Raw genomic sequence first — 81,153 nt, forward strand, 5'->3', positions numbered from 1 at the left:
ATAAAGTTAGTTTGTCTAGCATCTAAAATAAAAATTGACGTTTCACGTTGTTTGTTTCGTTCAGTTTTCAAAGAACTAAAAGCGGGTGAAGAGAATCGAACTCTCGACCAGAGCTTGGAAGGCTCTTGTTTTACCACTAAACTACACCCGCGTGGTCGGGAAGACAGGATTTGAACCTGCGACCCCCTGGTCCCAAACCAGGTGCTCTACCAAGCTGAGCCACTTCCCGTTATGGCGCGCCCGAGAGGACTCGAACCCCTAACCTTTTGATCCGTAGTCAAACGCTCTATCCAATTGAGCTACGGGCGCTTATTCACGATGTTTTGTCGTTGTTGTATTTCAGCGACTCAATTATCTTATCACACTGCATTTTCAAATGCAAGCACTTTTTTATTTTTCTTTGGTGCGGCCGAGAGGACTTGAACCTCCACGGGGTTTCCCCCACTAGGCCCTCAACCTAGCGCGTCTGCCATTCCGCCACGACCGCATATGCGGGTGAAGGGAGTCGAACCCCCACGCCAAAGGCGCCAGATCCTAAGTCTGGTGCGTCTGCCAATTCCGCCACACCCGCGAATTATTATAAATGGTGAGCCATGAAGGACTCGAACCTTCGACCCTCTGATTAAAAGTCAGATGCTCTACCAACTGAGCTAATGGCTCGTAAATGGCTGGGCTAGCTGGATTCGAACCAGCGCATGACGGAGTCAAAGTCCGTTGCCTTACCGCTTGGCTATAGCCCATCAAAAAATATAATGTTTTTTAAGACGAAAATCATCATATCACAATAACCAATAAAAAACAACTGCTCAAAGGCAGAAGTTAAAATGGCGGTCCCGACCGGGGTCGAACCGGCGATCTCCTGCGTGACAGGCAGGCATGTTAACCACTACACCACGGGACCATTGGTTGCGGGGACAGGATTTGAACCTGCGACCTTCGGGTTATGAGCCCGACGAGCTACCGAACTGCTCCACCCCGCGACGATACTATTCATATGTTATATATGGTGGAGGATGACGGGATCGAACCGCCGACCCCCTGCTTGTAAGGCAGGTGCTCTCCCAGCTGAGCTAATCCTCCAAAAGTGGTGACCCGTACGGGATTCGAACCCGTGTTACCGCCGTGAAAGGGCGGTGTCTTAACCACTTGACCAACGGGCCAATATGAATGGCAGAGAAGAAGGGATTCGAACCCTCGCACCGCGTTAGCGATCTACTCCCTTAGCAGGGGAGCCCCTTGAGCCACTTGGGTACTTCTCTGTATGGCTCCGCAGGTAGGACTCGAACCTACGACCGATCGGTTAACAGCCGATAGCTCTACCACTGAGCTACTGCGGAATAAGAAAGACAAGTTATATCTTATAAAAGTTCATACTATAAGTCAAGTCGTTTATACAAATTCTTGTACAAACGTGACATGTTTATAATATACTGGATTGATTTTTAACTGTCAAGGTGTTTTTTATCTCTTTCAATCTACCTTTACACTTCCCGCAAACATATCTTTTTGTATTTATTTGACGCCTTCTTCTATATTGAAGAAAACATCTCATACATTCATACATATGAGTTTTAATCACCTTCTCTTCTTCGCTCATTCTCTTACAGAATCTAGGCGCACCAACCTTCTTCATTAACTGACGAAAATCTCGATCTCGATGTTGGTACCCTTTCCCCATAATATGCAAATGATAATGACACAACTCATGCTTAATAACGCCAATCAGTTCTTCTTCTCCATACACTTCATAATAACGATAGTTTAATTCTATATTATGACTTCGCAACAAATACCTCCCACCAGTTGTACGTAGTCGTTTATTGAACATTGCTTTATGTAAAAAAGCCCTACCGAAATATTGCAACGATATTTCTTCTACAAGTCTTTGAACTTCTTTTTCATTCATTTTCATTCCCCCAAAAACTAAAAATAAACTTACACTTTTCCTCTTTCTTATACATATATTAAATAGTACATATACCCATCCTCATTCAAAAGTGCAATTTCTATGAACTATCCTCTTCCTCATCTATCCATAGAACTTCGCTAACCAAACTCTTATAAGCAGTTCCCGAAATTGAGCTTTTTACTTACTTCGAATCTTATCTCAATGTATAGGGGGCTACTTGTTAGAGCCGGATTAAACAAGGAGGGATTCTTATGCCTACGTGGCTCCGAAAACAAATGCAACGTGCATATTTCGAAAAAAACCGGTATCAAATTAAGTTACTAAATGAATGCTGGTTTTATTATAGCAAAACACATCAAAATTCCTGATAAAGTGAACGTTATATCAGTGGGGGATGAAGGCTCCCCCACTAATTCAAATTTCACTAACATCCGTTCATAAAAAAAGAGCAGTGTCATACCTGCCCTCTTCCCATTATTATTCAATAGGTAACATTGCTAAGGCAACGCGCCCTTTTTTCATATCAACATCATCTACCCAGACCTTTACAATTTGTCCGACAGACACCACATCTAACGGATGCTTCACAAACTGTTTGCTAAGTTTAGAAATATGTACTAAACCATCTTGTTTCACACCAATATCGACAAACGCACCAAAGTCAACAACATTTCGAACAGTTCCTTCTAACTCCATGCCACGCTTTAAATCTTCTAATTTGAGAATTCCCTTTTTCAAAAGTGGTTTTGGTAATTCATCACGCAGATCTCGTTCCGGACTAATTAAAGCATCTATAATATCAATTAATGTCGGCTCACCGATATTTATCTCTTGAGATAATTTAGAGAGCTCTACTCCTTCTAAACACTTTTGTAAGTGCGGTTGTCCTACATCATCAATCGATAATCCTAAACTCTTTAATAGTAACTCAACATTTTTATACTGCTCTGGATGAATACTTGTTCTATCAAGTGGATTTTTACCTTCTAGTATACGTAAGAAACCAATGCATTGCTCATACGTTTTGGCGCCTAAACGTGGTATTCCCTTCAACTCTGTACGCTTTGTAAATTTCCCATCTTCTTCACGTTTTTTTACAATATTTTTCGCAACTGTTTTTGATAATCCGGAAACGTACTGCAATAGCGCTACAGAAGCTGTATTCACATTCACTCCTACTTGGTTAACGGCTGTTTCCACGACAAATGTTAATGATTCATTTAATCTCTTTTGCGATACATCATGTTGATATTGCCCTACCCCAACTGATTTCGGATCAATTTTCACAAGTTCGGCAAGCGGATCTTGCAGACGTCTTCCAATCGAAATGGCACTTCTTTCCTCAACTTGCAAATCCGGAAATTCTTCACGAGCCAAATCAGAAGCTGAATATACACTAGCACCAGCTTCATTGACAATAATATAAAATACATCTTGCGGTACTACCTGTAAGACATCTACTATAAACTCTTCCGTTTCCCTAGAAGCTGTACCATTTCCAATCGCAATCATCTGAACCTGATATTTTTCTAGAATAGAAACAACTTTTGCTTTTGCATCTTCATATTTTCGAACAGGCGGATGCGGATAAATAACATCAATATGCAGAACTTTCCCTGTATCATCTACTACTGCTAACTTACATCCTGTTCGATACGCAGGATCTACCGCTAATACCACTTTCCCTTTCATAGGTGGCTGTAATAACAAATTACGTAAGTTCTCAGAGAAAATATGAATCGCTTGTTCTTCTGCTTTTTCAGTTAATTCTTTTCGAATTTCCCTTTCAATTGATGGCTGAATTAATCTCTTATATCCGTCTTCAATCGCTAATTGTACATAATCTGCACTTTCAGAAGAAACATCATGAATTACTTTTTTATGTAAAAAACGAACAATCTCTTCTGTTGGCGGGACAACAGAAGCTTTTAGGACATCTTCTTTTTCACCACGGTTCATAGCTAATACACGATGAGGTACAATCTTTTGCAGTGGCTCTTCATAACCGTAATACATCTCATATATATTTTTTTCATCTTTTTCTTCATCTTTTACAGAGGACGCAATCATTCCTTTTTTAAAGGTAACATTTCGAATCCAGCTGCGGTACGCCGCATTATCCGATATAAGTTCTGCAATAATATCTTGTGCACCTTGAAGTGCTTCTTGAGCGGATTGTACTTCTTTCTCGGCATTAACAAATTCCTTTGCCTTACCTGTCGGATCTTCTTTTGTAAATAGAAGTAACCATTCAGCTAGTGGCTCTAGCCCCTTATCCTTCGCGATTGTTGCTTTTGTTCTTCTTTTTTCTTTATAAGGACGGTACAAATCTTCTACTTCTTGTAACTTTGTTGCAGATACAATATGATGGTGCAGATCTTCTGTTAATTTTCCCTTTTCATTAATCAGACGAAGAACCTCTTCTTTTCGATCTTCAAGTTGCATCATATATTGCCATCTTTCTAAGATTGCACGGATTTGCACTTCATCTAAAGAACCTGTCCATTCCTTTCGGTAACGAGCAATAAATGGAACTGTATTACCTTCTTCTGTTAATTGAATAACATGACGAACTTGCTTTTCTGTAAAGCCTAATTCTTTCACTAACATTTTCATTAACGCTTGTCGATTATCTACCATTCCCATATACAACCGAAACCTCCTCTAATAAAAAAAGTTGCCCCTAAAAGAGAGCAACTTAAACTGCCGATTTAAAAATCTATTAGTCCTAAACTAATTTGTAAAGCTTCGTCTACACGACTCATCATCATCTCATCTAAATGAGTGATTTTGTCCGTTAAGCGTTGCTTATCGATTGTTCGAATCTGCTCGAGCAAGATAACAGAATCTCTCTCAAATCCGTACTTTTTTGCATCGATTTCCACATGTGTGGGCAATTTTGCTTTCTGAATCTGTGCAGTAATAGCCGCTACAATCACAGTCGGACTAAAACGATTTCCGATGTCATTTTGAATGACAAGAACCGGACGAACGCCTCCTTGCTCAGAACCAACAACTGGGGAAAGGTCTGCAAAATACACGTCGCCGCGTTTTACAATCAAAATATTACCCCCCGCTAACTAAGCGTTCTACTGTATGAGCTGCTTCATACTCTGCTAAGAAAGCTTCAGATGCAATACCAAGATTAATTTTTCCCATTTCAATGTACCCACGTCGCATTGATTCATGTTGGTAGCGTTTCTTCGTCTTATGTTGACGCAATAACAGTTGTGTTGCCTGGCAAATTAGTTCATGGCGATTCTTATTCTCTTGTTTTCCAATTCCGTCCAATTCCGTTACCACTTGCTTTGGCAACCGAACCACGATTTCAGTAGTTACACTTGATTCGGACACAAAAATACACCTCCACCGTCAACTACACACCCAAATATATATGACACCTATTGTAATAATACCATTGTATGGAGCCTGTTGCAAAGACTTCCTTATTCCTTGTTTATGTTTTCCAATTCACAAATAAAACATTCACTCTCATTTACTTTTTATCTCTTTTTAACAAGAAGTGAAGGGAAATTTCCACGAACGGGAGCCCCCATCATCATTGATAACTAGCAAGTAGGCACTATCACAAAGATGTTTGCTTATATATCATTTAAATAGTTTATTACTTTTACCACTTCCCCATGTCGTATGAATACACGTGGAACACGAAAACTAATTGTCGCGATAATCTCATAATTAATGGTATTTGAATACTCGGCAACCTCAGTTGCACTAATGTACTCATCACCTTGCTGTCCAATCAGGGTAACCTTTGTTCCAAGTGGTACTTCACAGGGAAGATGCAACATACATTGATCCATTGTAATCCGACCTACAATAGGAACTCTTTTCCCCTGAACGAGCACTTCAAATCCCTGTAGTCGTCTAAGCCAACCATCTGCATATCCAATCGGTACTGTCGCAATCCACTCTTCTGTCTTCGTCCGATATGTGACATTATAGCTAATCCTATCACCTTTAATGACTCGTTTAATATGTGCGACTGTTGTATGAAGTGAAAGAGCAGGTTCTAATTTAATTGGTAAATAAGGGCGTATTTCTACAGAAGGTGATAACCCATACATTGCAATTCCAATTCGAACTGCATTAAATGTAATTCCATCAAATCGCATAGTAGCTGCACTATTTGCCGTATGAATAAATGTTGGATTCACCCCGAATGCTTTCAACCAACTAAGTTGCTCTAAAAAAGTGTTATACTGCTTATCAAAGTAAGATGTCTCTACTTCATCTGCTGTTGCAAAATGCGTATATATCCCTTCCAACTCCAAAAAGGGGGCATCTTCTAAGCTTCGTAAGAACTCTTTTAGCTCTTTACGTTCACGAATCCCAATTCTACCCATACCACTATCGAAGTTAATATGAAACCTCATCGGGAACGGGCTATCCCAAATTTCTACTGCTTCTTCAACCCATTCCTTTTGAAAAACAGTTAGTGCTACATCATTCTCAGCAGCTACATTCACATCACGTGGCGGTGAAGGACCTATTACTAAAATTGGTGCAGTAATCCCAGCGCGCCTAAGTACTAGTGCCTCATCTAAAAAAGCAACTGCTAATCTTGTTGCTCCTGCTTCTAATGCTGTTCTTGCTACTAGAACATAGTCATGTCCATATGCGTTCGCTTTCACTACAGCAAAAATCTCGACACTTTCCGGAATGATTTCTTTAATGTGCGTTACATTATTGTAAATTGCATCCAAATTTACTTCTACCCACGTATCACGGTAAAACGATGATTTTTCCATAAAAAACACTTCCTTATATACGATATGCGAAGCTCATTCTTTTATATTCGTCTTTTTATGAAATCCATTCCTCAAGACAAGAAAAAACGTGGTGCATATACATCACCACGCCTTAAAAGTTTATCCCGCTATTCACAGGCATTAAAACCCCACCCTCAAGATTTAGAGAAAAACAAAGAAAATAGATGGGGAGTAACTGCCCGTAAAAGCCTAATTTGTGATGACTTTCCATCAATTTGGAATCCCCCACTGATGGAATTTCCACTTTATTTCACCTGCTTTTCTGCAACAGAACGAGCTACCATTAACAGCTCATCTGGTTTTAAATCTTTAGACACGAGCATATATTCCACTCCGTTATGCGACCATGTTAATGAGTCTTTCGCTAGAGCACCAATTGTAAAGCCAAGATCGACTAACTCTCCACTTACACTTATTGACGCTGAAGCTTCAGCAACCTTCGCCTTTTCTTGTATCAATGTAAAGGATTTCTTATTTCCAGTGTATGTGAGTATCGCACGCTTACCACTGTCTGTCTTTAACTCTTTTTCTTCATTTAAAACCATCCCTTGCGGAGTATCACGTGGATATAAAATAGCAAATGGCTTATCTTCTTTCGCTGTTGTTTGCACATCCACTTGCGCCCTGGACATATTTTGTTTCGTATCAAATGCCCCCTTATCAAACTTTGTATCAAACTTCACTTTTGAAAAATCTACTTTCACAAGAACATTTTGATCATTATCCATCAATTTTACCGAAACAGGCGCTAAATCACTTTTATTAAATTTAATCTCTTGCTTCGGCAGCATATTTTGATGGTGATAATTCGTTTTTGTTTTAAACACATAATATTTATCCGTTTTCTCAAATGAAAGATTCTTATCATTTAAAATATCTCTTACAAGTGACTCATACAAATAAGCTTGGCTGCTATTTTGCGGCCAGTCGCTTTGAAATCGAAAACTTTTATTAAGAGCTGGTGTTAATACAAAAACACCCTCATTATTTCGTAAAATAATTTGGCTTTGATCCTTTTTCGTGTTTTTTAAATTCACACGATAATAAGAAGGTTCTTTGTGCCAAACTTCCACGTTATACTCTTGTGGTTCATTCCCCGTTTTAATAGATAACTTTGCTTCAGCTTGATAACTCTTCATACTCTTAACCTTCGCTTCTAAATCTCGCACGATGTCTTCCTGTTTCTTTTCCATACAACCCGCTAACACGAAAACGGTCAATAAACCGACAATAACTAAAAATAGCCGCCTTTTCATCATTTCAGCCCCTTTGCCCCTATAAATGAATGGAAGATATTTCTTCCTTATCGCTAAATCAAATATATGAGACAAAGATGTAAAATATGCAGACTAGCGTGACGAGCTTTCTAAAACAACCTGTGCCACTGCAAATTCTCTACTATGACTGATTGATAGATGAACGATGTGCTCTGTATTTGCAATAAGAACTGGCTTACCTCTATCATCATTTTTTATTTTAATATCCAAAAAACTTACTTCTTTTCCAATACCTGTTCCAAGAGCTTTAGAATACGCTTCTTTCGCTGCAAATCTTCCCGCTACAAATTCTACAAGACGATTCCCTTTTAATTTAGAAGCAACACTACGTTCCTCCTCAGTTAAAACACGCTCCATAAATTTAAGCTTTCCATCTAGCATTTTTTCAATTCGATTTAGTTCGATAATATCAATTCCGATCCCTATAATCATTTCAAAATTCCCCTTCTTCTATTTGTATTCCTTCATTCATATTGTAAGAATAACAGAGAATCTTTCTGATGCAAAAGGAGTGAAAATATAAAATGCCAATACCCTATATGCGAACCACCTTACAACCCGTCATTCTCTCTTTACTTTTCTTGCAACTAATCATGATGATAATAGGAGATCTTTTCTTCCCTACTTTAGCTGCTTACAATGAATATATTTCTAAGGGAGAATGGTGGCGATTTATAACTTCTCTATTTATACATGTAGACTTTCAGCACTTTCTTTCCAATAGCATTTGTCTATTTCTTCTCGGTCAATCTATCGAAAAACAACTAGGGAGTATTCGATTCCCTATTTTATTTTTTACTGCTGGCATTAGCGGCAATATTTTCTCTTATATTATTATGCCCATCGGGTATGTTCATGCCGGCGCATCAGGTGGAATTTTCGGATTACTCGGTGCACAGCTTTTTCTTTTATATAGTCGCTATCGGTCTTCTCAACCAAAAGAGTTAATTTTCTTTTCTTCAATTATATTACTATTACTTCTTTTCACATTCTTCAATCCGTCCGCTAATCCCATTAGCCATTTAACCGGACTACTAATTGGTGGTATTTGCACTCCATTTTTAGCAAAAAAAAACGATGGTGTAGAGCTTATTTAATATAAAAGCTCCCGCCATCAATCATTTCCACCTCTGATTTTGTACCAAGATCTCGTATTAATCGAAATAAAGATTCATCCTTCTTTTTCGCTTCAATCATACAATCAATTTGCGAAACGCTACCTTTGATTTTCTGTAAAAAGGATAGAAATGTATCTGCATTAATAAAGTCTGCGTGCGCTCGAGGATCATTGCCTTCTCTCGGGCTGGAAATATGCATTTTGATTGGTAATAAAGATGTTTTCCAAGTATTTACTACACGCTCCCAATCTTCATACCAATCTTCTTCATCGTTATTCATCATATGATGATGCAGGTCAAACACGACTGGAACTGCCAATTTTTCACCTAAATATAGTGTTTCTTTTAATGAAAAGGTCGTATCATCATTTTCTAACATAATCATTTCTTGAATACTTGCAGGAACATTTGACCAATTTTCAATGAAACGTTCTAACGCAAGTTCTTTATCATCATATCCACCACCAACATGTAACACAGCGCGATGACTCCGCTGTATGCCCATTCCTTTCAATAATTTCCGATGCATTTGAAGCGTCTTTATTGATTGTTTTAAAATATTTTCTTGCGGTGAATTTAGCACAACAAAGTGATCAGGATGAAAATCGATCCTCATCTTCATCCGATGCGCATACTCACCCACTTCTTTTAATTTCTCTTTTAAAGGACGAATGTAATTCCAATCCAACAATTCTTCATGGTTTGCTAGAGGAATTAACTTTGAACTAAGCCGAAAAAATGCTATATCATGTCCCTTATTATGCTTTAATAACCGTAAACAATTTTCTAAATTAGAATTAGCAATTCTTTCAAGTTTATGAATCGCCGCCTCTCGATCTTTAATACGTTGAAATTGTGCATATGTCATCGTTTGAGATGGTGATGCATTGTTTAAATGTACACTCATCGCTACATAACCAAGTCTTACAAGCATAAAGTCCCTCTTTTCTATACAACTTACTTGTAGTATGCACAATTACACAAATAAAAAAGAGGATGACCTTTTGGTCATCCTCTTTTTTATTAAGCTTGTGGCTTACGGCTATGATGTTTTCTTTCGCCGCGTCCATTTGAAGATCCTGGGCGCCCCTGACCTTCACCTTTACGACCACGGTTACGATTACCATCACGATTACCATCACGATTACCATCACGGTTACCATCACGGTTACCGTCACGATTGCGACCATCACGGTTGCGATCACGATTACGACCATCTCCACCGCGTCCATCGCGACTACGGTTACGGTTACCATCACGGTATCCATTTCCGTTACCACCGCGCTTTTTAGAACCTCTTGAAACAACTGGTGGCTCTGATGTTAAAGCAATCGGTGTTGTATCTGGCTCTTTTGTCATCATTTTTAAAGCAGCTGCTACAACAGTTACAGAATCATTTTCTTCTAACATTTCTTCTGCAATACGTTTGTAGTATGATAAGTTATCACTTTCAATTGTGCTTTGAAGTTTTTCTGCGATTAAACGTTGTTGACCTTCTAATGCTTCGTCAAGTGTCGGTGCATTCATACGGTCAATTTTGCGTTTTGTTGTCTGTTCGATATTTTTTAATTGTCCTGATTCACGTGGCGTTACAAATAGCATTGCAATACCTTTTTTACCAGCACGGCCAGTACGACCAATACGGTGAACATATGATTCTGGATCTTGTGGAATATCGAAGTTATATACGTGTGTTACACCTGAAATATCAAGACCTCGCGCCGCAACGTCTGTTGCAACAAGAACTTCAATAGAACCTTCTTTAAATTTACGCAATACAGACATACGTTTCGCTTGTGTTAAATCACCATGAATACCTTCTGCTGCATAACCGCGTAAGTTTAAAGCTTCTGATAACTCATCCACACGACGTTTTGTGCGACCAAATACAATCGCAAGCTCTGGAGATTGTATATCTAATAAGCGTGTTAACACGTCAAACTTTTTCTTTTCTTGCACTTCTAAATAGAACTGCTGAATGTTTGGCATTGTTACTTCTTTTGCTTTTACTTTAATGTGTTGAGGCTCAGTCATGAAACGCTCAGCAATACGACGGATTGGGTCTGGCATTGTTGCTGAGAATAATAATGTTTGATGTGTTTCTGGCACATCTGTTAAAATTGCTTCAATATCTTCAATGAAGCCCATGTTTAACATTTCATCTGCTTCGTCAAGAACAACAGTTTCTACGTTTTGTAGACGAAGTGTTTTACGGTTAATATGATCTAAAATACGACCCGGCGTACCAACAATAATGTGTGGGTGTTTTTTTAGAGCACGAATTTGGCGGTTAATATCTTGGCCACCATAGATTGGTAAAATACGAACACGTTTATGTTTACCAATTTTGTAAAGTTCTTCTCCAACTTGGATTGCTAATTCACGCGTTGGCGCGATAACAATACCTTGAACTGATTCTTTATGTGTATCCACTTTATCTAATAGTGGTAATCCAAATGCTGCTGTTTTCCCTGTACCTGTTTGTGCTTGCCCAATAATGTCTTTACCTTGCAATGCATGTGGAATTGTTTCAGCTTGAATTGGCGTAGCCTCTTCAAAGCCCATACTTTCAACAGATTGCAGTAAAGAATCACTTAATCCTAATTCTCGAAATGTTGTCAATGTTACTTCTCCTTTTCTATCCTATACTTATCATTTAAAAAAAGGCGTTTTCCGAATTTGCGGAAAAGCCCTTTTCCTGAATGCTCACGTATATAAACGGGCGTATATTCTTCGCGAAAATACTTCTAAACGTTATTACACTTTATCAATTATAAGTTTTGTATGTGCAAAAAGCAAACCCAACTGTTACCTTATTTCATATAAAGAGCTTTTTTCTTCACTTTTATTTTTTTATTTTTTACTGTAAGCGCTTATTAGCAGTTTTCACTATTTTTGTATCTATCATCCCTATTTACACGCACCAATTATTTCAACATCGTAATAACTTCTTCCAACTTCATTCCGCGAGATGCTTTCACTAATACAACGTCTTTCACATCAACGACTGCTTGTAAATTTTTCACAAGCTCTTCTTTATTGTCATATACTTTTACACGTTCATTAGGGAAGTTAATTTTTGCTCCTTCAGCAATTTGCGCCCCAAGTCTACCGTACGTAAATACATAGGAGATTCGTGCAGGGTCAATTAACTTACCAACTTCATAATGAAATTGCACCTCTTGGTCTCCAAGCTCTAGCATATCACCAAGAACAACAATTTTTTTAGAAAATCCGTCTAAACCATTCATTAAATGAAAGGCAGCCTCCATAGCTGTTGGACTTGCATTATATGCGTCATTAATAATTGTTAACCCATTTTCTGTTTTCACAATTTCCATTCGCATACCTGTCATTTGAAGTGTTAATAAACCTCGCTTCATTTCTTCCCACGTTACACCGAAGTATTTCGCAATCGCCATTGATGCAAGTGTATTATACACATTATGCTTCCCAAGAACTGGAAGATAGAACACGATATTCTCATCCTGATTCATCTTAAAGTACGTTCCTGTCGCCTGCAACGTTACAGATGTTGGATAATAATTATTCGCCCTTGCATCACCAAATGTAATTGTCTCCGCAGCTAGGTTCATGCTCGGAACACGATTTGTTAAAAGCGGTTCATCACCATTGTATACAAATACTCCACCATCCTGTAATCCTGTAACAATTTCAAGTTTCGCCTCAGCAATCGCATCGCGAGATCCTAAATCCATCAAATGTGCTTCCCCAATATTTGTAATGATTGCAGCGTTCGGGCGAGCTAACTTAGATAAAAATTCAATTTCACCTCGGCTCGACATTCCCATCTCCAATACAGCCATTTCTGTATTTTCTTCTAGGCTTAAAATAGTAAGCGGCAAACCGATATGGTTATTAAAGTTCCCCTCTGTTTTTTGAACCTTAAATTTTGTTGCAAGGAGGCTTGTCACAATATCTTTCGTAGACGTTTTACCGTTACTTCCTGTTACACCTATAACTTTTACATCTAACTGATCACGATAGCTTTTTGCTAATGTTTGCAGCGCTTCTAGTGTATCTTCTACAAAAATCACTGGTATATTCACAGGAGGATTTTGCACATTTTTTTTCCAAAGCGTAGCTACAGCGCCATTTTCAATTGCTTTTTCTACAAAAGAATGACCATCAAAGCGATCACCCTGAATCGGAATGTATAAGTTTCCTGTTGTAATTTTTCTTGTATCAATAGATACACCTTGTACAGTTTCATTAACGTATTTTCCCGCTAAACCTGCACCCATTACCATTTGCTCTACTTGTTTTAACGTTCGTTTCATCATACATACCACTCCTTACATAGAAGAAACACTATTCTCTTGAATAGTGCTTCCCCCTTTTTTGTTAGATTGTATATTTAATTTTTTGCTTTTCTTCGTGACGCTCAATTGCCAAACGAATCAATTCTTCAATTAACTTCGGATATGGCAAATCCGTGTGTTGCCATAGCAGCGGGAACATACTAAATGGCGTAAATCCTGGCATTGTATTTACTTCATTAATATATACTTCCCCATCTTTCGTTAAGAAGAAATCCGCTCTTGTTAATCCAGCACCATCTAAAGATTGGAATGCACGAATTGCATCTCTTTGAATCGCCTTTGACTCTTCTTCTGTAACTTCAGCTGGAATAATTAATGCCGTATCACCATCAATGTATTTTGATTTATAATCATAAAACTCTTTCTTCGGTACAATCTCACCGATAACAGAACATTTTGGCTCATCATTACCTAAAACGCCAACTTCCACTTCACGACCTACAATATTTTCTTCTACGATAATTTTGCGGTCAAATTGGAACGCTTCTTCAAATGCTTTTTCTAATTCTTCACGATCTTTACATTTATTGATACCAACACTTGATCCAAGGTTCGCTGGTTTGACAAAGCATGGGTAGCCTAATACTTCTTCTACCTTTTCATAAGCTGCTTGGCAATTTTTCTCCCATACACTGCGAATGAAAGATGCATACTTCGCTTGTTTCAATCCAGCTTCAGCAAAGATATTTTTCATAACAACTTTATCCATACCAGCAGCTGATGCTAATACACCGTTACCAACGTATGGAATATTCATTAACTCTAATAATCCTTGTACTGTTCCATCTTCACCATTCGGTCCATGTAACAGCGGGAAAATAACATCAATTGCCTCTTCTTGCTTAGAAGAAGAAGGTATAATTTCTGTACTTAATGATACTGGAGAAATTGCATTTTCCTCTCCATTCATTTGCAATGCTTGCACGCTCGTTACTTCACCTTCAATGCGTTCACCACGCATCCATTGGCCTTGCTCTGTAATATAAATTGGATGAATCTCGAATTTTTCTTGATTTAATGCTTTAATAGCAGCAAGAGCTGTTTGTAATGAAACTTGATGCTCTGCTGATTTTCCACCATATAATAAACCTAATTTAATTTTCGTCAATGAAATCACCCTAACCAATTGTTTTCATTTTTCTATTTTAGCACTTTTTATAAAAATAGGCAGTTCCTATTTGAAATAAAGTAAAACTTTTCTCAATAGGAGTCTTACCGCCTTCGAATAGCGCGATAAAATGAAACTTCCATAAAGTGAAACTTTAATCAGTGGGGATTTTCTTCATCCCTCACTGATTATTAGTTGAACGAATCCGGCTTTTACGGGCAATCCCCCCCACCTAACTTCTTTACTTTTGCTGAATTTTGAGGCGGGGGTCTTACTGCCCGCAAATAGCGGGATAAATGGCAGAACGGTTTCACCAATTGCATTTTTACGAACAGCTATTGTAAATTCATATCCTTTTCTTGCACCAAATCTGTGTCATCCCTTGATCTAGTTATGTATCTAATATATATGAAGAAATGCTGTTTTTTGTGTATGTCACCTATTGATTAAGAAGATTGTTTCGCCACATTTCCCTTTTGTCTTTGTTCTACAAGGTGATCTAAAGAAATATATACAAGACCGGCTATTACACACCCCACTCCTAAAATCGTAAACAATACATGCCCAAGCGATCGATCAAGTAGTAGTCCGCCAAGAAGCGGGCCGAACGCATTCCCTGTAATCCACTGCAAACTTGCCGCCCCCATATATGTTCCACGTAAATGCTCTGGTGCCAAATTTGCAACAAATGTCATTTGTACAGGAGACATAATCATTTCACCTAGCGTATATACCGCATAGACAACAAGTAATGTTATTAAAATAACCGTACCCTCTGTTCCAAATTCACCAAACCACCTTGGAAGCCAACCGATGAATAACAGCCCGATTCCAAATAACCATGCCCCATATAACATCGTCTTTCCAACTGGTTTATCTGTTGCCCATTTTGAAATTTGGAATTGGAATAAGACAACTAACAAGCCGTTTAAAGCCATTAAATATGGATATGGGTTATTTTTCCCAAAGATTTCTTTCATTTCATTATCAAAATGAAGGGGGAGCATGCCTTCTGTTTGCGAGAAACCCATGGAAATAATAATACCAGCCAATAAATAAATCATAAGTACCTTATCTCTCAAAACAACTTTCCAAACAGATTCTGCTTCCTTTTTCGTATTCCCGTTCTCTTTCAATGCAGTTTTCGGCATCGTTTCTTGAATAAGCATTAACACAAGAAGTGCATAAAGCAGCATTGTAGAGGAAGCAATAATAAATACAAGGTTTTTCGAAAGTACAACTACAGAAGCACCCATAATCGGTCCGATTGCCGCGCCAATATTATGCCCCATTCGCAATAAACCGTATGCCTCCGTCCTCTTTTCAGGCGCTGTGACATCCGCTACCATCGCCGATGCTGCTGGATGAAATAATGAATTACTTAACCCTAAAAAAATAGACAAAATAGCATAAGGAATAAATCCTTCTATAAATAAAAAACCGAGCATCAACAATGCATTACTTGCCATCGAAAATATCATAATAGGTTTTCTACCATATATATCAGCAATTCGGCCACCTATAAGCGAACCAAAGCTTGCCGCAATAGGAGAAAGCGCCATAATAATCCCTACTTGTAATAAAGAATCTACTTTATCTTTTAAATACAATGCAAAAAATGGCATTAACATCATCATTGCAATTCCATTCAGTGTTTCTCCTATAAAACGAATCCACACATTACGGTCCATTGCTTGTAATTCACGCCATGTCTTTTTCATTTACAACACCCCTTTAATCAACCACTCCTTATCTTATATTAATTTTAGAAAAATGTAAATTTTCAAAATAAAAGATCCGTTCTATTCTATTTAGAACGGATCTTTTTCCTATAAATTCGCTGCATTCTCCTCATCTTTTTTATTACTTAAAACACTATGCTTTCGACTATATAAGAAGTAAAACGCTACACCAATCACCATCCAAATGCCGAAACTCATCCATGCGGTTCCTGATAATTGAAGCATTAAATATCCACAAAAGATAACCGTTAATGCAGGTAAAACTGGTACAAGTGGCACTTTAAAAACACGTGGTAAATCTGGGTGTGTTTTTCTCATTACGATAACCGCAACTGCTACAAGAGCAAATGCCGATAATGTTCCCATATTTACAAGGTGTGCTAATACATTTAAGTCGATAAGCCCCGAAATAAGTGCTGCGATAATTCCTGTCGTCCATGTATTTAAAAACGGTGTTTTAAATTTCGGATGAACTTTCGCAAGACGCTTTGGTAATAACCCATCGCGACTCATTGCATATGAAACACGAACCTGCCCATACATCATAACTAACATTACAGTTGTAATCCCTGTAATTGCTCCTACCGAAATAACACCTGCTAAACCATCTTGTCCAATAAACTGAAGTGCGAAAGCTACTGGATCAGAAATATTCAGCTGACCATAAGGTACAATTCCTGTCAAAATAAGTGAAACAACGATATAAAGAATCGTACAAATAAGTAATGATGCTATAATACCAATTGGTAAATCGCGTTGCGGACGTTTTACCTCCTCCGCTGCCGTTGATACAGCATCAAATCCAATGAATGCAAAGAATACCGTTGCAGCCCCAGCCATTACACCATCAAGACCAAATGGCATGAACGGCGTCCAATTTTCCGGCTTTACATAATTAAAACCAGCAAAGATAAAGAGTAATACAACTGCTAGCTTAATAAAAACCATAATATTGTTTACGCGAGCACTTTCACGTACACCTCTAGATAAAAGGGCAGTCATAATTAAAATGATAATAACAGCTGGTAAATCGATAAGGCCACCCTTTCCTGTTCCAGGAGCAGAAGATAAAATGGTCGGAATATGAATCCCAAAACCTTTTAACAAAGATTGGAAATAAGCAGACCATCCATTGGCTACCGCAGATGTTGCTAATAAATATTCCAACATTAAATCCCATCCAATTAAAAATGCAAATACCTCTCCCATCGTTGCGTACGTATACGTGTAAACACTTCCCGAAACCGGAACAGAAGATGCAAATTCTGCATAACAGAATGCAGCAAAGGCACAAGCTAACGCAGCTATAGCAAATGATAAAATGATAGCTGGTCCAGAATGTTTCGCTGCCACAACACCCGTAAGAACAAAAATACCTGTCCCGACAATAGCCCCAATTCCAAGCATTGTTAAATCCAATGCTCCCAATGTTCTAGCTAATGTTTTCTGTTTACTTTCTTGCATTAGTTTTGCAATCGGCTTTTTTTGAAAAATTCGCTTCATAGCATGCACCTCTAAATTTTAATTTTCTGAAAATTTTAATTATTTATTATTTTACTCATAACATATTTTTTAGTCAATACTTTTGTCGAAATAAGCAGAAAAATATCTCATCAGCTAGTAGAATAAAATGCAATCAACACACAATCATTTCCATTATTTGGGTTTTTAACCATATTGAATTCGTAATTCGACATAAAAAGATAAATAATATACAAACAATAGATATAACTATATCCCTATATCTTTTTATAATTATTTTTGATATTCTATAAATTGTCGATTCCAACCAAAGAAAGAGGCATAATCATTTTATGAGCATGCCTCTTTCTTTTATCTCGCTATTTACGGGCAGTGAGCCTCCCCTGATGGAAGTTTCACTTTATTTAGTATATGAACCTTCTTCAATCCAGCTATACATATACTTCTCATCTTCCGTTTCATGCGCTTGTTTCACAATACGGAGCGGACGGAACGTATCGATCATAACCGCTAATTCAATTGTTTCTTTTTTCCCTAAGCTTGCTTCTGTTTTTCCGGGATGCGGCCCATGTGGAATACCACTCGGATGGAGTGTAATTGAACCTTCTTCTACACCTTTTCTGCTCATAAAGTTCCCTTCTACATAATAAAGAACTTCATCACTATTTACGTTACTATGATAATACGGTGCTGGAATTGCTTCCGGATGATAATCATATAAACGCGGCACAAAAGAACAAATAACAAAGTTATGACCTTCAAAAGTTTGATGAACTGGCGGTGGCTGATGAATACGGCCTGTAATCGGTTCAAAATCTTCTACATTAAAGACCCAAGGATATAAATATCCATCCCATCCGACAACATCTAAAGGATGATGTCCCATAACATGTTTATGCATATAACCTCTCGACTTTGTCATGACAACAAACTCGCCTTTGTCATCATATGTCTCTAATTTTTCCGGCCCTCGAATGTCTCTTTCACAGAAAGGGCTATGTTCTAATAATTGACCATACTCATTACGATAACGACGCGGTGTTGTAATTTGGCTATTCGCTTCTACAACAAGGAACTTAGACTCTCCTTCATCTGGAATAACTCGGTAAATTGTTCCGATTGGAATCGTTACATAATCACCTTTCCGGTAATGAATCGTTCCAAACATTGTCTCAATTTTCCCAGTTCCATAATGAACGAATAACATTTCATCTCCATCACCATTACGATAAAAATAATCCATTTTTTCTGTCGGATTAACAACACCAATTAATAAATCTTCATTTCCTAATATAAAATTCCTCCCACTTACCGCATCTCCAGTTTTTCTATTCTCTTTCGTGCGAAAATGACGATGAGCAAGCGCCACATCTTCTTCATACTGTAACTGACAAGAATGCGCTAACGCAGCATATCCTACTTCAGTTGGCATATAATGATGATACAAAATAGATTGTGTACCAGAGAAACCTTTCGTTCCCATCACCTGTTCACGATAAAGTGATCCATCTTCTTTACGAAATTGTACATGTCGTTTATGAGGAAGCTCCCCCATGTGACGATAATACATGCCCATCACCCGCTTTCGTTTCTTTTTTCACTGTGTTACGCAATGTACCTAGTCCAGTGATCGTAAGTTCTACAACGTCACCATCTTGTAACCACTTTTCTGTACCAAGTTCTAAAATACAACCAGTGCCAACCGTGCCAGAACCAATTACATCTCCTGGATATAACGTAACATCTTGCGAAGCACGTTCTATCATTTCTGCAAACGTATAGTAAATATCTCGGAAATTCCCTTTAGACAAAAGCTCCCCGTTCACATGGGCAATCATTTCTAAGTTATAACGTTCACCAGTGCGATAAACATCTAACTCCTCTTTTGTAACAAGATAAGCTCCTAATGAAGTAGCAAAGTCCTTTCCTTTTGCCGGACCAAGCCCTACTTTCATTTCCTCAGCTTGCAAATCTCTTGCGCTCCAGTCATTCATAATACAATAACCGAAAATATATTCTTCTGCTTGTTCACGCGAAATATTTCTTCCCTCTTTCCCAATAACACAAGCGATTTCTAACTCATAGTCAAGCTTTTGAGTTTGTTTCGGACAAGAAACTGTAACTTCTGGCCCGATGACAGCACGGTGATTTGTAAAATAAAAAACCGGAATATCATACCACTCTGGAACAACATCTAATCCACGACGTCCACGAGCCGTTTTGACATGTTGCTCAAATGCATAAAAGTCACGAATACTACCTGGGTTTGGGATGGCTGCACAAAGCTGCACATCTTCCAAAGCGTACATGCCACTTGTTGGTTTTCGAATACCATGGGCTATTTCTACATACTCATCTGCTTTCTCTAAAAAAGCAAGCATAGATGAAGGAAGAGTGCCATTACTTGCTATATTCATATCAATTACTTTGTCACCTTCCAGCCAACCAGCTCGCATCTCTCCTGAAGGAAGACGAAATGTAATCAATTTCATCAATTTTCCTCCTCACTATTTATACAAAATGAAACTTTAATCAGTGGGAGACACAGCCCCCACTGATAAGTAAATTTTTATAGATTTCCGCGTCGTTCTTGCTCTCTTTCAATTGATTCGAATAGAGCTTTAAAGTTTCCTTCTCCGAATCCCCGAGAACCTTTACGCTGAATAATTTCGATAAATAATGTTGGGCGATCTACAATTGGCTTTGTGAAAATTTGTAGCAAGTACCCTTCATCATCACGATCCACAAGAATCTTAAGCTCTTTTAGCTTATCAATTTCTTCATCGATTTTCCCAACGCGTGCTGTTAACTCTTCATAATACGTATCTGGTGTATCTAAAAATTCAACTCCGTTTGAACGAAGCGCTTCAACCGTTTTCACAATATCATTTGTCAACAATGCAAGATGCTGTACACCTGCACCGTTATAAAACTCTAAGTACTCTTGAATTTGTGATTTTCGCTTTCCATCTGCCGGTTCATTAATTGGAAACTTAATACGGCTTCCATTTGTCATAACTTTTGACATTAGCGCGGAATACTCCGTGCTAATATCATCATCATCAAAATGAATCATTTGTTTAAAGCCCATAACGTTTTCGTAATAGCTAACCCACTCTTCCATTTCTTCAACGTTACCAACAACATGGTCTACAGCAATTAAACCTGATTCGTCACTCGGAATATCAAAATCAATCTTCTCATAACCAGGCATAAATGTTCCTTTATAATTTTTACGCTCTACTAGCGTATGGATTGTATCGCCATACGTACCGATTACTGCTTTTTTTAATGTTCCTTGTTCATCTGTTAACTCTTCAGGTGGAGCAATCGCAACCGCACCTCGTTTTACAGCCTCTGAGTATGCTTTCTCAACATCATCAACAAGTAAAGCTACGTCTTTCACTCCGTCACCATGGATCTTTACAAATTCTGCAATACGGCTATCACTATTTAAAGTCCCAGACACAACAAAACGCATGTTTTTTTGCACGAGAACATAAGATACTTTTTCACGATTCCCTGTTTCTAATCCCGAATAGGCAACAATTTTAAATCCAAACGCTCTTGCAAGGTAATAACTTGATTGCTTTGCATTTCCTACATAAAATTCTAAATGATCGACATCACGTACCGGAAAGAAATCCTCCATTTGTGCAGCTAACGTATCCATAGATTTTTGTTTCATAAATTCCTCATCCCCCTGTAAATAAATTGAATGTTACATACTTAGAACCATCCGAAAACGCTTCCATCTACCAATAAAAAAATTAGTTAGCAAGCTAACAAATTTCTGACTTTTAAAGTTTTCTATCTTTTCTGTCAAATCCCTCTTTTTTTCTCCCATATAAAATTCGACTTTTTTCTATTTAAAACAACATAATCAAAGCTGGTAGTATGTCTCTTTATTACCTCAAAAACAAAAAGACCCTAACATATTAAACATCTATAATACGTTAGGGCCTTTATTTTTTTAGGATAATTGTCTTAATAAGATATAGGTAATTCTGTTTCTCTATATTCATTATACTAATACATTTGTAAGGAATACAATGAGCGCTGTTAATACTGCTGCTCCACTCGCCGATCCTAATAAGTCCATTTTTGTTAGTTGTAATACTTCTTTGTTTTCCATATTCCCCATTCTCCTTTCAGCTTTATTTTGCACTCTTCATTCTGCTCTATTACTTGTACAAAACTTCTATTATACTAATACACTTGAAAGAAATACGATTAATGCTGTTAATACTGTTGCTGCTCCTGCTGATCCTAAGAAGTCCATTTTTGTTACTTGTAATACTTCTTTGTTTTCCATGTTTCCCATTCTCCCTTCAATTCATAACTTTATTTTTATTTGGTACTGTCCGTTCTACTGCTTGTACAAAGTTTCTATTATACTAAAACGTTAGAAAAAAGTACGATTAATGCTGTTAATATTGCTGCTCCGCTCGCTGATCCTAATAAGTCCATTTTTGTTAGTTGTAATACTTCTTTGTTTTCCATGCTTCCCATTCTCCCTTCAATTCATAACTTTATTTTTATTTGGTACTGTCCGTTCTACTGCTTGCACAAAGTTTCTATTATACTAAAACGTTAGAAAGAAGTACGATTAATGCTGTTAGTACCGCTGCTCCACCTGCTGATCCTAAGAAATCCATTTTTGTTACTTGTAATACTTGTTTGTTTTCCATGTTTCCCATTCTCCCTTCAACTTATAACTTTCTTTTTATGTGATACGATCCGTTCTACTGCTTATACAAAATTTCTATTATACTAAAACGTTAGAAAGAAGTACGATCAATGCTGTTAATACTGCTGCTCCACCTGCTGATCCTAAGAAGTCCATTTTTGTTACTTGTAATACTTGTTCGATTTTCATATTTACTCTCTCCTTATCAATAGATATTTATATGTAATTTCCAAGAAATGATTAATTCATAGTTTTTATCTTAACGTTACATTAAATTAACTTGTGTAACGTTTGTAACATTAATGTAACATAAGTTTTTTCATACTGCAATATAAATACATAAAATTTATTACATTTTTTTTACGATATTATTAATAATTTTTTATAAACCCCTTTATACAGCGGTTTCCAACACATACACACTTGTAACATTAATGTAACATTGGGGTTACAAATCGAAATAAAACGTAGTAGAACGAGCACCTTTTCAATTTTGCTCCCTCATCATACTCTTTCGGAATCATTTTAAAGTTTGTCTCATTAACATTTCCATAAAGCCCAAGATAAGTTTATATGTTTCCTCAAGATAACTATGTATAATAAAAAACAAAGAGGTGGTCAGTTTGAAATTAATCGCACTAGATATGGATGGTACACTACTATCATCTAATCTTGAAATCTCCAAGGAAAATTTACAAGCTATTCGTGATGCTAAAGCAGCCGGTCATGTTGTAATGATTTGCTCTGGTCGTGCAAAAGAAGATGCTTTAAAACTATTGGAAGAGTATCAATTATCACTTCCAGTTGGAGCAAGCAATGGGGCAATTGTTTACGTTGATGGAAAAGTAATTAACGCACGTTGTTTACAAAATGCTAAAGTATACAAGCTTGCTAAATTACTAGAATCTGAAGGATTTCCATATAAGTTGTACACAAATAAAGGAGTTTATTCTCCTTATAATTGGAATGAAAAAGTAATGCATGCATTCGAAGAAAATAAGCATGCACTTGATGTCACAATTGAAGAACTGGAACGAATTACAGAGAAGCAAAAAAAATCGAACTTAATTACTGATTTCCAAAAAATCGAAGATGTCGTAAATAATCCAGAGTTAGAAATCTCGAAATTCTTTATTTTGACGTTTGACGCAGAGCATCGCTCACAACTACTACAGTCTTTACAAGAAGATAAAGAAATTATGGTTACAGCATCAGCTCCGACAAATTTAGAAATTATGGACAAGTATGGTCATAAAGGAAATGGATTACAAGAAATGGCGTCTTATTTCAATATTCCAATTCAAGATACGATTGCCATTGGAGACAACTTTAACGATGTACCAATGTTAGAGGTAGCTGGCCTATCTGTTGCTATGGGGAATGCTGAAGAAGATGTAAAGAAATTATGTGATGTTGTTACATTAACAAATGACGAGCATGGTGTTGCTCATGCAATTGAACAGTATGTACTAAAACAACCATCCTCAAGCAAATAAAAAAGGACTCTTTCATATTTGAAAGAGCCCTTTTTCTTTTACACATGATGACAAGCAACGAGATGCCCTTCCCCAACATCACGAAATTCTGGTACAGCTTGCTTACAAATATCCGTTGCAAACGGGCAACGTGTATGAAAGCGGCAGCCTGAAGGTGGATTCGCTGGACTTGGAATATCACCTTGCAAAATAATTCGTTCTCGCTTAACAGTGGGATCAGGAATTGGTACAGCTGATAACAGCGCTTTCGTATATGGATGAAGCGGATTTGCAAACAACTTGTCACGGGGAGCTGTTTCCACGATTGTCCCTAAATACATAATTCCAATTTTTGTACATAAATGTTCGACAACACTTAAATCATGTGAAATAAATAAATAGGATAAACCTTTTTTCTCTTGTAATTCACTGAACAAGTTTATAATTTGCGCTTGAATAGATACATCTAATGCTGCAACAGGTTCATCAGCAACAATAAATTCTGGATTTAATACCATCGCCCTTGCAATAACAATACGCTGGCGTTGTCCTCCCGAAAACTCATGCGGATAACGATCAATATGATATGGTGCTAAACCACATAGTTCTAATACTTCTAACACTTTTTCACGAACATTCTCTTTCGTAGCTAAGCCATGTGCTAGCATTGGTTCACCAAGTGCTTCTCCAATTCTCATCCGTGGATTCAATGAACTAAACGGGTCTTGGAATACAAGTTGCATATTAGGACGATACTTTCGTAATTCCTCTTTCGATAACGTATGAACATCTTGCCCTTTAAATTTCACTTCACCTTCTGTTTTTTGAACGAGACGAAGAATAGTTTTACCAATTGTCGTTTTTCCACTTCCAGATTCACCTACTAGACCAAACACTTCACCTTTATTAATCGTAAAGCTTACTCCGTCTACTGCTTTTACATGCCCAATCGTTCTACCAAATACGCCGCCCTTAATCGGAAAATGCGTTTTTAAATTCTTCACTTCTAATAAAGGTTCACTCATTGCTCTGCACGCTCCTCATATAACCAGCAAGCTACTTTATGATGATCTTCATGCACTCCAAGGCCTGGCGCCTCATTCTTACATATATCCATGCAACGTTCACAGCGACCGCTAAAGTAGCAAAATTCATCTAAACCAACTAAGTTTGGAACTTGCCCCGGAATCGAATAAAGTTTATCTGTTCGTTTCCCCATTACCGGCTTTGATTTTAATAATCCTTTTGTATATGGGTGTTTAGGATTTTGAAATAGCTCCAGTACAGGTGCTTCTTCAATGACTTTGCCACCATACATTACAACAACATAATCTGCCATTTCTGCTACAACACCTAAATCATGTGTAATTAATAAAATAGATGTTTTAAATTCTTCTTTTACCTGTCTTAATAAATCTAGTATTTGTGCCTGAATTGTAACATCTAGTGCTGTTGTGGGCTCATCAGCAATTAGTAATTTAGGGTTACAACTCAGTGCAATCGCAATCATGATCCGTTGCAACATCCCACCGCTTAGCTCATGGGGATACGAATGAACAATTTCATCAGAACGTGCAATACCAACCTTACGAATTAATTCAATAGCTTTTTTATATGCTTCATTTTTACTAAGGAGCTCATGCTCTCTTAACGTCTCAACAATTTGTTCTCCAACAGTAAAAACTGGGTTAAGAGATGTCATTGGTTCTTGAAAAATCATCGCGATATCATTTCCTCTTAAACTTCGGAGTTCTTTCTCTTTCATCCCCAAAAGACTTTGGCCTTCATAAAGAATATCACCACCAACAATGCCGCCAGATTCCGCAATAAGTCCCATAATAGATAAAGCCGTTACACTTTTCCCACAACCTGATTCTCCCACTACACAAACTGTTTCACCTTCTCGTACAGAAAAGCTAACATGATTCACAGCTTTTACTGTACCTTCTTCCGTATGAAAGTGTGTTTGTAAATCTTTTAGTTCTATTACTGCTTTACTCATGATTCCTCACCTACCGCTTCATTTTTGGATCTAATGCATCACGAAGTGCATCACCAAGTAAATTAATTGATACAACTGTTATAAAAATCGCAAAACCAGGCGGTATCCATAACCATGGACGTTTTTGGAAATCAATTAATGAGTTTGCTGCACTAATCATATTTCCCCATGATGGCGTAGGTGGAACAACCCCAAGACCTAAATAACTTAATGCTGATTCACTTAAAATAGCTCCCGCTACACCTAACGTTGCCACAACAATTAATAAAGGGAATACATTCGGAATTAAATGATGTACAACCTTCCGGTAATCCTTTAATCCTAATACATCAGCAGCTTGCATAAATGATTGTTCTCGAAGTGTTAAAATTTGTCCTCGTACCAGACGTGCAAGTCCCGGCCATCCAATCAAACTTAACATGATCATAACAACATAAAGTCGATATTCAGATGGAAGTTTCCATTCTGATAAGATAGCACCCATAATGATAAGTAATGGTAATCCCGGAATAGACATTAACACGTCTGCAATACGCATAATAATATGATCTACAATACCACGATAAAAACCAGAGATAGCTCCTAATAATGCACCGAGTATGACGGATAGTAGCATCGAAGCTAAACCAATTGTTAATGAAATTCGGCCAGCTTGCATTAATCTCGTTAAAATATCTCTTCCCAATTGATCTGTGCCAAGCCAATGTGAAAAGTTTGGTGGTTTATTAATTTGTGTTACTTGAATTGTTCCAGAAACATATGGTGAAAAAAATGGTCCAATAAAACAAAATACAAACATAAAAATCAAAGTATAAAATCCAAATAGTGCTAATTTATTTTTCTTAATTCTAGTAAATGCTTGTCGCCATGGCGAAGTCAAATTTCCTTTTCTCTTTTCTTTCTTCTTTACCGTTACAATAGTCTCCATCTTTCTCCCTCCTTACTTTAATCGAATACGCGGATCGACAATCGCATAAACGATGTCTGCTAAAAAGTTTGCGATAATTGTTAGGCAAGAGAGAAACATTGTAAATGCCATTAATACCGTATAATCCCGAAAACTTAACGCTTCTAATTGAATGGTCCCAATTCCTGGCCAGTTAAAAATTTGTTCAATAATAATTGCACCAGAGAACAATCCCGGCAATTCAAATGCAAGTAATGTGATTGCTGGTAAAATCGCATTTTTTAGTGCATGTTTATAAATAACGGCTTTTTCTTTCAATCCTTTTGCACGTGCAGTACGGATATAATCCTGTCTTACGACCTCAAGCATGCTCGTTCTAAAATAACGAGTCAATGAGCCGACACCAAGGAGTGTTAAAATAAATACCGGTAAAATCATGTGCCTTAGTACTTCCAATATGTACGTAAAACCCGTCGAATTACTTCCTATATCAATCATCCCACCAATCGGTAATAAATGAAGATCAACAGCAAATGCTTTAATTAAAAATAGACCGATAAAGAATGATGGGAATGACATCGCTGCAAAAACACCGATTGTTACAAGTGCGTCAAACCATGAATGTTGCTTTGTTGCTGAAATAACACCCACAATAAGTGCAATGATCCAAGTAAAAAATAAAGCTGCAACAGCAACAATAAAGGTATTCCAAATAAATTTATTAAGTAATGATGTAACAGGCTCTTGGTATTGCAGCGAGAAACCAAAATCACCATGTAGCGCATTACCTAGCCAATGAAAGTATCTTTCTATAATAGGTTTATTTAATCCATACAATTCTCTTAATTCCTGTGCACGTTCTGGCGTTAACTTTGGATTCGAATCAACATAATCTCCCGGCAGAAGAGCAAATAAGAAAAAAATAATAATAGATGTACCAAACAAAGTAGGAATCATTTGTAGAAACCTACGAATGAGATATGTTTTCACCTTTTGTCTCCCCAATCATAGTTACTTAAAAATAGAAGAACATTTTTTCAAAACAGCAAGAACTAACAACTGTATGAAAAAACGTCTTCTATTCATTAATTACTTATCTCTATTGTTCAATAGATAAAACAGGTAAGTTTGAACTAATGCTATCGTATTTTTCTGGATTAATTCCTTTTACACGTGCATTGTGTGCTGAAATACTTTTACGGTAATTTAATAAAATGACAGGGGGATCATCGCTTAATTCTTTATATAATTCTTTATAAATAGGTTTTCTTTTTTCAATATCAACTGTTTCAATACCTTTTTTAATTAATTCATCCACTTTTTGGTTACTATAACCCGCTGAATTATCTGGATGCGTAGATTCAAACTCACCTACAGGTTCACTCGGATCAGAAATGATCGATGTTGCAACAGCTGCTAAATCATAATCAAACTTTCCAACTTTCGAAACAAGTGTATTAAAGTCCATGATTTCTGGATTAAATTCCACACCTAACGCCTTATAATTCTCTTTCGCAATTGGTATAAACACCTCTTCTTGCTTTCTTCCACTTGCCGCATAATAACTCAACTTTAATTTCTGCCCATCTTTTTCACGAATACCATCAGATCCAACTTTCCAACCAGCTTCATCTAACAATTTTTTTGCTTTCTCTACATTGTATTCGTATTGATTTATACCCTTATCATCATATGCCCATGATGTTGGTGAAATCGGTATATTCGCAACAGAAGCATTCCCTTGGAAGTATGTATCTACATATTTTTTACGATCTAATCCGTAAATAAGCGCTTGCCGTACTTTTTTATCTTTTAAGTATGGCTTCTTATTATTAAAGTAAACGAATGAGTATGAGCTCACTGTTTCAATATTGAAATTAGCAAAGCCTAAGCTCTTTAATTGTTCAATATTGTCATTATTCGCAGCAAACCCATCATAGTCCGTTTCTCCTGTTTGGAATAACTGGAAATTCGTGTCAGGTGTTGTAATTTTATAAATAAAGTTTTTAACTTTTGGCTTACCAGCATAATAATGTTCATTTGCTACAAATCTTACCTCTTGACCTGGGACATACTTTTCAAATTTATAAGGCCCTGCTGCCATTGGTTTACCATATAAATCTTTTAAATAGTTTAAGCTAGTATTTTGCTTATAATCTTTTCCATAATAAGCCTTAGATAAGACAGGTCCTCCCAAGTTTACTAACGCTTGTGAGTTTACTTTTTCCGTCGTAATTTCAATTGTTTGCGGATTAACAACTTTAATCCCTTCAATCGATGTAGCTTTTCCTTCTTTATAATCTTTTCCACCTTTAATTGCATATTGTAAAATATCTGTACCACCCTCATAAGCCTTATCATGTAGCAATGTTAATGTAAATGCTACATCATCTGCTGTTAACGGTGAACCATCACTAAATTTTAAATCTTTTCGTAAGTGAAACGTATACTTCAATTGATCAGAAGATACATCCCATTTCTCTGCAAGCTCTGGAACTGGTTTCCCTTGCTTATCTGTTGATACAAGAGACGCAAATATAACTGATGTTACGTTACCGTCCCAACCATTCTCTTGGAAATAAGGTAAGAACACACCACCAGGTTTTGAAATCCCTAAAATAAGTGTATCTTTTCTCTGCTTCGCTTTCTCAGGATTTTTTGATTTATCTGTCGCTGCAACCTTCTCTATTTTTAAATCTTTCACATCCTGCTGTTTCGCCGGCTCTGTCGAAGCCTTATCCTCTTGTCCCCCACAAGCCGATAACACAAGCGAACTACTCAGTAAAACAGAAAACACACCAGCCCATTTTTTTGTCTTTTTCTTCATTGTCCCCACCCTAACTTTTTTTAATAATTACACCTTATGAACTGCTTGCCTTATATATGCCTCCCACAGCAACATTTTATAACCCCATCGGAAAAGTCGGTTTTAAATACAAAAAAATAGATGTTTAGAGGGGTGATAATCTTATTCCGACCTTTCCGCTAGACTTTATGGTTATTAGCTTATATTGTTCGTTATATTTTGTCAATTCTTTCTATTTAAACATTTCAAGATTTTTATAAAAGCTATTGCTGGATCTTTAATTTAGGTAGACTTAACAATATTCCATTATAATCATCTTCCTGTAATCCTTGTATTCTCGCATTATGTGCAGACACAACCTTACTATTATTTTTACTATGAAGAAACGATTAAAAAAATAATTCTATTATTCAGTGGACGAGCATAGAATGCTAACAAACTACCAAAAAGGGGGGCGAAAATATGGACAAACTATTCCAATATGTTCTGCACTATGTTGCATTAACACTCATGATCGTCGGGGCATTACTACTATTTCCGTTCTTCCCAAGGTTCGTCCTCTTTTTAGCATTTCTCTTTATGCTCGGAATTGCGATTGCTATTTCTATAGGGGAAGACGATACACAAAAAGAAAGCAGAGTTCAGCGGGCGAAGCTGTAGACTCTGCTTTCTTTTTTCAATCATAACGTATTCTTGTTAAACCGATTATAAAGAATACACCAGCAAATAACATAAGTATACCAATATATCCTGCTATATCTGCCAATGTCCCTCCTCTTGCAATCAATTCGGTAAACCCGCGCATTGCCCAAGTTTGAGGAACAAAGTTCGCTGCGGTTTGCATCCATTCTGGTTCTATTTCAATTGGCCAATACAGCCCACTAATCATGCAAGTTGAAATAACAACGATATTACCTAAAGCTGACTGCTGCTCCGTTGTTTTCACAATACTTGCTAATAATAGTGCTAAACCAATGACCGCTAACAATAACACTGAGACAAGTATGATTATCCCTAGTAGATTTCCCCACTGTACATCGAACAAAACATTCGTTAATACCATTAAAGTTCCAAATTGAATCCATCCAATTAAAAAGAAGGAAAGTATATATCCCCCAAGTATTTGAGCCTTTGAAACAGGCGTTCCTAATAAACGATACCAAACGCCAAGTTGTCTTGATTTTAAAATTGTTCCTGTCGCACTTAGCATCACAATCATTACAAAAAGAATAGAAAACCCTGCTGCTCGCCCTGTTACGTTATTCAGCTTTTTCTCCCCAGGTACAATGGATTCCTTTTGAAGTGAAACTGGTTCTACCTTTGTATGAATCGTTTCATACATCTTTTCCCAAGACATTCCTCCTTTTTTCTCTGAATCCCTTGCTGCCGCTACTTCTATTTCCATCTTTTTCATTGTACTTTGTAATACTTGTTCTACAGAGGCTCCTCCCGTGAAATCAGCACTTGATTGGAATTTAACCTTCTCTATCTTCCCGTCCGTCATACTCTTTTGAAATTCTTTTGGAATTGTCACAATACCTGAGGATTTCTTATTTTCGATTTTTTGTTTCGCTTCCTCATACGTTACCTTTTCTATAGAAATTAAATCACTTTTCTTTATTTCCTCATAATAGGAGTTGGATAATGTAGATCCATCTTGGTCTACTAAACTAATATTTACTTTCTCGTTTCCACTTCCACCTAAAAGTCCGCCAAAAATGAGTGTGAAAATAATCGGCATTCCGAACATGAGTGTATAGCTTTGTGGCTTAATTAAGATTTGTTTTAACTCTAACCAGCAAAGCGCCCAAACTTTCTTCATGATTTCTCCTCCTATCTCGTACGCAAACGGAAGGTTCCGATGATAACGGAAGCAATACCCGCACTAGATAAACTTAATATAACTGGAAGTAACGCATACCATGATGTACCCGACATAATGTTTAAAAAACTTGTAAGTGCCCATTTATTCGGAGCGATGTTAGCAATTGTTTGAAGAGTATCCGGAAATGCATAGATTGGTAACATAGATCCGCCTAATATAGCTAACAACTGAATTCCAATGCCACCCATTAAATCCGCTGTTTTTTCTTCACGAATAAATGCTGCGATGAGCATAGATAAGCCAGAAACACAAATTGCATAAGCAATTCCTACTACTACAATTTGTGAAACATCTTCACCCCAATTCACATGAAATGCGTAATAAGTAGCAACTACAAATACTCCAAATTGAATACAAGCAAATAGTAATGTACCTAAAAATTTACCTAATAATATGGCAAAAGAGCTTGCCGGTGTACTTGATAATCTTGCTAATGTTTCAGTTCGTTGCTCTGTTATAATAGATTTTGCTCCTACTGTTATGTTATATAGTAAAAACATCACTAACATTGCTGCAGCATAATATTGCATCGCAGCCACTGTTTTTTTGCCGATTGTTCCTTTTTCAATTCCATCCGTATTCGAAGCCGCCACTGCTTGTAAATTAGCACTTACCTCTTTTGCAACCTGTTCTATATTTCCTGGCTGTGCCTTTGCTAAATCTGTTGCGACAGTCTTATTAGAAACGGCAACTGTTTGCACACGCTCTGAGAAGGAACGAATAAGCGATTCAGCTATTTTTGCTTGTATATCTTTTGATGGATCAGTAATCAATTTGGGTTCTTTTAATTTTCCATCCTTTATATGTTCACTCCACTCGTTTGGGATAATCATTCCAACATCAATTTTCTGTTTTCTTAGCAGATCCTCCAGCTCTTTTTGTGAAGCTACGACCTCTACCTTCACATCATCCTTAATCTCTTTTGAATGCAATACATCTTTTTGAAATATATTTGCAAACTCATCTGTTCCTTCTTGATAATAACCAATCACCGTTTTAGGTAATCCACCACTATCTAATATGTTACTTAGTGCTGATCCTAAAATAGCCGTTAATAGAAGTGGCATAAGTAACATCATCATAAATCCACGCCGATCTATTAAACGAATTTTTAAATCTTTCCATGCAATAATAAAACTTTTCATGAGTTCCTAACCTCCTTAATCACGAAGTGAACGCCCTGTTAGCTGTAAAAAGAGAGCTTCTAAATTTGGCTCTTGTACTTCAAGCTTTAAAATTTGCACATGATTTTCTACTACGATCGAAACAACCGTACCGACAGCTTCTCCAGTCTTCAGTCCAATATCGAGTGTATTCGTATCCTCATCAATGATAATCCGTTCTACAGTGGGAATTTCTTTTACTTTCTGCAGTACTCCTGGCTATAACGATTCAGTTGTAACTTCACCATAAAGCCATCAGCAAGACGATTACATAACTCCGTTTTCGTTCCTAGTGCAATTACCTTTCCATAATCAACAATTGCAATTCGTTCACATAAATACTCCACTTCTTCCATGTAATGGCTCGTATAAATGACCGTCATACCTTTCTCATTTAATCCTTTTACCGTCTCTAAAATATGATTCCGTGATTGTGGATCAATCCCGACTGTCGGCTCATCCATAATTAATAACTCTGGTTCATGCATAAGTGCCGCACCAATGTTAATTCGGCGTTTCATTCCACCTGAAAATGTTTCAATTTTGTCCTTTGCGCGATCCTGTAAACCAACATATGCTAATACCTCGTCTGCTCGTTTCTTTGCAATAGCTCCACTTAAACCATACATTTTCCCCCAAAAGATTAAATTTTCTTTCGCAGATAGCGTAGGATATAAAGCAATATCTTGCGGGACAATACCGATCTTCCTTTTCGCATCTAATGGATATTCTTTTACAGATTTCCCCCCAACTTTTATATCACCGCCATCATATGGAATAAGCCCACAAATCATTGATATCGTCGTCGACTTTCCTGCACCGTTTGGACCAAGCAAACCAAATGTTTCTCCTTTCTTAACTTCAAAAGATACATTCTTTACAACTTCCTTCTTTCCAAACGACTTTGTAATATGATCTACGACTAACATGCCGATTCAGCCCCTTTGCATTAATCTACAATTTCATTGTAAAAAAACATCCTCTTTCTTCCATCACCCTTAAGATAGAAATGCAAAATAAAAAAGCAGCATAATTTGCTGCTTTTTTATTTTTCTCTATGCCAAAAGTCATGTGTATGTTGTAATACCGTATCTTACTGCATATATAGCTGCTTGTGTCCGATCCCTCAGCTCCAGCTTACTGATTAAGTTAGAAACATGATTTTTTACGGTTCCCTCTGTAATAAACAATTTCTCAGCAATTTCTTTATTATTTAATCCAAGGCCTATTTTTCTTAATACATCTATTTCACGCTCTGTTAATTGTTCCACTTGCTTTGGCTGATTTTGCTCTGATATTTCCACTACTTTTGTTCTTTTTAGTTCCTTCACAATTTGCGCTGTTATATCTTGTGGCAATACCGCTCCCCCTGCATGGACCGTTAATATTGCCTGAACAATTGCATCTGTCTCCATATCTTTTAATAAGTAACCGCTCGCTCCTTGCTCTAATGCTTCAAAAATGAGTTCACTATCATTAAATGTCGTCAGCATAAGAACCTTCATATCAGGGAACCTTTCCCTTATTAAGCGAGTCCCTTCAACGCCATTTATACGAGGCATTCGAATATCCATCAAAATAATTTCAGGTTGTAATTGTTCTGCTATTCGAACTACTTCATCCCCATCATTTGCTGTTCCCACCACTTCAAGTTCTGAACGTAAATTTAATAGCATTGCTAAACCATCACGAATAAGTGACTGATCATCAACGATCATAATACGAATCATTTCGTTCCTCCTATTACCCACGTCTTTTCCTTAAGTGGAAACTCAATCTGTAATCGAAAACCCTTCTCTTTTTCACTTTCAAATCGAATGATCCCACCATGTTCTTCTACACGTTCTTTCATATTTATTAAACCAAAACCAGGACTCACTTCATTTACACCAATACCATTATCCGTAATCGATAGCATGACCTTCCCATCCAAACACAATAAGCTAACTTCACATAAACTCGCTTTTCCATGGCGTTTTACATTTGTTAATGACTCTTGCATAATACGCAACAAAGTAGGTTGTAATGACAATGGGATTATAATTGGATCTCCCTGTAAATGAAAGGTTACTTGTACTTTGGTTACCTTTGAAAATTCATTTAACATTCCTTTCATATTTTCTATTATGTTCCCTAGATCTCTTTCTTCCTTCAACGCACGAACTGAAGCTCTTACCTCTTGAAGGGATTTTCTAGCTAATTCATGGCATGTATGTAAAACTTCTTCTGTAGCATCTGACTTTTGCTTCCATAAAGCCTCTGCAAGCTGCAATTGAACAAGTAAAGCCGTCATATTATGACCAACTGTGTCATGAATTTCTCGGGCAATACCGTTCCTCTCCCGAACTGTAGTTAGTTCTTCTACTTCTTTCGCATAAAGCTGTAATTGTTCATGCGCTTCTTTTAGAGCTATATGTGATAACGTCAATTTTTCATATTGATCGTCGACAGTTTGGCGGGCTACTGTCAGTTTTTTAATTAAGTTCCCGGATAAAGCACTGAAGACAACGAACATAAAATTAATAGCATTACTATCAACTTCTATCTTTCCAGTATATTGATACGTATATAGTAAAATAGCAGACCAACATACAAAGAAAAAACTCACAAAAAAATATACAACTGCTTTTCGCCACGTATGAATAAATACTCCTACCGCATCAATCCCAAATATAATTAAATACAAACATGTCTCGGGAAATAAAAAACCTAGTAGTGCTGTAACTACTCCATTTGAGAGGAATACATAAAATTCAAGCCTTCTCCCTTGATGTGGTTGTATAAGTAAAACATGATTTATAACGTACATTAAACATGCAATACCAACAAATATTTGTAACCCTACTGTTTCACGTGAAACATGATTTATATATACCATGCAAATCATAACAATCGTAATGAGACGTGCATACCTTAACATAAAATTCTCCTCGCGTTTTTGAACTATTGTTTTAAATCATACCAACATGTAAAAAATCGTTTTCACAATATAACATAAAGAAAATTATACCATTTCCATCTCGAGTTAACGGGTATTAATAGAAAAACAAGTCACCTCCACATCTCCTAAGAGGATGACTTGTTTTTCTTTCATCTATTCCATCATACTATCTAATCGATTATATAATTCCGCCCGTAATCGTTCTTTTTCTGTTTTTTCTTTATATAACCGTTCTAACTTTTCAACATTGCTTGTTTCTTCCATTGTGCACTCCAGCGCATATATATCTTCTTCTATATACATAAGCTTACCTTCAATTTCTTCTATACCAATAGATTCCTTCTTTTTTACATTCATTACTTTAATTTTTGGAACCTCTTGTTGTTTCACTTCTTCTTTCTCTATTCTCTCTTCCCATTTCTGACGTGCCCATGCATAGTTCCCCGCAAATTCAAACAATGTATGTTCATCGATCCAATATGTTTTCTCAAACAATTTATTTAAAAAGTAACGGTCGTGTGAAACAGCAAGAATGGTTCCATTATATTGTTCGAGAGCTTCTTCCAGCACTTCCCTTGATTCGATATCAAGATGGTTTGTGGGCTCATCTAGCACAAGGAGGTTTATATCTTGATACATAAGCTGTGCCAAACGTAATCTCATTCGTTCACCACCGCTAAGCTGATTGACCTTTTTAAAAACGGCTGGACCATAAAATAAAAAACGAGCTAATATGTGCCGAGCTTCTCCTTCTGTTACAGCTACATGCTCCCGGAATGCTTCTAATACATCATATTTTACATTCTCATATGCATGCTGCGATAAATAACCGATTTTCACACTACTACCGATTCTGATCTCCCCAGCATCTGGTTTCATTTCTTCTAATAGCAATTTTAATAATGTTGTTTTTCCTGTACCGTTACGTCCAACAATAGCTGCACGCTCTTGAAAACGCACATGTAAATTTGCTCCCTCAAATAAAATACGCCCAGCAAAATTTTTGCCAACTTCCTTCATTACAATAACATCTTTTCCGCTTCTCTCTTGTCCTTCAAACTGAAGCCCCATTTGTTTTCTTTCTAAAATTGGCTTCTTTAACTTTTCCATCCGTTCTAACGCGCGTTCCATATTTCTAGCACGTTTATGCAGTCCTTCATTCGGAGGATTCGCTTGATTCGCCCATTCCCTTAAACGTTTAATTGCTTCTTTCATTTTCTTTATTTTCTTTTGCTGTTCTTGATAAGATTGGAACTCTTGGAGTAATCTTTCTTCCTTCTCCTTCACAAACTGTGAGTAGTTCGTATGATATACATGAATTTCTCCGTCTTCCAAGTCAAAAATTTTCGTAACGACTTCATCAAGAAAATAACGATCATGTGAGATCACAACAACTGTTCCTGTATACTCTTTCAAAAATTGTTCGAGCCATTCTACTGCAAATAAATCTAAATGGTTCGTCGGTTCATCTAACAGTAGTAAATCTGGTTTCTTGAGCAGCATATAAGCAAGACTTACTTTCGTCTGCTCCCCGCCACTCAGTTCAGCAAAAATTCGAGAAAATAGCTCCGTTATTTGTAAACCATTTGCTACTTTCATGATGTTCGCTTCTATTTCATAACCACCTAAAAACGAAAATTGTTCTTGCACTGCGCCATACTTCTCCATTAACCTCTCTAAACTAGTTGGATCGTGTTCCTCCACCATACTTTTCTCTAAATTTCGCATGTTTCTTTCTAATTCTTTCTCTTTTACAAAGGCAGCGCTCAATACATCATATACATTCGTTTCACCAGCAAACTTCGGAATTTGTGCTACATGACCAACACGTGTCCCTTTTTTCATATGAATTGCTCCAGCATCTACATTCTCTATTCCTGTTAATAGCTGAAAAATTGTGGTTTTTCCGCTACCGTTTCTGCCAACTAATCCAATGCGTTCACCATTTTGTATTTCAAGCGATATATTTTCAAATATGATGTTCCCACCAAAAGATTTCGTTACATTGTTCACACTACAAATTGTCATTTTCCGTACTCCTTTCAACGTAAAAAAACCATGAGGAAAGAAACTTTCCCCATGGTTTTTGGCATAGAAAAAGGAAGCCAAATAGCTCCCTTTTCACACGTTTTATAAAATGGGTGAAGAGATTTCTATCGTTCAATAACTGCTATGCAATTGCTAAAAAAGGGCATACGTATCCCGTTAGCAATCACATCATGAAAAATCGCACGACAAAAATAGATAAAATCTAAAAATTTTGCGCGTGCAGCTAAAGAACGTTTCATCTCATTCACTCCTTTCGTACGGAATTTAATACTTACTCCTTTATTATACTTCCCCATTTGATGTTTGAATAGTCATTTTTCTGAAAATAATGAATATAGACTAAACATTTCAACAAATTACATCCAATCTTACACAACTGTTATGTTCACGTAATGGAAAGCAATAGTACGAAATCGTGCCTCCTTATACAATAAAGATGTAAGCAAGAGGTAAACAAAAAGAGGAAACAGTCCTGATGAAAGAAATCGTAAAAGCAGTCTTCGAGGTGTTAGTAAACGGACAAGCAGTTGTAAAAGAACTAAGCCGACTATAAAAGGAGGAATAAAAATGATGAACATGGTAAAAATGATTCTCCACGCTTTAATTGATGCAAAAGCAGTTAGCCAAGAATTAAATGAACAATAAAAAGGGGAAAATGAATATGAAGAAAGCCATCTTTGCAATTGTAGGTACATTCTTTGCCTTACATGCACTGAAAAATAGAAAAAAGAAACAAAATGAAAATACTCTATATTATCCATACACATTATTACAAAAAAAATAAAAGACAAGATACCCAAGTACAATTAGGATATCTTGTCTTTTGTTTTTTCTATTAAAAATTGTTGTTCTACAATCTTTTTATAATACGCATGATGTTTCATTAATTCTTCATGTGTACCAGTTCCAGTGATACTTCCATTCTCCAACACAAGAATGTTATCGGCTTGTATGACTGTTGATAAACGATGAGCAATAACACATGTCGTTCTACTCGCAAATACATTTTCAATCGCCCTTTGTATTTTCACTTCGGATTCCGAATCTAGACTTGCCGTTGCTTCATCTAATAATAGAAATTCTGTATCACGTAAAAGGGCACGCGCAATAGCAATTCGCTGTTTTTGACCACCAGATAATTGATTTCCACGCTCTCCAACCTCTGTTTCATATCCATCAGGAAATTCAATGATAAATTCATGTGCATTCGCAAGCTTTGCTGCCTGAATGATCTTTTCTTGTGAAACAGTACGTTTCATACCATATGTAATATTTTCTGCGATTGTCCCAGATAATACAGGGGCCGCTTGGGCAACATAACTAAAATGCTTTCGCCATGCTTCTATATTCATGCCACGATAAGAATTTCCATTTAATAAAATATCCCCATCTGTTGGTTCATAAAATCGTTCCATCAACGAAAAGATTGTACTCTTCCCTGCACCACTTGGTCCTACAAGTGCTGTTGTCGTACCTTTTTTCACTGTAAATGAAATATTTTTTAAAATTGGACTTTGCTCATTGTAATGAAAACTTACATTTTGAAATGTTAATTTTTCTGGTACATCAACTTTTTGCGAAAGAGAAACATGTTCTTCTTCTTTTTCATGTAATATTTGAAATAGGCGCCGTGTAGAGCCTTTTGCCTCTTGAAAACTCGTTACAAACTGGTTCATTTGTACAAATGGCATTAAAATTTGAAACAGATATAAAATGAACGCTATTAATTCACCAGATGAAATATATCCTCGATCAACTCGCCAAACGCCAAACCCTACAACACTCATTAACACTACTAATGTACACATTCCTAAAATTGGGCCTAAAACGGATTTGATTTTGGCCTGCTTCATCCCATATTGAAATAAATTTTGAAATTTATGTTGGCCCCTTTTATATTCAATCCCTTCCGCATTATACGATTTAATTAGTTTGATTTCACCTAATGTCTGTGATAAAAATGCCGTTAGCTCCGACATTTGCTTCTGTTCTCGATCAGATAAGTCAGCAAGCTTTTTTCCAAGCGGTAAAACAACCAGTAAAGTAATAGGCACAGCTGACAATAAAACAAGTGTCATCGGAACGTCTAACATAAATAAGATAATAATGGATACAACGATTGATAATACATTGGTAATAAGTTGGACAATTTCATCAGAAATTAACGTCATTAATACTGTTGTATCATTCGTTACGCGGCTTACCATCTCACCAGATTGATTTTTATCGTAATATCCTACCGGAAGGCTTAATAATTTCCCCCATACTTTCCCTCTTATCGTCCGTACAATTCCTTCTCCAACTCGAGACAGCATATACATAGAACTAGCTTCGCCTAGAAACTCAACTAGTAATAATCCAGCAATCAATCCTAACGTCGAAAAGGAGAAACCGTTTGAAAATCCTTCCATTAATTCTTTAATTAAGAGCGGGATACCTAGTCCAGCAATTGTTGATAGTATTGAAAAAAACAACCCTATTGCAAATAATTTTTTTGACGGATTAGCAGTCCGCCATATATCACGAAATGATACATTTTTCTGTTCTCCCATCTTCTATCTCCTTCTTTTACCATTTCCTCCTTTTCCACTATACAGGATTTCCCTTTCCCTTTCACGAATATAGTAGACGGGAATTTCACATATATTTTTAAAGGGGTATATACGAATGGATACACAACAACTTTATTTTTTAAATGATATTGGCAAGCAAAAACCAGAGAGCGTCCGTAATAAAAATACAGCTTGTCCTTTTTGCGATACGGAAAACCTCACTGACATTTTAGAAACGGAAGACTCTATTATTTGGTTGAAAAATAAATTTCCAACATTGAAAGATACGTTTCAAACTGTTCTTATAGAAACAGATAATTGTGATGATCATATTGCGACCTATACACCTGAACACATGAAAAAGTTAATTCGTTTCTCTATTAAGCATTGGTTAGCTTTAGAAAAGAGCAACGAATTTACTTCTGTTATTTTATATAAAAATCACGGTCCATTTTCAGGCGGAAGTTTGCATCATGCACATATGCAAATTATCGGAATGAAATATGTAAACTACCTAGAAAACATAGTACCTGAAAACTTTCAAGGCGTTACCGTAAAAAAGGATGAACAAATTGAACTTAATATTTCTACACGGCCAATTATCGGTTTTACCGAATTTAACATTGTCATTGAAGACATAAAAACCATCGACACCATGGCACATTATATTCAGCAAACTGTGCGTTACATACTAACGGGCTTTCATAAAGGTTGTAGCAGCTATAATTTATTCTTCTATCACCTTGATGAAAAAATTATTTGTAAAGTTGTTCCTCGTTTTGTTGTTTCACCATTATATGTCGGGTATAAAATCCCTCAAGTTTCTACAAAGTTGGAAGATGTAAAACAGCAGCTGGCAAATTATTTTACAGTTTCATTATGAGAGATGAAACCAAATGAATTATATCGTTAGAAAAGAAGCTTACATTTTAAATATGTATACACTCCCAGAATACCGTGGAAATGGTTTAGCAAAAAAACTACTCGAACACTGCATAGAGGAATGTGAAGAAAACAGCGTAAAACGAATATGGCTTCATTCTTCCAAAGATGGTGAGTTGCTATATAAAAAGATGGGATTTACTTATAAAGAAAATGAAATGGAACTTTTTTTATAAAAAAATAGAGTAGGTGCTTAGCATCTACTCTTTCATTGTTCCTTTATTTCGATAGTACACGTTCTCTAGCCCAACGTTATACTTCATATTTTGATCCGTCCACTCAGGTCCTAAATTACCTGGCCATCCAGACGTATTTGCTATATATTTTAGTAACGCTAAATCTGTTAAACCTTTTTGCACACCTCTTTTATACCCTTTCATTAAATGAGGCATCGCAATTTGGGCATTTGTCCGCGGGTCCTTCAATTGCTCGTCCGTTAAGTGATCAGGAGCAAGTCCCCCACCTCGGTGTAACTGAAACAATCCAAAAGAAGTGCCATTGTCTCCAACACTTCGTGGGTTCAAACGACTTTCATGCTCGGCAATTGTAAGAGGTATCCATTCTGGAAGATTTACTTTCTTTGCTTCTTCAGTAATAATTTGTTTCATCTGTTTTGCTTCCTCTGAGTCAACATAACTTGTTTGATTCGTCAATCTTTCCATTCCTTCAGACTCTCCTTGGAAATACAAATACATTCCAAGAACAACTAAAAATCCTACAAAGAATTTTTTCACTACCTCTACCTCTTTCTCCGCTGAAATTTGTCCCCTTTCAGCCTTTCCTTACAATTACCTGCAATCTATCACCCTGTTACTCTTAAATGATATCAAACGAAGCGCTATCTTAACATCGTGCTTTAGACTGATTTTCTGAAAATCAATAGTAAAATATTATAAAAAATGTAACATCCCTATCCTACTTCTTATGTATGTAATTTTTACCAATACCTATTTTAAATGGATTCTTTCCCTTTGTATATAATTGTAAATTGAATTCTACACAAAGAATAGGGGACTACCTACATGAAAAGCCAAAAACAGAAGTCATTTTTCCCCATAAAACCGAAACGTATTTTGATATATTTGCTCTGCAACCTTCTCCATAGAAATATTTTTTATCAAGCTAATTTCTTTTAACACACCCTCAATCATACCCGGATGCGTCATAATATTTTCTTGAAATTTCCAGGGTCCATCTGTTTCCACCATCATATATTCTAGCGGATAAAACGAAACGATTTTTCTAATTTTCTCCTTCTTCATAACATCTGGCGTAATTGAAATAAAGTAGCCATTTTGAATCATCCGCTCCATCGTTTCTTTACTCCCCTTAAACCAATGAAAATGCGCACGTGATATCTCATACTGTTCCAGTAAATCACATACAATATCAGCGTCTTCATAAACTGCATGTAAAACAATCGGTAAATTGAACCTTTTTGCAAGTATTATAAATCTCTCTAATACTTTTATATAAGGATCTAATACGATATCTTTCTTTTCTTGCCTTAAATAATAGGGCAGACCAATCTCACCTATGGCAACAAGCCGTCCTACATTTGCCTCAATTAACTTATAAATTTGTTCACATTCTTTTTGGTTAATCGGCTGTTCTGGATGAAAACCAAGTGCCGGATGTACAAATGGATGTTGTCTTGCTAAAGATAATGTTTGTTGACAAGAATGATAGTTCATTGATACCGCAATCAGTCCATCAATCTCAGTACTTCTTTTTACATCATCAATTAGTTTCATTTGCTCTTTATTCTTATATTGGTCCAAATGTATATGACTATCAATCCACTTCATCCTATCACCTCTTACATCTATTTTAATACGCCGCTTCAGATTAAGGGCAATAAAAAACAAGAAGGAATCTCCTTCTTGTTTTTTCATCTATATTATTTAACAATTAAATTTGTAATTATGTCAAAAAGTCCAACACATACGACAGCAACAGTAAAGTAGCTACAGAAATCTTTTATCGGAAACTTAACTACTTCTTTTTTTTGCATCCCATTCTTCTCCCTTCTGATTATCTTCCCTAATTTTTTATCTTTTTTTATTATGCAGAAAATATGACAAATAAGCTATCGAATTAACTTACGAAAACCTTACAATATTGTAAGGTTTAAAAAAATAGCCTCATCTCATAAAGAGATAATGGCTATGCAATAGTTGGTTTTAAAACATTCATCACTATTCCAGACAGAAAGTTGTATGTTCAAACTCCCTACTTGTATTGTAATAGAATTCACAAATGACAACTATCGAATTAACTTACATGTACCTTACAATGTTGTCATAAAAAATATTACTTTTAACAAATTAGATGCAATCGGAATTGCTAGCAGTGTGGCTCTTCTTACGGATTTCATTTCTGCTGCTACAGTTAGCTTAGTATAAACTTATGTCCGCTTTCTTGTTATACAGTTAAAATTCCCTAAATTCCATACTCTCTGTCTTGTTAAAACTTATTTTATATAGTAAACGTATATTTAAATACTAACACCGGAAAATTTCTTCTTTAAATGATTTATATGTAATAAAAAACACTGTAACATACTCAGTATGTTACAGTGTTTTATCTTGTCACCAATAGCTTACTTCTCGCCTGCACAGGAATATTTTGAGCCTCAATCTCTACCAATGATTCACCGTAACGTCCTTTTGCGGTAATTTTCAATGCCTCATTTCGTTTTAACATGTGCTTCACTGTTTTCTTTATCGTCTGTGCCCTACCTTTTTCATCATATGCAACAAACTCATATTCATATCGTTCATCACCAATATGTTGACCTATATCATTCACAATCGTGTAATATTCTTTTGTTTTACAAAATGGATTATATTTATCAATTACTGGTCCCAGTTTTGTTGGTAGTAGTAAGATAATAACAGCTACCAGCGCAATTCCAGTAATAATTACTCGCTTTTTCACTCTTCCCCACTCCAAGGTAGATTCCTCCTCCACACAATATGTGTAGTTTTCTATACACTTATTTTAAAGAGAAGGACTTAATTCCGCCATTGAATCCTATTACATTCCCCTTACATTTTTGTAAGAATTCGAATGAAATTTTATATGATTTTTAACAATTTGTGAACCCTCCAAAACTGTGATAAACATCACACCCTCTACTTTCCAAAGATTCTATAATACAAGTATACAAGTTTGTTAAACATTTCACATTTAAGAGGGGAAATGAATATGAAAAAGCGTTTAGTTATGATCGGGAATGGTATGGCTGGTATACGCTGCATTGAAGAAATTTTAAAACTAGATCCAGCGCTTTATGATATTACTATTTTTGGTGATGAACCTCATCCAAACTATAACCGCATTATGTTATCTCACGTCTTACAAGGAAAAACAAATATCCAAAATATCATTATGAATGAATACAGTTGGTACGAGGAAAATGATATTACGCTGTATACAAATGAAAAGGTAATAAATATTGATCGGGAAGAACAAGTCATCGTTACAGAAAAGAACCGTATTGTCACATATGACAAGCTCATTATCGCAACAGGGTCCGGCGCTTTCATCTTACCTGTTGAAGGCTCACAACTTCCAGGTGTAACAGGCTTTCGTACAATTGAAGATACACAATTTATGCTGGATGCTGCTAAGCGATATAAAAAGGCTGTCGTCATTGGCGGGGGATTACTCGGTTTAGAAGCCGCACGAGGGCTTATTGACTTAGGAATGGATGTTCACGTTGTTCATTTAATGCCTTACTTAATGGAGCAACAACTCGATGCCAAAGCCGCTTCATTACTGCGTGAAGACTTAGAATCACAAGGTATGAAGTTTCTTATGGAAAAGAAAACAGTGAAAATTCTTGGTACTGACCGTGTTGAAGGTATCCAATTTGAAGATGGGGATGTTGTAACATGCGATTTAATTGTAATGGCTGTTGGGATACGTCCAAATACACATTTAGCAAAAGATGCTGGTTTAATTGTAAACCGTGGCATAGTTACAAATAACTATATGCAAACAGATGATGAATCAGTCTATGCGGTTGGTGAATGTGCAGAACATGACGGTATTGCCTATGGTCTTGTTGCCCCATTATATGAACAAGGGACCGCACTGGCAAAGCATATAACGAATTCACAAACAGATGGATATGCAGGTAGCATCGTCGGTACACAACTTAAAGTTGCAGGATGCGATTTATTCTCTGCTGGACAAATTTATGAAGATGACGTAACAAAAGCAATCTCAATCTTTAATGAGTGTACGCGTTCCTATAAAAAAGTATTAATCCGTGACAATAAAGTCGTTGGTGTTGTTTTATATGGAGACACTGCTGAAGGTACACGCCTCTTTAGCATCTTAAAAAAGGAAGAAGATATACAAGAATACACACCCGTCTCCCTTCTTCACAAAGCTGGTGAAGAAAGCGGACTTGACGTTGCCAGTATGAGTGCTAATGATACCGTTTGTGGATGTAACGGCGTGACAAAAGGAACAATTGTTCATGCTATTTTAGAACAAGATTTAACAACTTTTGAAGAAGTAAAAGGATGTACAAAAGCTGCCGGTTCATGTGGTAAATGTCGTCCAGTTGTTGAACAAATTTTATCTCATACTCTCGGGGATAGCTTCGATGCATCTGCTCAATCCGTTGGTATATGTGGATGTACAACTTTATCACGTGATGAAGTTGTCACAGCGATTCATGAGAAAGGTTTAAAATCGCCAAAAGAAGTACGAAACGTCCTTGGCTTCGCACATGAAGATGGCTGTTCAAAATGCCGCCCTGCATTAAATTACTATTTACGTATGACACGCCCAGAAGAATATGCAGATGATAAATCATCCCGCTTCGTTAATGAAAGAATGAATGGCAATATTCAGCATGATGGTACATTTTCTGTTATTCCTCGTATGTACGGCGGTGTTACTACGGCAGATGATTTAATGAAAATTGCTGAAGTTGCTAAAAGATATGATGTGCCGCTTGTAAAAATAACAGGTGCAAGTCGAATCGGCTTATATGGTGTTAAGAAAGAAGATTTACCAAAAGTTTGGGCTGACCTCGATATGACTTCTGGTTATGCCTATTCGAAATCCCTTCGCAATGTAAAATCATGCGTCGGCTCTCGCTTCTGCCGCTTTGGTACAAAAGATTCATTAGGGCTTGGTATGTTACTTGAACAATCGTTAGAAATGGTAGATACACCTCACAAAATGAAAATGGGTGTAACTGGTTGTCCACGTAACTGTGCAGAAGCATTAACAAAAGACTTTGGCGTCGTTTGTGTTGAAAATGGCTTCCAACTTTATATTGGTGGCAACGGTGGTACAGAAGTGCGTGAAGCTGATTTTGTAATGATTGTCCCTACAGAAGAAGATGTACTTCGCATTGCCACAGCTTACGTACAACATTACCGTGAAACTGGTATTTACGGCGAACGAACAGCCCCTTGGGTAGAACGAATGGGATTAGCTCATATAAAAGAAGTACTGCAAGATGAAAGCATGGTTACTATGCTAAATGAACGTTTCCAAAAAGCGCGTAACACATATGAAGAAGCTTGGGGACAAGCACTGGAAACTAGGTCATTAAAAGCCATGTATGAAGTAGAAACTGTAAAGTAAGGAGCGATCTACATGTTGCAAACAAAAGAAAAAATAAAAATAATGCATGCAGAAGACCTTCCTGTGCAAATCGGTAAGGAAGTGCGCATTAAGGATATATCCATCGCCTTATTTCGCCTTTCAAATGGTGATATTCGCGCTGTAGAAAATCGATGCTCTCATAAAAACGGACCTTTAGCCGAAGGAATTGTTTCTGGAGAATTCGTTTTCTGTCCATTGCATGACTGGAAAATTTCATTAATAACAGGTGAAGTTCAAAAGCCTGATGATGGTTGTATCCAAACATATGAAGTAGAAGTTATTGATGGTGATATTTATATATATATGTAACTTGTACAGGGAAGCCCTTTTTGGCTTCCTTTCAAGTAAAAATAGATGAGGTGTAGAGATGAACGGATACGTATATTTAGCTGGTGCAGGACCTGGTGATGAAGGACTTATTACTAAAAAAGCAATAGATTGCCTAAAACAAGCAGATGTTGTTTTATATGACCGCTTATTAAATCAAACTTTACTTCGCTATACAAAGCCAACATGCGAACTCGTCTATTGCGGAAAAATGCCAACAAATCATATTATGCGACAAGAAATGATTAACGCTCATTTAATTCAGTCTGCAAAAGAAGGTAAAACGGTCGTCCGCTTAAAAGGCGGAGATCCATCTATTTTTGGTCGCGTTGGTGAAGAAGCAGCCGCTTTAGCAGCAGAAAACATTTTATACGAGATTGTTCCAGGGATTACATCTAGTATTGCCGCTAGTGCGTATGCCGGCATCCCTCTTACCCATCGTAATTACAGTAATAGTGTAACTTTGTTAACCGGTCATACAAAAGGCGCAATTAGCGACCAAGTAAATTACAGCTCCCTCTTAAACAGCGATACAATTGCTTTTTACATGGGCGTTAAAAATTTGCCGGTAATTTGCGAAAATTTATTACAAACAGGAAGAAAAAAAGATACACCAGTAGCAGTCATTGAATGGGGTACAACTGGAAAACAACGAGTTGTTACAGGTACACTCTCCACAATCGTGGATGATGTGAAAAAAGAACAGATTTCAAATCCATCGATGACAATTGTTGGTGAGGTGGTGTCCTTACGAAAACAAATTGCCTGGAAAGAACACAAGCCACTACATGGAAAAAAAGTTTTATTTGCCTCTGCAACAAACAAAACAAGTATACTAGCGCAAAAGTTACAAGCAGCGGGCGCAGAAATATATCAAATACCAACTTTCAAAAAACAAAAATATGTATTAACACCTGAGCAGATTAGTGAAATTTTTAATGCTGAGCGCCTTGTTTTCTGCTCAGCTGAAAGTGTAGCAATCTTATTCCAATCATGTGCGCAGCATCAAAAAGATATTCGCTCCTTAAAAGCAACATTGCAGTATATGAATGCCGCTACACAGAAGGCACTTATGCAGTATGGGCTTTTAAGCTTACCTGCAACACTTTCCAACGAAACAACTGTTTATTTAGGTCGAAATATTAATCGAATTGCCGTCATTCAGGAAAAAATAGGTGCTGGCTCTTATATCATGACACACGAATATACAATTGATCATCGTTTTGATGAAGTTCATTCACGTACACTGACTGAATTCACATGGGATAGCATTGTATTTGAAGGACGTGCTGCAATCGATACGTTTATCACAGAAGTAAACCGCCTTGGCTTCACAGATATTCTGAATTTACCATTCTCCTATATCGATGAACCAACTTTACAATATGCCAATAAAGTTGGACTTCATCACATTGATTATCAATTACAAGCTATCATCAATGAGAAAGAGGTGATCGCAAGATGAAAGGCATCGTTTATATTGGACACGGTAGCAGATTACAAGAAGGCAATAAACAGTTCATTCACTTTGTTCAGTCTGTTATAAACGAGCGAAGTGAAAATATCCAAAAAATTGGATTTCTCGAACTAACAACACCGACTGTTCAAGATGCGATTGTAGAAGCAATCACTGAAGGTGCAACTGAGATTTTAATTGTCCCTGTTTTATTATTTGCAGCGGCCCATTATAAACGTGATGTTCCTTTTGAAATTGAGAAAATAAAAAAGCACTATCCACACATTACATTTTCAGTTATACCACCTTTTAGTACACATCCGCTTATGATCGAACTTGTCATAAAACGAATACGTGAAGCTATGCCAATGCCAAATAGTGAAATCTTACTTGTTGGCCGTGGTAGCAGTGATTCTCAGCCTATACATGAATTAAGACAAATTGGGGCAGCTGCCCAGCAAAGACTCTGCTTGCCGGTTTCCTGCTCCTTTTTAACAAAAGGAACACCTTCTTTTACTGATGAACTCAATGAAAAGTCATCGCACGCAAGGCATGTATATGTCATGCCTTATCTTCTCTTCACTGGGTTATTACTTCAGAAAATAAATCGGCATGCAAAAAAATATGCTAACGTTACAACTTGTAATTGTCTTCAATTTGATTCCTACATGAAATCTGCTTTATTAGAGCGAATGGAGGAATATGTACATGTATAACATTTATCCAATTATGTGTAATCTCCAAGGCAAAACGGTTGTGATCGTCGGTGGTGGAAAAATTGCATATCGAAAGGCAGCTGGTTTAAAGAATACAGGAGCTCGTGTCACGATTGTGAGCCCATATATTTGTGAAGAAATGGAGAATCTCACCTATATTACATGGAAGGAAAAAATGTTTACAGAAGAAGATATTAAAGATGCTCATCTCATCTATGCTGCAACAAATCATCATGCTGTAAATATGATGGTCAAACAAGCTGCACATGATTTTCAATGGGTTAATATCGTAAGTGATGGCACAGAGTCATCCTTTCATACACCTGCAATCATTCGAAATGACGAATATGTTATAAGCATATCAACTTCTGGTAAAAATCCATCCTTTGCAAAACGAATAAAAGAAAAACTAATGAAGATCCTTCCCCAAATTATAAAATAAAAAAAGATGAACGAATCCCCTCGTTCATCTTTTTAGCTTGCTTTAAAACCACCGCCAAGTACATCTCGTACATCGTGAATAACAACAAATGCATCTTCATCTACATTACTGATTACTTGTTTTAATTTTACAAGCTCTTGCTTATTAATTACGACATATAGTACTTCTTTATTTTTTCCAGTATAACCACCGCGACCTTCTAAAACAGTAACACCCCGTGTCATATGTTTCGTAATCGTTTCACGAATTAAATCTGGTTGACTAGATATAATCGTAACTGCTGTTTTCGTATTAATTCCTTCTACAATGAAGTCGATTACTTTTGCTCCGATAAATACTGCAACGAGCGTATACATTGCTTTTTCTTGCCCAATAATGAATACCGATCCTACAATTACAACAATATCAATAAAAGACAAGATTTGTTCATCAGGCTCTACATACTTTTTCACATTCAATAATAGTTCATCCATCAATACTCCTCCAAATTCTATTCACTGTCGTAACACTTGAAAAGAATCCATGGATTACTACATAACCGGTATAATTCAGTTATAAAGTATGAAACGCGTTTCCAGTCAAAAAAATCCGCTATGTAGTGACACATAACGGACACACCTGCTAGCTTTGCGATATCTCTAATATTTGTCATGTGCTCACCCCTTTCTTTAACGTACGAAGTTCATAATCCCTTGTCAAATATTTATATCCTTACATAGATGTTCAGTTTCCTTACAAAAGTGTAATCCTCCTGTAAGCTAATTCGATAGTGACTTCCCTCTATATTTCGTACAATTAGGTCAGAAAGTAACAACAACCATTCGAAAAGGAGCGGATACGCATGATGAACAAAATAAAAATAAATAAACTCGTAAATACAATGAGCATGGTGTTATCCGCTCTTGTCGATGCAAAATCAGTTGCTCATTCATTAAATAAGTAAGGAGAGAGTATGATGAACAATATTACTTTTAACAAATTAGATTTTATCGGATTAGCTAGTGGCTCAGCTCTTCTTACAGCTTTCATTTATGCTGCTACGCTTCTATAATTTTGTGTCCCCTTTCCCCTTTATATAGATAGTAATAGAAAAGACGACCGTCTATGCCCGGTCGTCTTTTCCTATTTTTTATTTTGTTGTAATGTCTCTGTTAATTCTTCAAACATTGTATTTAATTGATCCGTCATCATTTTCATAGCCGTTTTTCGATCCACTGTCTCTCCCGCTTCAACTTGAATCGGATTACCAAAAATTAATTGTGCTCTTTTCCCCTTAATTAATTCTTTTACACTTGATGGTCCAACATAAGCTGCTGGTACTAAAGGAACATTAGAACGCATTGCAATCGTAACAGCTCCTGCTTTTAAAGAAACATCCTCTGTCGATCTCGTTCCACTTGGAAAAATCCCTACTACTTTCCCATCTTTTAATAAACGGGATGGAATTTTCAATGTACTTGGCCCTGGATTTGCGCGATCTACCGGAAAAGCATTTACATTCTTAAAGAACCAATTTGTAAATTTACTTTCAAACAGTTCCTTTTTGGCCATATAATGAATTTCCGTTGGGTACATCCCAGCTGCCAGCATTAAAACATCCATAAAACTCGTATGCGTACAAGCAATAACATACGGCCCACCTTCAGGTAATTTTTCTTTTCCTTGAACCTCCACTTTTCCAAGCGTTTTAAATATATATTTCAACAAAAATGTAATTAGCTTATACATTCGTTTCGTTCCTTTCTCAATATCCAAAGTTTAATTATATCCTTACAACAATTATAACACTAAGTTTTAGTAGTTGGTAATAAAATTAAGTGACAATTTTCAAAAATTAATTCTTACAAAGGTGTAATCTTGCTGTAAGCTAATTCGATAGTTACTCCTGGTCGTATTTCATATAATTAAGACAGAAACAAGGGCAACAACAATTCGGAAAGGAGCGGATACGGATGATGAACAAAATGAAAACAAATAAATTTGTAAATACAATGAGTATGGTGTTATCCGCTCTTGTCGATGCAAAAGCGGTTGCTACTACATTAAACAAATAAGGAGAGATAACTATGAACAACATTACTTTTAACAAATTAGACTTTATCGGACTTGCAAGCGGCGCAGCTCTTCTTACAGCATTTATTTACGCACTTGCTCAAAGTCTTGTCCCATAAACTTGTTTCCCCTAACCCCTTTATATAGAGAAAAAGCTGCTCGTCCATAGACAAGCAGCTTTTTCAATTTGTTTCATATATAATTTGACCTGTTTTACTTATATCGTACCCACCAATTGCTCGTAGTTCATTTTGAAATTCTGTCGATTGCAGTATTTCTTTTACTGCTTCAATAAGTTGTTCATTTTCTTTATTTTTTAAGATTACTAAGTCATATTGTTCTTCCATAAGTGGAATAAAATCTACATTCACAATTTGTGCTACCTTTTCTGTTCCTATGCCGACATCAGCTTTCCTATTAGCAATTTGAGAGGCAACACCAAGATGATTAGACTCTTCCCAGTTATATCCTCGAATATTTGCTTTATCTACATTTTGAATTCTCACCTGTTCATCTACTAGTACACGAATTCCCGATCCTTTTTCACGATTCACAAATTGAATCGATGAACGACTCAAGTCAGCCCACTTTTGTATTCCTTTTGGATTTCCTTCTTGGACATAAAACCCAACATTTCTCGCTAATAAGTTCATTACAATACATGGCTGTCCGACTAAAATTCGTTTTACATATGGAATGTTATATTCTCCTGTATCTCCATCAAACAAATGTAAACTAACGATACTTCCTTCTCCTTGAGACATTTTAATTAAACTCATTAAACTCCCCTGATAAGCCCGGAGCATACTAGAGCCTGTTAAAAATCTTTCAAGATGTTTCGCTAGCATATCTAATGTTAACTCTTGTCCACTAATTACACAGGAAGATTCTCTATTCTTCTCCTCTAGTCTCATAGAAGCAGTTTGTACTTTCCCTGTTTTCATTTGCTTAATATATTGTTCTAAGTCCACTGCATCGATACGCATTTGTCTACCAACTCTGTAGGAAGGTAGTTCACCCTTTTTAATTAAATCATACACTGTTAACTTTGAGACTTTTAATCGATTTGCTACTTCTTCCGTTGTGTAGGAATGATGATCCATAGACGATTCCTCACTTTCTCTTTTCATTGTAACAAAGAAAGAAAATTTCTCCTATTTTTTCAAAAAGTGATTTATTTCACATTATATTTAATTATATCTATTTATAATTAAATATAATTAGTTATAATTAATATAGTGAAAAGAAAGGGGATTATATTTATGAACAGATTTACATTACGGTACATTGGGGTATTCATGCTTTCTTTCCTTCTTATATTTAGCTCGGCTTGCACAAGTGAAGAAAAAAAAGAAAAAACGACTGCTAAAGAAGAAAAGACAGTTGAACTTACGATATCTGCAGCTGCAAGTTTACAAGATGCTTTCAAAGAAATTGAAAAACAATATAAACAGAAAGAACCAAACATAAAGCTTTCCTTTAACTTTGGTGGTTCTGGTGCACTTCAGCAGCAAATTGAACAAGGGGCTCCTGCTGATATATTCTTCTCTGCAGCAGAAGATAAATTTCAAACGCTTGTAAAAAAAGGATTTATTAATGAAAAAGAGGGGAAAAATCTTCTTGGAAATGAACTTGTTTTAGTCGTTCCAAAGGAAAGTTCCATTAAAACATTTCAAGAGTTAAAAGAAGAAAAAGTGAAGAAACTAGCAATTGGTACACCTGAATCTGTACCAGCCGGAAAATATGCAAAAGCTTCACTTACGCATGAAAATCTATGGAATGACCTCCAAAACAAAATTGTATTTACAAAAGACGTCCGCCAAGTGTTAACATATGTAGAAACAGGAAATGTAGATGCTGGAATTGTATACAAAACAGATGCTCTCATTTCAGACAAAGTAAAAATTGCAAATGCAGCACCAACTAATTCTCATGAACCGATCCACTATCCAGCAGGGGTTATAAAAGAATCCAAGCATAAGAAAGAGGCGACTTCATTCTATGAATATTTACAGTCAAAAGAGGCACAATCTATCTTTAAAAAATATGGATTTACAATTCTATCTTAACTACCATGGCATTTGATGCACTTTGGCCGCCTATTTTTCTTTCCTTACGAGTAGCTGCACTCGCCACCATTATTGTTATGATTTTCGGCACAATTATTGGACGAGTATTAGCTCGCTCCTCGTGGCGCTATAAAGTGTTATTAGAAACCATTTTTCTATTACCGATGGTGCTCCCGCCAACTGTTATTGGGTTCTTTCTCATTATTATTTTTGGGAATAACAGCCCAGTTGGTAAGTGGATTGAATCATTATTTCAACACTCTATTATGTTTACATCATGGGCTGCTGTCATCGCTTCAACAGTCGTTTCATTCCCACTTATGTATCAATCGGCCAAGACAGGTTTTTCTATTGCAAACGAGCAAATTGAAGACGGTGCCCGTGATCTTGGGGCCAGTGAATACCAAGTCTTCTTACATGTCACATTGCCGCTTGCATTCCCCGCACTACTTAGTGGAATGATCTTAAGCTTTGTACGTGCACTTGGTGAATTTGGAGCAACACTTATGTTTGCTGGTAACATTCCAGGAAAAACACAAACAATTCCTACAGCCATTTATATGGCGATTGACGCAAGTAACATGCAGCTCGCCTGGACGCTTGTTATCATAACAGTCGGTATGTCACTCCTATTCTTATTGTGCATCCAGCTAATTAATAAAAGAATTACTACTTCTTAAAGCGGCTTTCGACAAAAGCTGCTTTTTTATTTCCCGAAAAATAAATTGTTTTGTAGAATGAAACAATTTATCCTGCTGTTCGAGTGCTGTAAAACCCCATTGATTAAAGTTTCACTTTATCCCAACCTTACAAAATTGTAATCCTATTGTAAGCTAATTCGATAGTTACTATTTCCCACATTCCATATAATTAAGTTATAAAGTAAAGCCAATGGGAAGTAGATTGTCCCCCTCTCCCCATTTCTTAAAAAGAGCTAAGTAACTTTATTCCCCCCATCCCCATTTAAAAAAGACCTCAATTTGAGGTCTTTTTTTATTTTGATAAAATAAAACTTTGATTAGCTTTTGCTGACTTTTGAGATAAGGTCTTACTACGCTTAAAAAACGAGATCAAATAACAGAATCTTAATTTTTGTAGAAATATACATTCTATTTGAATTTACTTTCTAAAATAGGTACTTTCCTGTTATTATATTTAGGTATTTGAAAAAAATGAAGAAATGAAAACGCATTTATATCGTAAATTCTTCATCCTGTTTTAACGATCGGTAATCTTCTACTTTCTAAGTGGGAAATTACCGATCGTTAGAACGAAATTAAATTATATTGATATAGAAAAATGAAGGGAGTCTTGTAATGGATATTTTATTAGCACTTCTTCCTGCAATTGCATGGGGAAACGTCTTATTAGTAAGCGTAAAAATGGGCGGCGGTGCATATAGTCAAACATTAGGTATGACAATTGGTGCCTTATTCTTTGCAACAATTATGTATATATTTACTCAACCGACTTTAACTATGACAATCTTAATCGTCGGTTTTATTTCAGGTCTCTTCTGGGCTTTAGGACAAGCAAACCAATTAAAAACTGTTGAAAAGCTAGGTGTTTCAACAACTGTAACCATTTCAACTGGGATGCAACTTGTTGCGACTTCTATCTTTGGCGTTATCGCTTTCCATGAGTGGACTACTACTACTACGATTATTATGGGAACGATTGCAATCCTTTTAATTGTAATTGGTGTTGTCTTTACTTCACTAGATGATAAAGAAAATGCACAGCCACCGGGACAACTGAAAAAAGGGCTTTTAACTTTAATTGTTTCTACTTTTGGTTACCTTGTATATGTAATTATCATTCGTTGGTACAATATCGATGGTTGGTCTGCTATTTTACCGCAAGCAGTCGGTATGTTTGTTGGTGCAGTGGTACTGACATCTAAATATAAACCGTTTAACAAATATGCAGTTCGTAACATATTATCTGGTTTACTATGGGGAACAGGAAACTTATTCTTACTTCTTTCCTTACCACGAGTTGGAGTAGCAACAAGCTTCCCATTATCTCAAACTGGCATCGTTATCTCTACATTCGGTGCGATTGTCTTCTTAGGAGAAAAGAAAACGAAACGCCAAATGGGATTTATTGCACTAGGTAGTGTACTAATTATCGGCGGTGCTGTTTTACTTGGTATGACAAAAGCATAATTACACAATCTATTACTAAACCCTCTGAAGCATACATGCTTCAGAGGGTTTTCTATTCATTAATCACTTTTCTTTCCAATCTATCTGTGTAATTTGATCTTTAGACATTTAAGTTACCGCTATGACAAACAAAAGGGGACTTTCACTTGTTTTCTCTCTGCTTTAGCTTGGCAATCTATCCGCTTTTAAACATGACCAGATGCTCTCTCACCTAAAAAGAAAAGGTTTATGTAGGTGTTTTAATTGGGATTTATATATTTTCAAAACTTTCATTCCTCTCTTACCAACCTATCAATAGCTAAATTACTATAAAAGTTAATATGGCATATACTAATCCTTATAGCAAATTCATATAAGTCTTTTCTTTTTACAAAGATCTCTCAAAGATGTTATCGTTTTTTATACCCTATTCTAATCAGGAAGGAATAAAAGATATGCTAAAGAAACATAGAATTTTATTTATTGGTGCTGGCCGTATGGCAGAAGCAATCTTTGCCGGACTTCTCAAAACAAGTAACGAACACATTGAAAAAATTATCGTATCCAATCGAAGTAACATAGAAAAGCTTAAACAATTAGAGAAAAAATATAATATCTCCCTTACGAGTGATTGGACTCAACATATCAAAACTGTTGATACCATTGTTTTAGCGATGCCACCAGCTGCACATGAACAATTATTAGCAGCGTTATCTCCTCTTCTAACCAATCAATTTGTTGTAACGGTTGCTGCCGGGATTGGTCCATCTTACTTAGAAGAAAAACTTCCTCAAGGTACACCTGTTGCCTGGATTATGCCAAATACAGCTGCGACAATTGGAAAGTCTATTTCGCTATATACAATGGGACAGTTCGTAAATACTGAACATCAAGAAACTTTACAACTACTCTTAAAGGGGATTGGTACAGCACAGCTATGCACGGAAGAAGAAGTTCATCAGCTGACCGCTGTTACTGGAAGTGCACCTGCCTTCCTTTACCATTTTGCTGAAGGTTTAATTGAAACAACAAAAAGCTATGGAATCGATGAAGCAACAGCAAAACATCTTGTTATCCAAATGATTGCTGGTTCTGCTGCTATGCTTGAGCAAGAACAAGATCCAGCTATGCTTCGTGAACAAGTGACAACACCAGGTGGTTCAACTGCAGAAGGTTTAAAAGTTATATATGAAAATAATTTTTCGAAGATTATTTATCAAGCAATTGAAGCAACCAATAAAAAAGCTAGAGGGAATTAATATGAAATTCACAAGCTTACACAACATTACATAACGGTGTGTAAACGCCTTGGTTTGGCTTAGATGTTTTTTAAAGTTGAAGATGGCACAGAAGTAATTGATTCTGTAAAAGCAGCTATTAAAAATGGATACCGCAGCATCGATACAGCGGCAATATACAAAAATGAAGATGGCGTTGGTCCAGACTCTGATAATTTTGATTTTTAAAAACGAGAGTCACTGTGCAATTGCACAGTGCTCTTTCTTTTTATATCCCTATTTAAAAGACTGAAAATTTAAACTATATTTCATTTCATTGACAGTTCATTTATCCGGGTGTAAGATTTTGAATAATCAAAGAATCAAAAAAATTAATATAAATTACTATGTTTACTCATTGTATCAAGAGAGGTGGAGGGACTGGCCCTTTGAAACCTCGGCAACAGGTTCACTTTGAATACTGTGCCACTTCCTGCAAGCATTATGCTTGAAAGATAGAATGAGGGACTTCGTTTATATACAGGTACATGCCTTGTAAACAAAAATCCCTCTTTCTCGATAAGAAAAGAGGGATTTTTTCTTTCCCTCAAAGTTGTTCATTAACTATTTTTTTAATACCCAAACAATTTAGGGAGGAATTTTACATGAAAAAGAAATTTGTACCTGCTGTCGCATCTGTTTTAGGAGCAAGTATTTTATTAACAGGATGCGGTAGCTATAAAGACGATGCAAGCGGAGCAAAAGCAAAAGATAAAGCACCTAATAAACAAGTATTGAACTTAGCTGCTGGTACAGAAATCCGCACAATGGATACTGCACGCGCTACAGATACTGACTCTGGTCAAGTAATGAGAAACGTATTTGAAGGTCTATATAACCTTGGTGAAGGAAACAAACCTGTGCCTGGTGTTGCAAAGTCTCATGAAGTGAGTCCGGATAAAACAAAATATACATTCCATTTACGAGATTCCAAATGGTCAAATGGTACACCCGTAACAGCGAAGGACTTCGTCTTTGCTTGGCAACGTGCAGTTGATTCAGCAACAGCTTCTGAATATGCATTTTTATTCTTTGATATAAAAAATGCAAAAAAGATTAATAGTAAAGAGCTTTCGGCTGATCAACTTGGTGTAAAAGCAATCGACGACCACACTTTTGAAGTTGAATTAGAGCGTCCCGTTCCATACTTCATTAGCTTAACGGCATTCCCAACATTTTTACCGATTAATGAAGAATTCTTTAAATCACAAGGTGATAAATATGCATTAGAAGATAATAAGCTTATCTATAATGGGGCCTTTACATTAAGTGATTGGAAACATGAACAAAGCTTTAAGTTTAAGAAAAATACCAACTATTGGGATAAGGATAATGTGAAACTTGAAGAAATTAATTTTAATATCGTCAAAGATCATTCAACAGCCGTTAATTTATATGAATCAAAACAAATCGATCGACTTACTTTAACATCTGATCTTGTTGATAAATATCGCAAAGATAGTAACTTTAAAGAACGACCAGATGTTGGTGTACAATTCGTACGAATGAATCAAAAAAATAAAACGTTACAAAATGTAAATATCCGCCAAGCTATCGATAAATCGATAGATAAAAAGGCATTTGTAAATGTTCTCTTAAATGATGGCTCTCTTCCTTCTTATTCTCTAGTTCCAAAAAACTTTGCAAAGGGACCAACTGGAAAAGATTTTCGTGAGGAGAATGGCAATTTAACGAAAGAAAATACAAAAGATGCTCAAAAATTCTGGAAGCAAGCAAAACAAGAATTAGGTTCTGATAAAATTTCAATTGAATTATTAACAAGCGATAATGACCTTTCGAAAAAAACTGGTGAATATTTAAAAGAACAACTAGAGAAAAATCTAGAAGGCTTAACAATTAACTTGAAGCCTCAACCACGTAAACAACAAGTCACATTATTGCTACAAGGAAATTATGATATTGCTGTTGATGGCTGGAGCCCTGATTTTGCTGACCCGATTACATTCTTAGAATTATTTACAACTGATAACTCATACAACTTAGATCACTATTCTAATAAAGAATTTGATGATTTGATCCAAAAAGTAAAAACTGATTTAGCTGGTGATGAAAAAGCACGTTGGGAAACTTTAAAACAGGCAGAAAAAATCTTATTTAAAGATGCTGTTATCTCTCCTCTCTATCAAAATGGAACAACATACTTAGAACGTTCTTATGTAAAAGGAATAGTTGAAGTTGATTTTGCAGGACCACTTAACTTCAAATGGGCAAAGGTTGAGAATTAATCTCGCCTTATAGAAGTTAATTTTAACGAAAGCTTCGATTACAAGAGAAAAAGGGTATCCTCCAAAAGGATGCCCTTTTTCTTTATGCTTCTTTTACTAAATGTCTCTTTCCCTTTAATACAGATAATAGTCCTACAGCGATTAAAGCTAAAATTTGTGTAATAACAATTATAAATAATAGAGAGATAATATTTTCTTTTAAATTTCCACCACCAAATATTATTGTATAATAACCATTTGCAGCGTACGTTTCGGGAAATAATTTATTTCGAGCACATACATAATTACATGAAATTGGGAAAAACTTGTATGGAAGGAACGATACACTAAGGAGGAATATATTATGAGAATTTTACTTTCAGTTTTATTAGCACTTATGCTAGTACCTGCGCTAACAGGTTGTACTGCACCAAAAAAGGAAACTCCAACTTCTGATAAGAAAACAACGGACGAAGCTAAAAATGAAGCACCTCAAGATTTAAAACTTAACTTTAACGAATTTCACTTAAATGCAGACTACCAAGATACGAAGAAAGATTATGAAGCGGAGTACAAAAGTAAAGGTGCAGACAAAAAGATGGAAGGAAAGATTGAGGATCACAAGACAGATGTAAAGCTAACGAGTGACAAAGCTATTGCCAAACTAAGTCCACTTCTACAAAAATTAACATTTGATAAAAATACACCTGATCAAGAAGTAATTGATCAAGTGGTAGACGTATTCCAACTTGATAAAGACTACCAAAAATTCGACTTAGAAGTTGTGTTCTCAGATGGAACGAAGAAAGAGTATAAGAAGGAAGTAAAATAAAGAAGTAGGCAAATGCCTACTTCTTTATTTTTTGCTTACTTTTTCGCATGTCGTAAGCTTGGCTCAGAACCAATCATATACTCTAAACCAGATACAGATAATTTTTGCAAATAAGAATCTGTCAGGAACATAATCGGAATTAAAGGATATTCTGTAAACATAATATCTTCTTCTTTCATACCTTCTTCTAACAACGCTTTTGCAGCAGTTGGATTATATTTAAAGTAATTCCCTTTTTTGTTTTATACTAAGGTAAAGGACAAATAAAATCCTCTCTATGTAGAAAGGAGAGCTACGATGGATCCATTACTTATGGCAGTTATAGGATTACCATTAACAATCGTAATATTAGTTATCATAGGCTTCTATAAATTATTTATAAAAAAGAAAAATATAACTTCCTTTTATACTCCATTCGATAACATTACTGGGCAAACAATTTCAGAATTTCATGAAGAGCAAAAAGTCTTAGTAGCTGAAGATGAAGATGGGGACGGGAAAAAGAAAAAATAACCTTGCGCATTGCAAGGTTATTTTTGTGCTTCTTTTTGAAAGCGTTTATAGTACGTTGAAGCTGTTGAAAAATGAACTTCTATATCACGAATTAACGCCGAATCTTCATCTTTCGCTAATTTCTCTAACTTTTTCATTGCTTGCTCTGTCTCATTTAAGAAGCCAACATATAGCTCATGTTCTTGTTCTTTTGACTTCGGTACACGAATTTCTTTGCGCATATGATCGATATCCGTTAACATACTCGTGGTTATTTTTTGTACATCTTCTTTAAACTTAGGATATACTAGTGCCTTCCCCCCTTTTTCCTTCGCTTCTTCCCATAATTTTACTGCTTCATTTAACTCTTTGTTCATTTTCTCATCATACTTATTATGCACATCACGATATACTCTCATATCTTCTTTCTGCTCTGCCGATTGTTCTACTTTTTCTTTCGGTTCTTTCGGTTCTTTTGTATCCTTATCTCCATTACACCCTGCTAAAAGAAGCATTCCTCCAAGCAAGACAATACTCCACAATTTCTTCATCTCTTACTCTCCTTTTGTCTACATCTACTACTTATCTCCACTTGCTATTATAACGAGAACCATTCAAACTTTACACTTATGACCGTACTTTTATACACATATCACCATTTTTGTCACAGTATCGTCACTTTATACGCCCAGAATCTTCACAGCTCTTCTTCTGCACCTTACAAAACTGTAAGCACACATCTGGAACATAGCATGCTAGACTTACATATGAATGAAGCATCCCTACCTAAGGTTGCATTGTCCATTTATTTAGAAAAAAGGAGACTAACAATATATATGTACAACAAAATGATGTTTATGGAAGAAGAACTTTCCGTTCTTATTCGTAAAAGATCACTCCATATCAAAAATACAGAAAGTCTTCGCCGCGTATTAAAGAAGAGAACCGCTCCACTTAGACTTGCCCATTACTTAAAACAAGTGCATACAGACAAATACGACACCGCCCTAAACATATCTGATGAATCACTAACAATTGAAATCATCGGGCATGTCTATATCGGAAACTTTGCAGATATTTTGAAAGCTATTCCTCGTATACCAAAAATTGCTCCGATAATCGTAGAAAGAGCTTATAGAATTACGGACCATACAGATATTATTGACTGTGGTGAAAAAGAGGTTGATTCAAATCGATGGGTTTGGGATAAATTAGCTATTTTATACGATGCAATCATGAATAATATGTATGAGCTGCTCCAAGAAAATAACAAAAAGAGCTAATTCAAAATATACTTTGAATTAGCTCTTTTTTAGTATTCTTATGCCTCTATATCCTGCTTTTCCCGAAGTACAAACTGTCTTTCACTACGCTTTGCCATAAAGATATAACATAAAACCGCTCCCACTTCACATAGGGCAATCACAATTCCCATAGGAAGTGCTGTGTTACTACCTCCAATCCCAACTAAAGGCGCAACAAGTGCTCCAGAAATGAACTGTAGTAGACCAAGTAAAGCTGATGCTGTTCCTGCAGCTTGTTTTTGATTTCTCATTGCTAGTGAAAAACCTGTTGTCGATACAACCCCAACACTTGATACAACAAGAAATAACGAACATAAAACACCAATCAACCCTGCTCCTAGTACAATCATAAGAAGTAAAGAAAGACCACCAACAGCTGCAATTCCAACGCCCATTACAAATAATGTTGTCTCATTTACTTTCCCCGCTAAACGTCCAGTAATTTGGCTAGCAATAATAATCCCAATACCATTAATCGCAAAGAATAAACTAAATGCTTGCGGTGATGCCCCGTATATATTTTGCAACACAAACGGAGAGCCCGAAATATAAGCAAACATTGCTGCTGACACTAAGCCTTGCGACAAAGCATACCCCATAAATAAGCGATCTTTCAGCAAATTCCCATATGTCGCTAATGTTCCTGCTAAACCACCTGTTTCTCTCTCCTCAAGAGGCAATGTCTCACGCAATACAAAAATAGCGGATACTAACATAAATACACTTATCACTCCAAGAACGATAAAGACCCCGCGCCATGATGTGAACTGTAACAATTGTCCTCCAATAATTGGAGCCAAAATAGGCGCTGTTCCGTTTACTAACATAAGCAGTGAGAAAAACTTTGTCATCTCCGAACCTGAGTACATATCACGTACCATAGCACGTGATATAACAATACCTGCTGAGCCTGAAGCCCCTTGTAAGAAACGTAAAAGAACTAAACTCCAAATAGATGGTGCAACGGCACACAATAAAGAAGATGTAACATAGATAATAAGAGCAATAATAAGCGGTTTGCGCCGTCCATAAATATCACTAATTGAACCAACAAATAATTGTCCAACCGAAAGCCCTAGTAAGCAAGCTGTTAAAGTAAGCTGAGCAAGAGAAGCATTCGTTTGTAAATCATCCGTTAATTTTGGTAACGAGGGCAAGTACATATCAATGGACAATGGCCCAATTGCTGTGAGTGTCCCTAATACAAGAATCATCCATAACCTGTTTACTCTTACAGGTTTATATACATCGTGATTACTTTCATTCACTTACATCATTCACCCTTTCCATTATAAAATTCGAATCGTAACAATTATAGTTACATCTCTAAAGATACGTCAAGTATATCGTACTTTCCTTTATAACGAAATGAAAAAGCCCTTCATCGTATTATAGTATCTCAGATAAACTCCACCTCAATATTTTTAATACATGATTTAATAACCCTGCTCCAAAGGCTAATGATTTCAATACTTCGATTTCTTCCACTAGGACAGTAATAAGTACATAACAGTTACTTTCAATATCAAAATTGGTTATTATACTAGCAAATTCGTCCTTTCTTCGGATAGTTTGATAGTATCATTTTTCCAAGAAAACGAATTTTTTTATGCATCTATTTTTGAATATGTATGAATTTTACAACACCCTCAAAATAAAAAGCTGACTGTATAAGTCAACTTTTTCTAGTTCTATGCTCGTCACTCAATCACTGTTCCTTTTTACTTCTATTTACATTCCACTTTACTAACAATTATATGAAACTACTCATATAAAATTATTTTAACAGTAATTTATTAGACTTTTATGATATTTGTTTGTTTTTTCCTCCTCCCTTGTTACAATAGTACTTTGGTTAATATGAAACTAACAAACTACTAAAAGGAGTATTATTAAGAAATGTTAAAAAAAGCTGCATCAATTATCTTAGCATCAAGCATACTTTTTATTCCTATAAAAGGGATGGCTGAAACTGTATCAACTTACAATACAGCAATTAAAACAAATGAAACTGTAAAAAAAGGATGGTTACAAAACAATAATAATTGGTATTTCTTAAATTCAAGCGGAGTCATGCAAACAGGATGGCTTTTTGATAGCGGGGCTTGGTATTATTTAAGCACTAGTGGCGCTATGAAAACAGGGTGGCTTTTCGATAAAGGAGCTTGGTATTACCTAAACTCTAATGGCGCTATGAAAACAGGGTGGCTTTTTGATAACGGAGCTTGGTATTACCTAAACTCTAATGGCGCTATGAAAACAGGATGGCTTCTCGACGGTAACCAGTGGTATTACCTAAATTCAAATGGGACGATGAAAACGGGTTGGCTACAAGAAGGGAGTACATGGTACTATTTACAGCTAAATGGTGTTATGCAAACTGGATTCGCTTCTATTGACGGAACAACGTATTATTTCAATAACAGCGGTACTTGGATTCCTGAAAATAATATTACTGCTACGTCATATATAAACCTTGATTTAACATATGCTTCAAATGTTACTGGTAAAGAAATTGATGCTGACATTAAAAAGTACCAACCAGATAGCCCATTAATTGGACATGGAAACGACTTTGTTGCAGCTCAAGCTCAGTATGGTGTTAACGCACTTTATTTAGCGGCACATGCTATTTTAGAATCCGGATATGGTAAATCTGAAATCGCATATCGCAAACATAATCTATTTGGTTTGCGCGCTTATGATCAGGATCCGTTTAAATATGCAAAATATTTACCAACTTTCGGTGATAGCATTGCCTATAATGCCAATTATGTAAGAGATAAATATTTAGAGAAAAATGGTTCATATTACTATGGTCCAACATTGCAAGGTATGAATGTTATGTATTCAACAGATCAAGAATGGTCTACCAAAATCGCAAAAATTATGGAGCGTATTAAACCCTTCCAAAAGCAAGATTATTTATATGCAAAAAAATTACCTAAAAACCCAAATACCTTAAATGTTGACGCACTCTCAAATGATATCCCATATAAAACATATCCACAGGGAACGAAAGCAACTGCTAAACTAGCTGCCTTCTATTACGTTGTACCCTATTCATTTGATGGAGTAATTAAAAGTCAGTCTGTTACAGAAAACAACCAAGGTACATTAGCATTAGGAACATCAGTATTCGTTCATCGCGAAGATCCCAATGGATGGGTCGAATTCTCATTTACAATAAACGGAAATAAATATTGGATATTGAAAACTAAATTAAACATGTAAACAGCACAGCCCTTTTAGACGAAAACTAAAAGGGCTGTATTTATAAAAGCTAAGAGTACATTTAAAGAGGCCAGATTTTTGATATAGTACCTGCAATAGATATATTTCCTAGTACGAAAATTATTGGTTGTTATGCTCTCCCTGAGATATTCCTTTTGGCCAGTGAAGTGGAAAATGTATTTTTTAAGAACCAAAAAGAGGAAATATAAGGTGCTCGTTTTGTTCAATCAAACAAATTGGAATTTATCCAATTACTACTTTAATATACGGGTACACAAATTTCACAATGATGATTATTAACCATTTTGACTACATACCTTTCGATGATTGGTCTTGCTTCATCAAATTGATATCCTTGCCCTGATAATTCTGGAAAAATATTAACCCACGCTTTCTGAACTGCTTCTGCTGTATGATTAATTTTAAAAACAGCATATTTTCCTCCAACAATATTACCTTCTCTTACATAGTCATCAGTTACTGCATAGTCGTTTGAAACAACTATGCAGGTATCATAACGACAGTTTTCAAGTTTAGTAGTTTCAGGATTATCCTGAGCAATTCCAAAAATTATGGATTCGTCATTAAATAAATGGTTAGATTTTGCCCATTCTTTTAATTTTTCCATTGTTCGCACATTATTAATTCCATAAGGGCCAATCTCCCTTATGTAAGCAATCCGATATGCTGGAATCTTTTCAATCATAATATCCATGATTTGTTTGCCTCCTTTAAAGAATAAATAACTTGTTCATTACAAGATTACTACGATATAAAATAGAATACACAGCATTTTTTAAAATTGTTGACATATATTTCAAATATTTACATTTATCATTTTCTAATTCTACACTTAATAAAAAATCCTTTGTCATCACAATCGGTTCGCCCGTTTTAGGATCTGTAGGATGTTTAATTCCTAATTCATCTGCAATAACAAAATAAGAATATTCAGTTATATAAAAGTAATTTCGTTCTAAATCTGATAAAAATTCATGTTGTCTGCTCGTTTTAATCCCTTTCAAGCGTGTTGATCGACCTAACGAGGAAACATCTTGAATCTTCAACCAAGGCTGATAATCACCCTAATTCCTGACCCGCGACCTTGCATAATCCATTTTTCAATTTCAGATGTTCTTTTTCTTTTGGACATAAAAACACCCCTTTAGATAATCGTATCTAAAGGGGTAAAGCTTCGCATCTTTTTTAAAAACGTCGCGACTTTATTTCAAACCAACAATAAATGTAGCTTTAGAATAAAGATTGATCAAATTAATACTAATAGCCTTGATAAACAAGCAAAAAGAAAGAGCGTGTTTTGAAAAAAGATTAATCAAAACACGCTCTTAATATATTTTATTGAATCATTCTTTTATAAAAAAGTTTGATCATTTCTATGATATTTCCTCCATTAAAGCGCCCTTTAATGGAGGAACATGCTAGAGGGTGTCAAACAAAGAACTAAGGCTTTGGTCAACCTTTTATAAAGCAGTCACAGTAGTAATTTTGTGACTGCCATTTTTAACTAAACGAAAATTGAAACACACTCTAATCCTTTAACTGATAGAAAACCTGTTCAATTTTGCCTCAGTACCAAGCATGACAGTGTTAAGCTCATCCCCTCGGATATCTTGTCCCCTTCTGAAATAGAGACTGCGTAAAAAATTCTTGCTGTTCACGCGAGCAATCACCTGACTGCGACTTCTCGGCAAATTGCAGCATTGCGCTAAGCCGCTAATCCAATCAGCGATTTCTTGATGTGGAAGTAACTCTTTGTCAATCATCGTATCCACGATGTTGACCAACCGCTCATCATCCTCATCGCTAAAAATTTGTCTACCATTATGAAGCATGCCAGAAATAGCGACAAGAACCTCACGCAGCAGTGCGACGCTACTCTCCTCGCACTGCACCAGCTCGACAAAAACATCCGCACCGTGAGACGCGCTGTGAGCCCAGCCTCCTACTGAAAGGTAACCTCGCAGATCCTTCTCCTCTTTATAATAACGGAGCATTGCATGCATTAATTGCTCAATTTCCGCTTGATTGAAAAATGGATTCTGTCTGTGGCGTTGCACAATCAAAGCGATAGGCAAGGCAGAGAACGTCCTTGTAAAAACTGACTGATCATCCTCGCTGCCAATATTATAGAACAAATGGTTCTCATCAGTCAGAACAGTTAAGAGGCTACGCAACTCCTCTCCACTGAACCTATTCTCTTCCTTAATCCACATATAAAACATCGGATAAATCAGGTTATCCCGTAATTCTGGCTGAGGATCGCCAATATATTGAAGTAACAAAGGTAAGAAATCTTGATGCTGCTCACCTTCGCGTAACTGATACTTATCCTTCTCAATTCTTTGCAAATCCAGCATCAATTTGGTCCTTGTATCGCTCATTTTCCCATCCCTCTCATCATTCGTTCTATTCGGTCGATTGTTTTTTCAAATACTCTTAAACCTACGTTGTTATATTTAAAAATTTTTTGCAATCTTATTTTTACTCCCGATTCATGAGCTGTAATTAGCCTTCGACTCTGCTTTAAGTCATCAATAAGAATTATTTCCGATAATATCCAAAGTGAAATCATATAAATTATCATAGTGTAATAGTTCAATTGCTTTATCTCTTTTCATTTCAAGCCTTACTGCATATGTAGTTTCTCTATTTTTTCGAAATCTGTTCTGCGGCCAGCAACAATATAATTAGAATACTCAGTTAAATAAAAATAATTGCGTTCTAAATCCGACAGAAATTCATGCTGTCTGTTTGTTTTTATTCCTTTTAAACGAGTTGAACGACCCTTTGAAGATACATCTTGAATCTTTAACCAAGGTTTATAATCTACTCCAATACCGGTCCCTCGACCTTGTTTAATCCACTGTTCAATCTCGGATGTTCTTTTTCTTTTCGACATAAAAACACCCCTTTAGATAATCATATCTAAAGGGGTAAAACGGTGCAACTTTATTTCAAATCTACAATAAATGTAGGTGTTAAAAAAGTTTAATCAAAACCTTGTGTGAAGTATTGTTTTTTCAGAAAAAAACAATAGCTAAATTTTGAAAAAAGTTTGATCAAAATTTAGCTCTTTGGCATTTTACCCACATTCATTTTTTTTAAAAAGTTTGATCATTTTATTTAATATATCTTTTTTGTCCCGTAGATAAATCAGTTGTACTGAAGTATCCATTTCTTATATCTACTTTGCCTTCTAGGTCTAATTAATCTTTTATAAGAAGAAAACGTGACAAATATGTAATTTTCCATATCTGAACCACGTTTTTATCCTATTGCAGTTTTTACACGAATCGTTTCCGTACCCCTACTAAGGTACAGGGAGCTTAATGCCATAACGTTGCTATACAATTGTAAGTCAATATAGTTGCTAGAGTATTATACAGTGGAAATTTACATGGAAATCATAGAGCTACAATCACAGGCTAAATAAGAAAAAAAAGCTTCCTTATGAAGACTGTTTCATCCTTATGTATCCTGTGAGAATATCCATTATAAAACCCTAAAATCTTTCATACTTTCTCCAAGAATATAGTGTGAAAACCACATCAAATTCTGCTTCATAATAGCCACATTAATTCCTGGCTGGTCAGAACTATATGCCATTCCTTTAAATATAATTAATTCTGTATCAACTTCCATATCCCTTAATCCTTGATATAGCTCATATGCATTTGGAGTTGGAACTCTTGCATCCTTTTCGCCATGTTGGATTAAGGTGGGGGTACAGGCTGATTTAATATATGTCATTGGTGATGTTTTAGTATATATCTCTGGATCATTCCATGGGTTATTTCCTAAATACATCCTAATAAAGTAAGGTATATCTGTATTTACATAATGGGTACTCCAATTAGTAATTCCACCTCCAACTGAAATAGCTTTAAATCTACTACTAAATGTAGAACAGAAAGCTGATATATATCCCCCGTTGCTCCATCCCATAACCCCTACTCTATCTTTATCTGCAATCCCTTTGTCAACTAGTTTATCCACTCCAGATATAACATCATCGTAGTTAGCAATTCCCAGTTTTCTATAGTTTTCTTTTAAGAATTCATTACCATAACCAGAACTTCCCCTGTAGTTTGGTTCTAAAACTATAAAGCCTTTTTCGATAAACTGTTCAATAGGATATTTCTCATTAAAACAGTCTGAAAATATTGGAAAGGATGCCCAAGCCGGACCACCATGGATTACCACTAATAAGGGATATTTTTTATTTGCGTCAAACTCTACTGGGGTTGATAAAACACCCTCTATTTCAAGACCATCACTACTTTGCCATGAGATTATTTCCCTGTTACTTTTAAGCTTTCCTTTGAAAAAGCTATTTTCATTCGTTATTTTTTTATCGTCTAAATAGATTTCAAAGGTTTCATTTGTTATAGCCTTATTATAGGATATATGATTTCCATCCCTTGTTATAGAAGCATCCATTATAAAGCTATCTACTTTTTCACTTAACATTTCCACAGTGCCATCCTCAGATAGCAACCCAATAAGATAATTAGTTTTATTCTGCCATCTAATTAAAATTCCTTTAGCTGTCCACCGTAATGGAATAACCGTACTATCAAAATCTGTTAAAGGTTGAATTAGCTCTCCATTATTAATATCATATATCTCTAATGTACTGTCTTGTATATGGGTCTTATAGTAATCCTTCTCCCTTATGCTTGCTGAGTAACATATTTTGCTGCCTTCAGGAGAAAAGCAAACGCTCCCTCCCAACAACTTATCTATATTCATCTTTTGTAGCTCTCCAGCTTTAATATCTAGTATGTATAGATCTCCATTAATATAATCTCCCATATTTGGGCTTGGCGTAGCCATAAATACAACCTTTTTCCCATCATTTGAAATATCAAATTCATGGATATGAAAATCCTTCCCATCAGTTAGTTGATAAACAACGCTATTTTCGTGTTCTTCTTTATCCTTACCAGAACTGTCAGGATTTTCTGTGTGTTCATATTTATCATTTTGTATCACTTTTTCTATTTCAATGTAATATAAACAATTATTCTGGTATTCCTTCCCTATATGATGGAAATTTCCATATAGTTCCTTACGTTTCTTTATCACCTCAGATTCTTTTGACTGTGCAACATAATAAAAACCCTTGCCAGTAGACTCCCATTTGAATTTACTGACCCCTTCTTTCTCATCAGTAATTTGAATCCCACTATAACCATCTATTGACTTAACAAAGATCTGATTTTTCTTATTATCCCCGTCACCAACTGGGCTAAGGTATGCGATATCCCTAGAATCTGGAGACCATAATGGGTATGTACTATCTATATCCCTAGTTGTTAATGGGTAACTCTGCCCCTTATCTTTTTCATATATCCATACATGATTCCTATATTTATTGTCTTTCCAGTTAGCTGTCTTCTTGACAAATGCTACGTTTTTGCCATCATCACTTATGTTTGTACCTGATAAGGTTGGTAATGAAATAATCTCTTCTATACTTAGATATGTTTTTTCATTCATTTTCATTAATAAACCCCCTCGTAATGTCTAGTAATCTAATTTGTTCAATAAAACCTCTGCCCTATGCTGAACCCCTTTAGAACTGTGTTTAGCTTTCACCACTGTAATACCTTGATCTTCAATGCTTTTCAATGACTTACTTGTCCATGTTCCACTATCATTCACAAGATTTATAAGCAGTCGATCATAAATAGTTTTCCATTCACGAGTCACAAGCGATGATAAAATCAACATCGACAAAGAGCGATTTTCCCGTTCAATTTCTATAATGTTGAATTGTTTTCCATTCCCCAAATATATTTGAGCAATTACATAACGTCGCTTAGTGACAGGCTCTATCTCTAAATGACTATATAGCTCTCTTTTGGGCATAGCACTCGTTGTATCGATATTAACTACATAAACATAGGATTCTTCAATTTCAATAATACGAATGCGCTGTGAATCTGCTGTATATTGAAACACTTGATTAATATAAATCATCCATATTTCACCTTCTTCAACTTGCTTTCATCAATTGACTGAATAACAATTGGCTGCTCTACATTTATTGGCTCTAACACATCTACTCGAATTATTTTCAGTGCAAGTAAATGATAAAATAGCGTCATACTACTTCCTAATGGCATATGTGTTTCTTTATCAAAGATATTTGTTATTTCTCTAATACTTTGGTTAGTATCTAATACCCTTTGTAACAATGACATCGCTAAATCTTCAATATGCTGCTGGCTCATATTTTGAAATGCATCATATTGTTAGATATCGTAGTAGTCATGAATATAACTAATATTCCGTGCCATTTCTTTAGGGATTTCTAGCTCGGTTACAATGCCCCAATCAATTTGTCTCCGTTCCCAGTAAACCCGTTCTATTTCAAATTTCTCAATAACTCGCTCCTTAAAAAGCTCGTCCTTCATCTTGATTGTTCTTGCAAGTTCTACTAACCCTTCACCTTTATCTACTGTTAATAAAAAGTCCGTTGTCATCACAACTGGCTCATTTGTTTTTGGGTCTGTAGGATGTTTTAGACCTAATTCATCAGCAATGACAATTGTTTCTTCCAACGGCAATAAAGGAAATTGTTCTCGAATATCAACGACACAATCAGAATATTCAGTTAAATAAAAGTAGTTTCGTTCCAAGTCTGATAGAAATTCATGCTGTCTGTTTGTTTTTATTCCTTTTAAACGAGTTGAACGACCCTTTGAAGATACATCTTGAATCTTTAACCAAGGTTTATAATCTACTCCAATACCGGTCCCTCGACCTTGTTTAATCCACTGTTCAATCTCGGATGTTCTTTTTCTTTTCGACATAAAAACACCCCTTTAGATAATCATATCTAAAGGGGTAAAACGGTGCAACTTTATTTCAAATCTACAATAAAATTATGAACCTCCCAATCTCCTACTCAACAGTAACAGATTTAGCTAAGTTACGTGGCTTATCAACATCACACTCGCGGTGAAGCGCTGCGTAGTATGAAATCAGTTGTAATGGAATAACCGCTACAAGCGGTGCTAACGCTTCATGTACAGCTGGTAATACGAAGCTGTCACCTTCCATTTCTAAGCCTTTCATTGCGATGATACACGGGTTTGCTCCGCGTGCTACTACTTCTTTTACATTGCCGCGAATTCCAAGGTTTACGTGCTCTTGTGTAGCAAGCGCGATAACTGGTGTACCTTTTTCGATTAACGCGATTGTACCGTGTTTTAATTCTCCACCAGCAAATCCTTCTGCTTGGATGTAAGAGATTTCTTTTAGCTTTAACGCACCTTCTAAACCAACATAGAAGTCTACGCTACGTCCGATGAAGAAACAGTTGCGAGTTGTCGCTAAAAATTGCTTTGCAAGTGCATCCATTTCTTCTTTTTGATTACAAAGTACTTCCATTGCATTGGCTACAAGACCTAATTCGTGTGTTAAGTCAAAATCAAGAACTTCACCTTTTGCTTTCGCAATGTCAGCTGCTAAGATTGAAAGCACTGCAAGTTGTGCTGTGTAAGCTTTCGTAGAAGCGACTGCAATTTCTGGTCCTGCATATAAAGGTAGTGTATAGTCCGCCTCACGAGAAAGCGTAGAACCTGGTACGTTTGTGATTGTCAATGCTTTATGACCCATTTCATTTGTTTGCACAAGTACTGCACGGCTATCTGCTGTTTCACCACTTTGTGAAATGTAAATGAAGAATGGTCTTTCTGTTAATAGTGGCATATTGTAAGAGAATTCACTTGCTACGTGTACTTCTACAGGTACTTTCGCAAATTTTTCGATGAATTGCTTTCCAACAAGACCAGCATGGTAACTTGTTCCACATGCAATAATATAAATACGATCGCTATCTAAAATTGCATTACGAATGTCTTCATCTAATTCAATTTCGCCATCTTCATTTTGATACTTTTGAATGATATTACGGATTACAAGTGGTTGCTCATCAATTTCTTTTAACATGAAATGAGGATATGTTCCTTTTTCAATATCACTTGCATCTAATTCCGCTGTAAACGGTGCACGCTCAATCGTTTCACCTTGTAAGTTTTTAATTGTAATGCTTTCTTGTGTTACGATCACCATTTCTTTATCCATTAACTCGATAAATTGATCTGTAACTTGTAACATTGCCATTGCATCGCTTGCAACAACATTAAAGTTGTCACCAACACCTACTAATAGCGGGCTTTTGTTTTTAGCAACATAAATCATGTTTGGATTTTCAGCATCAAGTAAGCCAATTGCATAAGAACCATGTAAAATGGATAACGTTTGACGGAATGCGTCTTCTACACTTAATCCTGTGTTGACTTGCTGTTCCATAAGCTGAACGATAATTTCTGTATCTGTTTCACTTACAAACGTCACATCTTGAAGATATTCTTTTTTCACTAATTCATAGTTTTCAATTACACCATTATGAACTAGTGTAAAGCGTTTTGACGTACTTTGATGCGGATGTGCATTTACTTTACTTGGAACACCATGTGTTGCCCAGCGTGTATGACCGATTCCCACGCTTGCAGCTACATTTTCATCCACGATTTCACGAAGTTTTGCAATACGGCCTTTTTCTTTGTATACAACAACACCGTTCTCTGCCTGTACTGCAATACCCGCTGAATCATATCCACGGTACTCTAGCTTCTCTAAGCCTTTTAATAAAATTTCTTTTGCATCTTGATCTCCAATAAATCCTACGATTCCACACATGTTTAGTCGCCGTTACAAATGCTTACATTGCTTTGCGAACATGTAACGACATAGTCCGATCCCATTATTTACATATAAAAAACGGATTACATATTGCCAGCCCTGTAAGTCTGTAACGGCTTTCACCTTCCTCTCGATTGGGTTTCAGTCCGTATACACTTATACAGCCAGTATTCATCCGTTCTTTTTCCCTCATCACACTTTTATCTTTGTCCATTGAGTCACCTCAACGCTTTAAATAAAAGCTTTCGGTTGTGATGAACAACCGGGAGTCATCCGCCGAAATCTCGATAAAACTCCTCCTCGTCAACTACATAACTTGTAGCTCTGGCGCTTTCATAATTCATATATTAATTTTGAGAAAAAGAACAAGACCATCTTATAACAAACAGCATAAACCGTCAATGAAAATTTTTCATTGTCTATAAAACATATGAAAAAAGAGCACAAAACGTGCTCCTTTTTCATATGAAATTGGCGAATTATTCAGCGCCAACTTCAGCTTTCACAACTTCTACAATACGATGTACATATCCATCACAAAGTTCTTGTGTTGGTGCTTCTGCCATAACTCGAATAAGTGGCTCTGTTCCAGAAGGACGAACAAGGATACGTCCTTCTCCGTTCATTTCTTCTTCTACCACACGGATGATTTCTTTAATTTTCTCATTTTCTAATGCCAGTTTCTTATCTGTTACACGAACGTTCACCAATAATTGTGGGAACTTTGTCATTTCACCTGCAAGCTCAGACAATGGTTTCTTCGTCATTTTCATAATGTTTACAAGCTGAAGTGCACTTAACATTCCATCTCCAGTTGTAATGTAATCAAGCAAGATAATATGACCAGATTGTTCACCACCAAGGTTATAACCGCCGCGTTTCATTTCTTCCATTACATAGCGATCACCAACTGCTGTTTTATCACTTGTAATACCGTTTGCTTCAAGTGCTTTGTAGAAACCTAAGTTACTCATGACTGTTGAAACAACTGTGTTATGTTTTAATTGACCAGTTTCTTTCATGTACTTCGCACAGATGTACATAATTTGATCCCCATCAACAACGTTTCCTTTTTCATCTACTGCAATTAAACGGTCTCCATCACCATCAAAGGCAAGTCCAATATCTGCACCTTTTTCTTTTACTAATTCTGCTAAACCTTCTGGATGTGTAGAACCAACACCGTCATTAATATTCATGCCGTTTGGTGAAGTACCCATTGTAGAGATATCAGCTTCTAAATCTGCAAATAAATATGGTGCTAAAGAAGATGTTGCACCATGCGCACAATCTAAAGCAATATGTAAACCTGAGAAATCTTCTTCTACAGTTTGTTTAATGTATTGTAAGTATTTTTGTCCACCTTCGAAGTAGTCATTCACTTGTCCAAGCTCTGTTCCTGCCGGACGTGGTAATTCATCTACTTCTTTATCTAATAAAGCTTCAATTTCAGCTTCTTGCTCATCAGTTAGTTTAAACCCATCTGAACCAAAGAATTTAATTCCATTATCTTGTACTGGGTTATGGGATGCTGAAATCATAACACCTGCTTGTGCATCTAATGCTTTTGTTAAGTAAGCAACCCCAGGAGTTGAAATAACGCCAAGGCGCATAACTTCTGCTCCAGTTGATAATAATCCTGCTACTAACGCACCTTCTAGCATATGACCAGATACACGTGTGTCACGACCAATAATCACTTTTGGACGATCTGTATCTTTTGTTAATACATACCCTCCAAAACGACCAATTTTAAACGCTAATTCAGGCGTTAATTCCTTATTCGCGACACCGCGCACACCATCTGTACCAAAATATTTACCCATTGCTATTCGCTCCTTTATTTTGCTCTTTTTGTTTTTCTGCTTCATTCTCTTTTTCAGATTCTTTGTTCTGTTCTTCTTTTGGTTTTTCTGTTGGTTTTTCTGTTGGTTTTTCTGTTGGTTTTTCTGTTGGTTTTTCTGTTTCATTCTCTTTATCTTTTTGTGAATCTGGTTGCTCCGGCTTACCTTGTACTTCTTGATCTGGTTTTTCTTTCTTTACAAGGGTTACCTTTACAGTTTTTTGTTTTGCTTCTATTGAAACATTACTAGGACCGCTAACCTGAATTGGAATATCATGCGTCCCAGAAGATATGTTTTGTAGATTAATTGATGCTGTTATTTGCGCCGCTGTTATTTTATCTACTATACTTGCTTCTCCTGAAATATCAACGCTTATTTTTCCACTTTGTGGAGAAAGTAGTTGTAAAGTGAATTCATCTGACAATCCATTTTTTTGTATAGAAATGCCATCTATTGTCTTATGCTTTACAGTTTTTTGTTTTTGCACTTCGACAGAAACCTTCACTTGACTGGGGCTTACATTGGTTACACCTTTCGGTAATAAAACAGAGGCATCGAATGTTGTAGATTCCGTAATTTTACTAAGATCTACTTCGACGCCCTCCAAGGACTTTATATTATCCAAAACATCTTTTGGGCCTGATATTGTCACTTCATTTGGTTCGATACCGATGTTTGTAACCGCTAACCCCTCTGGTAGACTTCCTTTTTTCACATAAGTTAGTGGCACAGTTTTTTCAATATTATTTGTCGCAGTTGGATTTGAAACTGGGATTGTAACATTTACTTTAGACGGTGTTGTTTGTAAGTCTAATTTCCGGCCCTCTTCATCATACAGTACAATTTCGGCTGTCTTTGTTACTGTTTTTGTTATCCCCTTCAAATCAATATACGCCCTGACAAGCGCAACTTTTGCTAGTTCCTCTTCTGTACCAATAACTTCAACAGTTCCCGGTTTGATAGTCGGTTTTTCAACCATACTTCCTTGCATTTGACTCTCATTTGAGTACTTTACTTCCACAGGAAATGACTTTTTTGCTTTCTTTTGAATCGTAACTTTAACTTTCGCCGGTTGAACTGTTGCTTTTAAATTGTTTTCCATCCCGGTATACTTTAAAGGAACATCGTATGTTCCTGTAGAATACCCACGTAAATCTAAAGATACTCCAAACTCACGTTGCGACCTTGCTGCAGTAATTACATTTTTTGGCCCTTCCAATTTTATTTTTATATACTTTGGAACACCACTTACAATATATTTATCTTCATCATAATTTACTGCTACTACAACGTTAGATACTGTCTCCGTTACATCACCTGTTGGAAAAAGTGATGCACTCGTATTCCCTGTCGTGTTTTTATCTGACAAATTCGTCGACATGTAAAGCATTAACGCCAATAGTAATGAAATTCCTTTTAAAAACCAGTGGTTCTCCATTAGCTTATCCATGACGCTTTCTCCTCCAATTCCAATTCCATAAAGATGAAGAAGTTGTCTTCACATTTCCACTAAACTCTGCTAAAAGCATCTCTTTTAACTGTTCGACTTTTAAGTCACGATGCAATTCTCCATTTTTAGTTAAAGAGATTTGGCCTGTTTCTTCTGATACAACCACTGTAATGCTATCAGTTACTTCACTAACTCCCATCGCAGCCCGGTGACGCGTTCCTAATTCTTTTGATATGAACGGGCTTTCCGATAATGGCAAATAACAAGCTGCTGCTTTAATCGTATTTCCTTGCATAATCACTGCTCCATCATGAAGCGGTGTATTAGGGATAAAGATATTAATAAGTAGTTCTGATGACACATTCGCATTTAAAGGAATCCCGGTTTCTACATAATCTCCCATTCCAGTTTCTCTAGATAATGTAATAAGCGCACCTATGCGTCGTTTCCCCATATATTCAGTTGCCTTTGCCACAGCATTCGCAACGATTTCATGCTCTTCTTCTTCCTGACCAATTCCACGGGAGAACAAACTTCCTCTTCCTAATTGTTCAAGCGCTCGTCTAAGCTCTGGTTGGAAAATAATAATTATTGCTAAAAATCCCCATGTTAAAGCTTGGTCCGTGAGCCACTGCAATGTATGCAACTCAAATAAATAACTTAATATACGAACGATAATAATAACTGTAATCCCTTTCAAAAGTTGAACAGCTTTTGTTCCTCGGATTACAAGAATTAGCTTATATATAACAAACCACACAACGGCGATATCTAATATCGTACTGAGATATTTCAAAAGGTTCATATCTCCAAAAGGCATGCTAACCCTTCCTCCTACTTATGAGCAATTTTATCCATATACTGAAATATTATTATTTTGCTCTATCTGTATGTATTTACAACAACTAGTTAATTATACCATACATGAAAGAAACGACAATTACAACGACACCCCCTTGGTGAAAATTGGTAAGATGTCGAACTTTTCTTGTAAAGCGGTATAATATAACTCATTATTATACTCTTTTTTTAAAATAAAAAAAAGCAGCATTTCAGCTGCTTTTCTTACATTTATTTTAGTTTTTCACCGAATAAAGAACCCATTAAAGCTACCGCTGTTGTTGCCGTTCTATTTTTCTCATCTAAAATCGGATTTACTTCAACAAACTCAGCAGATGTAATGATATCAGCCTCCGATAACATTTCCATCGCTAAATGACTTTCACGATATGATAATCCACCAGTTACAGGTGTTCCAACTCCTGGTGCATCATGTGGATCAAGTCCATCTAAATCTAATGATAAATGAACACCATCTGTATGAGATAAATATGCAATCGTTTCTTCCATAACGGCAGTCATTCCCATACGATCAATTTCATGCATTGTAAACACTTTAATTCCTTCATTACGAATGAATTCTTTTTCACCTTCATCTAACGCGCGCGCACCGATAATAACAACGTTTTCCTTTTTAACCTTTGGATACGCTTCATATAAATTAACGAGTGAAGGATGTCCATAACCTAAACTTGCTGCAAGTGACATACCATGAATGTTTCCAGATGGTGATGTCTCTTCCGTATTTAAATCCCCATGTGCATCGTACCAAATAACACCTAAATTTTTATAGTTCTTTGCCACCCCTGCAAGTGTCCCGATAGCAATACTATGGTCACCACCTAATACAAGTGGAAAACGACCTTTTTCTATAATATGATCAACCTTACTTGCTAATTCATCACAAACATGTGCAACTTGTGTAAGGTTTCTTAATTTTGTATTTTCATCTATTTCCTGTTCTCTTTCAATACATAGGTCTCCGATATCTTCTACGTCATACCCAATATTTTGAATTCTTTCAATTACTCCTGCATAACGAATTGCACTTGGTCCCATATCAACCCCACGACGCATTTGCCCTAAGTCCATTGGAACTCCAACGATTGAAATTTCTTTCTTCATAGATAGTCTCCCCCTTTTATGCCTTCACTAAATATTTTAAATCTTTTCTATAGTCTGACTCAACTCGACATTTTTTTGTATGTATATGCACCTTATTCACCCATATCTACGTAGAAACCAATATCCTAAAGCTATTTTATGTATAAAACGAAACGCCTCCCAAGAAACCTCATTACACATGTATTCATAAATAATTGAAAGTAAAAAAACGCCTCCTATATTAGAGACGTCTTTCTGATGCTATTTTCCATACAGATGCGATATTTCGTGAGGACATTTCAATATTTTCCTTTGCTGTTATATATGCTTCCTCTAATGTCATTGGACTTGATGTGGCAGCAAACACAGCATCTATTCCTTCTTTATAAACTGAAATGTGATTAGGGAGCACGGAACCCCCAATAGCTATAACGGGTATATGAAGTTTCTTTGCCCGTCTAGCAATTCCAACTGGAGCTTTTCCATAAGCTGTTTGTACATCTATCCTTCCTTCACCTGTAAGAACTAGATCCGCTTCTTTTATATGTTCATCAAAATTTGTATAATCTAATACAATTTCAATTCCTTTTCTTAATTCCCCTTGTAGTACAGCAGCAACAGCAGCGCCTAATCCCCCCGCAGCTCCTGCACCTGCAATCTCTTCCACATCAATATGTAAATATTTTTTTAATACATGGGCATAACGCTTTAAGTTATCATCTAACTGTGCAATCATTTCTGCACTTGCTCCCTTTTGTTTTGCAAATACAAAAGATGCTCCTTTTTGTCCTGTCAAAGGATTATCTACATCACACGCCGCTTCTAGTTTTACATGTGCTAAACGAGAATCCAACTTCGATAAATCTAAAGAATCAATAGAATGTAAATTTCCACCGACAGGTTCTATTACTCGTCCATCTTTCTCTAAAAATTTTACACCTAAGGCAGAGAGCATTCCGGCACCCCCATCGTTCGTAGCACTTCCTCCAAGACCTAAAATGATGTGCTGTACGCCTTTATCCAGTGCATCTAATATAAGCTCTCCCGTTCCTTTTGTTGTTGTAATAAGAGGATTTCGCTTTTTAACTGAAACATGCTGTAATCCTGATGCTGCTGCCATTTCAATAAACGCTGTTCTTTTGTCTTGAGAAATGCCGTAAAATGCTTCTACACGCTCACCAAGTGGACCTGTTACATGAAGTGGAATAATCTTTCCTCCTGTAGCATCAACAAGGGACTGGACTGTACCTTCTCCTCCATCTCCAATCGGGACTTTTACATACTCAGCTTCAGGAAAAATTTTAGTAAATCCTTTTTCAATAGCCTTACATACCTCTATCGCTCGTAAGCTTTCTTTATATGAATCAGATGCAATAACAATTTTCAACACCGATCCCTCCATTCCCCTTATTCCAACACACTTCAATTCAAATGGTATATTTCACTCTATCTTTCTATTGTAAACGAAATGAATGGAAACTCATCCTTATTAAGCAAGATAAACAAAAAACCTTACATCAAAAGATGTAAGGTTTTTTCTAATTTATAATGGAGCCTAGCGGGATCGAACCGCTGACCTCCTGCGTGCAAGGCAGGCGCTCTCCCAGCTGAGCTAAGGCCCCGAAGTAAAAAAGCGGAAGACGGGATTCGAACCCGCGACCCCAACCTTGGCAAGGTTGTATTCTACCACTGAACTACTTCCGCGAAAATGGTGAGCCATGAAGGACTCGAACCTTCGACCCTCTGATTAAAAGTCAGATGCTCTACCAACTGAGCTAATGG

Annotated in this window: 76 protein-coding genes, 15 tRNA genes, 8 pseudogenes and 1 riboswitch; of the genes and pseudogenes, 25 read left to right on the forward strand and 74 right to left on the reverse strand. The window is 36.2% G+C overall.

Annotation, left to right across the window (positions count from 1 at the left end; genetic code table 11):
• Nucleotides 1–80: 80 nt before the first annotated feature.
• From JDS96_RS12915 to JDS96_RS12980, 14 genes are all read right to left on the reverse strand, one after another.
• A tRNA-Gly gene (locus JDS96_RS12915) sits at nucleotides 81–151 on the reverse strand.
• Nucleotide 152: 1 nt separating this feature from the next.
• Nucleotides 153–229 (reverse strand) — tRNA-Pro (locus tag JDS96_RS12920).
• Nucleotides 230–232: 3 nt separating this feature from the next.
• Nucleotides 233–309, reverse strand: a tRNA-Arg gene (locus JDS96_RS12925).
• A 92-nt stretch (nucleotides 310–401) separates the two neighbouring features.
• A tRNA-Leu gene (locus tag JDS96_RS12930) sits at nucleotides 402–487 on the reverse strand.
• Nucleotides 488–490: 3 nt separating this feature from the next.
• A tRNA-Leu gene (locus tag JDS96_RS12935) sits at nucleotides 491–571 on the reverse strand.
• Between the two features lie 13 nt (nucleotides 572–584).
• Nucleotides 585–660, reverse strand: a tRNA-Lys gene (locus JDS96_RS12940).
• A 5-nt stretch (nucleotides 661–665) separates the two neighbouring features.
• Nucleotides 666–740: transfer RNA gene (locus JDS96_RS12945), tRNA-Gln, on the reverse strand.
• 85 nt (nucleotides 741–825) lie between these two features.
• Nucleotides 826–901, reverse strand: a tRNA-Asp gene (locus tag JDS96_RS12950).
• A gap of 2 nt (nucleotides 902–903) precedes the next feature.
• Nucleotides 904–980 (reverse strand) — tRNA-Met (locus tag JDS96_RS12955).
• Nucleotides 981–1,004: 24 nt separating this feature from the next.
• Nucleotides 1,005–1,080: transfer RNA gene (locus JDS96_RS12960), tRNA-Val, on the reverse strand.
• 5 nt (nucleotides 1,081–1,085) lie between these two features.
• A tRNA-Glu gene (locus tag JDS96_RS12965) sits at nucleotides 1,086–1,160 on the reverse strand.
• 8 nt (nucleotides 1,161–1,168) lie between these two features.
• Nucleotides 1,169–1,259 (reverse strand) — tRNA-Ser (locus JDS96_RS12970).
• A 3-nt stretch (nucleotides 1,260–1,262) separates the two neighbouring features.
• Nucleotides 1,263–1,337, reverse strand: a tRNA-Asn gene (locus JDS96_RS12975).
• An 83-nt stretch (nucleotides 1,338–1,420) separates the two neighbouring features.
• Nucleotides 1,421–1,906, reverse strand: a complete 486-nt coding sequence (locus JDS96_RS12980) for a SprT family protein (protein ID WP_018767122.1) — start codon at nucleotides 1,904–1,906, stop codon at nucleotides 1,421–1,423.
• Between the two features lie 254 nt (nucleotides 1,907–2,160).
• Here JDS96_RS12980 and cmpA point away from each other — a divergent pair, with 254 nt between their 5' ends.
• Nucleotides 2,161–2,277: a cortex morphogenetic protein CmpA gene (gene cmpA / locus JDS96_RS12985; protein WP_017154227.1), complete on the forward strand. Its 117-nt coding sequence runs from the start codon at nucleotides 2,161–2,163 to the stop codon at nucleotides 2,275–2,277.
• Between the two features lie 109 nt (nucleotides 2,278–2,386).
• On the opposite strand, the gene JDS96_RS12990 is transcribed toward cmpA, so the two are convergent.
• From JDS96_RS12990 to acpS, 6 genes are all read right to left on the reverse strand, one after another.
• A complete protein-coding gene (locus JDS96_RS12990; RefSeq protein ID WP_199667070.1) occupies nucleotides 2,387–4,555 on the reverse strand; it encodes a Tex family protein in 2,169 nt (722 codons plus the stop codon).
• Between the two features lie 65 nt (nucleotides 4,556–4,620).
• Nucleotides 4,621–4,971: a type II toxin-antitoxin system endoribonuclease NdoA gene (gene ndoA / locus JDS96_RS12995; protein ID WP_003194532.1), complete on the reverse strand. Its 351-nt coding sequence runs from the start codon at nucleotides 4,969–4,971 to the stop codon at nucleotides 4,621–4,623.
• Between the two features lie 4 nt (nucleotides 4,972–4,975).
• Complete coding sequence (locus JDS96_RS13000) at nucleotides 4,976–5,263, reverse strand: antitoxin EndoAI (RefSeq protein WP_000004571.1); 288 nt, start codon at nucleotides 5,261–5,263, stop codon at nucleotides 4,976–4,978.
• A 248-nt stretch (nucleotides 5,264–5,511) separates the two neighbouring features.
• Nucleotides 5,512–6,681: an alanine racemase gene (gene alr, locus JDS96_RS13005; RefSeq protein WP_199667071.1), complete on the reverse strand. Its 1,170-nt coding sequence runs from the start codon at nucleotides 6,679–6,681 to the stop codon at nucleotides 5,512–5,514.
• 266 nt (nucleotides 6,682–6,947) lie between these two features.
• On the reverse strand, nucleotides 6,948–7,895 hold the full coding sequence (locus JDS96_RS13010) for a LolA family protein (RefSeq protein ID WP_029427332.1): 948 nt from the start codon (nucleotides 7,893–7,895) through the stop codon (nucleotides 6,948–6,950).
• Between the two features lie 156 nt (nucleotides 7,896–8,051).
• Nucleotides 8,052–8,411 carry a holo-ACP synthase gene (gene acpS, locus JDS96_RS13015; protein WP_003194538.1) on the reverse strand — a complete coding sequence of 120 codons (360 nt, stop codon included), beginning with the start codon at nucleotides 8,409–8,411 and terminating at the stop codon, nucleotides 8,052–8,054.
• Nucleotides 8,412–8,503: 92 nt separating this feature from the next.
• Here acpS and JDS96_RS13020 point away from each other — a divergent pair, with 92 nt between their 5' ends.
• On the forward strand, nucleotides 8,504–9,076 hold the full coding sequence (locus JDS96_RS13020; protein ID WP_018767126.1) for a rhomboid family intramembrane serine protease: 573 nt from the start codon (nucleotides 8,504–8,506) through the stop codon (nucleotides 9,074–9,076).
• Here JDS96_RS13020 and uvsE read toward each other — a convergent pair.
• From uvsE to JDS96_RS13090, 14 genes are all read right to left on the reverse strand, one after another.
• Nucleotides 9,069–10,031 (reverse strand): UV DNA damage repair endonuclease UvsE, encoded by a 963-nt coding sequence (uvsE, locus tag JDS96_RS13025; RefSeq protein ID WP_006093157.1) that lies wholly within the window; start codon nucleotides 10,029–10,031, stop codon nucleotides 9,069–9,071. The two genes, JDS96_RS13020 and uvsE, sit on opposite strands and share 8 nt — an antisense overlap.
• An 89-nt stretch (nucleotides 10,032–10,120) precedes the next feature.
• On the reverse strand, nucleotides 10,121–11,719 hold the full coding sequence (cshA, locus tag JDS96_RS13030) for a degradosome RNA helicase CshA (protein ID WP_199667072.1): 1,599 nt from the start codon (nucleotides 11,717–11,719) through the stop codon (nucleotides 10,121–10,123).
• 305 nt (nucleotides 11,720–12,024) lie between these two features.
• A complete protein-coding gene (locus JDS96_RS13035; protein WP_199667073.1) occupies nucleotides 12,025–13,401 on the reverse strand; it encodes a UDP-N-acetylmuramoyl-tripeptide--D-alanyl-D-alanine ligase in 1,377 nt (458 codons plus the stop codon).
• A 61-nt stretch (nucleotides 13,402–13,462) separates the two neighbouring features.
• Nucleotides 13,463–14,548, reverse strand: coding sequence for a D-alanine--D-alanine ligase (locus tag JDS96_RS13040; protein WP_018767130.1), 1,086 nt, complete (start codon nucleotides 14,546–14,548; stop codon nucleotides 13,463–13,465).
• A gap of 446 nt (nucleotides 14,549–14,994) precedes the next feature.
• Nucleotides 14,995–16,269, reverse strand: coding sequence for an MDR family MFS transporter (locus JDS96_RS13045; RefSeq protein WP_018782016.1), 1,275 nt, complete (start codon nucleotides 16,267–16,269; stop codon nucleotides 14,995–14,997).
• 108 nt (nucleotides 16,270–16,377) lie between these two features.
• Complete coding sequence (locus JDS96_RS13050; RefSeq protein WP_199667074.1) at nucleotides 16,378–17,793, reverse strand: branched-chain amino acid transporter BcaP; 1,416 nt, start codon at nucleotides 17,791–17,793, stop codon at nucleotides 16,378–16,380.
• Nucleotides 17,794–18,172: 379 nt separating this feature from the next.
• Entirely contained in the window at nucleotides 18,173–19,342 is a 1,170-nt protein-coding gene (locus JDS96_RS13055; RefSeq protein ID WP_199667075.1) for a homogentisate 1,2-dioxygenase, read from the reverse strand.
• Nucleotides 19,308–20,264 (reverse strand): fumarylacetoacetate hydrolase family protein, encoded by a 957-nt coding sequence (locus JDS96_RS13060; RefSeq protein ID WP_199667076.1) that lies wholly within the window; start codon nucleotides 20,262–20,264, stop codon nucleotides 19,308–19,310. The genes JDS96_RS13055 and JDS96_RS13060 overlap by 35 nt, the downstream gene beginning before the upstream one ends.
• 77 nt (nucleotides 20,265–20,341) lie before the next feature.
• Entirely contained in the window at nucleotides 20,342–21,460 is a 1,119-nt protein-coding gene (gene hppD / locus JDS96_RS13065) for a 4-hydroxyphenylpyruvate dioxygenase (RefSeq protein ID WP_199667077.1), read from the reverse strand.
• A 336-nt stretch (nucleotides 21,461–21,796) separates the two neighbouring features.
• Nucleotides 21,797–21,907, reverse strand: a complete 111-nt coding sequence (locus JDS96_RS13070; RefSeq protein ID WP_199667078.1) for a DUF3948 family protein — start codon at nucleotides 21,905–21,907, stop codon at nucleotides 21,797–21,799.
• Between the two features lie 69 nt (nucleotides 21,908–21,976).
• A complete protein-coding gene (locus JDS96_RS13075; RefSeq protein ID WP_199667079.1) occupies nucleotides 21,977–22,096 on the reverse strand; it encodes a DUF3948 family protein in 120 nt (39 codons plus the stop codon).
• A gap of 68 nt (nucleotides 22,097–22,164) precedes the next feature.
• Entirely contained in the window at nucleotides 22,165–22,275 is a 111-nt protein-coding gene (locus tag JDS96_RS13080; RefSeq protein ID WP_018767135.1) for a DUF3948 family protein, read from the reverse strand.
• Nucleotides 22,276–22,352: 77 nt separating this feature from the next.
• Nucleotides 22,353–22,463, reverse strand: a complete 111-nt coding sequence (locus tag JDS96_RS13085) for a DUF3948 family protein (protein WP_018782014.1) — start codon at nucleotides 22,461–22,463, stop codon at nucleotides 22,353–22,355.
• Between the two features lie 77 nt (nucleotides 22,464–22,540).
• Nucleotides 22,541–22,651, reverse strand: a complete 111-nt coding sequence (locus JDS96_RS13090) for a DUF3948 family protein (RefSeq protein ID WP_018782013.1) — start codon at nucleotides 22,649–22,651, stop codon at nucleotides 22,541–22,543.
• Nucleotides 22,652–23,085: 434 nt separating this feature from the next.
• On the opposite strand from JDS96_RS13090, the gene JDS96_RS13095 reads away from it, so the two are divergent.
• Nucleotides 23,086–23,958: a Cof-type HAD-IIB family hydrolase gene (locus JDS96_RS13095; protein WP_374220997.1), complete on the forward strand. Its 873-nt coding sequence runs from the start codon at nucleotides 23,086–23,088 to the stop codon at nucleotides 23,956–23,958.
• A gap of 38 nt (nucleotides 23,959–23,996) precedes the next feature.
• On the opposite strand, the gene JDS96_RS13100 is transcribed toward JDS96_RS13095, so the two are convergent.
• From JDS96_RS13100 to JDS96_RS13125, 6 genes and pseudogenes are all read right to left on the reverse strand, one after another.
• Nucleotides 23,997–24,962, reverse strand: coding sequence for an ABC transporter ATP-binding protein (locus JDS96_RS13100; protein ID WP_098124773.1), 966 nt, complete (start codon nucleotides 24,960–24,962; stop codon nucleotides 23,997–23,999).
• Nucleotides 24,959–25,939: an ABC transporter ATP-binding protein gene (locus JDS96_RS13105; protein WP_018767138.1), complete on the reverse strand. Its 981-nt coding sequence runs from the start codon at nucleotides 25,937–25,939 to the stop codon at nucleotides 24,959–24,961. Before JDS96_RS13105 ends, JDS96_RS13100 begins: the two co-directional genes overlap by 4 nt.
• 10 nt (nucleotides 25,940–25,949) lie before the next feature.
• Nucleotides 25,950–26,867, reverse strand: coding sequence for an oligopeptide ABC transporter permease (opp4C, locus tag JDS96_RS13110; protein ID WP_199667081.1), 918 nt, complete (start codon nucleotides 26,865–26,867; stop codon nucleotides 25,950–25,952).
• 12 nt (nucleotides 26,868–26,879) lie between these two features.
• Entirely contained in the window at nucleotides 26,880–27,836 is a 957-nt protein-coding gene (locus tag JDS96_RS13115; protein ID WP_199667082.1) for an ABC transporter permease, read from the reverse strand.
• A gap of 109 nt (nucleotides 27,837–27,945) precedes the next feature.
• The gene (locus JDS96_RS13120) at nucleotides 27,946–29,673 is read right to left on the reverse strand and encodes an ABC transporter substrate-binding protein (RefSeq protein ID WP_199667083.1); all 1,728 of its coding nucleotides are present in this window, start codon (nucleotides 29,671–29,673) and stop codon (nucleotides 27,946–27,948) included.
• A gap of 242 nt (nucleotides 29,674–29,915) precedes the next feature.
• Nucleotides 29,916–30,023: pseudogene (locus tag JDS96_RS13125) on the reverse strand (oligopeptide-binding protein oppA); the annotation flags it as partial.
• Nucleotides 30,024–30,114: 91 nt separating this feature from the next.
• Here JDS96_RS13125 and JDS96_RS13130 point away from each other — a divergent pair.
• Entirely contained in the window at nucleotides 30,115–30,312 is a 198-nt protein-coding gene (locus JDS96_RS13130; protein WP_018767142.1) for a hypothetical protein, read from the forward strand.
• A gap of 16 nt (nucleotides 30,313–30,328) precedes the next feature.
• Here the strand turns inward: JDS96_RS13130 and JDS96_RS13135 are convergent, their stop codons facing one another.
• From JDS96_RS13135 to JDS96_RS13165, 7 genes and pseudogenes are all read right to left on the reverse strand, one after another.
• The gene (locus tag JDS96_RS13135) at nucleotides 30,329–31,474 is read right to left on the reverse strand and encodes an ABC transporter permease (protein ID WP_199667084.1); all 1,146 of its coding nucleotides are present in this window, start codon (nucleotides 31,472–31,474) and stop codon (nucleotides 30,329–30,331) included.
• 11 nt (nucleotides 31,475–31,485) lie between these two features.
• Nucleotides 31,486–32,682, reverse strand: coding sequence for an ABC transporter permease (locus tag JDS96_RS13140; protein WP_199667085.1), 1,197 nt, complete (start codon nucleotides 32,680–32,682; stop codon nucleotides 31,486–31,488).
• Between the two features lie 15 nt (nucleotides 32,683–32,697).
• A pseudogene (locus JDS96_RS13145) lies at nucleotides 32,698–33,629 on the reverse strand (ABC transporter ATP-binding protein).
• A 138-nt stretch (nucleotides 33,630–33,767) separates the two neighbouring features.
• Complete coding sequence (locus tag JDS96_RS13150; RefSeq protein WP_199667086.1) at nucleotides 33,768–34,430, reverse strand: response regulator; 663 nt, start codon at nucleotides 34,428–34,430, stop codon at nucleotides 33,768–33,770.
• A complete protein-coding gene (locus tag JDS96_RS13155) occupies nucleotides 34,427–35,620 on the reverse strand; it encodes a sensor histidine kinase (protein ID WP_199667087.1) in 1,194 nt (397 codons plus the stop codon). The genes JDS96_RS13150 and JDS96_RS13155 overlap by 4 nt, the downstream gene beginning before the upstream one ends.
• A gap of 174 nt (nucleotides 35,621–35,794) precedes the next feature.
• Nucleotides 35,795–37,669 carry a ribosomal protection-like ABC-F family protein gene (gene abc-f, locus JDS96_RS13160; RefSeq protein ID WP_199667088.1) on the reverse strand — a complete coding sequence of 625 codons (1,875 nt, stop codon included), beginning with the start codon at nucleotides 37,667–37,669 and terminating at the stop codon, nucleotides 35,795–35,797.
• Nucleotides 37,670–37,794: 125 nt separating this feature from the next.
• Nucleotides 37,795–37,929 carry an RAxF-45 family protein gene (locus JDS96_RS13165; RefSeq protein WP_018767146.1) on the reverse strand — a complete coding sequence of 45 codons (135 nt, stop codon included), beginning with the start codon at nucleotides 37,927–37,929 and terminating at the stop codon, nucleotides 37,795–37,797.
• A gap of 416 nt (nucleotides 37,930–38,345) precedes the next feature.
• On the opposite strand from JDS96_RS13165, the gene JDS96_RS13170 reads away from it, so the two are divergent.
• Nucleotides 38,346–38,474, forward strand: coding sequence for a hypothetical protein (locus JDS96_RS13170; RefSeq protein WP_026008686.1), 129 nt, complete (start codon nucleotides 38,346–38,348; stop codon nucleotides 38,472–38,474).
• 22 nt (nucleotides 38,475–38,496) lie between these two features.
• Here the strand turns inward: JDS96_RS13170 and JDS96_RS13175 are convergent, their stop codons facing one another.
• On the reverse strand, nucleotides 38,497–40,242 hold the full coding sequence (locus JDS96_RS13175) for an ABC transporter ATP-binding protein (RefSeq protein ID WP_199667089.1): 1,746 nt from the start codon (nucleotides 40,240–40,242) through the stop codon (nucleotides 38,497–38,499).
• Between the two features lie 115 nt (nucleotides 40,243–40,357).
• Here JDS96_RS13175 and JDS96_RS13180 point away from each other — a divergent pair, with 115 nt between their 5' ends.
• Together JDS96_RS13180 and JDS96_RS13185 are read left to right on the forward strand one after the other, a co-directional pair.
• Entirely contained in the window at nucleotides 40,358–41,125 is a 768-nt protein-coding gene (locus JDS96_RS13180) for a DUF4931 domain-containing protein (RefSeq protein ID WP_199667090.1), read from the forward strand.
• A gap of 13 nt (nucleotides 41,126–41,138) precedes the next feature.
• A complete protein-coding gene (locus tag JDS96_RS13185) occupies nucleotides 41,139–41,360 on the forward strand; it encodes a GNAT family N-acetyltransferase (protein WP_006093134.1) in 222 nt (73 codons plus the stop codon).
• Between the two features lie 24 nt (nucleotides 41,361–41,384).
• Here the strand turns inward: JDS96_RS13185 and JDS96_RS13190 are convergent, their stop codons facing one another.
• A complete protein-coding gene (locus JDS96_RS13190) occupies nucleotides 41,385–41,918 on the reverse strand; it encodes a transglycosylase SLT domain-containing protein (protein ID WP_006093133.1) in 534 nt (177 codons plus the stop codon).
• 309 nt (nucleotides 41,919–42,227) lie between these two features.
• On the reverse strand, nucleotides 42,228–42,992 hold the full coding sequence (locus JDS96_RS13195) for a TatD family hydrolase (RefSeq protein ID WP_199667091.1): 765 nt from the start codon (nucleotides 42,990–42,992) through the stop codon (nucleotides 42,228–42,230).
• A gap of 411 nt (nucleotides 42,993–43,403) precedes the next feature.
• On the opposite strand from JDS96_RS13195, the gene JDS96_RS13200 reads away from it, so the two are divergent.
• Complete coding sequence (locus JDS96_RS13200; RefSeq protein ID WP_199667092.1) at nucleotides 43,404–43,589, forward strand: hypothetical protein; 186 nt, start codon at nucleotides 43,404–43,406, stop codon at nucleotides 43,587–43,589.
• Nucleotides 43,590–43,767: 178 nt separating this feature from the next.
• On the opposite strand, the gene JDS96_RS13205 is transcribed toward JDS96_RS13200, so the two are convergent.
• Nucleotides 43,768–44,139, reverse strand: coding sequence for a YxeA family protein (locus JDS96_RS13205; protein ID WP_206777080.1), 372 nt, complete (start codon nucleotides 44,137–44,139; stop codon nucleotides 43,768–43,770).
• A 255-nt stretch (nucleotides 44,140–44,394) separates the two neighbouring features.
• On the opposite strand from JDS96_RS13205, the gene nirB reads away from it, so the two are divergent.
• From nirB to JDS96_RS13230, 5 genes are read left to right on the forward strand one after another with little or no spacing between them, the layout of a single operon-like run.
• Nucleotides 44,395–46,800, forward strand: coding sequence for a nitrite reductase large subunit NirB (nirB, locus tag JDS96_RS13210; RefSeq protein ID WP_199667093.1), 2,406 nt, complete (start codon nucleotides 44,395–44,397; stop codon nucleotides 46,798–46,800).
• A 12-nt stretch (nucleotides 46,801–46,812) separates the two neighbouring features.
• Nucleotides 46,813–47,130 carry a nitrite reductase small subunit NirD gene (nirD, locus tag JDS96_RS13215; RefSeq protein WP_003194479.1) on the forward strand — a complete coding sequence of 106 codons (318 nt, stop codon included), beginning with the start codon at nucleotides 46,813–46,815 and terminating at the stop codon, nucleotides 47,128–47,130.
• A 58-nt stretch (nucleotides 47,131–47,188) separates the two neighbouring features.
• Entirely contained in the window at nucleotides 47,189–48,613 is a 1,425-nt protein-coding gene (locus tag JDS96_RS13220) for a uroporphyrin-III C-methyltransferase (RefSeq protein ID WP_199667094.1), read from the forward strand.
• Nucleotides 48,610–49,320 (forward strand): sirohydrochlorin chelatase, encoded by a 711-nt coding sequence (locus JDS96_RS13225; protein WP_018781996.1) that lies wholly within the window; start codon nucleotides 48,610–48,612, stop codon nucleotides 49,318–49,320. The genes JDS96_RS13220 and JDS96_RS13225 overlap by 4 nt, the downstream gene beginning before the upstream one ends.
• Nucleotides 49,313–49,762 (forward strand): precorrin-2 dehydrogenase, encoded by a 450-nt coding sequence (locus JDS96_RS13230; RefSeq protein ID WP_199667095.1) that lies wholly within the window; start codon nucleotides 49,313–49,315, stop codon nucleotides 49,760–49,762. The genes JDS96_RS13225 and JDS96_RS13230 overlap by 8 nt, the downstream gene beginning before the upstream one ends.
• A gap of 32 nt (nucleotides 49,763–49,794) precedes the next feature.
• Here the strand turns inward: JDS96_RS13230 and JDS96_RS13235 are convergent, their stop codons facing one another.
• Both JDS96_RS13235 and JDS96_RS13240 read right to left on the reverse strand, forming a co-directional pair.
• The gene (locus tag JDS96_RS13235; RefSeq protein ID WP_199667096.1) at nucleotides 49,795–50,235 is read right to left on the reverse strand and encodes a YitT family protein; all 441 of its coding nucleotides are present in this window, start codon (nucleotides 50,233–50,235) and stop codon (nucleotides 49,795–49,797) included.
• Nucleotides 50,236–50,252: 17 nt separating this feature from the next.
• Nucleotides 50,253–50,414, reverse strand: coding sequence for a hypothetical protein (locus JDS96_RS13240; protein ID WP_170958256.1), 162 nt, complete (start codon nucleotides 50,412–50,414; stop codon nucleotides 50,253–50,255).
• Nucleotides 50,415–50,717: 303 nt separating this feature from the next.
• On the opposite strand from JDS96_RS13240, the gene JDS96_RS13245 reads away from it, so the two are divergent.
• Entirely contained in the window at nucleotides 50,718–50,813 is a 96-nt protein-coding gene (locus tag JDS96_RS13245; protein WP_018767156.1) for a DUF3948 family protein, read from the forward strand.
• Nucleotides 50,814–50,884: 71 nt separating this feature from the next.
• Here JDS96_RS13245 and JDS96_RS13250 read toward each other — a convergent pair whose 3' ends face one another.
• The gene (locus tag JDS96_RS13250; protein ID WP_026008688.1) at nucleotides 50,885–51,490 is read right to left on the reverse strand and encodes a lysophospholipid acyltransferase family protein; all 606 of its coding nucleotides are present in this window, start codon (nucleotides 51,488–51,490) and stop codon (nucleotides 50,885–50,887) included.
• Nucleotides 51,491–51,828: 338 nt separating this feature from the next.
• Between JDS96_RS13250 and JDS96_RS13255 the strand changes: the two genes are divergently transcribed.
• On the forward strand, nucleotides 51,829–51,933 hold the full coding sequence (locus JDS96_RS13255) for a DUF3948 family protein (protein WP_199667097.1): 105 nt from the start codon (nucleotides 51,829–51,831) through the stop codon (nucleotides 51,931–51,933).
• A gap of 63 nt (nucleotides 51,934–51,996) precedes the next feature.
• Here the strand turns inward: JDS96_RS13255 and JDS96_RS13260 are convergent, their stop codons facing one another.
• On the reverse strand, nucleotides 51,997–52,944 hold the full coding sequence (locus JDS96_RS13260) for a substrate-binding domain-containing protein (RefSeq protein ID WP_199667098.1): 948 nt from the start codon (nucleotides 52,942–52,944) through the stop codon (nucleotides 51,997–51,999).
• 132 nt (nucleotides 52,945–53,076) lie between these two features.
• On the opposite strand from JDS96_RS13260, the gene modA reads away from it, so the two are divergent.
• The 7 genes and pseudogenes from modA to JDS96_RS13295 all read left to right on the forward strand — a co-directional run bounded on the left by modA (nucleotide 53,077) and on the right by JDS96_RS13295 (nucleotide 60,364).
• Nucleotides 53,077–53,883 (forward strand): molybdate ABC transporter substrate-binding protein, encoded by an 807-nt coding sequence (gene modA / locus JDS96_RS13265; protein ID WP_199667099.1) that lies wholly within the window; start codon nucleotides 53,077–53,079, stop codon nucleotides 53,881–53,883.
• Nucleotides 53,884–53,888: 5 nt separating this feature from the next.
• Nucleotides 53,889–54,563, forward strand: coding sequence for a molybdate ABC transporter permease subunit (gene modB, locus JDS96_RS13270; RefSeq protein ID WP_003194495.1), 675 nt, complete (start codon nucleotides 53,889–53,891; stop codon nucleotides 54,561–54,563).
• 636 nt (nucleotides 54,564–55,199) lie between these two features.
• Complete coding sequence (locus tag JDS96_RS13275; RefSeq protein WP_199667100.1) at nucleotides 55,200–56,051, forward strand: GRP family sugar transporter; 852 nt, start codon at nucleotides 55,200–55,202, stop codon at nucleotides 56,049–56,051.
• A gap of 434 nt (nucleotides 56,052–56,485) precedes the next feature.
• On the forward strand, nucleotides 56,486–57,289 hold the full coding sequence (gene proC / locus JDS96_RS13280; RefSeq protein WP_199667101.1) for a pyrroline-5-carboxylate reductase: 804 nt from the start codon (nucleotides 56,486–56,488) through the stop codon (nucleotides 57,287–57,289).
• A gap of 38 nt (nucleotides 57,290–57,327) precedes the next feature.
• Nucleotides 57,328–57,469, forward strand: a pseudogene (locus JDS96_RS13285) (aldo/keto reductase); the annotation flags it as partial.
• Between the two features lie 195 nt (nucleotides 57,470–57,664).
• A riboswitch (SAM riboswitch) is annotated at nucleotides 57,665–57,769 on the forward strand.
• A gap of 143 nt (nucleotides 57,770–57,912) precedes the next feature.
• On the forward strand, nucleotides 57,913–59,553 hold the full coding sequence (locus JDS96_RS13290; RefSeq protein ID WP_199667102.1) for a peptide ABC transporter substrate-binding protein: 1,641 nt from the start codon (nucleotides 57,913–57,915) through the stop codon (nucleotides 59,551–59,553).
• 343 nt (nucleotides 59,554–59,896) lie between these two features.
• Entirely contained in the window at nucleotides 59,897–60,364 is a 468-nt protein-coding gene (locus JDS96_RS13295; protein WP_003194504.1) for a YusW family protein, read from the forward strand.
• 35 nt (nucleotides 60,365–60,399) lie between these two features.
• Here JDS96_RS13295 and JDS96_RS13300 read toward each other — a convergent pair.
• A pseudogene (locus tag JDS96_RS13300) lies at nucleotides 60,400–60,540 on the reverse strand (peptide-binding protein); the annotation flags it as partial.
• A gap of 121 nt (nucleotides 60,541–60,661) precedes the next feature.
• Here JDS96_RS13300 and JDS96_RS13305 point away from each other — a divergent pair.
• Complete coding sequence (locus tag JDS96_RS13305; RefSeq protein WP_003194507.1) at nucleotides 60,662–60,877, forward strand: DUF3951 domain-containing protein; 216 nt, start codon at nucleotides 60,662–60,664, stop codon at nucleotides 60,875–60,877.
• 17 nt (nucleotides 60,878–60,894) lie between these two features.
• On the opposite strand, the gene JDS96_RS13310 is transcribed toward JDS96_RS13305, so the two are convergent.
• Nucleotides 60,895–61,407 (reverse strand): hypothetical protein, encoded by a 513-nt coding sequence (locus tag JDS96_RS13310; RefSeq protein WP_003205548.1) that lies wholly within the window; start codon nucleotides 61,405–61,407, stop codon nucleotides 60,895–60,897.
• A gap of 285 nt (nucleotides 61,408–61,692) precedes the next feature.
• Here JDS96_RS13310 and JDS96_RS13315 point away from each other — a divergent pair, with 285 nt between their 5' ends.
• The gene (locus JDS96_RS13315; protein ID WP_033797758.1) at nucleotides 61,693–62,139 is read left to right on the forward strand and encodes a hypothetical protein; all 447 of its coding nucleotides are present in this window, start codon (nucleotides 61,693–61,695) and stop codon (nucleotides 62,137–62,139) included.
• Nucleotides 62,140–62,177: 38 nt separating this feature from the next.
• On the opposite strand, the gene JDS96_RS13320 is transcribed toward JDS96_RS13315, so the two are convergent.
• Complete coding sequence (locus JDS96_RS13320; RefSeq protein WP_003194512.1) at nucleotides 62,178–63,374, reverse strand: multidrug effflux MFS transporter; 1,197 nt, start codon at nucleotides 63,372–63,374, stop codon at nucleotides 62,178–62,180.
• A 685-nt stretch (nucleotides 63,375–64,059) separates the two neighbouring features.
• Here JDS96_RS13320 and JDS96_RS13325 point away from each other — a divergent pair.
• Nucleotides 64,060–65,394, forward strand: a complete 1,335-nt coding sequence (locus tag JDS96_RS13325) for a glucosaminidase domain-containing protein (RefSeq protein ID WP_199667104.1) — start codon at nucleotides 64,060–64,062, stop codon at nucleotides 65,392–65,394.
• A gap of 259 nt (nucleotides 65,395–65,653) precedes the next feature.
• Here the strand turns inward: JDS96_RS13325 and JDS96_RS13330 are convergent, their stop codons facing one another.
• The 16 genes and pseudogenes from JDS96_RS13330 to JDS96_RS13400 all read right to left on the reverse strand — a co-directional run bounded on the left by JDS96_RS13330 (nucleotide 65,654) and on the right by JDS96_RS13400 (nucleotide 81,075).
• Nucleotides 65,654–66,109 carry an AraC family transcriptional regulator gene (locus tag JDS96_RS13330; protein WP_199667105.1) on the reverse strand — a complete coding sequence of 152 codons (456 nt, stop codon included), beginning with the start codon at nucleotides 66,107–66,109 and terminating at the stop codon, nucleotides 65,654–65,656.
• A gap of 130 nt (nucleotides 66,110–66,239) precedes the next feature.
• A pseudogene (locus tag JDS96_RS13335) lies at nucleotides 66,240–66,547 on the reverse strand (heteromeric transposase endonuclease subunit TnsA); the annotation flags it as partial.
• Nucleotides 66,548–66,950: 403 nt separating this feature from the next.
• Nucleotides 66,951–67,796 carry a DUF2785 domain-containing protein gene (locus JDS96_RS13340; protein ID WP_199667106.1) on the reverse strand — a complete coding sequence of 282 codons (846 nt, stop codon included), beginning with the start codon at nucleotides 67,794–67,796 and terminating at the stop codon, nucleotides 66,951–66,953.
• 296 nt (nucleotides 67,797–68,092) lie between these two features.
• A pseudogene (locus JDS96_RS13345) lies at nucleotides 68,093–68,314 on the reverse strand (TnsA endonuclease N-terminal domain-containing protein); the annotation flags it as partial.
• A 593-nt stretch (nucleotides 68,315–68,907) separates the two neighbouring features.
• Nucleotides 68,908–70,923, reverse strand: a complete 2,016-nt coding sequence (locus JDS96_RS13350) for a S9 family peptidase (protein ID WP_199667107.1) — start codon at nucleotides 70,921–70,923, stop codon at nucleotides 68,908–68,910.
• Between the two features lie 21 nt (nucleotides 70,924–70,944).
• Nucleotides 70,945–71,400 (reverse strand): Tn7-like element transposition protein TnsE, encoded by a 456-nt coding sequence (locus JDS96_RS13355; RefSeq protein ID WP_242479904.1) that lies wholly within the window; start codon nucleotides 71,398–71,400, stop codon nucleotides 70,945–70,947.
• Nucleotides 71,397–72,236 (reverse strand): annotated as a pseudogene (locus JDS96_RS13360) (TnsA endonuclease N-terminal domain-containing protein). Before JDS96_RS13360 ends, JDS96_RS13355 begins: the two are co-directional and overlap by 4 nt.
• Before the next feature lie 91 nt (nucleotides 72,237–72,327).
• Nucleotides 72,328–74,130, reverse strand: a complete 1,803-nt coding sequence (gene glmS / locus JDS96_RS13365) for a glutamine--fructose-6-phosphate transaminase (isomerizing) (protein WP_003194417.1) — start codon at nucleotides 74,128–74,130, stop codon at nucleotides 72,328–72,330.
• Nucleotides 74,131–74,142: 12 nt separating this feature from the next.
• A pseudogene (locus JDS96_RS33035) lies at nucleotides 74,143–74,326 on the reverse strand (hypothetical protein).
• Nucleotides 74,327–74,612: 286 nt separating this feature from the next.
• A complete protein-coding gene (gene glmM, locus JDS96_RS13370; protein WP_018767176.1) occupies nucleotides 74,613–75,959 on the reverse strand; it encodes a phosphoglucosamine mutase in 1,347 nt (448 codons plus the stop codon).
• Nucleotides 75,952–77,427 carry a CdaR family protein gene (locus JDS96_RS13375; RefSeq protein ID WP_199667108.1) on the reverse strand — a complete coding sequence of 492 codons (1,476 nt, stop codon included), beginning with the start codon at nucleotides 77,425–77,427 and terminating at the stop codon, nucleotides 75,952–75,954. The genes glmM and JDS96_RS13375 overlap by 8 nt, the downstream gene beginning before the upstream one ends.
• Nucleotides 77,420–78,247, reverse strand: coding sequence for a diadenylate cyclase CdaA (gene cdaA / locus JDS96_RS13380; protein WP_003204777.1), 828 nt, complete (start codon nucleotides 78,245–78,247; stop codon nucleotides 77,420–77,422). The genes JDS96_RS13375 and cdaA overlap by 8 nt, the downstream gene beginning before the upstream one ends.
• Before the next feature lie 251 nt (nucleotides 78,248–78,498).
• The gene (rocF, locus tag JDS96_RS13385) at nucleotides 78,499–79,392 is read right to left on the reverse strand and encodes an arginase (protein WP_003194411.1); all 894 of its coding nucleotides are present in this window, start codon (nucleotides 79,390–79,392) and stop codon (nucleotides 78,499–78,501) included.
• Between the two features lie 220 nt (nucleotides 79,393–79,612).
• Nucleotides 79,613–80,758: a glycerate kinase gene (locus JDS96_RS13390; RefSeq protein ID WP_199667109.1), complete on the reverse strand. Its 1,146-nt coding sequence runs from the start codon at nucleotides 80,756–80,758 to the stop codon at nucleotides 79,613–79,615.
• 162 nt (nucleotides 80,759–80,920) lie between these two features.
• Nucleotides 80,921–80,993: transfer RNA gene (locus JDS96_RS13395), tRNA-Ala, on the reverse strand.
• Nucleotides 80,994–81,003: 10 nt separating this feature from the next.
• A tRNA-Gly gene (locus JDS96_RS13400) sits at nucleotides 81,004–81,075 on the reverse strand.
• Between the last annotated feature and the right edge of the window lie 78 nt (nucleotides 81,076–81,153).

Source organism: Bacillus cereus group sp. N21, assembly GCF_016483395.1.
Taxonomy (GTDB): domain Bacteria; phylum Bacillota; class Bacilli; order Bacillales; family Bacillaceae_G; genus Bacillus_A; species Bacillus_A pseudomycoides.

Bases quoted from the DNA above. Each gene is read 5' to 3' on its own strand.
- modA (WP_199667099.1), top strand. From the start codon at position 53,077: ATGAACAGATTTACATTACGGTACATTGGGGTATTCATGCTTTCTTTC.
- JDS96_RS13290 (WP_199667102.1), top strand. From the start codon at position 57,913: ATGAAAAAGAAATTTGTACCTGCTGTCGCATCTGTTTTAGGAGCAAGT.
- JDS96_RS13315 (WP_033797758.1), top strand. From the start codon at position 61,693: ATGTACAACAAAATGATGTTTATGGAAGAAGAACTTTCCGTTCTTATT.
- nirB (WP_199667093.1), top strand. From the start codon at position 44,395: ATGAAAAAGCGTTTAGTTATGATCGGGAATGGTATGGCTGGTATACGC.
- JDS96_RS13180 (WP_199667090.1), top strand. From the start codon at position 40,358: ATGGATACACAACAACTTTATTTTTTAAATGATATTGGCAAGCAAAAA.
- JDS96_RS13140 (WP_199667085.1), bottom strand. From the start codon at position 32,682: ATGAAAAGTTTTATTATTGCATGGAAAGATTTAAAAATTCGTTTAATA.
- JDS96_RS13010 (WP_029427332.1), bottom strand. From the start codon at position 7,895: ATGGAAAAGAAACAGGAAGACATCGTGCGAGATTTAGAAGCGAAGGTT.
- JDS96_RS13250 (WP_026008688.1), bottom strand. From the start codon at position 51,490: ATGTATAAGCTAATTACATTTTTGTTGAAATATATATTTAAAACGCTT.
- JDS96_RS13305 (WP_003194507.1), top strand. From the start codon at position 60,662: ATGGATCCATTACTTATGGCAGTTATAGGATTACCATTAACAATCGTA.
- JDS96_RS13230 (WP_199667095.1), top strand. From the start codon at position 49,313: ATGTATAACATTTATCCAATTATGTGTAATCTCCAAGGCAAAACGGTT.
- JDS96_RS13100 (WP_098124773.1), bottom strand. From the start codon at position 24,962: ATGAGTGAACCTTTATTAGAAGTGAAGAATTTAAAAACGCATTTTCCG.
- glmS (WP_003194417.1), bottom strand. From the start codon at position 74,130: ATGTGTGGAATCGTAGGATTTATTGGAGATCAAGATGCAAAAGAAATT.
- JDS96_RS13245 (WP_018767156.1), top strand. From the start codon at position 50,718: ATGAACAATATTACTTTTAACAAATTAGATTTTATCGGATTAGCTAGT.
- JDS96_RS12990 (WP_199667070.1), bottom strand. From the start codon at position 4,555: ATGGGAATGGTAGATAATCGACAAGCGTTAATGAAAATGTTAGTGAAA.
- JDS96_RS13165 (WP_018767146.1), bottom strand. From the start codon at position 37,929: ATGAAACGTTCTTTAGCTGCACGCGCAAAATTTTTAGATTTTATCTAT.
- JDS96_RS13340 (WP_199667106.1), bottom strand. From the start codon at position 67,796: ATGAGCGATACAAGGACCAAATTGATGCTGGATTTGCAAAGAATTGAG.
- JDS96_RS13170 (WP_026008686.1), top strand. From the start codon at position 38,346: ATGAATATGAAGAAAGCCATCTTTGCAATTGTAGGTACATTCTTTGCC.
- JDS96_RS13045 (WP_018782016.1), bottom strand. From the start codon at position 16,269: ATGAAAAAGACATGGCGTGAATTACAAGCAATGGACCGTAATGTGTGG.
- JDS96_RS13150 (WP_199667086.1), bottom strand. From the start codon at position 34,430: ATGATTCGTATTATGATCGTTGATGATCAGTCACTTATTCGTGATGGT.
- JDS96_RS13020 (WP_018767126.1), top strand. From the start codon at position 8,504: ATGCCAATACCCTATATGCGAACCACCTTACAACCCGTCATTCTCTCT.
- JDS96_RS13070 (WP_199667078.1), bottom strand. From the start codon at position 21,907: ATGGAAAACAAAGAAGTATTACAACTAACAAAAATGGACTTATTAGGA.
- JDS96_RS13235 (WP_199667096.1), bottom strand. From the start codon at position 50,235: ATGGATGAACTATTATTGAATGTGAAAAAGTATGTAGAGCCTGATGAA.
- JDS96_RS13130 (WP_018767142.1), top strand. From the start codon at position 30,115: ATGGACAAACTATTCCAATATGTTCTGCACTATGTTGCATTAACACTC.
- JDS96_RS13255 (WP_199667097.1), top strand. From the start codon at position 51,829: ATGAACAACATTACTTTTAACAAATTAGACTTTATCGGACTTGCAAGC.
- JDS96_RS13050 (WP_199667074.1), bottom strand. From the start codon at position 17,793: ATGAAGCGAATTTTTCAAAAAAAGCCGATTGCAAAACTAATGCAAGAA.
- JDS96_RS13200 (WP_199667092.1), top strand. From the start codon at position 43,404: ATGTTCAAACTCCCTACTTGTATTGTAATAGAATTCACAAATGACAAC.
- JDS96_RS13035 (WP_199667073.1), bottom strand. From the start codon at position 13,401: ATGATGAAACGAACGTTAAAACAAGTAGAGCAAATGGTAATGGGTGCA.
- JDS96_RS13080 (WP_018767135.1), bottom strand. From the start codon at position 22,275: ATGGAAAACAAAGAAGTATTACAACTAACAAAAATGGACTTATTAGGA.
- JDS96_RS13120 (WP_199667083.1), bottom strand. From the start codon at position 29,673: ATGAAGAAAAAGACAAAAAAATGGGCTGGTGTGTTTTCTGTTTTACTG.
- JDS96_RS13355 (WP_242479904.1), bottom strand. From the start codon at position 71,400: ATGATTTATATTAATCAAGTGTTTCAATATACAGCAGATTCACAGCGC.
- JDS96_RS13155 (WP_199667087.1), bottom strand. From the start codon at position 35,620: ATGTTAAGGTATGCACGTCTCATTACGATTGTTATGATTTGCATGGTA.
- abc-f (WP_199667088.1), bottom strand. From the start codon at position 37,669: ATGACAATTTGTAGTGTGAACAATGTAACGAAATCTTTTGGTGGGAAC.
- JDS96_RS13320 (WP_003194512.1), bottom strand. From the start codon at position 63,374: ATGATTCTTGTATTAGGGACACTCACAGCAATTGGGCCATTGTCCATT.
- JDS96_RS13325 (WP_199667104.1), top strand. From the start codon at position 64,060: ATGTTAAAAAAAGCTGCATCAATTATCTTAGCATCAAGCATACTTTTT.
- alr (WP_199667071.1), bottom strand. From the start codon at position 6,681: ATGGAAAAATCATCGTTTTACCGTGATACGTGGGTAGAAGTAAATTTG.
- JDS96_RS13060 (WP_199667076.1), bottom strand. From the start codon at position 20,264: ATGAAATTGATTACATTTCGTCTTCCTTCAGGAGAGATGCGAGCTGGT.
- JDS96_RS13185 (WP_006093134.1), top strand. From the start codon at position 41,139: ATGAATTATATCGTTAGAAAAGAAGCTTACATTTTAAATATGTATACA.
- JDS96_RS13240 (WP_170958256.1), bottom strand. From the start codon at position 50,414: ATGACAAATATTAGAGATATCGCAAAGCTAGCAGGTGTGTCCGTTATG.
- JDS96_RS13220 (WP_199667094.1), top strand. From the start codon at position 47,189: ATGAACGGATACGTATATTTAGCTGGTGCAGGACCTGGTGATGAAGGA.
- JDS96_RS13275 (WP_199667100.1), top strand. From the start codon at position 55,200: ATGGATATTTTATTAGCACTTCTTCCTGCAATTGCATGGGGAAACGTC.
- JDS96_RS13350 (WP_199667107.1), bottom strand. From the start codon at position 70,923: ATGAAAATGAATGAAAAAACATATCTAAGTATAGAAGAGATTATTTCA.
- JDS96_RS13105 (WP_018767138.1), bottom strand. From the start codon at position 25,939: ATGAGTAAAGCAGTAATAGAACTAAAAGATTTACAAACACACTTTCAT.
- acpS (WP_003194538.1), bottom strand. From the start codon at position 8,411: ATGATTATAGGGATCGGAATTGATATTATCGAACTAAATCGAATTGAA.
- JDS96_RS13195 (WP_199667091.1), bottom strand. From the start codon at position 42,992: ATGAAGTGGATTGATAGTCATATACATTTGGACCAATATAAGAATAAA.
- uvsE (WP_006093157.1), bottom strand. From the start codon at position 10,031: ATGCTTGTAAGACTTGGTTATGTAGCGATGAGTGTACATTTAAACAAT.
- glmM (WP_018767176.1), bottom strand. From the start codon at position 75,959: ATGGGTAAATATTTTGGTACAGATGGTGTGCGCGGTGTCGCGAATAAG.
- JDS96_RS13330 (WP_199667105.1), bottom strand. From the start codon at position 66,109: ATGGATATTATGATTGAAAAGATTCCAGCATATCGGATTGCTTACATA.
- JDS96_RS13055 (WP_199667075.1), bottom strand. From the start codon at position 19,342: ATGTATTATCGTCACATGGGGGAGCTTCCTCATAAACGACATGTACAA.
- JDS96_RS13295 (WP_003194504.1), top strand. From the start codon at position 59,897: ATGAGAATTTTACTTTCAGTTTTATTAGCACTTATGCTAGTACCTGCG.
- JDS96_RS13090 (WP_018782013.1), bottom strand. From the start codon at position 22,651: ATGAAAATCGAACAAGTATTACAAGTAACAAAAATGGACTTCTTAGGA.
- JDS96_RS13375 (WP_199667108.1), bottom strand. From the start codon at position 77,427: ATGGATAAGCTAATGGAGAACCACTGGTTTTTAAAAGGAATTTCATTA.
- cmpA (WP_017154227.1), top strand. From the start codon at position 2,161: ATGCCTACGTGGCTCCGAAAACAAATGCAACGTGCATATTTCGAAAAA.
- JDS96_RS13075 (WP_199667079.1), bottom strand. From the start codon at position 22,096: ATGGGAAACATGGAAAACAAAGAAGTATTACAAGTAACAAAAATGGAC.
- modB (WP_003194495.1), top strand. From the start codon at position 53,889: ATGGCATTTGATGCACTTTGGCCGCCTATTTTTCTTTCCTTACGAGTA.
- hppD (WP_199667077.1), bottom strand. From the start codon at position 21,460: ATGAAACAAAAATCTATGGATACGTTAGCTGCACAAATGGAGGATTTC.
- nirD (WP_003194479.1), top strand. From the start codon at position 46,813: ATGTTGCAAACAAAAGAAAAAATAAAAATAATGCATGCAGAAGACCTT.
- opp4C (WP_199667081.1), bottom strand. From the start codon at position 26,867: ATGGAGACTATTGTAACGGTAAAGAAGAAAGAAAAGAGAAAAGGAAAT.
- cdaA (WP_003204777.1), bottom strand. From the start codon at position 78,247: ATGCCTTTTGGAGATATGAACCTTTTGAAATATCTCAGTACGATATTA.
- JDS96_RS13225 (WP_018781996.1), top strand. From the start codon at position 48,610: ATGAAAGGCATCGTTTATATTGGACACGGTAGCAGATTACAAGAAGGC.
- JDS96_RS13135 (WP_199667084.1), bottom strand. From the start codon at position 31,474: ATGAAGAAAGTTTGGGCGCTTTGCTGGTTAGAGTTAAAACAAATCTTA.
- JDS96_RS13310 (WP_003205548.1), bottom strand. From the start codon at position 61,407: ATGAAGAAATTGTGGAGTATTGTCTTGCTTGGAGGAATGCTTCTTTTA.
- JDS96_RS13260 (WP_199667098.1), bottom strand. From the start codon at position 52,944: ATGAAAAGAGAAAGTGAGGAATCGTCTATGGATCATCATTCCTACACA.
- JDS96_RS13085 (WP_018782014.1), bottom strand. From the start codon at position 22,463: ATGGAAAACAAACAAGTATTACAAGTAACAAAAATGGATTTCTTAGGA.
- proC (WP_199667101.1), top strand. From the start codon at position 56,486: ATGCTAAAGAAACATAGAATTTTATTTATTGGTGCTGGCCGTATGGCA.
- JDS96_RS13175 (WP_199667089.1), bottom strand. From the start codon at position 40,242: ATGGGAGAACAGAAAAATGTATCATTTCGTGATATATGGCGGACTGCT.
- JDS96_RS12980 (WP_018767122.1), bottom strand. From the start codon at position 1,906: ATGAATGAAAAAGAAGTTCAAAGACTTGTAGAAGAAATATCGTTGCAA.
- rocF (WP_003194411.1), bottom strand. From the start codon at position 79,392: ATGAAGAAAGAAATTTCAATCGTTGGAGTTCCAATGGACTTAGGGCAA.